The 113,646-nt window shown below is 65.1% G+C and carries 99 protein-coding genes and 7 pseudogenes (2 of these 106 only partly in view); 59 read left to right on the top strand and 47 right to left on the bottom strand.

Annotated features, from left to right (window positions below):
• From RX327_RS38840 to RX327_RS38830, 3 genes are all read left to right on the top strand, one after another.
• A protein-coding gene (locus tag RX327_RS38840) for an ABC transporter permease (RefSeq protein ID WP_317249038.1) crosses the window boundary here: on the top strand, window positions 1-129 show its 3' portion. It extends 696 nt beyond the left edge of the window; 129 of the gene's 825 nt are visible here — the last part of the coding sequence; its start codon lies beyond the left edge, outside the window; the stop codon is at window positions 127-129.
• 128 nt (window positions 130-257) lie between these two features.
• Window positions 258-1,586, top strand: coding sequence for a polyhydroxyalkanoate depolymerase (locus RX327_RS38835; RefSeq protein WP_317249037.1), 1,329 nt, complete (start codon window positions 258-260; stop codon window positions 1,584-1,586).
• A 198-nt stretch (window positions 1,587-1,784) separates the two neighbouring features.
• Window positions 1,785-2,624 carry a SprT family zinc-dependent metalloprotease gene (locus tag RX327_RS38830; protein WP_317249036.1) on the top strand — a complete coding sequence of 280 codons (840 nt, stop codon included), beginning with the start codon at window positions 1,785-1,787 and terminating at the stop codon, window positions 2,622-2,624.
• 394 nt (window positions 2,625-3,018) lie between these two features.
• On the opposite strand, the gene RX327_RS38825 is transcribed toward RX327_RS38830, so the two are convergent.
• The gene (locus RX327_RS38825; protein ID WP_317249035.1) at window positions 3,019-5,289 is read right to left on the bottom strand and encodes a PBP1A family penicillin-binding protein; all 2,271 of its coding nucleotides are present in this window, start codon (window positions 5,287-5,289) and stop codon (window positions 3,019-3,021) included.
• Between the two features lie 137 nt (window positions 5,290-5,426).
• Between RX327_RS38825 and RX327_RS38820 the strand changes: the two genes are divergently transcribed.
• The gene (locus RX327_RS38820) at window positions 5,427-5,852 is read left to right on the top strand and encodes a DUF1330 domain-containing protein (protein ID WP_317249034.1); all 426 of its coding nucleotides are present in this window, start codon (window positions 5,427-5,429) and stop codon (window positions 5,850-5,852) included.
• A gap of 170 nt (window positions 5,853-6,022) precedes the next feature.
• On the opposite strand, the pseudogene RX327_RS38815 reads toward RX327_RS38820, so the two are convergent.
• The 3 genes and pseudogenes from RX327_RS38815 to RX327_RS38805 form a co-directional block, all read right to left on the bottom strand.
• A pseudogene (locus RX327_RS38815) lies at window positions 6,023-7,248 on the bottom strand (ABC transporter substrate-binding protein).
• 481 nt (window positions 7,249-7,729) lie between these two features.
• Window positions 7,730-8,950: an ABC transporter substrate-binding protein gene (locus tag RX327_RS38810; protein WP_317249033.1), complete on the bottom strand. Its 1,221-nt coding sequence runs from the start codon at window positions 8,948-8,950 to the stop codon at window positions 7,730-7,732.
• 203 nt (window positions 8,951-9,153) lie between these two features.
• The gene (locus tag RX327_RS38805; RefSeq protein ID WP_317249032.1) at window positions 9,154-9,516 is read right to left on the bottom strand and encodes a DUF1304 domain-containing protein; all 363 of its coding nucleotides are present in this window, start codon (window positions 9,514-9,516) and stop codon (window positions 9,154-9,156) included.
• Window positions 9,517-9,707: 191 nt separating this feature from the next.
• Here RX327_RS38805 and RX327_RS38800 point away from each other — a divergent pair, with 191 nt between their 5' ends.
• On the top strand, window positions 9,708-10,232 hold the full coding sequence (locus RX327_RS38800) for a methylated-DNA--[protein]-cysteine S-methyltransferase (RefSeq protein ID WP_317249031.1): 525 nt from the start codon (window positions 9,708-9,710) through the stop codon (window positions 10,230-10,232).
• 335 nt (window positions 10,233-10,567) lie between these two features.
• Here RX327_RS38800 and RX327_RS38795 read toward each other — a convergent pair whose 3' ends face one another.
• The 4 genes from RX327_RS38795 to RX327_RS38780 form a co-directional block, all read right to left on the bottom strand.
• Entirely contained in the window at window positions 10,568-10,759 is a 192-nt protein-coding gene (locus RX327_RS38795) for a hypothetical protein (protein ID WP_028338000.1), read from the bottom strand.
• A gap of 342 nt (window positions 10,760-11,101) precedes the next feature.
• Entirely contained in the window at window positions 11,102-11,491 is a 390-nt protein-coding gene (locus tag RX327_RS38790; protein ID WP_157342526.1) for a response regulator transcription factor, read from the bottom strand.
• A gap of 87 nt (window positions 11,492-11,578) precedes the next feature.
• Window positions 11,579-12,253 carry a response regulator transcription factor gene (locus RX327_RS38785; RefSeq protein WP_317249030.1) on the bottom strand — a complete coding sequence of 225 codons (675 nt, stop codon included), beginning with the start codon at window positions 12,251-12,253 and terminating at the stop codon, window positions 11,579-11,581.
• Window positions 12,247-14,013, bottom strand: a complete 1,767-nt coding sequence (locus tag RX327_RS38780; protein WP_244481764.1) for a PAS domain S-box protein — start codon at window positions 14,011-14,013, stop codon at window positions 12,247-12,249. The genes RX327_RS38785 and RX327_RS38780 overlap by 7 nt, the downstream gene beginning before the upstream one ends.
• A 354-nt stretch (window positions 14,014-14,367) precedes the next feature.
• On the opposite strand from RX327_RS38780, the gene RX327_RS38775 reads away from it, so the two are divergent.
• The 3 genes and pseudogenes from RX327_RS38775 to RX327_RS38765 all read left to right on the top strand — a co-directional run bounded on the left by RX327_RS38775 (window position 14,368) and on the right by RX327_RS38765 (window position 18,321).
• Window positions 14,368-14,634: a hypothetical protein gene (locus RX327_RS38775; RefSeq protein WP_050383345.1), complete on the top strand. Its 267-nt coding sequence runs from the start codon at window positions 14,368-14,370 to the stop codon at window positions 14,632-14,634.
• Window positions 14,635-15,021: 387 nt separating this feature from the next.
• On the top strand, window positions 15,022-16,377 hold the full coding sequence (locus tag RX327_RS38770) for an HlyD family efflux transporter periplasmic adaptor subunit (RefSeq protein ID WP_244481763.1): 1,356 nt from the start codon (window positions 15,022-15,024) through the stop codon (window positions 16,375-16,377).
• Window positions 16,374-18,321, top strand: a pseudogene (locus RX327_RS38765) (glycosyltransferase). The gene RX327_RS38770 and the pseudogene RX327_RS38765 overlap by 4 nt, the downstream one beginning before the upstream one ends.
• A 95-nt stretch (window positions 18,322-18,416) precedes the next feature.
• Here the strand turns inward: RX327_RS38765 and RX327_RS38760 are convergent.
• A complete protein-coding gene (locus RX327_RS38760) occupies window positions 18,417-21,209 on the bottom strand; it encodes a [protein-PII] uridylyltransferase (protein ID WP_317249029.1) in 2,793 nt (930 codons plus the stop codon).
• Between the two features lie 197 nt (window positions 21,210-21,406).
• On the opposite strand from RX327_RS38760, the gene RX327_RS38755 reads away from it, so the two are divergent.
• The 5 genes from RX327_RS38755 to RX327_RS38735 all read left to right on the top strand — a co-directional run bounded on the left by RX327_RS38755 (window position 21,407) and on the right by RX327_RS38735 (window position 25,758).
• Window positions 21,407-22,381 (top strand): aliphatic sulfonate ABC transporter substrate-binding protein, encoded by a 975-nt coding sequence (locus tag RX327_RS38755; protein WP_028337993.1) that lies wholly within the window; start codon window positions 21,407-21,409, stop codon window positions 22,379-22,381.
• 253 nt (window positions 22,382-22,634) lie between these two features.
• Window positions 22,635-23,471 (top strand): ABC transporter permease, encoded by an 837-nt coding sequence (locus tag RX327_RS38750; protein WP_028337992.1) that lies wholly within the window; start codon window positions 22,635-22,637, stop codon window positions 23,469-23,471.
• Complete coding sequence (locus tag RX327_RS38745; RefSeq protein ID WP_050383342.1) at window positions 23,471-24,256, top strand: ABC transporter ATP-binding protein; 786 nt, start codon at window positions 23,471-23,473, stop codon at window positions 24,254-24,256. The genes RX327_RS38750 and RX327_RS38745 overlap by 1 nt, the downstream gene beginning before the upstream one ends.
• A gap of 57 nt (window positions 24,257-24,313) precedes the next feature.
• Window positions 24,314-24,823 carry an OsmC family protein gene (locus tag RX327_RS38740; protein ID WP_317249028.1) on the top strand — a complete coding sequence of 170 codons (510 nt, stop codon included), beginning with the start codon at window positions 24,314-24,316 and terminating at the stop codon, window positions 24,821-24,823.
• Between the two features lie 131 nt (window positions 24,824-24,954).
• The gene (locus tag RX327_RS38735) at window positions 24,955-25,758 is read left to right on the top strand and encodes a hypothetical protein (RefSeq protein WP_317249027.1); all 804 of its coding nucleotides are present in this window, start codon (window positions 24,955-24,957) and stop codon (window positions 25,756-25,758) included.
• A 229-nt stretch (window positions 25,759-25,987) separates the two neighbouring features.
• On the opposite strand, the gene mutS is transcribed toward RX327_RS38735, so the two are convergent.
• Window positions 25,988-28,714, bottom strand: coding sequence for a DNA mismatch repair protein MutS (gene mutS / locus RX327_RS38730; RefSeq protein WP_317249026.1), 2,727 nt, complete (start codon window positions 28,712-28,714; stop codon window positions 25,988-25,990).
• 213 nt (window positions 28,715-28,927) lie between these two features.
• Here mutS and pcaF point away from each other — a divergent pair, with 213 nt between their 5' ends.
• The 3 genes from pcaF (at window position 28,928) to pcaG (RX327_RS38715) (ending at window position 31,546) form a co-directional block, all read left to right on the top strand.
• On the top strand, window positions 28,928-30,136 hold the full coding sequence (pcaF, locus tag RX327_RS38725) for a 3-oxoadipyl-CoA thiolase (RefSeq protein WP_317249025.1): 1,209 nt from the start codon (window positions 28,928-28,930) through the stop codon (window positions 30,134-30,136).
• Window positions 30,137-30,241: 105 nt separating this feature from the next.
• Window positions 30,242-30,943 carry a protocatechuate 3,4-dioxygenase subunit beta gene (gene pcaH / locus RX327_RS38720; protein ID WP_317249024.1) on the top strand — a complete coding sequence of 234 codons (702 nt, stop codon included), beginning with the start codon at window positions 30,242-30,244 and terminating at the stop codon, window positions 30,941-30,943.
• Complete coding sequence (pcaG, locus tag RX327_RS38715) at window positions 30,944-31,546, top strand: protocatechuate 3,4-dioxygenase subunit alpha (RefSeq protein ID WP_317249023.1); 603 nt, start codon at window positions 30,944-30,946, stop codon at window positions 31,544-31,546. It abuts the gene before it with no gap.
• A gap of 61 nt (window positions 31,547-31,607) precedes the next feature.
• On the opposite strand, the gene RX327_RS38710 is transcribed toward pcaG (RX327_RS38715), so the two are convergent.
• Window positions 31,608-32,483, bottom strand: a complete 876-nt coding sequence (locus RX327_RS38710; protein WP_050383340.1) for an SDR family NAD(P)-dependent oxidoreductase — start codon at window positions 32,481-32,483, stop codon at window positions 31,608-31,610.
• A 103-nt stretch (window positions 32,484-32,586) separates the two neighbouring features.
• Between RX327_RS38710 and RX327_RS38705 the strand changes: the two genes are divergently transcribed.
• The 3 genes from RX327_RS38705 to RX327_RS38695 all read left to right on the top strand — a co-directional run bounded on the left by RX327_RS38705 (window position 32,587) and on the right by RX327_RS38695 (window position 35,500).
• On the top strand, window positions 32,587-33,810 hold the full coding sequence (locus tag RX327_RS38705; RefSeq protein ID WP_028338186.1) for a Rieske 2Fe-2S domain-containing protein: 1,224 nt from the start codon (window positions 32,587-32,589) through the stop codon (window positions 33,808-33,810).
• A 74-nt stretch (window positions 33,811-33,884) separates the two neighbouring features.
• On the top strand, window positions 33,885-34,241 hold the full coding sequence (locus tag RX327_RS38700) for a non-heme iron oxygenase ferredoxin subunit (RefSeq protein WP_050383339.1): 357 nt from the start codon (window positions 33,885-33,887) through the stop codon (window positions 34,239-34,241).
• Entirely contained in the window at window positions 34,238-35,500 is a 1,263-nt protein-coding gene (locus tag RX327_RS38695; protein ID WP_050383338.1) for an NAD(P)/FAD-dependent oxidoreductase, read from the top strand. The genes RX327_RS38700 and RX327_RS38695 overlap by 4 nt, the downstream gene beginning before the upstream one ends.
• Here RX327_RS38695 and RX327_RS38690 read toward each other — a convergent pair.
• Window positions 35,497-36,090, bottom strand: a complete 594-nt coding sequence (locus tag RX327_RS38690; RefSeq protein WP_160321711.1) for a MarR family winged helix-turn-helix transcriptional regulator — start codon at window positions 36,088-36,090, stop codon at window positions 35,497-35,499. The two genes, RX327_RS38695 and RX327_RS38690, sit on opposite strands and share 4 nt — an antisense overlap.
• A gap of 214 nt (window positions 36,091-36,304) precedes the next feature.
• Between RX327_RS38690 and RX327_RS38685 the strand changes: the two genes are divergently transcribed.
• Window positions 36,305-37,489 carry an ABC transporter substrate-binding protein gene (locus RX327_RS38685; RefSeq protein ID WP_317249022.1) on the top strand — a complete coding sequence of 395 codons (1,185 nt, stop codon included), beginning with the start codon at window positions 36,305-36,307 and terminating at the stop codon, window positions 37,487-37,489.
• 132 nt (window positions 37,490-37,621) lie between these two features.
• Here RX327_RS38685 and RX327_RS38680 read toward each other — a convergent pair whose 3' ends face one another.
• A complete protein-coding gene (locus tag RX327_RS38680) occupies window positions 37,622-38,599 on the bottom strand; it encodes a LysR family transcriptional regulator (protein ID WP_050383336.1) in 978 nt (325 codons plus the stop codon).
• A gap of 242 nt (window positions 38,600-38,841) precedes the next feature.
• Here RX327_RS38680 and RX327_RS38675 point away from each other — a divergent pair.
• The 9 genes and pseudogenes from RX327_RS38675 (at window position 38,842) to RX327_RS38635 (ending at window position 45,661) form a co-directional block, all read left to right on the top strand.
• Window positions 38,842-40,057, top strand: a pseudogene (locus RX327_RS38675) (ABC transporter substrate-binding protein).
• Window positions 40,033-40,761 carry a nitroreductase gene (locus RX327_RS38670; protein WP_082190479.1) on the top strand — a complete coding sequence of 243 codons (729 nt, stop codon included), beginning with the start codon at window positions 40,033-40,035 and terminating at the stop codon, window positions 40,759-40,761. The pseudogene RX327_RS38675 and the gene RX327_RS38670 overlap by 25 nt, the downstream one beginning before the upstream one ends.
• A gap of 14 nt (window positions 40,762-40,775) precedes the next feature.
• Entirely contained in the window at window positions 40,776-41,315 is a 540-nt protein-coding gene (locus RX327_RS38665) for a DUF4863 family protein (RefSeq protein ID WP_050383335.1), read from the top strand.
• A 38-nt stretch (window positions 41,316-41,353) separates the two neighbouring features.
• On the top strand, window positions 41,354-42,055 hold the full coding sequence (pcaH, locus tag RX327_RS38660; protein ID WP_317249021.1) for a protocatechuate 3,4-dioxygenase subunit beta: 702 nt from the start codon (window positions 41,354-41,356) through the stop codon (window positions 42,053-42,055).
• Window positions 42,056-42,658: a protocatechuate 3,4-dioxygenase subunit alpha gene (gene pcaG, locus RX327_RS38655; RefSeq protein WP_317249020.1), complete on the top strand. Its 603-nt coding sequence runs from the start codon at window positions 42,056-42,058 to the stop codon at window positions 42,656-42,658.
• Window positions 42,659-42,799: 141 nt separating this feature from the next.
• On the top strand, window positions 42,800-43,123 hold the full coding sequence (locus tag RX327_RS38650; RefSeq protein WP_028338155.1) for an ArsR/SmtB family transcription factor: 324 nt from the start codon (window positions 42,800-42,802) through the stop codon (window positions 43,121-43,123).
• An 11-nt stretch (window positions 43,124-43,134) separates the two neighbouring features.
• On the top strand, window positions 43,135-43,599 hold the full coding sequence (locus RX327_RS38645; protein ID WP_050383334.1) for an SRPBCC domain-containing protein: 465 nt from the start codon (window positions 43,135-43,137) through the stop codon (window positions 43,597-43,599).
• A 21-nt stretch (window positions 43,600-43,620) separates the two neighbouring features.
• Window positions 43,621-44,475, top strand: coding sequence for a shikimate dehydrogenase (locus RX327_RS38640; RefSeq protein ID WP_050383333.1), 855 nt, complete (start codon window positions 43,621-43,623; stop codon window positions 44,473-44,475).
• Between the two features lie 16 nt (window positions 44,476-44,491).
• Window positions 44,492-45,661: a Gfo/Idh/MocA family oxidoreductase gene (locus RX327_RS38635; protein WP_317249019.1), complete on the top strand. Its 1,170-nt coding sequence runs from the start codon at window positions 44,492-44,494 to the stop codon at window positions 45,659-45,661.
• 178 nt (window positions 45,662-45,839) lie between these two features.
• Here the strand turns inward: RX327_RS38635 and RX327_RS38630 are convergent, their stop codons facing one another.
• From RX327_RS38630 to RX327_RS38615, 4 genes and pseudogenes are all read right to left on the bottom strand, one after another.
• Window positions 45,840-47,150, bottom strand: coding sequence for an ABC transporter substrate-binding protein (locus tag RX327_RS38630; RefSeq protein ID WP_317249018.1), 1,311 nt, complete (start codon window positions 47,148-47,150; stop codon window positions 45,840-45,842).
• A 345-nt stretch (window positions 47,151-47,495) separates the two neighbouring features.
• Window positions 47,496-49,049: an MDR family MFS transporter gene (locus RX327_RS38625; protein ID WP_317249017.1), complete on the bottom strand. Its 1,554-nt coding sequence runs from the start codon at window positions 49,047-49,049 to the stop codon at window positions 47,496-47,498.
• Window positions 49,050-49,145: 96 nt separating this feature from the next.
• Entirely contained in the window at window positions 49,146-50,324 is a 1,179-nt protein-coding gene (locus RX327_RS38620) for an HlyD family secretion protein (RefSeq protein ID WP_317249016.1), read from the bottom strand.
• Window positions 50,317-50,807 (bottom strand): annotated as a pseudogene (locus RX327_RS38615) (MarR family winged helix-turn-helix transcriptional regulator). Before RX327_RS38615 ends, RX327_RS38620 begins: the two are co-directional and overlap by 8 nt.
• Before the next feature lie 152 nt (window positions 50,808-50,959).
• On the opposite strand from RX327_RS38615, the gene RX327_RS38610 reads away from it, so the two are divergent.
• From RX327_RS38610 to RX327_RS38595, 4 genes and pseudogenes are all read left to right on the top strand, one after another.
• A complete protein-coding gene (locus RX327_RS38610; RefSeq protein ID WP_317251419.1) occupies window positions 50,960-51,445 on the top strand; it encodes a Fur family transcriptional regulator in 486 nt (161 codons plus the stop codon).
• Between the two features lie 199 nt (window positions 51,446-51,644).
• The gene (locus RX327_RS38605) at window positions 51,645-52,601 is read left to right on the top strand and encodes a DMT family transporter (RefSeq protein WP_317249015.1); all 957 of its coding nucleotides are present in this window, start codon (window positions 51,645-51,647) and stop codon (window positions 52,599-52,601) included.
• Window positions 52,602-52,713: 112 nt separating this feature from the next.
• Window positions 52,714-52,902 carry a hypothetical protein gene (locus RX327_RS38600; RefSeq protein WP_028338145.1) on the top strand — a complete coding sequence of 63 codons (189 nt, stop codon included), beginning with the start codon at window positions 52,714-52,716 and terminating at the stop codon, window positions 52,900-52,902.
• Window positions 52,903-53,086: 184 nt separating this feature from the next.
• Window positions 53,087-53,947 (top strand): annotated as a pseudogene (locus RX327_RS38595) (IS30 family transposase); the annotation flags it as partial.
• Between the two features lie 171 nt (window positions 53,948-54,118).
• Here the strand turns inward: RX327_RS38595 and RX327_RS38590 are convergent.
• A complete protein-coding gene (locus RX327_RS38590; RefSeq protein WP_317249014.1) occupies window positions 54,119-54,994 on the bottom strand; it encodes a sulfurtransferase in 876 nt (291 codons plus the stop codon).
• A gap of 259 nt (window positions 54,995-55,253) precedes the next feature.
• Between RX327_RS38590 and ispG the strand changes: the two genes are divergently transcribed.
• The 3 genes from ispG to RX327_RS38575 all read left to right on the top strand — a co-directional run bounded on the left by ispG (window position 55,254) and on the right by RX327_RS38575 (window position 59,167).
• Entirely contained in the window at window positions 55,254-56,543 is a 1,290-nt protein-coding gene (ispG, locus tag RX327_RS38585) for a flavodoxin-dependent (E)-4-hydroxy-3-methylbut-2-enyl-diphosphate synthase (protein WP_317249013.1), read from the top strand.
• A gap of 251 nt (window positions 56,544-56,794) precedes the next feature.
• Complete coding sequence (locus RX327_RS38580) at window positions 56,795-57,691, top strand: TauD/TfdA dioxygenase family protein (RefSeq protein ID WP_317249012.1); 897 nt, start codon at window positions 56,795-56,797, stop codon at window positions 57,689-57,691.
• A 135-nt stretch (window positions 57,692-57,826) separates the two neighbouring features.
• The gene (locus tag RX327_RS38575) at window positions 57,827-59,167 is read left to right on the top strand and encodes a Rieske 2Fe-2S domain-containing protein (protein WP_050387772.1); all 1,341 of its coding nucleotides are present in this window, start codon (window positions 57,827-57,829) and stop codon (window positions 59,165-59,167) included.
• 153 nt (window positions 59,168-59,320) lie between these two features.
• Here the strand turns inward: RX327_RS38575 and RX327_RS38570 are convergent, their stop codons facing one another.
• Window positions 59,321-60,928 carry a Na+/H+ antiporter gene (locus RX327_RS38570; protein ID WP_317249011.1) on the bottom strand — a complete coding sequence of 536 codons (1,608 nt, stop codon included), beginning with the start codon at window positions 60,926-60,928 and terminating at the stop codon, window positions 59,321-59,323.
• A gap of 109 nt (window positions 60,929-61,037) precedes the next feature.
• Window positions 61,038-61,412, bottom strand: coding sequence for a nuclear transport factor 2 family protein (locus RX327_RS38565; protein ID WP_317249010.1), 375 nt, complete (start codon window positions 61,410-61,412; stop codon window positions 61,038-61,040).
• A gap of 202 nt (window positions 61,413-61,614) precedes the next feature.
• Between RX327_RS38565 and RX327_RS38560 the strand changes: the two genes are divergently transcribed.
• Window positions 61,615-62,049, top strand: coding sequence for a GFA family protein (locus RX327_RS38560; protein ID WP_050387770.1), 435 nt, complete (start codon window positions 61,615-61,617; stop codon window positions 62,047-62,049).
• 12 nt (window positions 62,050-62,061) lie between these two features.
• On the opposite strand, the gene RX327_RS38555 is transcribed toward RX327_RS38560, so the two are convergent.
• Window positions 62,062-62,808, bottom strand: a complete 747-nt coding sequence (locus RX327_RS38555; protein ID WP_317249009.1) for a DUF1345 domain-containing protein — start codon at window positions 62,806-62,808, stop codon at window positions 62,062-62,064.
• A gap of 16 nt (window positions 62,809-62,824) precedes the next feature.
• Complete coding sequence (locus RX327_RS38550) at window positions 62,825-63,745, bottom strand: farnesyl diphosphate synthase (protein WP_317249008.1); 921 nt, start codon at window positions 63,743-63,745, stop codon at window positions 62,825-62,827.
• Between the two features lie 199 nt (window positions 63,746-63,944).
• Here RX327_RS38550 and mtgA point away from each other — a divergent pair, with 199 nt between their 5' ends.
• From mtgA to RX327_RS38535, 3 genes are all read left to right on the top strand, one after another.
• Window positions 63,945-64,616: a monofunctional biosynthetic peptidoglycan transglycosylase gene (mtgA, locus tag RX327_RS38545; protein ID WP_317249007.1), complete on the top strand. Its 672-nt coding sequence runs from the start codon at window positions 63,945-63,947 to the stop codon at window positions 64,614-64,616.
• Between the two features lie 157 nt (window positions 64,617-64,773).
• Window positions 64,774-64,956: a 50S ribosomal protein L32 gene (gene rpmF, locus RX327_RS38540; protein WP_007598106.1), complete on the top strand. Its 183-nt coding sequence runs from the start codon at window positions 64,774-64,776 to the stop codon at window positions 64,954-64,956.
• A gap of 143 nt (window positions 64,957-65,099) precedes the next feature.
• A complete protein-coding gene (locus tag RX327_RS38535; RefSeq protein ID WP_317249006.1) occupies window positions 65,100-65,729 on the top strand; it encodes a hypothetical protein in 630 nt (209 codons plus the stop codon).
• A 7-nt stretch (window positions 65,730-65,736) separates the two neighbouring features.
• Here the strand turns inward: RX327_RS38535 and RX327_RS38530 are convergent, their stop codons facing one another.
• On the bottom strand, window positions 65,737-66,021 hold the full coding sequence (locus RX327_RS38530) for a hypothetical protein (protein WP_028337345.1): 285 nt from the start codon (window positions 66,019-66,021) through the stop codon (window positions 65,737-65,739).
• A gap of 219 nt (window positions 66,022-66,240) precedes the next feature.
• Here RX327_RS38530 and RX327_RS38525 point away from each other — a divergent pair.
• Window positions 66,241-67,929, top strand: a pseudogene (locus RX327_RS38525) (putative bifunctional diguanylate cyclase/phosphodiesterase).
• A 39-nt stretch (window positions 67,930-67,968) separates the two neighbouring features.
• Here the strand turns inward: RX327_RS38525 and RX327_RS38520 are convergent.
• Window positions 67,969-69,423 carry an acetamidase/formamidase family protein gene (locus tag RX327_RS38520; protein WP_317249005.1) on the bottom strand — a complete coding sequence of 485 codons (1,455 nt, stop codon included), beginning with the start codon at window positions 69,421-69,423 and terminating at the stop codon, window positions 67,969-67,971.
• A gap of 385 nt (window positions 69,424-69,808) precedes the next feature.
• Here RX327_RS38520 and RX327_RS38515 point away from each other — a divergent pair, with 385 nt between their 5' ends.
• Window positions 69,809-72,187, top strand: a complete 2,379-nt coding sequence (locus RX327_RS38515) for an acetamidase/formamidase family protein (protein WP_317249004.1) — start codon at window positions 69,809-69,811, stop codon at window positions 72,185-72,187.
• A gap of 76 nt (window positions 72,188-72,263) precedes the next feature.
• Here RX327_RS38515 and phaR read toward each other — a convergent pair whose 3' ends face one another.
• A complete protein-coding gene (gene phaR, locus RX327_RS38510; protein WP_317249003.1) occupies window positions 72,264-72,854 on the bottom strand; it encodes a polyhydroxyalkanoate synthesis repressor PhaR in 591 nt (196 codons plus the stop codon).
• A gap of 313 nt (window positions 72,855-73,167) precedes the next feature.
• Between phaR and RX327_RS38505 the strand changes: the two genes are divergently transcribed.
• The 3 genes from RX327_RS38505 (at window position 73,168) to RX327_RS38495 (ending at window position 76,299) form a co-directional block, all read left to right on the top strand.
• Window positions 73,168-74,346, top strand: a complete 1,179-nt coding sequence (locus RX327_RS38505; protein ID WP_317249002.1) for an acetyl-CoA C-acetyltransferase — start codon at window positions 73,168-73,170, stop codon at window positions 74,344-74,346.
• Window positions 74,347-74,514: 168 nt separating this feature from the next.
• Window positions 74,515-75,240, top strand: coding sequence for an acetoacetyl-CoA reductase (phbB, locus tag RX327_RS38500; protein ID WP_317249001.1), 726 nt, complete (start codon window positions 74,515-74,517; stop codon window positions 75,238-75,240).
• 186 nt (window positions 75,241-75,426) lie between these two features.
• A complete protein-coding gene (locus RX327_RS38495; RefSeq protein WP_317249000.1) occupies window positions 75,427-76,299 on the top strand; it encodes a DMT family transporter in 873 nt (290 codons plus the stop codon).
• A gap of 90 nt (window positions 76,300-76,389) precedes the next feature.
• Here RX327_RS38495 and RX327_RS38490 read toward each other — a convergent pair whose 3' ends face one another.
• Both RX327_RS38490 and gloB read right to left on the bottom strand, forming a co-directional pair.
• Window positions 76,390-76,821, bottom strand: coding sequence for a cupin domain-containing protein (locus RX327_RS38490; protein WP_317248999.1), 432 nt, complete (start codon window positions 76,819-76,821; stop codon window positions 76,390-76,392).
• Window positions 76,821-77,588: a hydroxyacylglutathione hydrolase gene (gene gloB / locus RX327_RS38485; RefSeq protein ID WP_317248998.1), complete on the bottom strand. Its 768-nt coding sequence runs from the start codon at window positions 77,586-77,588 to the stop codon at window positions 76,821-76,823. Before gloB ends, RX327_RS38490 begins: the two co-directional genes overlap by 1 nt.
• 184 nt (window positions 77,589-77,772) lie before the next feature.
• Here gloB and RX327_RS38480 point away from each other — a divergent pair, with 184 nt between their 5' ends.
• Window positions 77,773-78,525: a methyltransferase domain-containing protein gene (locus tag RX327_RS38480; RefSeq protein WP_317248997.1), complete on the top strand. Its 753-nt coding sequence runs from the start codon at window positions 77,773-77,775 to the stop codon at window positions 78,523-78,525.
• A gap of 44 nt (window positions 78,526-78,569) precedes the next feature.
• Here RX327_RS38480 and RX327_RS38475 read toward each other — a convergent pair whose 3' ends face one another.
• Both RX327_RS38475 and prmC read right to left on the bottom strand, forming a co-directional pair.
• Window positions 78,570-79,343 (bottom strand): DUF4167 domain-containing protein, encoded by a 774-nt coding sequence (locus RX327_RS38475; protein ID WP_317248996.1) that lies wholly within the window; start codon window positions 79,341-79,343, stop codon window positions 78,570-78,572.
• Window positions 79,344-79,825: 482 nt separating this feature from the next.
• Window positions 79,826-80,713 carry a peptide chain release factor N(5)-glutamine methyltransferase gene (gene prmC, locus RX327_RS38470; RefSeq protein WP_050387758.1) on the bottom strand — a complete coding sequence of 296 codons (888 nt, stop codon included), beginning with the start codon at window positions 80,711-80,713 and terminating at the stop codon, window positions 79,826-79,828.
• 105 nt (window positions 80,714-80,818) lie between these two features.
• On the opposite strand from prmC, the gene RX327_RS38465 reads away from it, so the two are divergent.
• Window positions 80,819-81,244 (top strand): HIT domain-containing protein, encoded by a 426-nt coding sequence (locus RX327_RS38465; RefSeq protein ID WP_050387757.1) that lies wholly within the window; start codon window positions 80,819-80,821, stop codon window positions 81,242-81,244.
• On the opposite strand, the gene RX327_RS38460 is transcribed toward RX327_RS38465, so the two are convergent.
• The 4 genes from RX327_RS38460 to RX327_RS38445 form a co-directional block, all read right to left on the bottom strand.
• Window positions 81,241-81,939 (bottom strand): ABC transporter ATP-binding protein, encoded by a 699-nt coding sequence (locus RX327_RS38460; RefSeq protein ID WP_317248995.1) that lies wholly within the window; start codon window positions 81,937-81,939, stop codon window positions 81,241-81,243. The genes RX327_RS38465 and RX327_RS38460 overlap by 4 nt on opposite strands.
• Window positions 81,936-83,792, bottom strand: a complete 1,857-nt coding sequence (locus RX327_RS38455; RefSeq protein ID WP_317248994.1) for a branched-chain amino acid ABC transporter ATP-binding protein/permease — start codon at window positions 83,790-83,792, stop codon at window positions 81,936-81,938. The genes RX327_RS38460 and RX327_RS38455 overlap by 4 nt, the downstream gene beginning before the upstream one ends.
• A gap of 14 nt (window positions 83,793-83,806) precedes the next feature.
• Complete coding sequence (locus RX327_RS38450) at window positions 83,807-84,682, bottom strand: branched-chain amino acid ABC transporter permease (protein WP_016843310.1); 876 nt, start codon at window positions 84,680-84,682, stop codon at window positions 83,807-83,809.
• Window positions 84,683-84,797: 115 nt separating this feature from the next.
• Window positions 84,798-86,153 carry a substrate-binding protein gene (locus RX327_RS38445; RefSeq protein ID WP_050387755.1) on the bottom strand — a complete coding sequence of 452 codons (1,356 nt, stop codon included), beginning with the start codon at window positions 86,151-86,153 and terminating at the stop codon, window positions 84,798-84,800.
• A gap of 292 nt (window positions 86,154-86,445) precedes the next feature.
• Here RX327_RS38445 and RX327_RS38440 point away from each other — a divergent pair, with 292 nt between their 5' ends.
• Window positions 86,446-86,907, top strand: a complete 462-nt coding sequence (locus tag RX327_RS38440; protein WP_244482651.1) for a hypothetical protein — start codon at window positions 86,446-86,448, stop codon at window positions 86,905-86,907.
• Window positions 86,908-87,053: 146 nt separating this feature from the next.
• Window positions 87,054-87,524 carry a MarR family winged helix-turn-helix transcriptional regulator gene (locus RX327_RS38435; protein ID WP_050387754.1) on the top strand — a complete coding sequence of 157 codons (471 nt, stop codon included), beginning with the start codon at window positions 87,054-87,056 and terminating at the stop codon, window positions 87,522-87,524.
• A gap of 34 nt (window positions 87,525-87,558) precedes the next feature.
• Here RX327_RS38435 and prfA read toward each other — a convergent pair whose 3' ends face one another.
• From prfA to RX327_RS38420, 3 genes are all read right to left on the bottom strand, one after another.
• On the bottom strand, window positions 87,559-88,638 hold the full coding sequence (gene prfA / locus RX327_RS38430) for a peptide chain release factor 1 (protein ID WP_317248993.1): 1,080 nt from the start codon (window positions 88,636-88,638) through the stop codon (window positions 87,559-87,561).
• 57 nt (window positions 88,639-88,695) lie between these two features.
• On the bottom strand, window positions 88,696-90,963 hold the full coding sequence (gene ptsP / locus RX327_RS38425; protein ID WP_317248992.1) for a phosphoenolpyruvate--protein phosphotransferase: 2,268 nt from the start codon (window positions 90,961-90,963) through the stop codon (window positions 88,696-88,698).
• Between the two features lie 419 nt (window positions 90,964-91,382).
• Window positions 91,383-92,639: an aspartate kinase gene (locus RX327_RS38420; protein ID WP_239620155.1), complete on the bottom strand. Its 1,257-nt coding sequence runs from the start codon at window positions 92,637-92,639 to the stop codon at window positions 91,383-91,385.
• Between the two features lie 210 nt (window positions 92,640-92,849).
• On the opposite strand from RX327_RS38420, the gene RX327_RS38415 reads away from it, so the two are divergent.
• The 4 genes and pseudogenes from RX327_RS38415 to RX327_RS38400 all read left to right on the top strand — a co-directional run bounded on the left by RX327_RS38415 (window position 92,850) and on the right by RX327_RS38400 (window position 95,764).
• Window positions 92,850-93,317, top strand: a complete 468-nt coding sequence (locus tag RX327_RS38415; protein ID WP_317248991.1) for a PH domain-containing protein — start codon at window positions 92,850-92,852, stop codon at window positions 93,315-93,317.
• Window positions 93,318-93,331: 14 nt separating this feature from the next.
• Window positions 93,332-94,107, top strand: a pseudogene (gene ubiG, locus RX327_RS38410) (bifunctional 2-polyprenyl-6-hydroxyphenol methylase/3-demethylubiquinol 3-O-methyltransferase UbiG).
• Window positions 94,108-94,454: 347 nt separating this feature from the next.
• On the top strand, window positions 94,455-94,694 hold the full coding sequence (locus RX327_RS38405) for a GIY-YIG nuclease family protein (protein WP_244482655.1): 240 nt from the start codon (window positions 94,455-94,457) through the stop codon (window positions 94,692-94,694).
• Between the two features lie 170 nt (window positions 94,695-94,864).
• The gene (locus tag RX327_RS38400; RefSeq protein ID WP_317248990.1) at window positions 94,865-95,764 is read left to right on the top strand and encodes a DMT family transporter; all 900 of its coding nucleotides are present in this window, start codon (window positions 94,865-94,867) and stop codon (window positions 95,762-95,764) included.
• Here RX327_RS38400 and RX327_RS38395 read toward each other — a convergent pair whose 3' ends face one another.
• From RX327_RS38395 to RX327_RS38375, 5 genes are all read right to left on the bottom strand, one after another.
• Entirely contained in the window at window positions 95,765-96,205 is a 441-nt protein-coding gene (locus tag RX327_RS38395; protein ID WP_050387750.1) for an EamA family transporter, read from the bottom strand. It lies immediately after the preceding gene.
• Window positions 96,206-96,318: 113 nt separating this feature from the next.
• Window positions 96,319-96,789, bottom strand: coding sequence for a DUF1178 family protein (locus RX327_RS38390; RefSeq protein WP_317248989.1), 471 nt, complete (start codon window positions 96,787-96,789; stop codon window positions 96,319-96,321).
• Window positions 96,786-97,661 carry a carbon-nitrogen hydrolase family protein gene (locus RX327_RS38385; RefSeq protein ID WP_317248988.1) on the bottom strand — a complete coding sequence of 292 codons (876 nt, stop codon included), beginning with the start codon at window positions 97,659-97,661 and terminating at the stop codon, window positions 96,786-96,788. Before RX327_RS38385 ends, RX327_RS38390 begins: the two co-directional genes overlap by 4 nt.
• Window positions 97,661-97,933 carry a glutaredoxin 3 gene (gene grxC / locus RX327_RS38380; RefSeq protein ID WP_317248987.1) on the bottom strand — a complete coding sequence of 91 codons (273 nt, stop codon included), beginning with the start codon at window positions 97,931-97,933 and terminating at the stop codon, window positions 97,661-97,663. The genes RX327_RS38385 and grxC overlap by 1 nt, the downstream gene beginning before the upstream one ends.
• A 29-nt stretch (window positions 97,934-97,962) precedes the next feature.
• Window positions 97,963-98,772 (bottom strand): ComF family protein, encoded by an 810-nt coding sequence (locus tag RX327_RS38375; protein WP_317248986.1) that lies wholly within the window; start codon window positions 98,770-98,772, stop codon window positions 97,963-97,965.
• Window positions 98,773-98,850: 78 nt separating this feature from the next.
• Between RX327_RS38375 and RX327_RS38370 the strand changes: the two genes are divergently transcribed.
• Entirely contained in the window at window positions 98,851-99,693 is an 843-nt protein-coding gene (locus tag RX327_RS38370; RefSeq protein ID WP_317248985.1) for a methyltransferase domain-containing protein, read from the top strand.
• A gap of 444 nt (window positions 99,694-100,137) precedes the next feature.
• On the opposite strand, the gene RX327_RS38365 is transcribed toward RX327_RS38370, so the two are convergent.
• The 4 genes from RX327_RS38365 to RX327_RS38350 form a co-directional block, all read right to left on the bottom strand.
• Window positions 100,138-100,548, bottom strand: coding sequence for a (deoxy)nucleoside triphosphate pyrophosphohydrolase (locus tag RX327_RS38365; protein WP_317248984.1), 411 nt, complete (start codon window positions 100,546-100,548; stop codon window positions 100,138-100,140).
• Between the two features lie 129 nt (window positions 100,549-100,677).
• A complete protein-coding gene (gene argJ, locus RX327_RS38360) occupies window positions 100,678-101,919 on the bottom strand; it encodes a bifunctional glutamate N-acetyltransferase/amino-acid acetyltransferase ArgJ (protein WP_317248983.1) in 1,242 nt (413 codons plus the stop codon).
• Between the two features lie 115 nt (window positions 101,920-102,034).
• Complete coding sequence (locus RX327_RS38355) at window positions 102,035-102,976, bottom strand: IS110 family transposase (RefSeq protein ID WP_283089494.1); 942 nt, start codon at window positions 102,974-102,976, stop codon at window positions 102,035-102,037.
• A 339-nt stretch (window positions 102,977-103,315) separates the two neighbouring features.
• Window positions 103,316-104,242, bottom strand: a complete 927-nt coding sequence (locus RX327_RS38350) for a peptidylprolyl isomerase (RefSeq protein WP_317248982.1) — start codon at window positions 104,240-104,242, stop codon at window positions 103,316-103,318.
• Between the two features lie 392 nt (window positions 104,243-104,634).
• Here RX327_RS38350 and secA point away from each other — a divergent pair, with 392 nt between their 5' ends.
• Window positions 104,635-107,496 (top strand): preprotein translocase subunit SecA, encoded by a 2,862-nt coding sequence (gene secA / locus RX327_RS38345; protein ID WP_317248981.1) that lies wholly within the window; start codon window positions 104,635-104,637, stop codon window positions 107,494-107,496.
• 57 nt (window positions 107,497-107,553) lie between these two features.
• On the opposite strand, the gene RX327_RS38340 is transcribed toward secA, so the two are convergent.
• Both RX327_RS38340 and RX327_RS38335 read right to left on the bottom strand, forming a co-directional pair.
• Window positions 107,554-107,988: a VOC family protein gene (locus RX327_RS38340; protein WP_050385023.1), complete on the bottom strand. Its 435-nt coding sequence runs from the start codon at window positions 107,986-107,988 to the stop codon at window positions 107,554-107,556.
• Window positions 107,989-108,152: 164 nt separating this feature from the next.
• Window positions 108,153-108,596: a MarR family winged helix-turn-helix transcriptional regulator gene (locus tag RX327_RS38335; RefSeq protein WP_317248980.1), complete on the bottom strand. Its 444-nt coding sequence runs from the start codon at window positions 108,594-108,596 to the stop codon at window positions 108,153-108,155.
• A gap of 178 nt (window positions 108,597-108,774) precedes the next feature.
• Here RX327_RS38335 and RX327_RS38330 point away from each other — a divergent pair, with 178 nt between their 5' ends.
• From RX327_RS38330 to RX327_RS38315, 4 genes are all read left to right on the top strand, one after another.
• On the top strand, window positions 108,775-109,956 hold the full coding sequence (locus RX327_RS38330) for a substrate-binding domain-containing protein (protein ID WP_317248979.1): 1,182 nt from the start codon (window positions 108,775-108,777) through the stop codon (window positions 109,954-109,956).
• A 79-nt stretch (window positions 109,957-110,035) separates the two neighbouring features.
• Window positions 110,036-111,220: a substrate-binding domain-containing protein gene (locus RX327_RS38325; RefSeq protein WP_317251418.1), complete on the top strand. Its 1,185-nt coding sequence runs from the start codon at window positions 110,036-110,038 to the stop codon at window positions 111,218-111,220.
• A gap of 165 nt (window positions 111,221-111,385) precedes the next feature.
• Window positions 111,386-112,900 carry an amidase gene (locus tag RX327_RS38320; RefSeq protein ID WP_317248978.1) on the top strand — a complete coding sequence of 505 codons (1,515 nt, stop codon included), beginning with the start codon at window positions 111,386-111,388 and terminating at the stop codon, window positions 112,898-112,900.
• A gap of 42 nt (window positions 112,901-112,942) precedes the next feature.
• Window positions 112,943-113,646: the 5' portion of a branched-chain amino acid ABC transporter permease gene (locus RX327_RS38315; RefSeq protein ID WP_317248977.1), read on the top strand. The gene runs 154 nt beyond the window's last position; 704 of the gene's 858 nt are visible here — the first part of the coding sequence; the start codon lies at window positions 112,943-112,945; the stop codon falls past the right edge of the window.

The following is a 113,646-nucleotide window of genomic DNA, read 5'->3' as shown; positions in this document are numbered from 1 at the left end:
TTCCGCGCCGACCTGATGGTGTGGGCGCTGGCCATCAACGCCATCCTGTTCGCTGCCTCTTTTGCGATCTTCCTTGCCCTTTTGCAGAGCGCCAAGCGCAACGGGTCGCTGCTCGGCGGTGGTGAATAAATGTCACTTTCTCGTGGATTCTCGGCCTTTTAGCCCGATATCGCCCCCAGATTCGGCTCGCGGCGCATTGACGCATTGTTACGCATTGGTCAGTATGCTGCGGCGCAAAACAGGGGTCTGAAAATACTATGCCCATTGGTGAGTTCGGCGGCGCGCCGCCGCTGGCGGCAGAAGGCAGTCCGGTCCTGACGACGCCGATGTACTGGATGTACGAGATGGCTCATGCCTCTCTCAATCCGGCACGTGCGGTCACCGACGCGACCAAGCTGCTGTTTCAGAATCCCCTCAACCCCTGGGCGCGCACCGAGGTCGGCAAGTCGGTCGCCGCGGCCTGTGAATTGTTCGAGCGCACCACGCGCCGCTACGGCAAGCCGGAATGGGGTCTCAACGACACCGAGGTCAACGGCATCCGCGTCCCTGTGGAGATCCGTTCGGTCTGGGAAAAGCCGTTCTGCAAGCTGCTCTATTTCGATCGCAAGTTCGCCCGCCCGCTGCGCAGTCCGCAGCCGCGCGTGCTGATCGTGGCTCCGATGTCCGGCCATTATGCGACGCTGCTGCGCGGCACGGTCGAGGCTTTCCTGCCGGCGCATGAGGTCTACATCACCGATTGGGCCGATGCCCGCATGGTCCCGCTCGCGGCCGGCCGGTTCGACCTCGAGGACTATGTCGATTACCTGATCGAGATGCTGCACGCGCTTGGCGGCAACATGCATGTCATCGCGGTGTGCCAGCCGTCGGTGCCTGTCGTGGCGGCCGTTTCGGTGATGGAAGCGAATAACGATCCGTTCGTGCCGACCTCGATGACGTTGATGGGCGGCCCGATCGACACCCGCCGCAATCCGACCGCGGTGAACAACCTCGCCCAGGAGCGCGGTATCGACTGGTTCCGCAACCACGTCATCACCAAGGTGCCGTTCCCGCATCCGGGCATGATGCGCGACGTCTATCCGGGATTCCTGCAGCTGAACGGCTTCATCAGCATGAATCTCGATCGGCACATGGATGCGCACAAGCAGCTGTTTGCCAATCTGGTGAAGGGCGACGGCGATCTCGTCGACAAGCACCGCGATTTCTACGACGAATATCTCGCGGTGATGGATCTCTCGGCCGAGTATTACCTGCAGACCGTCGACACCGTGTTCGTGAAGCACTCGCTGCCGAAGGGCGAGATGACTCATCGTGGAACCCGCGTCGAACCCTCCAAGGTCAAGCGCGTCGCGTTGATGACGGTCGAAGGCGAGAACGACGACATCTCCGGTCTTGGCCAAACCGAGGCGACGCACGCGCTCTGCACCGCGATCCCGAACCATCGCCGAGTGCATTACGTGCAGAAGGGCGTCGGGCACTATGGCGTGTTCAACGGCTCGCGTTTCCGGTCCGAAATCGTGCCGCGAATCTCTGATTTCATGGTTTCGGCGGCCAATGCGCGGCTTTCGCTGGTCGCCGCCGCCGAATAGGTATCGCCCCGGCCGCGATTTTCGCGGTCGCACAAGTCACTGATTTAACTAAAAGAATCTCAAATCAGACCAGGCTCAAGGGATGAATATAATTCCATTCTTTGGGCCTTTTTCGTAACCTTGATTCATCGGAAAAATTCGGGTTCCAGCCCCTGCCTGTAGAGGTCAATTAACGTCCAGCCCCTGTATATTGGGCAAATGATTTGTTTTTGCGCCGAGCGCTTTCCCTGGCGGCGGTTATGGCAGAATCCGGGCGAACTCCTGCTCCCCGGACTGACAGACATGGCCACTCGCGCACTCCTTTATCGTCGGCCTGCCGAACCCGCGACCGTATTGGTCAGACACGGCTCCCAGTTCTTCACCGTCAGGTTGCGCCGGCACAGGCGCGCGCGCCGTTACACACTCAGGATACATCCGACCGATCGTGAAGCGATCCTGACGATGCCGCCGCGCGGCACGATTCCGGAAGCCAAGGACTTCGCCAATCTCCATGGCGGCTGGATCGCCGCCCGTCTCGGCCGTCTGCCGAAGGCCGCGCCGTTCCAGCCCGGCACCGTGGTGCCGTTGCGCGGCGTGCCGCATCGCCTGGTGCACCGCTCGGGCGAGCGCGGCACGGTGTGGACCGAGACGCGCGACAGCGGCGAGAAGATCATTTGCGTCGCCGGCGGCGTCGAGCACATGGATCGCCGCGTGCACGACTTCCTCAAGCGCGAGGCGCGCAAGGATCTGCAGAAGGCGGCGCAGCTTCACGCCGCGGAACTCGGTGTGCGGGTACGCCGGATCTCGATCCGCGATCAGTCCAGCCGCTGGGGCTCCTGCACCTCGGCCGGCTCGCTGTCGTTCTCCTGGCGCCTGATCCTCGCACCGCCCTTCGTGCTCGACTATCTCGCCGCCCACGAAGTCGCTCATCTCGTCGAGATGAACCACTCGGCGCGGTTCTGGCGCGTGTGCGGAAAAGTCTGCCCGTCGATGGAGCGCGCCAAGAAGTGGCTCGACACCTACGGCAACGATCTGCATCGCTACGGGGTCGAGGAGTAGGGCGCAGCAGCGCCGGTCTACGATACTACGCACTGTCTTCGCCGCCTCCTATCACCGCCCGCGAAAGCGGGCGATCCAGTATTCCGGAGGCATTCGTGTTCAACCGATAGGCCGCGGCGTACTGGATCCCCGCACGTCCGGGGATGACGGCTTGAACATAAATGAAAGGCGCGGTGCGTAGCCCGGATGGAGCGCAGCGCAATCCAGGGCAGCTCTCATTGGTGGGGCGACTGGTCCCGGATTTCGCTTCGCTTCATCCGGGCTACGAATTGATGTGATTTGTCGGACTAAAGCGCGATGAGTTAGGTTGAATCGTCATCGCGCCTTAGCTCTTTGTTTGAGCATGATCTTTTCGGAAAACCGCTTCGCATTTTTCCGGATCATGCTTTAGCGCCTACCGAAACAACCGATCCGCCAGCCAGCCGTCAAGTCCAGCCGCAGCCTCGGGCCGCGCGTTCGGGTTGGGTGGCGCCGAGGCGCGGGCTGGCGTCGGCGATGGCGGGCGATAATAGCTGCCGCCGGATGGTACCGGCGCGGGCGGCTGCGATGCCTGCATCGGTGGCTGAATCTGCATCGGTCCCGCCGGCGCTGCCGGTGCGGTGACCTGCGACGAGATCTGCATCAGGTTCGCCGGTCCCCAACTGCCTTGCGAGTTCGGGATCGCGGCCACCGGCACGCCCTCGTGCGCCGCGCGCATGAAGCGCGTCCAGACTTCCACCGGCAGGCCGCCGCCGGTCGCCTTCTTGGTTGGCGAGTTGTCGTCGTTGCCGAGCCAGACACCGGTGACGAGGTTGGCGGTGTAGCCGATGAACCAGGCGTCGCGATAATCCTGGCTGGTGCCGGTCTTGCCGGCGGCCGGCCAGCCGGGAATCTCGGCCTTCTTGGCGGTGCCTGATATCAGCGTCTCCCGCATCATGCTGTTCATCATCGAATCGTAGCGCGGCTCGATCACCTGGTTGGGCGGATCGGTCGGTCGGTCATAGAGCAGCTTGCCCGAGCTGGTCTTGATCTTGGTCACCACATGCGGCGAGATGGCGTAGCCGCCGTTGGCGAAGGGCGCGTAGGCGCCGACCAGCTCGACCACGGAGACCTCGGAGGTGCCGAGCGCGATCGAGGCATTGGGTTCGAGCTTGGAGGAGATGCCGAGCCGGTGCGCGGTGCGCACCACGTTCTTCGGCCCGACCTCGAGGCCGAGGCGGATCGCGACCGTGTTGAGCGACATCGCCAGCGCCTGCGTCAGCGTCACCGCGCCGAAATATTCGTGGGTGTAGTTCTCGGGTCTCCAGCCCTTGACGTCGAGCGGCGCGTCGGTGCGGATGGTGTCCGGCGTCAGTCCTGCCTCGAGCGCGGTGAGGTACACGAACGGCTTGAACGAGGAGCCCGGCTGGCGCTTGGCGGTCACAGCCCGGTTGTACTGGCTGTCGGAATAGTTCCGCCCGCCGACCATGGCGCGCACCGCGCCGTCGGGCGTCATCGCCACCAGCGCGCCCTGGCTGACATTGAACTTGACGCTCTTGGCCGCGAGCTCGTCGATGATCGCGGCTTCCGCCACGCTCTGCAGTTTCGGATCGATCGTGGTCTCGACCTTGATGCTCTCGTCGATCTGGCCGACAAGGTCGTCCAGCACCTCGCCGATCCAGTCCGCGACGTAATTGACCGTGCCGGCGCCGGCCGGCTTCACCACAATCGAGGGATGGCCGATCGAGGCCTTGGCCTGCGCGTCGGTGATGAATTTCGCGTCCGCCATCGCCGCGAGCACGATCTGCGCGCGCGCCTCGGCGCCTTCCGGATTGCGGTTCGGCGCAAGGCGCGACGGCGACTTGACGAGGCCGGCCAGCATCGCGGCTTCGGCGATCGTGACGTTCTTCGCCGACTTGCCGAAATATTTCTGCGCGGCGGCTTCGACGCCGTAGGCGCCGGAGCCGAAATAGACGCGATTGAGATAGAGCTCCAGGATGTCGTCCTTGGAGTGCTTGCGCTCCAGCCAGATCGCGAGCTCTGCCTCCTGCAGCTTGCGCTGTATGGTGCGTTCCTGGGTCAGGAACAGGTTCTTCGCGAGCTGCTGCGTCAGCGTCGAACCGCCCTGCGACACGCCGCGATGGAGCACGTTGGTGACGAGGGCCCGCAGGATGCCGACGGGATCGATGCCGAAATGCGAATAGAAGCGGCGGTCCTCGATGGCGATGAATGCCTTGGGCAGATAGGGCGGCAGGTCCTTCAGCGCGATATTGGCGCCGGCCATCTCGCCGCGCTGCGCCAGCATGCTGCCGTCCATGCCGACGATCTGGATCGTCGGCGGCCGCTTGGGAATCTCCAGCGACTGGATCGGAGGCAGATGGGCGCCGACATAGACCACGACGGCGATCACCGCAATGCCGGCCCACAGGCCGAGCACCGCGGTCCAATAGAACAGGCGGCCGATGCCAAAGCCCCGCGACTTGCTGCGCCGCTTGCTGCCGCCGCGCGACGGGCGCGGTTTCTCGCTACCGGAATCGCCGCTCTTGTCGCCGCTCTTGTCGCTGCTCTTGGGTTTGGACTTCGCGGGCTTGTAGTCGCCGCCGCCGGGAATGCGGTCGGAGGGCGACAGTCTGAGGTCGGCAAGCGCGGCCGGCAGCCCGAACAGCGGCTCCTTGCGCGCACCGCCTTTTTTACGTCCCCACGCCATCCGCAACGCTCACACCCTGACAGGGCGCACGCTAGCGTTCCCGGTTTAAGGGGCGGTTACGCAAAGCTTAACGGGGGATTAGGAGGTGAGGCAGCGCGTGCTACATAGAGACGGAACAAGAAACGAAGGAGCACCGCATGGGCCATATCGATCCGACCAAGGAGATCTTCGCGCAATTCCGGGAGAACGACCGCCCGGGCCCGATCCACATGCTCAATCTGGTGCGCCTGCGGAAGGAGGCGGCCTATCCGGACGGCCGCAAGGCGAGCGGCGCGGAGGCCTATGCGGCCTATGGCCGCGAGAGCGGCCCGGTGTTCGAACGCCTCGGCGGCCGCATCGTCTGGCAGGGCAAGTTCGAGCTGATGCTGATCGGCCCGCAGGAGGAGCGCTGGGACCATTGCTTCATCGCCGAATATCCCAGCGTCGCGGCCTTCGCCGAGATGATCCGCGATCCCGTCTATCGCGAGGCGGTGAAGCATCGCCAGGCCGCGGTGGAGGATTCGCGGCTGATCCGGCATGCCGTGCTGCCGGTGGGAAAGAATTTCGGGGAGATTCCGGAGTGACGATGTCGGCCGTCGGCCGATATCGTCATGCGCGGGCTTGACCCGCGCATCCATCAGAGAAGAGCCTTCTCAATTTGATGGATTGCCGGGTCAGGCCCGGCAATGACGAGCTCCAAAACAAATCGGCGGCCCGGAGGCCGCCGATTGCATTTCATACCCGCGCGAACCGACTAGCCCGCCGGGCCGGCGTCCTCGAGGATCGGGCCGAACAGCTCCCAGCGCTCGCCGTTGAAGCGCATCATCTGCAGCTGCTTGTTGACGCGATAGTCGTTCGGCGCGGTGTTGCCCTTGATGCCGGGCAGCGCCATGTCGAGCTCGACATTCTTCAGGTTGGTCGCCTGCTTCAGCACGTTGTCGCGGGTGAGATCGTCGCCGCACTGCTTCAGCACCTGCACCAGCAGCTGCGCGGTGATGTAGCCGTAGACGTTCAGGTTCGAATCCTTGTCGCCTTCAGGATAGTACTTGGCCATGAAGGCGAAATAGCGCTTCATGCCGGCATCGTCCTTCCACTGCGGATCGGCCGGATCCTTGCCGTAATTGGTGCTGATCAGGCCTTTGGAGGCTTCCAGGCCCGCCGGCTGCAGCACGGCGCCGACCGAGGTCGCGTTGATGTCGACGATGTGGATCGGGTGCCAGCCGAGCTCGGCGATCTTCTTGATCGCCTGCGCCGCCTGCTTCGGCGTCGAGGCCGAGAAGAACAGGTCGGCGCCGGCGTCCTTGATCTTGATCACCTGGGAATCGATGGTCGGGTCGGAGACCTCATAGGAGGCTTCGGCCACGATCATCTTGGCGGCCTTCTCGCCGAGGCCGGCCTTGAGGCCGGCGAGATAATCCTTGCCGAGGTCGTCGTTCTGGTAGAGCACGCCGATCTTGGCGTTGGGATGCTCCTTCAGAATGTACTGCGCGTAGATGCGGCCCTCGACGAGGTAGGACGGGTTGAAGCCCATGGTCCAGGGGAAGTTCTTCGGGTCGGTGAAGCGCGCCGCGCCGGTCGCGGCGAAGAGCTGCGGGACCTTCTTGGCGTTGAGATATTTCTGCACGGCGGCGTTCGCGGCGTGCCGATCATCTGGAAGGTGAACAGCACTTCGTCGCCCTCGACGAGCTTGCGCACCTGCTCGACGGTTTTCGGTGGCGAATAGGCGTCGTCATACTGGATCAGGTTGATCTTGCGGCCGTTGATGCCGCCCTGATCGTTGATCATCTTGAAGTAGGCGGCCTGGGTCTTGCCGATATTGGCGTAGACGGAATAGGCGCCGGAGAACGGCACGGTCTGGCCGATCTTGATCTCGGTGTCGCTTGCGCCCGGATCGTACTTCTTCTGGGCAAAGGCCGACGTTGCTGACAGCGCGATCGCGAGCGCCGTTCCCGTGACCAGGTGGAAAATCCCGTTCCTCATAGTGCTGTTTCCCTCACGTGACTGATGGTTGGCCGATGATCTTGTCCGCGGGATCAAGGTCCCGCGGTCGCCATCGCTGGGCCGGGATACTGGAGGAACCGTTGTTGCAACGCAAGACGAACGCTGCCGAAAAGGTGAGCGATTTCAGTCAACCAAAGTAGGGGGCGATGCGAAACAATAAAGCCCGTCGGCCACATCGCTCGGTCGGCAGGGCGGTGATGGTAATCGGATGAACAAAGTAGAAGTTTGCCGAGAGCTTCGTTCCCGGCTCCACTTTGCCGTCCTGCTGGCAGCAACAAACTCAGCGTCGTCCCGGCGAAGGCCGGGACCCATTACCACGACTGTCGATTGCCTTGCGATGCTTGAACGACGAATCCCATCTCCAACACAAGCCGCGGCGTATGGGTCCCGGCCTTCGCCGGGACGACAGTGTACTTGAGATGCGCGACCTCGATCACGTCACGTCGGCGCGGCGAACTGGCTAGCCCGCCGGGCCCGTGTCCTCGATGATCGGTCCGAACAGCTCCCAGCGTTCGCCGTTGAACTTCATCATCTGCATCTGCTTGTTGACGCGGTAGTCATTCGGTCCCGTCGTGATCGACATGCCCGGCAGCGCAAGGCTCGGCACGAACTTCTTCAGGCTGGTCACCTGCTTCATCAGGTTGTCGCGGGTGAGGTCGTCGCCGCACTGCTTGAGCACCTGGATCAGCAGCTCGGCCGTCGAGTAGGCATAGGTGTTGATGGTGTTGAGCTTGTCGCCCTCCGGGAAATACTTGTCCATGAAGGCGAAGAAGGCCTTCACGCCCGGATCGTCCTTCCACTGGGGATCGCCGGGGTCCTTGCCGTAATTGGTCGAGATGATGCCCTTGGAGATGTCGAGGCCGGCCGGCTTCAGCGTTGCCGACACCGGGCTCGCATTGATGTCGAGGATGTGCACCGGGGTCCAGCCGAGATCGGCAAGCTTCTTGATCGCCTGCGCCGCGAATTTCGGCGTCGAGGCGTCGAAGAACAGATCAACCCCCATCGACTTCAGCTTGACCACCTGCGAATCGACGGTGGGGTCGGTGACCTCGTAGGAGACCTCGCCGACGATCATGCTGGCGGCCTTGTCGCCGAGGCCGCTCTTCAGGCCGGTGATGTAGTCGCGGCCGAGATCGTCGTTCTGGTAGAAGATGCCGATCTTGGCGTTCGGGTGATTGGCCAGGATGTATTTGGCGTAGATGCGCCCCTCGGACTGGTAATTCGGGTTGAACGCGATCGTCCATGGCGCGTTCTTCGGGTCGGTGAAGCGCGCCGCGCCGGTCGCGGCGAAGAGCTGCGGGATCTTCTTGGCGTTGAGATATTTCTGTACGGCGACGTTCGGCGCCGTGCCGATGATCTGGAACGTCAGCAGCACCTCGTCGCTTTCGACCAGCCTGCGGGTCTGCTCCACCGTTTTCGGCGGCGAATAGGCGTCGTCATATTGGATCAGCTCGACCTTGCGGCCGTTGACGCCGCCCTGGTCGTTGATCATCCTCATATAGGCGGCCTGGGTCTTGCCGATATTGGCGTAGACGGAATAGGCGCCGGAGAACGGCACGGTCTGGCCGATCTTGATCTCGGTGTCGCTTGCGCCGGTGTCGTATTTCTTCTGCGCGGTGGCCGATGTAACCGACAACGCGATCGCAAGCGCCGTCGCAGCGAGCAATTGCACGCTTCTCATGTCCGTGACCTCCCTCTTGCCGGTGATCTTGTCCGCAAGCTCAGGCCGGCGGATGTCACCGTTGCACGGGATGATGGAGGAACGGCTGGGCCATTGCAAGACGATGCACCCTGCGCGCGATGTCGCGTTTGAGCATGATCCGGAAAGTGTGAAGCGGTTTTCCGAGTGGATCATGCTCAAGAAAACAAAAGCGCGCCCGCGCTTTAGGCCAGCCAGAGCTGGATCAGCGCCAACCCAGCGGGAGCCGCCTGCACATAAAGAATGCGACGGCTGACGGTCGCCGCGCCATAGACGCCGGCTGCGATCACGCAAAGCAGGAAGAACGCCTTGATCTGGAGCGCGAAGGCGGGGTTGCCGTGCACGAGGCCCCAGACGAGGCCGGCAGCGAGGAAGCCGTTATAGAGGCCCTGATTGGCGGCCAGCACCGCAGAATCGTTTGCCTTCTCGATCGAGTTGCGAAACGTCTTCAGCCCGAGCGGTTTGGTCCACAGAAACATCTCGAGCACAAGGAAATAGACGTGCAGCATGGCCACCACCGCGACCAGAACATTGCCAAGCAACAGCATATTGCGGCCCCCCGGAGCTTCGGTTCTGATTGAATCAAGAAACGAAGCTCAAGATTCTTGTTTTGGTGCGTTTTCTTCACGCGAACCGGTGTCCGCTTCGCTCGAAAACGCTCCTTACCGGAATTCGGGTGGACGCTAGCATGCGGGCGGTGAATTGTATGCCGACCGATCTGCTTGCCCGAGATATGACAATGGCCGACCGCAGGACTCCACAGACCTTCAACCTCGACCGCCTCAAGACCCCGATCGGCACCGCGCTGCTGGTGACCGATGACGACGGCGTGCTGCGCGCGCTCGACTGGGACGATTATGAAGCGCGCATGCTCGACCTGCTGCGGCTGCATTATGGCGCCGTGACGCTGCGGGACGGCCGCGCGCCGGCTGCGATGCGCAAGGCGCTCGGCGATTACTTCAACGGCGATCTCAATCGTCTCACCGATGTCGAATGGCGCGTCGCCGGCACGCCGTTCCAGCAGAAGGTCTGGCACGCGCTGCCGAACATTCCACACGGCACCACCATGAGCTACGGCGCGCTGGCGGCGAAGCTGAACGCGCCGAATGCGATGCGTGCGGTCGGTCATGCCAACGGCTCCAACCCGATCAGCGTGGTGCTGCCCTGTCACCGCCTGATCGGCGCGGATGGCTCGCTGGTGAAGTACGGCGGCGGACTGGAGCGCAAGCGCTGGCTGCTGCGTCATGAAGGCGTGGAGGTCTAGAGCATGATCCGGAAAAGTGCGGAGCGGTTTTCCGAAAAGATCATGATCAAACACAGAGCTAAAGCGCGATGACGATTCGACCCACTCTCATCGCGCTCTAGAGCGTTTGGAGTGGGAACCGGTTCGCGTGAGGAAGCGCGTCAAGACCACAACAGAACGACCCGCTTCGACCGCCGGTGCGGCGATCAGTCGAGATCTTCGCTGGGCATCTTGCGCAGATCGCGCACGATATAGAGGAACACAACGAGCGAATGCACCCACGCGAGTATCGCTCCCACCAGCATCGCATCGACCGTCGTCATGTGAGACTCCTCGCGCGCTATTGGCCGACGTCGTCAGATCGCCTTTTTCGATGGGGCGCCGGTTCTGGGGAAGGGATACAGCCACTTCCAATAGGCCTTGTTGCGCTCCAGCTGCCGCTTGTGGGTCTCGCGGCATTTCGTCGAGCAGAATTGCTCGAAATACCAGTTGTGCCGGATCAGCCCGAAAGGCCGTTTGCACGCCGGATTTCCGCAACGAGCTGTCATGACGCTGCCTCCGCATTCGCGCGCCAAAGCCAGCGGATGAAGTCCTCCTGGCCTTTGTAGAGGCAGAGGCGTCCGCAGTAGCGTTCGCCCGCCGGATTTCGCAAACAGATGATCTTGGGGTCTTCGCTGTCACACTGGGCGCAGCGCGGTTCCGAACGCATGGCGACCTCCCTCCGAGGAATTGCCATTTGCCAATCAAAATGTCTGGTGCTGTCCTTGCCGTCGATCTTCCCGAAGGACGACGATGCGAACTCTCGCGGCGCCGCCGTCGATGCGCAACTTGTCCAGATGTTTTGTGGCATCATCCTTGCGTATAGCCGGCCTGGTGATGGCTGATCCAACTCACGCACCCGGCGCCGCGCTGTGCTGCGCGAGGGCGGTATCGAGGCATTTGATCAGGACGTCCCCGTCGCAGGGCTTGCTCAGAAAGCAGATCGCTCCAGCCTTCAGCGCCCGGACGCGATCGCTTTCGACCGAGAACGCCGTGACGAAAATGAACGGAAAGCGGCGTCCGCTGGCAATGAGGTGGCTCTGCAGGTCGAGCCCGCTCATGGCCGGCATCCTGACATCTGCGATCACGCAGGATGTGTCATTCAGGCGGGGCGAGTGCAGAAATTCCTCGGCCGACGCGTAGGTCTCGACCGCGTAGCCCAGCGATCTGACGAGATTGTCGGTCGCGGTGCGAACCGACATGTCATCGTCGATGATCGATATCACGGGCGGGTTGGGCAAGGAGGTTTTCCCGGGCCGGAAGGGCCTCTGGCGTGTGCATCATGTGGGGACCACACTGCGTCGCCAATCGGGGCCGGAGAATCATACTTAGGTTTGCGCCCCGCCGGCTGCCGGTCCGATCTGGAGCATCTGTGCCATCCTGACCAGATCGGGTAACGACTTCGCCGCCATTTTCCGCATGATGTGCCCGCGGTGTATCTTCACCGTGATCTCGGCCACGCCGATTTCGGCGGCGACCTGCTTGTTCATCAACCCCGCCGTGACGAGCGTCATCACCTGGCGTTCACGCGGCGTCAGGGTCGCGAAGGCGGCGCGCAGGTTTGCAAGAACCTTGGCCTCATCGCGACGGTTCCTGTCGCGCTCGAGCGCCGCGGTCACGGCATCCAGCATGTCCTGGTCGCGAAACGGCTTGGAAAGGAAGTCGACGGCGCCGGCCTTCATGGCACGCACCGACATCGGAATGTCCCCGTGGCCGGTCATGAAGATGATCGGAATATCGATGCCCGCCTTCGCCAGCTCTCCCTGAAAGTCGAGGCCGCTGAGCCGGGGCAGCCTGATGTCGAGGATCAGGCAGCTCGGGACATCCGGGGGCTTGCGCTGCAGAAATTCATGCGCCGAGCCGAATGCTGCGGTCCGCAAGCCGACGGATCGGAACAGATTGCTCAGCGCGTCACGCACGGATGCGTCGTCGTCGACGACGAAGACGATGGGATCTTCGGCGTTTGCCAGACCAGAAGGCGATGCCGCGCGCCCGGTCACCATGCATGATCCTCTTCGTGCAGTGGCAAGGTGAACTGGAACGTCGCGCCGGGGCCGATATTTGCGGTCACGGACAGGCGGCCTCGGTGGGCTTCGACGATCGATCGGCAGATCGACAGCCCCATTCCCATGCCGCTGGCCTTGGTGGTGTAGAACGCGTCGAACAGTCGTTCGGCGTTCTCGCTCGCGATCCCGACGCCACTATCGGAGACCGTGACCACGATCTGCCCGGCCTCGTCATGGCGCGTCCGGATCACCAGTTCCCGCGGCCGGTCCGTGACCGACTGCATGGCCTCGATGCCGTTGAGGACCAGGTTGAGGATGACCTGCTGCAGCTGGATACGGTCGGCGACGACAGACGGGAGCGCGGGAGCGAGGTCGAGTTGCAAGGATACGTGGTGGCGCTGCAGTTCATGCTGCACCAGGCCGATCACCTGGTTGATGACCTCATTGACGTCGAGCGGCGCCTTCTGATCGGTCGTCTTGTTCACCATCGCGCGGACGCGCTGGATGACCTCGCCCGCCCGGTTGCCGTCGCTGATGATCGACCTGACCGCGCCGCGGGCTTCGTTCAGATCGGGGGCCGCCCGGTTGAGCCACCGCAGGCATGCCGCGGCATTGGTGACCACGGCGGCAAGCGGCTGGTTCACTTCATGGGCGATCGATGCGGCGAGCTCGCCGAGCGCCGTCACGCGCGTGACGTGCGCGAGGTTGGTCTGCGCTTCGTGCAATTCCGCCTCGGCTCGCTTGCGGGCGGTCACGTCGGTGACCGCTCCGACGAATTCGGTGCCGCCCGAAAGGTTCGTCACCGCATGCGCCCTAGCGTGAACAAATTTGATCGCCCCACTGGGCATCAGCAATCGATAGCCGTGCTCGAAGTCTGTGCCGTCGAGCGAGGCGCGGTCGATGGTCCGCCGCATGCGGGCGCGATCGTCCGGATGGACGCGCTGCAGGACCGTGGCATGTGTGATGGAAGGAGCTCTGTCGAATTCGAAGATCCTGAACGTCTCTTCCGACCAGATGATCTCGCCGCTGGCAACGTGCCAGCCGAAGCTGCCGGTGTGGCTCAATCGCTGGGCTTCGGTCAGGTACATTTCACTCTGCTGCAGCGCATTTTCGGCCTGCTTGCGCTCGGTGATGTCCTCGCATGCGATCAGCACGATCAGCTGATCGTTCAGCCGCCGCACCGCCTTGGCGTTTTCACGAACCCAAATCCTTGAACCGTCCTTGCGGACCTTCCGGATTTCCCAATTGTGGGTCTGGCCGATGTTGTCGAGGCATGCCGCGACGTTGCGCTGGACCATGTCGCGATCTTCGGCGGCAAAGACCCGCAGCACGGATTGTCCGAGCAGTTCGTCGACGGTGTAGCCCAGCTGTGCCGCGCCGAACGTGTTGACCGACAGCACGAGGCCCGTTGCGTCGACCATGAAGTACATGACCGGGTTGTGTTCGAATACCTCCTTCCATTGCGCTTCGCTGTTGCGCAGCGCCTCCATCGCGCGCTCCTCGCTGCTGGCTCGGCCACGCAACATGGCCTCCATCCGCCTTTGCGAGCGGCCCACCAGACGGATCATCAGCAGTGCGGCGGTAAGCGACGCGACGAGCAGCGCCAGGGCAACCAGATGGACGGAAGCCGCCGGCTGCGGACCAAGCAACAGCCCGATGCAGGTTGCAGCCAAGGCCAGCACCATGCCGCCGAGCAGCCATTGCTCGGCCGACCAGGACTTCGTGGTCGGGTCGCGGATCATCGGCAGCACCAGCACTTGGCCATCATCATGGGCCGCGCTGCGTCGCTAGGTGACTGCTACCATCAGCGGCGACAACGCCGCCCTCCCAACGGACTGCATATTAGCAGCTTTCTTGCCGCCCGGACGGGATCGCGCCGGCCTTTTTGGCGGTCCACACCCGCTAGATCGCGCAGAAAGCGAAGCCATCGAGCGCGCTCAGGTCCAGGTTGCGAGCTAAACTCAAGTATGAGTCATCCCCACCGAATGTAACGGTCGGATCAACCTCCGTTCAATGGCCCGCTCCATCCCGGTGACTACGCTTGATGGGTAACTCGATGACGGTAGAGGTTTCCGGGGTTCAGCAATCGCCTATCAGAGACGGAGATTGAAATGCCCAGCGCGCGCCTGCATCTGATCGTTTGCTCCGACGACGTCGACCACGAGGCGAGGCCCCAGAGACGCGATCGCAGCTTCCAGCCTTCCGTTATCGAGGGTGGCAAACAAACAGCAAGCACGCCGGCCGACAACCCGTGGATCGATCTGCTGGACGCATTCGATCTGGGCGTCGTGGTCTGTCAGGCCAGCTACCTCGCCTTGCTGGGAGCGAGCCTGGCGGCGCTGCAGCCGCAGTTCGACGTGCCGGATTCAGGGCGGTAGCCGGCCCTGAATTCCAAGTCCGGCAGGCTGCCGGGACCGAAGCGCTGGCTGCTCACGCCTGGGTCGCGCAACACGGGTCCGATCACAGCCTCCGTGGGAGCCCGGAATCCATTCCCCGCCTAGCCCCGGCTCTGATGGATTCCGGGCTCAGTTCTGCAGACGCCCTCAGCTGCGCAATGGCGCACCGGAATGATGGGTGGAGCAGGTCGACGGCGCGGCTCCCGTGCCGGGCTCCCGACCTCGGCAAATTGCAGCAATTTTTTCGAAAGATGCCCGGTTCGCTTTAGCAGCTTTTGAAGCACCTGATTATTGGATCTGTCCGCCAACGGCATCGCTCCGCAGAGCTGTGCGTTGGTTCGCGCACTGACAGATCAGGGGCCGGTCATCATGAATCAGGCACAGCAGCCCAAGCCGTTTCCCGAAGACAATAGTTCCGTCACCAGGGATGAAGCCGAGGGCGCGCGAGGATTGCAGCGCGATTTGCAGGAGCGGCTGCAGCCGGCGCATGACGAGCCGGTCAGCGATAGCAGTCCCCATCCCGAAGCGCCCGCAGGCTCGGGCCGCATGGTTCGCCGCCTGCTCAAGGTCGGCATTGGCCTTGCCATCGTCGCCGTTTTCGGATGGCTGCCGCTCAAGGCCGTGTTGCAGACCTCGAGCGTCGAGGCCGTGGTCAATGCCAGGATCGTGACCTTGCGCTCGCCGATCGACGGCACCGTGAGCGCGAAGCCGCAAAAATCCACGCAGCTCAGCGTGGTTCGCGAGGGCGATACGATCCTTCACGTCGTCAACGCGCGCGGCGATCGCGCCCGGCTCGACGATCTGCGGCGGCAGATGTCGCGGCTGGAAAATGAGCGCCCGAGTCTCGCCGCCAAGCTTGCGGCCGCCGAGACGGCGCAACAGGATCTTGCCCGCCAGGCCGGCCAGTTCCGTGACGGCCGCATCCTCCAGCTCGAGGCCCGGATCGCCGAAATCCAGACCGCGATCGAGGCCGCCGCCGCACGGCGGGAGGAGGCCGTGGCCGCCGTCGAGCGGGCGTCGTCGCTGATCAAGTCGGGCAGCGTGTCGACGGTCGAAATGGCCCGCCTGACGCGCGAGCAGGCGATCTCCCAGCAGACCGAAATCGGTGCTCGTCGGCGTCTCGACGCCGCCAAGGTCGAGCTCACCGCCGCAAGGAACGGCACCTATCTGGGCGACAGCTACAACGACAGGCCGAGCTCCGTGCAGCGCGAGGAGGAGATGCGCCAGCGCGTCAGCGATCTGCGTGCCGATCTGGCGCATGCCGATGCCGAGATCGACTGGCTGACCCACGAGATCGCCGCCGAGCAGCTGCACTACGTCAACCGGGCGGAAGCCGACATCAAGGCGCCGGTCGGAGGGCGCATCTGGGAGATGATGACGGCGCCCGGTGAGGACGTCAGGGCCGGGCAGCCCTTGCTCAAGCTGCTCGATTGCAGCGGCGCGGTGGTCACGGCAAACGTCACCGAGAGCGTCTACAACGGTCTGAAACTCGGCGAGCAGGCGAGCTTCGAGCCGAACGACGGCAGCGCCGCGCTCCAGGGCGAGATCGTCAATCTCACCGGCGCGTCGGGCGCGCCCGCGAACCTTGCGATCAATCCGGATGCGTTGAACAAGGAGCCGTATCGCGTGACGGTCTCGATGCCGGCGCTCGACACCACGGGCAAGGATTGCGCGGTCGGCCGCACCGGACGCGTGGTGTTCAACGCGGACGCGGCAAAGTCATGATGGCGGCATTTGCGCCCGGGCTGGTCGCCTTCGGCGCCTGTCTTGCAATCCTGCCCTTGCTCCATCGCGAGCAGACCCTGGCCCGCGTCATGATGACGGGCATGTCGTTCGTCCTCTTGGTCCACTATTTCGCGTGGCGGGTGACCCACACCCTGCCGCCGCCGGGCCTCACCGCAGATGCGTTGGTTGGCTATCCCTTCATGCTGGCCGAAGCGGCCTCGATGATCGCGGTGTGCCTGTCGCTGCTGTTTCTCAGCCGCACGATCGACCGTTCGCCTGAGGTCAATGCAAACCTGCGCCGATCGAAGTTGCCCGCAAACGCGCCGCTCATCGACGTCTTCATCTGCACCTACAACGAGGAACGGTCGATCCTCGAACGCACCATCATCGGCGCGACCGGGCTCAACTATCCCAATTATCGCGTCTGGGTGCTCGACGATGGGCGCAGGCTCTGGCTGCGCCGGCTCGCCCAGGAGCTCGGCTGCAACTATCTGACCCGTCCGGACAACCGCCACGCCAAGGCCGGCAACATCAATCATGCGCTCCAGCACGCGTCCGGGCTGGCTGAGCGGCCGGAGTTCATCTCGATCCTCGATGCGGATTTCGTCCCGATGCCGGACTTCCTGACCCGGGCGATGAGCCTGATGCAGGACGGCAGGGTCGGCGTGGTGCAGACGCCGCAGCACTTCATCAATCCAGATCCGATCCAGACCAACCTTGCCGCGACCGATGTCTGGCCCGACGAGCAGCGCTTCTTCTTCGACATCCTGCTGCCGGCCAAGGACGCCTGGGGCACGGCATTCTGCTGCGGCACCTCATCGCTGATCCGTTTCTCCGGCCTGATGCAGATCGGTGGCTTCCCGACCAACTCGGTGACGGAGGATTACCTCGTCACACTGCGTCTGAAGGAGAAAGGGCTGCGCACGGTCTATCTGAACGAGCGCCTGACCATCGGCCTCGCGCCGGAGGGACTGAAAGAATACATCACGCAGCGCGGGCGCTGGTGTCTCGGCTTCATGCAGATCTTCCGGGGCCGCAGCGGTCCGTTCTCGCGGCGATCGAAGCTTGCCTTCATGGATCGGCTGTCGCTGGTCGACGCCTTCATGAGCTGGGCGGCGGTCTACGGCACCAAGGTTTTCGGCCTGGTCGTGCCGTGGCTTTATCTGCTGTTCGGGATCAAGGCGGTCCATGCCGACCTGTTCGAGCTGCTGAAATATTTTTTGCCGTTCTATGTCTGGCACGCCTTCACGATGGCCTGGATCTCGCGCGGCCGCTCGCTTGCGATCATGACCGACGTGTCGCAATACATCGCGGCGCCGGCGGTGTTGAAGGCGGTCGTGACCGGCCTCGCCAGGCCGCAGGGACACAAGTTCAAGGTCACCGCGAAAGGCGGCGACCGCAACAGGCGATTCGTCGAATGGCCGCTGCTGCGGCTCTATGGCGGTGCGCTCGTCATTACGCTCGCAGCCGATCGCCTATGCCTTCATCCTGCACCTGCGCGGCGAGAACATCGCCTATGGCGGACTGGCCCTGGCCTGGAGCCTCTACAATTGCATCGTGCTCGCGATCGTGTGCTTCATCTGCATCGAGCAGCCGCGGCGCCGCAAGGCCGAGCGCTTCGAACGCGACGAGCCGATCCTGATCCATCAGGACAGCGAGATGCGCTTGATCCGGATGGCCGACATCTCGATCTCGGGCGCGCGCTTCATCGATCCCGTCCCGCCCGCCATCGGTTCCTTGATCAAATGCAATGTCTACGGACAGAACGTCGCCGCGACCGTGGTCCGGCGCACCCGCGACGGCTTCGGCGTCCGCTTCGAGGACGCGGTGGCGACGCGGGTCAATGTCGTGCGCGCATTCTATGCCGGCGAATATGTCCGCGCCTTCCACGGCGTGCGCGCGGCGCCGGTCGGCAAGGCCCTGCTGATGCGGCTGTTCGGTTAAGTACGATAGGTCATTCCGGGGCGATGCGAAGCATCGAACCCGGAATCTCGAGATTCCGGGTTCAGCCCTGCGGGCTGCCCCGGAATGACGGGTGGCTACGCCGCCGGCTTCGCGGCCTGGTCCTCGCTCGCGAGCAGATGCAGCAGCGCGCTCTTGATCGCGGCCTGCCGCGTCGGCGCGTTGATCTGCGCGCCCAGGAGGTCGGTGACGTAGAACACGTCGCGCGCGCGCTCGCCGAAGGTCGCGACATGGGCCGAGGCGATGTTGAGATTGAGCTTGGAGATGGCCGTGGTCAGCTCGTAGAGCAGGCCGGGCCGGTCGAGGCCGGAGACCTCGATCACGGTGTAACGGTCGGACCACTGGTTGTTGATGGTCACTTCCGGCTCGATCACGAACGGCCTCGCCTTGCTGCGTACGGTGCGCCGCGCCACGGCTTCGGGCAGTCGCAGCTTGCCCTCCAGCACGTCTTCGATCATCTCGCCGATGCGCGTGGCGCGCCGACCCTCGTCCTCGTCGCGGTCGTATTCCCGGGAGATCGAGATCGTGTCCAGCGCGCGGCCGTCGGTCGTGGTGTAGATCTGGGCATCGACGATGTTGGCGCCGGCCGAGGCACAGGCGCCCGCGATGATCGACAGCAGCCAGGGATGGTCGGCGGCAAAGATCGTCAGCTCGGTGACGCCGCGCACCTCGTCGAAGCCGACATTGATCGCCAGCTTGTGGCCGGCCTGCTCGCTGGAGCGGACGAAGCGGGCGTGGCGGATCTTGCGCGGCAGCTCGACCTTGAGCCAGTAGGCGGGATAGTGCCGGGCGATATAGGCGTCGAGCTCGTCCTTCGGCCATTCGGCGAAGGCCATGCGGAATTCGGCGTGCGCCACCGCGATGCGCTGGGCGCGGTTGACCTCGGAGAAGCCGCCGGTCAGCACCGGCTCGGTCTCGTAATACAGCGTGCGCACCAGCTGCGCCTTCCAGCCGTTCCACACGCCCGGGCCGACGCCGCGGATGTCGGCCGTGGTCAGGATGGTCAAGAGCTTCATCTGCTCGACCGACTGCACCACGGCGGCAAAATTCTCGATGGTCTTGCGATCCGAGAGGTCGCGCGACTGCGCGACCGTGGACATCGTCAGATGCTCCTCGATCAGCCACGCCACGAGCTCGGTGTCGGCAGGGCTGAAGCCGAGCCGCGGGCACAGCCGCCGGGCGACCTTCGCACCGGCGATCGAGTGATCCTCGGGCCTGCCCTTGGCGACGTCGTGCAGCAATGTCGCGATGTAGATCACCGCGCGGTGCTCGGGCCGGGTCTTGCGCATGAGGTCGCTGGCGAGGGTGAACTCCTCGATGCCGCCGCGCTCGATGTCCTGGAGGAAGCCGATGCAGCGGATCAGGTGCTCGTCGACGGTGTAGTGATGATACATATTGAACTGCATCATCGAGACGATCTTGCCGAAAGCGCGGATGAAGTGGCCGAGCACGCCGGTCTCGTTCATCCGCCGCAGCACGATCTCCGCGTTGTCGGAGGTCAGGATCTCCATGAACAGCCGGTTGGCCTCGGGATTTTCGCGCAAGCTCGCGTTGATCAGGCCGAGCGAGCGCGTCACGTCGCGCATCGCATCCGGGTGGAAGGCGAGGTTGTTCTTCTGCGCGAGGCGGAAGATGCGGATCAGGTTGACCGGATCGTGCTTGAACACGTCCGGCGCGGCGACGTTGATGCGGTTGTTGTCGACGATGAAGTCGTCGCTGCCGTTAACCCGCCGGCGCTTGGCGCCGGGCCGCAGCCGCGCCATCATCCGGCTCAGCACCGGGGCGGGCTTGGCCTGCTGGTCCTCGAGCTTGGCGCAGAGGATGGCGGTGAGGTTGCCGACTTCCTTGGCGACCAGGAAGTAGTGCTTCATGAAGCGCTCGACGTCCTGCATGCCGGGATGCGAGGTATAGCCGAGCCGGATCGCGATCTCGCGCTGGAGGTCGAAGGAGAGGCGCTCCTCGGCGCGGCCAGAGTAGAAATGCAGATTGCAGCGCACCGACCAGAGGAAATCGGCGCAGCGGCGGAAGCTGCGATATTCCTGTGCGTCGAACACGCCGCGCGCGACCAGCTCGTGGGTATCGCGCACCCGGTAGACGTATTTGGCGATCCAGAACAGCGTGTGCAGGTCGCGCAAGGCTCCCTTGCCGTCCTTGACGTTGGGCTCGACCAGATAGCGCGACTGGCCGCCGCGGCGGTGCCGCTCCTCGCGCTCGGCGAGCTTTGCGGTGACGAATTCCGACGCGGTGCCCTGCACGACTTCCTTGTCGAAGCGCTCGACCAGCTCCTCGTAGAGCGGCTTGTCGCCGGTGAGGAAGCGCGTCTCCAGGATCGCAGTGCGGATCGTCATGTCGCCGCGCGCCTGCCGGATCGATTCGTCGACCGAGCGCGTGGCGTGACCGACCTTCAGCCCCATGTCCCAGAGGCAATAGAGGATCGCCTCGGCGACCTGCTCGCCCCAGGCGGTCTGCTTGTAGGGCAGGATGAAGAGCAGATCGATGTCCGATTCCGGCGCCATCAGGCCGCGGCCATAGCCGCCGGTGGCCACGACCGCCATGCGCTCGGCGCCGCTCGGGATCGGCGAGCGGTAGAGATGGCGCGTCGCCGCCGAATACAGGATGCGGATGATCTCGTCCTGCACGTGGCAGAGCCGCTCGGCGCAGCGCCGGCCGTGGCGGTCCTTCAAGAGGATCGCCTGCGCAGCGGCGCGCGCCGCGATAAGTTCCGCCTTGAGCAATTGCGCCATCGCCGTGCGGAACGCGTCCTCGCGGCCGGCATGCCGTTCGGCGAGTGCATTCACCGCCGCGGTGATCCGCTCGGTCTCGAAACGATCATCCGCTTCAGGGCGGGCCTCGGCTACGACGCTGTCCATAGGTTCATCCGATATCGGACGGAGCCGTTGCTGTCACTGACCAAAGTATAACGACAGCAGCTCCATGCTCTCATGGCGGCGCTTCGAGCAAGATCGTTCTCGCGCCGTCTCGTAAAGGGTAGAGATTTTCTCGTTGACCGCAAGGCTAACTCATTGAAATAAAAGATTGTTTCTTTTTCTGATCGAGGGGGCGACGAATGCAAAAATTTTCCCGGCGCACGTTCGCTGCGCTGCTCGCGGTCTCGACCTTGCTGCCCGGCGCGGCGCGCGCCGCCGACACGCTGAAGGAGATCCGGATCGACTGGGCGACCTACAATCCGGTGTCGATGGTCCTGAAGCAGAAGGGCCTCCTGGAAAAGGAGTTCGCCAAGGACGGCATCAACATCGTCTGGGTGCAGTCGGCCGGCTCCAACAAGGCGCTCGAATTCCTCAACGCCGGTTCGATCGATCTCGGCTCGACGGCGGGTTCGGCGGCGCTGGTTGCGAAGATCAACGGCAACCCGATCAAGTCGATCTATGTCTATTCGCGTCCCGAATGGACCGCCCTGGTCGCAACCAAGGACTCCAGGATCGCGTCCGTCGCCGACCTCAAGGGCAAGCGCGTGGCGGTGACGCGTGGCACCGATCCGCACATCTTCCTGGTTCGTGCGCTGCTCGGCGCCGGCCTCACCGAAAAGGACATCACGCCGGTGCTGTTGCAGCACGCCGACGGCAAGACCGCGTTGATCCGCGGCGATGTCGACGCCTGGGCCGGCCTCGATCCGATGATGGCGCAGGCGGAGGTCGAGGACGGCGCAAAACTGTTCTACCGCAAGGCGGAAGCCAACACCTGGGGCATCCTCAATGTGCGCGAGGAGTTCCTGAAGGCGCATCCGGATATCGTCCGCCGCGTGCTCGCGACGTACGAGGAAGCGCGGAAATATTCGCTGGCCAACTATGACGAGCTGAAGAAGACCTTCATCGCGGTCACCAAGCTACCGGACGCCGTGGTCGACAAGCAGCTCAAGGAACGCACCGAGCTGACCCACAGCCGAATCGGTAGCGCCCAGCGCGAATCGATTCTCGCCGCCGGCCTCGCCTTGCAGCAGGCGGGCGTGATCGACGCCAAGACCGACGTCAAGGCCGCGCTGGACTCGTTGATCGACGATCAGGTCCCGCTGCCCACCAACTAACCGCCGTCGTCAAGCCAACCTCCGTCGTCCCGGCGAAAGCCGGGACCCATAACCACAGGGCTTTGTTGTTGGACAAAACTGTGACCCCAGCTGTCCCAATCACCACGTCCTGTGGTTATCGGTCCCGGGTCGCGCCGAGCCTGTCATCGGGCGGCGCTTCGCGCCGACCCGTTGGCTTGCCCGGTACGACGTGGATGGAGTTGGACTGGCTCCACCTTGCAATCCCGCCGGAAGAATAGTTCTTGCTATGGCCATGACCGTTGACGTGCCCGTGCTGAAACAGACGGCCGTGCCGCCTGCGGCGCCGGCGCGGTCGTCGCGCTATGCGCGCCCGGTGCTCGGGCTCGTGCTGCCGGTCGCGCTCGCGCTGGGCTGGGAACTCGTCGTCTCTCTCGGCTACTCCAACGGCCGCCTGGTGCCGCCGCCGTCAAAGGTGTTCGAGACCATCATTGAGCTCGCCAAGAGCGGCGAGCTGTCGCGCCATATCCTCGCGACGCTGTGGCGGGTCGGCGCGGGCTTTGCGCTCGGCGTCGTCGCCGGCACCATCATGGGCGCGATCTCCGGCTACTGGGATTTCGCCAAGCGGCTGCTCGATCCGACGGTGCAGGCGTTGCGCGCGATCCCCTCGCTCGCCTGGGTCCCGTTGTTCGTGCTCTGGCTCGGCATTTTCGAGACCTCGAAGGTCGCGCTGATCGCGGTCGGCGTGTTCTTTCCGATCTATCTCGGCGTGATGGGCGCGATCCTGTCGGTCGACCGCAAGATCGTCGAGGTCGGGCGCGTATTCCGCCTGTCCGGACCGGCCATGATCCGCCGCATCCTGTTGCCGGCCGTGCTGCCGGCCTATGTGGTGGCGCTGCGGGTCGGTCTTGGCCTCGGCTGGATGTTCGTGGTCGCCGCCGAATTGATCGGCGCCTCCGAAGGCCTCGGCTACCTCCTGCTCGACGGCCAGCAACTCGGCAAGCCGGCGCAGATCCTTGCCGCGATCGTGATCTTCGCGATCCTCGGCAAGTTGACCGACTGGCTGATCGAGGTCGCCGCCGCGCCGCTGCTGCGCTGGCAGGACGCGTTCGGCGCGCGGGGAGGGCAGTGATGCTCGCGCTCAAGGAAGTCGGCAAGACCTATCCGAACGGCGTCCACGCGCTGGAGCGGTTCTCAGCCGAGATTGCACCTGGCGAGATCATCGCGATCATCGGCGGCTCCGGTTGCGGCAAGTCGACGCTGCTGCGCGCCATCGCCGGCCTCGACCATGCCAGCACAGGCAGCGTGACGCTCGACAATGCGGTGATCACGTCGCCGCACGCCAAGATCGGGATCATCTTCCAGGAGCCGCGGCTGCTGCCCTGGCTCAGCGTCGCCGACAATATCGGCTTCGGCCTCGCCGACCTTCCGGCCGAGGCGAGGCGCGCGCGCGTCGTGGCGGCGCTCGCCCGCGTCGGCCTTGCCGACAAGGCCGCGGCCTGGCCGCGCGAATTGTCCGGCGGCCAGGCGCAGCGGGTCGCGATCGCCCGCGCGCTGGTGCCGCAGCCCGAAGTGCTGCTACTCGACGAGCCGTTCTCGGCGCTCGATGCCTTCACGCGGCGCGATCTGCAGGATCATCTGCTCGATCTGTGGGCCGACACGCGGCCGACCCTGATCCTGGTCACCCATGACGTGGACGAGGCCGTGGTGCTCGCCGACCGCGTGCTGGTGATGCGGCCGCGGCCGGGCCGGCTGTTCGAGGAGATCACCATCAACCTGGCGCGGCCGCGCGACCGCAAATCGGAGCTGTTCGACACTTTCAAGCGCCGCGTGCTGACCGCGCTCGACCGCTCGCTCGACCGTTCGGTGCGGGACGTCACCGACAAATCCAGCGCCGGCGAGGCGATGTGGTGGTGACATCGGCTCGTTAAGGCCTTACATCGGCATAAAGAAGAATAGCCGGGAGATAAGACCATGGACGCCGCCGAACTCCGCGCGATGCAGGCCCCGATCAAGGAGCGCTACAAGAACGATCCCAAGGCCGCGCTGATCACGCTGAAGGCCAAGGGCTCCACCGACAGCGAAGGCATCGCCTGCAAGGTCGAGACCGGCCGCGCCATCGCAATGGCCGGTCTGCATCCGGGCACCGGCGGCTCCGGCCTCGAGCTCTGTTCCGGCGACATGCTTCTTGAAGCGCTGGTCGCCTGCGCCGGCGTCACGCTGAAATCGGTCGCCACCGCGATCGAGGTGCCGCTCAAGACCGGCAACGTCTACGCCGAGGGCGATCTCGACTTCCGCGGCACGCTCGGCATCGACAAGGAGACTCCGGTCGGTTTCGCCGAGATCCGCCTGCGCTTCGAGGTCGACACCGACGCGCCGCAGGACAAGCTCGACCTGCTGCTCAAGCTCACCGAGCGTTATTGCGTGGTCTTTCAGACCATCAAGAACGGCCCCAAGGTGTCGGTGTCGATGCAGCGGGTTTAGCGCGTCGCCCCGGCGAAAGCCGGGGTCCATACGCCGTGTCCCATCGGTTCAAGCCGTGCTGTCCGACGGCTTTCGTTCCACACGAACAGTCGTGGTTATGGATCCCGGCCTTCGCCGGGACGACGGAACAAATGTCCCCCGAACTCCACTTCGTCCTGATCCTCGTGCTGCGCATGGCGGTTGCGGCCGCATTCGTGGTCAGCGCGTCGATCATCACCGAACGCGCGGGGCCCGTGATCGGCGCGCTGGTTGCGACCCTGCCGGTGTCGGCCGGTCCATCCTACGTCTTCCTCGCGATCGATCATGACGCCGCCTTCATCGCGCAGGGTGCGCTGGCGAGCCTGCCGGTCAATGCCGCCACGATCTATATGGGCCTGACCTACGCCGTGCTGGCGCAGCGCTTCAGCATGTGGATCAGCGCGGGCAGCGCGATCGCCGTGTGGCTGGTGCTCGCCACCATCATCCGTCAGTTCGAGTGGTCGCTCGCCGCCGGGCTGATCGTCAACGCCATCACCTTTGCGATCTGCATCCCGCTGCTCCGGCCCTACCGGCACGTCGCGAAAATGCCGCTGATCGCGCGGCGCTGGTACGACATTCCGCTGCGCGCCGCGCTGGTCGCGAGCCTGGTCGGCACCGTGGTCACGGCGTCAGGCTGGGTCGGCCCGCGCGTCACCGGCGTGATGGCGCTGTTTCCGATCGTATTCTCCTCGATGATGCTGATCCTGCATCCGCGGATCGGCGGTCCCGCAACCGCCGCCGTGCTCGCCAACAGCGCCTGGGGCCTGATGGGCTTCGGTCTCGGCATTGCGGTGCTGCACGTCGCGGTGCTGCAATTCGGCTCGCCGATCGGCCTCTGCTGCGCGCTCGCCACCTGCATCGTCTGGAATCTGGTGCTGTGGCAGATCGGACGAAGGAAGAGCGCGAAGAGGTCTTAACCTCCCCTTGAAGAGGGGAGGTCGCTTTGCTCGGCAGAGCAAAGCGGGTGGGGATCTGCTCTCTCAGCAAATGGTGTCGTCTGCGGCTGACCCCCATCCCGACCTTCCCCCTTTCAGGGGGAAGGGGAAGGATGATCCGTAGCCCGGATTCAGCGCAGCGCAATCCGGGGCGGTCGTGCAACGGAGAGCGCGTTTCCGGATTTCGCTGCGCTGCATCCGGGCTACGCAGCTACTGCTTCGGCAGCTTCGCCCTTAGCGCATACAGCGCGTCCAGCGCTTCGCGCGGCGACATCTCGTCGGGGTGCAGCGCTTTCACCGCCTCCATCAGCAACTCGGCCTCGCTCGGCGGCGCGGCTTCCGCGGCGGCGCGCGAGGGCACGGCGAACGGCGGCAGGTCGTCCACCAAGGCTCGCGCGGTCTGGCCGCGGTCCTGCGCCTCCAGCTTGGAGAGCACGGATTTGGCGCGTGTGATCACCGCCGGCGGCAGGCCGGCCAGTTTCGCCACCTGGATGCCGTAGGAGCGGTCGGCCGAGCCCGGCAGCACCTCGTGCAGGAACACGACGTTGCCCTGCCATTCCTTGACCCGCACCGTCGCATTGAACATCCGCGGCAGCTTGGCCGCGAGCGCGGTCAGCTCGTGATAATGCGTGGCGAACAGCGTGCGGCAGCGGTTGCTCTCGTGCAGATGCTCGATCGCCGCCCAGGCGATCGAAAGGCCGTCGAAGGTCGCGGTGCCACGGCCGATTTCGTCCAGAATCACCAGCGCGCGCTCGCCGGCCTGGTTCAGGATCGCCGCGGTCTCGACCATCTCGACCATGAAGGTGGAGCGGCCGCGGGCGAGATCGTCGGCGGCGCCGACGCGCGAGAACAGGCGATCGACGATGCCGATCCGCGCGCGCGCCGCCGGCACGAAACTGCCGATCTGCGCCAAGAGGGCAATCAGCGCATTCTGGCGCAGGAAGGTCGATTTACCCGCCATGTTCGGGCCGGTCAGCAGCCAGAGCTGACCGGACTTCTGCGCTGGCGCAGGCGACAGATCGCAGGCATTGGCGATGAACGGCTCGCCGTTGCGCTTCAGGGCCCGCTCGACCACCGGATGCCGTCCGCCCTCGATCGCAAAACCAAGCGAGCCGTCGACATCAGGCCGCACGTAATTGTCGTCGATCGCAAGCTTGGCCAATGACGTCGCGACGTCGAGCATCGCAAAGGCATGCGCGGCATTGCGCAGATCATCGCTCGCCGCGAGCGCCATCGCGCTCAGGCGTTCGAAGATCTCGAGCTCGAGCCCGAGCGCGCGGTCGCCGGCATTGGCGATCTTGGCTTCGATCTCGCCGAGCTCGGAGGTGGTGAAGCGCACCTGCCCGGCCAGCGTCTGGCGATGGATAAAGGTGGCGTTCAGCGGCGGCGACATCAGCTTGTCGCCGTGCTGGGCCGTGACCTCGACGAAATAGCCGAGCACGTTGTTGTGCCGGATCTTCAGAGCCTTGACGCCGGTGTCGTCGGCGTAGCGCGCCTGCATCGAGGCCACCACGAGGCGTGAGGCGTCGCGCAAATTGCGGCTCTCGTCGAGCGCGGCCTCATAGCCCTCGCGGACGAAACCGCCATCGCGCTTGATCAGCGGAAGCTGTTCGGAGAGCGCACGAGAAAACTCCTGCGCCAGATCGCGCGAGGGACGCCGCAAGGCCGCCATCACGGTCGAAACCTCGGCCGGCGGATTGGCAAGCTGCGCCAGCAGCTCCAGCACCTGGTCGGCGGCGATGATGCCGTCGCGGATGCCGGCGAGGTCGCGCGGTCCGCCGCGGCCGACCGAGAGCCGAGCCAATGCGCGCGACATGTCGGGTGCGCCGCGGAGCACGGTCCTGACGTCCTCGCGCGCAGCGGAATCCGCGACGAAGGCCGAGACGGCATCGAGCCGCCGCGCGATCACGGCGACGTCGGTCAGCGGCGCGGCAAGGCGCTGTGCCAGGAGGCGCGAGCCCGCCGCGGTGACGGTGCAGTCGATTGCATCGAGCAGCGAGCCGCGGCGCTCGCCGGCCAGCGTCCGCGTCAGCTCGAGATTGGCGCGGGTGGCCGGATCGATCGCCATGGTCGCGCCGGAAGCCTCGCGCGCGGGCGGCGACAGCGGCGGATGCTTGCCGACCTGGGTGCGGTCGACATAGGTGACGGCGGCGGCCGCGGCGGTGGCCTCCAGGCGCGTGAGCTGGGAGAGCCCGTCCATGGTCGCGACGGCGAAGTAGTCGCACAGCCGCTTCTCGGCGGTCGCGCCGTCGAACACGTCGCGGGTCAGCGGCGTCACCGCCGGCAGCTCGCGCAGGGTCTGTCCGAGCTCGCTGTCGTTGTAGAGCGCGTCGGTGACGATCGCCTCGTTCGGGTTGATGCGCGCCAGCGTCGCGGGGAGCTCGCCGCTGGAGCATTCCGTCACCATGAATTCGGCGGTCGAGATGTCGATCCAGGCGAGGCCGAAGCGGTCGCCGCCGGCGGAGGAGCGGGCGCGCGCGATCGCCAGCAGGTAATTGTTGGCGCGCGCGTCGAGCAGCGTGTCCTCGGTCAGCGTGCCCGGCGTCACCAGCCGCACCACGCCGCGGCGCACCACGCTCTTGTTGCCGCGCGCCTTGGCCGCAGCGGGGTCCTCGGTCTGCTCGCAGACCGCGACGCGGTGGCCGGCCGAGATCAGACGATGCAGATAGTCCTCGGAGCGCTCGACCGGTACGCCGCACATCGGGATATCCGCGCCCTGGTGCTTGCCGCGCTTGGTCAAGACGATCCCGAGCGTCCTGGAAGCGATCTCGGCGTCCTCGAAGAACAGCTCGTAGAAGTCGCCCATCCGGTAGAACAGCAGGAGGCCCTGATGCGCCGCCTTGATCTCGAGGTACTGTTCCATCATCGGCGTGACGCGCGACGGCGCCTCGGCGGCAGTGGCTTCGGGCGGAACGGGGATGGGCTGCTGAATGGTCATGAGGTGGCGGAAACTACAGAATTTCGCCGCGTGGTCCTATCCGAGAGAAGGGGGTTTTCCACCCTGTCCACGGTCCGAAATATGACGAGGCATCACTGTAATGCGCTGATGCCACGCAGCCGCGTCAATTGACCTGCCGCGGGCACGCTCCTAAAACCCATCTCAAGTTCCAGTCGATCCAGCGCTAAGTCGCGGCATTCAGGGAGAGATTCAATGCGTGATGTGTTTATCTGCGATGCCGTGCGGACCCCGATCGGCCGTTTCGGCGGCTCGCTCGCCAAGGTTCGCGCCGACGATCTGGCCGCCGCCCCCATCAAGGCGCTGATGGCAAAACATCCCAATCTCGATTGGGCGCAGGTGGACGAAGTGTTCTTCGGCTGCGCCAACCAGGCCGGCGAGGACAACCGCAACGTCGCGCGCATGGCGCTGCTGCTGGCGGGCCTGCCGGATTCGGTTCCCGGCCAGACCCTGAATCGGCTCTGCGCCTCGGGCCTTGATGCCGTCGGCGCCGCGGGCCGCGCCATCCGCGCCGGCGAGATCGAGCTCGCCATCGCAGGCGGCGTCGAGTCGATGACGCGCGCACCCTTCGTGATGGGCAAGGCGCAGGAAGCCTTCTCGCGCTCCGCCGAAATCTTCGACACCACCATCGGCTGGCGCTTCATCAATCCGCTGCTGAAGGCGCAATACGGCGTCGACGCCATGCCCGAGACCGGCGAAAACGTCGCCGAGGAATTCCAGGTTTCGCGCGCCGATCAGGACGCCTTCGCCATCCGCTCGCAGCAGCGTGCGGGTGCGGCGATCGCGGCAGGCTATTTCGCCGAGGAGATCACGCCGATCACCATTCCCGGCGGCAAGGCTGGCCCCATCACCATCGACAAGGACGAGCATCCGCGTCCCGAGACCACGCTGGAAGGTCTCGCCAAGCTGAGGCCGATCGTGCGCAATCCCGGCACGGTGACGGCCGGCAACGCCTCCGGCGTCAATGACGGCGCCGCCGCCATGATCCTGGCCTCGGAAGCCGCGGTGAAGAAGCACGGCCTGACGCCCCGCGCCCGCATCCTCGGGCTCGCTTCGGCCGGCGTGCCGCCGCGCATCATGGGCATCGGCCCGGTGCCGGCAACGAAAAAGCTGGTCGAGCGTCTCGGCATCAAAGTGTCGGACTTCGATTTGATCGAGCTGAACGAAGCCTTCGCCTCGCAGGGTATCGCCTGCCTGCGCCAACTCGGCGTCAAGGACGATGCCGATTTCGTCAATCCGCATGGCGGCGCCATCGCGCTCGGTCATCCGCTCGGCATGAGCGGCGCCCGCCTCGCGCTCACCGCGGTGCACGGCATGGAAAAGCGCGGCGGCAAGCTCGCGCTCGCCACCATGTGCGTCGGCGTCGGTCAGGGCGTCGCGGTCGCGATCGAGAAGCTGAATTAATCCAACGGCTTGGAGAGGCTGAAAACAGCCCTTCCCCAATTTGGTTATGCAATATAATGATCTGACGTGAGCTCACCGGGCGCGTGGGCCGCTGAGGAATTCGCCATGACCTTGTTGTACCCGCTGCAATCGCTTGCGGCCCATCCGGCGCGGCTGTCGCCGGACTATCGCTCCACCGTGAAGCGTTCGCCGCAAAAGCCGCTGATCCCGATGCGGCACACGCTCTCGGAATTGACCGGGCCGGTCTATGGTCATGAGACCGTGCGCGCGCACGACAACGACCTCACCATCCAGGCCAAGGGCGAGCCGCTCGGCGAGCGCATCATCGTGCACGGTCATGTGCGCGACGAGGACGGCCGTGGCGTGCCGAATTCATTGATCGAGATCTGGCAGGCCAATTCCTGCGGCCGCTACGTGCATGTCCGCGACCAGCACCCGGCGCCGCTGGATCCGAATTTCACCGGCGCGGGCCGCACGCAGAGCGATGCCAAGGGCTACTACAAGTTCATCACCATCAAGCCCGGCGCCTACCCCTGGGGCAATCACCACAACGCCTGGCGACCCGCGCATATCCACCTTTCGGTGTTCGGCTATTCGTTCGTCTCGCGTCTCGTGACGCAGATGTACTTCCCGAACGATCCCTTGTTCCCGTTCGACCCGATCTTCAACTCGGTGCCGGACGAGAAGGCGCGCGGGCGGATGGTCTCGTCGTTCGATCTCGAGAACACGAAGCCCGAATGGGCGCTGTGCTACCGCTTCGACATCGTGCTGCGCGGGCAGAGTGCCACGCCGATGGAGACCAGGTAAGTGTCGAACCCGCGTCCTGATGGAATCACGCCTTCGCAGACCGTCGGCCCCTATTTCAAATACGGCCTGACGCCGAACGGCGAATACGCCTGGAACGACGCGTTCACCAATAACCTCCTGACGCCTGACGTCTCGGGCGAGCGCATCCGCGTCGAGGGCAGGGTCTATGACGGCGACGGCGCGGTGATCCCGGATTGCATGCTGGAGATCTGGCAGCCGGATGCGCAGGGACGCTTCGCTGACCCGCAGGACAAGCGTGCGCTGCCGAACTCCTCGTTCAAGGGCTTTGCCCGCTGCGGCACCGACAAGGACGGCAACTACGCCTTCGATACCATCAAGCCGGGCGTGGTGCCGGATCCCGACGGCAAGCCGCAGGCGCCGCACATCCTGCTTGCGGTGTTCGGCCGCGGCATGCTGCGGCATCTCTACACCCGCATCTATTTCAGCGACGAGGCCGGCAACGCGGCCGATCCCGTGCTGGCGCTGGTGCCGGCTGACCGCCGCCTGACCTTGATTGCCAGGCGCAACGCCGGCGCCGGCAACGTCTACACCTTCGACGTCCATCTGCAGGGCGACAACGAGACGGTGTTCTTCGACGTCTAGCGAAAACTGCTGTCTCCGCGCATGGCGACCACGCGATGCGCGATCACCTCCCGGGCCGATCTCAAGGCGTGACGCCCGGCTTGAACACGGCGAGCGGCGCGGGATCGCGGCTCGGCGGCGGCGGAACCTTTCCGTCGACATCGGTGAAGCCGTATTTAACCGCCAGCTCCGAGGCGAGCAGGATCTGGCCGCTCTTGGTCATCACGTCGGGATCGCTGGCGAGTGCCGCCACCGCGCGCCCGGCGAACACCGGCGTCTCGCCGCGTTCGGCGATCAGTTTGGCGAGCGCCGGCGGGACGCGATCGGGCTGCGCCGCAAGCTTCTCGCTCTTGATGTAGCCGGGCCAGATCGAAACGGCGGCAATGCCGAACGGCTTCAGCTCATGCGCCATGTCGCGCGCCATCCGGTCGACGCCTGATTTCTGCACGCCGAACGGAACGTTGAACGTGTATCTGACGCCGCCGCCCGACGACGTGTTGACGATCAGGCCGCGCTGCTGCGGCAGCATCAGCGGCACCGCCAACTGGCTGGCGACGAAATGCGAGCGCAGGCCGACGCGGTGCATGGTGTCCCATAGCGATGCCGGGACCTGCCAGAACGGGACATTCACCGGCATCACGTTCGGCGCCGCAAACACATTGTTGACCAGCACGTCGAGCCGGCCGTGGTCGCGCCGGATCAGGTCGAAGACCTCCTGCACCGAGCCGTCGTCGGAGTGATCGCACAAAAGGCCGATGCCGCAGCCGCCGGCCTCGTCGATCGCGGCGATGGTCTCGTCGAGCGAGCCCGGCCATTCCGATCCGCCGCTGTTGCGCGTCCGCGCTGTGACGATCACGGTCGCGCCGGCCTCGGCAAGGCCGATCGCCACGCCCTTGCCGACCCCGCGGCTACCTCCCGTCACCAGTGCGATGCGATCCTTGAGGCGTCCCTTGGTCATGATGTCTCCCAATATGGCTTCTTCGGAAGATAACTTGACAATAATCTTCCTAGGAAGATATTAGGCCCGGAACGGTAGAGGCGTCAATCAGGGAGGTTTCGCGATGGTCACGAGGGAAGAGAACGAATTGCTGTGCCGCGTCACGGGTGACGCGCCGATGGGACGGATGCTGCGGCAGCATTATTGGCTGCCGGCGGTTCTCTCGGTGCGCGTCCGCAAGGGCGAGGCGCCGGTTCGGGTCAAGCTGTTCGGCCGCAACTTCGTGGCGTTCAGGGGCAAGGACGGTTCGGTCGGCTTCCTCGACGAGGCCTGTCCGCACCGCGGCGCGTCGCTGGCGCTGGCACGGGTCGACGACTGTTCGCTGACCTGCCTGTTCCACGGCTGGAAGATCAATGCGCAGGGCGAGGTGCTCGACGTTCCCAACGAGCCGAACAATCCGAAGGAATTCGCCAAGACCGTGAAGGCGAAAGCCTATCCTGCGCGCGAAGGCGCCGGGCTGATCTGGGTCTGGCTCGGCGAGGGCGCGGCGCCGCCCGCGCCCGACTTCGAATGGATGGATCTGCCGCCGGATCAGGTCTACGCAGCCGGCATCGAACTCAAAGCCAATTGGCTGCAGGGCGTCGAGGCCACCATCGATTCCTCGCATGTCGCGCTGCTGCACCAGAGCTGGACCGCGACGTCGTCGACCGATTTCGGCGCGACGCGCGTCAACACCGAAGTCGCTTACGAGTTCGACAAGAAGCCCTATGGTTTCCGGGCCGCGGCGCTGCGCACCGCACCGGATGGGTCATGCCTTGCCCGAGTCACCGAGTTCGTGATGCCGTACTATGGCTTGATCGCGCCCATCTTCTCCGGGCCGCAGCAGGACCGCACCGCGATCATCGCGGTGCCGATCGACGACGAGAACCTGATCCAGTGGTACATCTTCTACAATCCCGAGAAGCCGGTGGATTCCTGGCGCAAGGTGCAGCGCGCCAACCAGTGGCCGATGGCTGGCGGCCTGCCGGGCGATCAAAGCAATAATTGGGGGCAGAATCGCCAGATCATGGATGCCGGCAACAGCACCGGCTTCCATGAGATTGTCATCGAGGATTTCGTTGTGATGGTCAGCATGGGGCCGATCGTCGACCGTTCGCAGGAATATCTCTGCTCGGCGGACCAGGCGATCGTCAGGGTGCGTCGCCAGCTGCTCGACGAGGTGCGCGGCTTCATGAACGGCAAGGCGCCGAAAAGCGGCCAGAGCGAGGTCATGTCCTACAAGGACATCCGCGCCGTCGGCGGCCGGCTCGCCTCCGCTGCCGAGGATTGGCGGCAGATTCCGCGCTGATCGGATTTGACGCCTTGGGCGCGGGCATCGTCTCCGCGCCGATTTCTCCGCATCGACCCAGGAGACGCTATCTCATGACCTGGCACCATCTGTGCGCCGCCGCGAAACTGTCGGAAGGGGAGCCGTTGGGCTTCAAGCTCGGCGAGCGGCGCGTTGCGCTCTACAAAGTCGACGACGACGTCTTCGCGACCGGCGACGTCTGCTCGCACGCGTTTGCGCTGTTATCGACAGGCTTTCTCGAAGGACATGTGATCGAATGCCCGCTGCACGGCGCGATGTTCGATGTCCGTGACGGCAAATGCCGGTCGAGCGCCTACAGGAATATCGAGGCGTTCAAGGTCGAGATCCGCGACGGCGAGGTCTATGTGCTGCTCGACGGCGGCGCCGCCCTGGAAACCGCCGGTGATGGCGGTGCGGACGTCAAGCCGTGAGCGGCCTTGTCGTCATCGGCGCTTCCTATGCCGGCATTCAGGCCGCCCTCACCGCGCGTGAAGCCGGCTATGCCGAGCCGGTGACCGTGATCGCCGATGAGAGCGCGCTGCCATATCAGCGTCCGCCGCTGTCGAAGGATTTTCTGCTCGACGAGATCAGCGCGCAGGGTCTGCTGATGCACGACGAGGCAATTTTCTCCGACAACAGGATCGAGCTGTGTCTTGGCAGCCGCGTTGTCGGGATCGATCGCAACGCCGGCCGGGTGGTATTGGCCGGCGGCGCGGTCCTCGACTTCGAACGCCTCGTCATTGCCACCGGCTCGCGCGCGCGCAGGATCGCGGTCCGTGGCGCCGACCTCGACGGGGTCTGCTATCTCAGATCGATCGCCGATGCCGCCGACCTCAGGGCGAGACTCGGCGAGGCCAGCGAGATCGTGATCGTCGGCGGCGGCTTCATCGGGCTCGAGGTGGCGTCCTCGGCGGCCAAGCTCGGCAAGAAGGTGACCGTGATCGAGGCCGCGTCGCGGTTGCTCGAGCGGGCGGTCTCTCCGGTGGTGTCGCGCTTCCTGCTCGATCGTCACGTACGAGCGGGCGTTGCGGTGAAGTTCGGCACGGCCGTTTCGGCAATGATCGGCGATGGCGGACGGATCGCGGCGGTCGAGCTGAACGAAGGCGTCCGTCTCGGCGCCGACCTTGTCGTGGTCGGCATTGGCGGCATCGCCAATGATGAGCTCGCCGTTGCCGCGGGGCTGGATTGCGCCAATGGCATCGTGGTGGATGAGCACGGCCGGACGGCATACCCGGGCATCTATGCCGCCGGCGACTGCGCCAATCACTACAGCCGCTTCGCGGGAGGATGGATCAGGCTGGAGTCGGTTCAGCACGCGCAGGACCAGGGACGGTCCGCGGGACTTGCGATCGCGGAAAGCCATGAGGCCTATGACAGCGTGCCGAGGTTCTGGTCGGATCAACACGATCTCAAGCTTCAGATCGTCGGGCACTCGGCGCGCAGCGACCGGATCGCGATCCGGTCGCTGCGCGCCGAAGCCGGTCGGTTCTCCGTGTTCAGCTACCGGGAGGGCAAGCTCGTCGCAGTCGACAGCATCAACAATCCCGCCGACCAGATGGTGGCGCGGCGCCTGATCGCAGCGGGCATTTCGCCGACGCCCGACCAGGCCGAAGACAGTTCATGCGATCTCAAAGCGCTGCTGAAGACGGGCAACAAGGCCGTTGCGTCATGTTGCCGGCGGCAGAGCTAATCCGCCGCCGCAAGCCGGCCGGACTTCTTCGGCGCCTTCACGGCTCTGACCGCGAGCAGCTTGCGCAGGCAGCGGTCCAGCATCGCGAGCTCCGCCTTGGTCAGTCCACTTGCTTCGGTCACGGCCTCGACCACCCTTGCCACCTCGGCAATGCCGCGGTCGGCGGTCGCAAGACCCTTGGCGGTGAGGCGGACCAGTTCCGAACGGCCGTCGTCGCTGGCCGAGACGCGGAGGACGAAGCCGCCTTCCTGAAGCCGCGCCACGCGCTTGGTCATGGCACCCGACGTGACGAGGAGCGCGCGGAACAGGTCGGTCGGGCGCAACTCGTACGGCTTCCCGGAGCGCCGGAGCGCCAGCAGGACATAGAGCTCGCCGGTTTGCAGGCCGACGGCCTTCGCGATGTCCTGCAGGCGCATTTCGTGCAGCTGGTTGACGCGCTCGAGCCGCAACAAGGTGCAGGCCGCGGCAAGGTCGAGGTCGGGGCGCTGTGCAAGCCAGGCGGCTTCGATGTCGTCGTAAAGGGTGCTGTCGGGCGTAGGCGGCGGCTTGATCGCAGGTTCGGCGCGGCGTGACACGCTGCTTTTCTTCATTCCCTTCCAGTCCCCTTCGTCCCGCGCCAAGGGCGCCGGCGCCATGCGTCGCAGCAATCTAGCATCGTCGAATTGACGTGTCGCCCCCGCAAGTTCCTGCGATCGCTTCACACAAGCGCATCGCTCGGCGGAGCGGCCATTTGCCGCCTTTCGTCGAGGTTGACAATTATCTTCCTAGGAAGAATATTCCGGGTAAGAAACAAGGGAGGAGCGTATGCGCGGACTTCGCGCTGTCATCATATTCGCGGCCTTGGTCGCGGCCTGCGGCTCGGCCGGCGCTGCCGAGACCGAATTGATCCTTGGCCAGACCATGCCCTATAGCGGGCCGGCGTCGGCCCTGAGCGCCGTCGGTAAGGTGCAGACCCGCTATTTCCAGATGATCAACGATCGCGGCGGCATCAATGGCCACAAGGTCAAGCTGATCTCGCTCGACGACGGCTACAGCCCGCCGAAGGCGGTGGAGCAGACGCGCAGGCTGATCGAGAATGACGAGGCGGTCGCGATCTTCGGCAGCATGGGAACGGCGCAGAATGCCGCGGTGCAGAAATATCTCAACGCCAAGAAGATTCCTCAGCTGTTCGTGTTCGCGGCAAGCGAGCGCTTTGCCGATCCGAAGACCAGTCCCTACACCATCTCGGGGATGACGCTGTTCAGCACGGAGGCCGCGATCTACGCGCGGCTGGTGGCTCAGCATACGCCCGGCGCGCGCGTCGCCGTGCTGTACCAGAACGACGACTACGGCCGCGAATATCTCCGCAGCATCAAGGCCGAACTGGTGCGGCTCGATCCCAAGGCCGAGATCGTCGCGGCCTCGCCCTACGAAGTCACGTCGCCGACGGTCCATTCGCAGGTCGTGGCGCTGGCGAGCACCAACGCCAACGTCTTCCTCAATGCATCGACCGGCAAGTTTACCTCGCAGGCGATCCGCAAGGCGGGCGAACTCGGCTGGCGCGCGCAGCAGTTCCTGCCGATCGGCAGCAACTTCGTGCCGACGATCCTCAAGCCCGCCGGGCTCGACAACGCCAAGGGGGCGATCTCGGCGACGCCGACCAAGTCGGTCGGCGATCCCGAATGGGCCAACGATCCCGCCTATCTGGAATGGCTGGCTTTCATGAAAAAATACTATCCCGAGGGCGATATCGAGGATCAGCTCAACTTCACCGGATGGAACGTCGCTGTGCTGATGACCAAGGTCATCGAGGCCTGCGGCAACGATCTTTCCCGGCAAAATCTTATGAAGCAGGCCACCGCGCTGAAGAACCTGGCGCTGCCGGGTCTGATTCCGGGCATCACCGTCAACACCAGTCCGGATGATTATCGCCTGATCACGTCGTTGCGCCCGCAGCGTTTCGACGGCGAGCGCTGGGTTCCGATGTCCGGTAGCATGGCTGCGCAATGAGGGCCGCGAATTGTGGTGAAGCGCGGCCGGCCGCCAAAGCATGATCCGGAAGGTGCGAAGCAGTTTTTCGAAAAGAACATGCTCAAATAACGAGCTAAAGCGCGATGACGATCCGACCTAATTTCATCGCCGTTAGCGGCCGCGCCTGAGCTCTTCGGTGGCGCGCCGGAGCACCTCGTGAAGCCACTCGTGCGAAGGCTCGTCCTCGACGCGTTCGTGCCAGAGCAGCCGAACCTCCACGGGCGTCGTGGTGTAGGGCAGTTCATAGGTCGTGATCGCATGCGCCTGCTCGAGCGCACGCGCCAGCGGCCGCGGAACGATCGCGGCCAACTCGGAATCGATCAGCAGTGCGGGCACGGCAAGGAAATGCGGCAGCGAGACGGCGATCCGCGGCGGCCGGTCGCTGTCGGAGAGGGCCCGTTCGAGCGCGGGGCGGTCGTACATCTCCGAACGCCGGGCGAGTCCGCGCTCGGAGATGAAGCCGCCGATCGCGCCCTCCTGCTCGCCGCCAAAGGACACGACGACCAGCGGCAGGGTCGCGAGCTTTGCCTTGTCGAGCCGGCCAAGCTTGCGCTTTTTGCCGACGATCAGCACGTCGTCATATTCGAACAACAGCGCGGTGCGGAAGCGGCTCGGTGGCGAAGAGAACACGCCGATCGCGACGTCGATGCGGCCGAGGTCGATCTGCTCGGCAAGATCGATCCGCGTCACCGGCTTGATGGTGAGGTCGATCGCCGGAGCTTCCCGGCCCAGGATCTTCAGCAGCGGCGGCGCCAGCACCATCGTCGTGAAGTCGTTGGCGGCCAACGTGAACGGCTTGGTGGAGGCCGCCGGCGCGAAGGTCGGCAGCTCGACCGCAGCCTCCAGCGATCGCAGCGCCTGGCGAACCTGCGGCGCCATCGTCAACGCGCGCGCGGTCGGCTGCATGCCAGTGGCCGTGCGCACGAACAGGTCGTCGTCCAGCATCTCGCGCAGCCGCGCCAGCGAGTGGCTGACGGCGGACTGGCTCAGCGCGACCTTCTGGCTGGCCCGCAGCACGCTGCGCTCCTCCATGACGGCGTCGAATACCTTGAGCAGATTCAGATCGAGGGTCTTGAAGGAAACGGACACGATGCGAGTCCTGTCTGTAGCGGATCGTTCGCCTCGGCAAAATTCCGCGATCGACCGCAGTTAAGGCCAGCCGCCTGGCGGATGCAACCGAGCGGTTTCTCCGCGAGCTGCCATGCTGTCACCACCGGCCATCTGAAGCCGGTTCAGGATCACCGTGCAATACTTTCACTTCCGCAACGCGGCGTTCTGGCCAAGATTGCCCGCACCGGGTTGGGAGGAGAACAGCGATGAAGGCCTGGGTGATGGCGGCCCGAAGTGGCGCGCGTAAATCGATCGGACTGGCGTTGATGCTGATGGCGACAGGGACATCGGCGATTGCACAGAGCGGGCCGGTCAGGCTCGGCGTGCTGACCGACATGTCCTCGCTCTATGCCGACAATGGCGGCCAGGGTTCGGTGGTCGCCGCGCAGATGGCGGTGGACGATTTCAAGGGCAAGGTGCTGGGCCGCCCGATCGAGATCGTTGCCGGCGATCACCAGAACAAGGCGGATATCGGCTCGGCGATTGCCCGGCGCTGGCTGGAGAACGACAATGTCGAGGCCATCCTCGACGTCCCGAATTCCGCGGTCGCGCTGGCGGTGCAGGGCATCGCGCGCGACAAGAAGAAGCTGTTTCTCGCCACCGGCGCGGCAACGTCCCGGCTGACCGGCGACGAGTGCTCGCCAACCGGCATCCACTGGACCTACGACACCTACGCGCTGTCGCAGGGCACGACCAAGGCGATTTCGCGAACTCGGCGCCAAATCCTGGTTCTTCCTTTCGGCTGACTACTCGCTCGGCGCGCAGCTCGAGGCCGACAGCCGCAAGGTGATCGATGCCACCGGCGGCAAGGTGCTCGGCGCGGTGAAGCATCCGATCAACACGCCCGATTTCTCGTCCTTCCTGTTGCAGGCGCAAGCCTCCAAGGCCGACGTGATCGCGCTCGCCGACGCCGGCGGGGACTTCATCAACGCGGTCAAGCAGGCCGGCGAATTCGGCGTGACGCGCACCCAGAAGCTTGCCGGCCTGATCGTCTTCATCGCCGACATTCACAGCCTCGGGCTGCAGAGCGCGCAAGGCCTGATGCTGAGCTCCGCCTTCTATTGGGACCTCAACGACCAGACGCGCGAATGGTCGAAGCGCTTCATCGAGAAGACGAAGAAGGTGCCGACCGTGATCCATGCCGGGACCTATGGCGCGGTCATGCACTACCTCAAGGCGGTTGAAGCCGCCGGCACGCTTGATGGGCCGACGGTCGCGGCCAAGATGCGCGAATTGCCGGTCAACGATTTCATGACCCGCAACGGCAGGATCCGTCCCGACGGTCGGCTGGTCCGCGACATGTATCTGTTCCGCGTCAAGTCGCCGGAGGAATCGAAATACCAGTTCGACTACTACCAGCTGCTGGCCACGATCCCGGGTGAAGAGGCGTTCAGACCGATGGAGGACGGGGGATGCTCGCTCGTGAAGAAGTCGTGATCGACCGGGATGTGGCGTGCGGAGCCGCGCGCAATCCGATCGACGAGGTGATGGCCGGCCGGCTGTCGTGCCGCGAGTTCTCCGGCAGTCCGGTCTCCCGATCGACCGTCGAGCAGATCCTGCGCGTGGCGCGGTTCGCGCCGAGCGGCGCCAACATCCAGCCCTGGCACGTCTACGTGCTCGCCGGCGCCGCCAAAACCGAGGTGTCCGCTGCGCTGCTGCATGCATTTGAGAACGAGCCGAACGAGCACGTCTCCGAATATCAATACTACGCCAGCGCCTTCCCCGAGCCGTATCTCGGCCGTCGCCAGGAGTTCGGGCGATTGTTCTATGACTCGCTCGGGATCGCGCAAAGCGACATTGCGGCGAGGAGCCGGCAGACCGCAAAGAACTTCATGTTCTTCGGCGCGCCGGTTGGATTGATCGTCACCATCGATCGGCGCCTCGCGATGGGAAGCTGGCTCGATCTCGGCATGTTCATCCAGAACGTGATGCTGGCGGCGGTGGGGCGCGGGCTGCAATCCTGTCCGCAGGAAACCTTCGCCAGATTCCACCGGATACTGCGTCCGCTGTTGTCGATCCCCGCCGAGCAGATGGTGGCCTGCGGGATCTCGCTGGGCCACCCCAGGGAGCGGTCGCGCGCGCGGCTGATGCCGCGAGCGGATGTGGAGGCATTCGCCTCCTTCAAGGGTTTCGAGGATTAGACCAGGAGAAAGTCATGGGAAGCCGTGAACAGCTTATCGAACGCAGCATTCCGTTTCTGCGCGAGGTCAAGGACATGACGCCTAGCGCGGCGATGGAGCGATGGCTCAACAAGACCTATGGAGAGGACAGCGCGCTGTACCAGGATCTCGCCCGCCTCATCAAAATGGGAGTCGCGGAGGGTTGGGCGGCGAACCAGGAGGTGGAGGGCCCGAACTATCGGCGCAGCCGCATCCTTGAGCCGGTCCCAGAGACGTTCCAGTTCAGCATCACCGCGGTCTACATGAACAGCGCCGATCCGCGCCGCTTCAAGGACGAGGACGATCATGACGTGCTGCGCGGGCAATATCACGGCCACCCCTATGGCGAGCTCAATCTCGTCGTTCCGCTCGACAAGGGCGCGCAGCTGAAGGGGTTGCAGGGCTGGCAGGGGCCGGGCTGGACCGCGCCGGATCCCGGCAGCCGGCACTATCCGGAGGTGAGGGGCGGCGCGGTCATCGCGCTGTTCTATCTGCCGGCCGGGCGCATCTCCTACGATTTCAAGGCGCCGGCCTGATATCCGGCGCGGGCGGCGATCCGATCTGGAGAAAGCACATGACGTTGATCTACCCGGTCGCTTCGAACAGCGTCCATCCCCCGCGCCTGTCGCCTGCGTACCGGAGCTCGATCAAGCGCGCGCCGAGCAAGCCGCTGATCCCGATGCGCCAGACGCTGTCGGAACTGACCGGCCCCGTCTACGGCCATGAGACCATGCGTGAGGGCGATAATGATCTCACCACCCAGCACAGCGGCGAGCCGCTCGGCGAGCGCATCATCGTGCACGGTCATGTGCGCGACGAGGACGGCCGTGGCGTGCCCAACACGCTGGTCGAGCTGTGGCAGGCCAATGCCTGCGGCCGCTACATCCATGTCGTCGACCAGCACCCGGCGCCGCTCGATCCGAACTTCACCGGTGCCGGCCGGACGCAATCCGATGCCAAGGGCTATTACAAGTTCGTCACCATCAAGCCCGGCGCCTACCCCTGGGGCAATCACCACAACGCCTGGCGACCCGCGCATATCCACCTTTCGGTGTTCGGCTATTCCTTCGTCACCCGCCTCGTGACGCAGATGTACTTCCCCGGCGATCCGCTGTTTCCGTTCGATCCGATCTTCAACTCGGTGACCGACGAGAAGGCGCGGGCACGGATGGTCTCGTCGTTCGATCTCGAGAACACGAAGCCCGAATGGGCGCTGTGCTACCGCTTCGACATCGTGCTGCGCGGACGCAATGCCACGCCGATGGAGATCAGGTAAGTGTCGAACCCGCGTCCTGATGGAATCACGCCTTCGCAGACCGTCGGCCCCTACTTCAAGTATGGCCTGACGCCGAACGGCGAATACGAATGGAATGACGCCTTTACCAGCAACCTGCTGACGTCCGATGTCTCCGGCGAGCGCATCCGCGTCGAGGGCAAGGTCTATGACGGCGACGGCGCCATAATCCCGGACTGCATGCTGGAGATCTGGCAGGCCGACGCGCAAGGGCGCTTCTCCGATCCGCAGGATGCGCGGGCGCTGCCGAACTCCTCATTCAAGGGCTTCGGCCGCTGCGGCACCGACAAGGACGGCAACTACGCCTTCGATACCATCAAGCCGGGCGTGGTGCCGGATCCCGACGGCAAGCCGCAGGCGCCGCACATCGGGCTCGCGGTGTTCGCGCGCGGTATGCTGTTGCACCTCTACACCCGGATCTATTTCGACGACGAAGCCGGCAACGCCGCTGACTCCACGCTCGCGCTGGTGCCGGCCGGGCGCCGCGCGACCTTGATTGCCAGGCGCAAGGCCGGCGCGGGCACCGTCTACACCTTCGACGTCCATCTGCAGGGCGACAACGAGACGGTGTTCTTCGACGTCTAGCTGCGCGCCGCCGGCGGCGCGCAATTCCAGCATTGAAGGGACGAACGAAATCCGCTGCGCACGTTCGCCGTAGCGGATTTCGCTTGACCATGCATAATCGGTTATATAACAATATCGTTATATAACCGATTGAGATCAAGCATGGCCAGCCTCGATGCCGCCTTTTCCGCGCTCGCCGACCCGACCCGCCGGGCAATCCTGGCGCGCCTCGCGCTGGGCGAGGCGACGGTCATGGAGCTGGTCGAGCCGTTCGACATGACCCAACCCGCGATCTCCCGCCATCTCAAGGTGCTCGAGGGCGCCGGCCTGATCGTGCGGCGGATCGAGGGCACCAAGCGGCCGTGCCGGCTGGCGCCATCGGCGGTTGCCGAGATCGATCAATGGCTCGGCATGCTGCGCCGCGCGCTGGAAACCAATTACGACCGGCTGGACGACGTGCTGGCCGCAATGAAGCCTGAGCAGTGAAGGGTATCCCCATGAGCAAGTTGACGCTGAAGACCGAAGGCGACCGCTATGTCGTCATCACCAGGCGCTTCGTCGCGCCGCCGGAGGCGGTGTATCGCGCGCATACCGAGCCGGAGCTGTTGCAAAAATGGCTGCTCGGTCCCGACGGCTGGACCATGCCGGTCTGCATCAGCGAGGCGAGGCCCGGCGGCCGGATCCGCTACGAATGGACCGACGGCAAGGGCGGCGGCTTTCATTTGACCGGTGAATATCTCGCGCTCGAACCGTTCAGCCGCATCGTGCATGTCGAGCGCATGCATCTGCCGGATCCGACGCCGGACAATCAGGTCGAGACGCGCTTTGCGCCCGACGGCGACGGAACCTTGATGACGATGCGGATGACGTTGCCGGATGCCGAAACGCGCACGGCGATGCTCGCGACCGGCATGGAGCACGGCATGGAAGACAGCTATGCTCGGCTCGACCGGATGAGCTGAACGTGACCGACGCGAGGGAGAATGCGCGACCGTTTCCTGACGGGGTTGATTGGCTATCCGATCGCGCATTCGGCGGCGCCTGCGATGCACGAAGCGGCCGCAGCTGCGCTCGGCGTTCGCGTCCACTACCAACTCATCGAGGTCGAGGGCGCCGGACGCGACGATCTGCGTGCGATGCTCGAGGGTATCCGGCGGCTCGGCTTTGCCGGCGTCAACGTCACCTTTCCCTACAAGGAGGCGGTGGTCGAGCTGCTCGATGACCTCGCACCTGATGCGCGCGCGATCGGCGCGGTCAACACCATCGTCGCCGATGGCGCGCGGCTGGTCGGGCACAACACCGACGCGACCGGCTTCGCGCGCGCGATCGCACCGCTGCTTGCCTCAGCGCCGCGCGGCCCGATCGCGCTGATCGGTGCCGGCGGCGTCGGCAAGGCAATCGCCTTCGCGCTCGCCGGCCTCGGTGTCGGCGAACTGCGCATCTTCGACGCTGATGCCGTCAAGGTCGCGCGGCTGGCCGGTCAGTTGGCCGGCCGTCATCCGGTTCGTGGTGTCGCCAGCGTCGAGGCCGCGGTCGATGGCGCGACCGGCGTCGTCAACGCAACGCCGGTCGGCATGCTGACGAGCCGCGACAGTCCCGTGCCGGACAGCTTGTTGCATCCGTCGATGTGGGTCGCCGATGCGGTGTACACGCCGCTCTGGACGCCGCTGCTGTCGGCGGCCAAGGCCAAGGGCGCCAAAGTCCTGACCGGGCGCGATCTGGCGATCTACGCGGCAGCGGACGCGTTCGAACTGTTCACGACAATGATGCCTTCGACGGATGTCATGGCAAATGCGTTCGACGCGGTGATGGCCGCACGCTACTCTCCGCCCGCCTGAAGGGCGGAGACATCAAATGACAAAAATCAGGATCGGGCTGGCCGGCTGCGGCTTCGTGTCGGAGCTGCACATGTATGCGTTCCGGCGCGTTTATGGCGTGGACGTCGAGGTGAGGGCGGTCGCGGCGCGCGGCGATCATGTCAACGAGTTCGCCCGCAAGCACGCAATCCCGAACGTCTATCGCAGCTTCGCCGATCTGGTCGCGGACGCCGATCTCGACGTCATCGACATCTGCACGCCGCCCAATCTCCATGCCGGGATGATCGTCGGCGCGATGCAGGCGGGCAGGCATGTGATCTGCGAAAAGCCCTTCGCCGGCTATTTCGGCCGCGAGGGCGACGAGCAGCCCATCGGCAGGCGCGTGCCGAAGGCGCTGATGTATGAGCGCGTGCTGGAAGAGATGGACGCGACACGCGCCGCGATCGAGCGGACAGGGAAGCTGTTCATGTACGCCGAGGACTGGATTTACGCGCCGGCGGTGACCAAGACCGCGGAGATCATCAGGGCGACGAAAGACAAGATCCTGTTCATGAAGGGCGAGGAGAGCCATTCCGGCTCGCACGCCGCGCATGCCGCGCAATGGGCGATGACCGGCGGCGGCTCGCTGATCCGCATGGGCTGCCATCCGCTCTCGGCCGTGCTCTATCTCAAGCAGGTCGAAGCGAAGGCGCGCGGCGAGACCATCCACGTCGCCAGCGTCACCGGCGACGTCGGCAACGTCACAGCCGGCCTCAAGCCCGAGGAGCGCGCCTACATCAAGGCCAATCCCGTCGACGTCGAGGACTGGGGCACTCTCACCGCGACCTTCTCCGACGGCACCAAGGCCACCGTGTTCTCCGGCGACATGATCATGGGCGGCGTGCGCAATCTGATCGAGACCTATACGAGTGGCGGCTCACTGTTCGCCAACATCACCCCGAACACCCATCTGATGAGCTATCAGACCAGCGAGGAAAAGCTCGCCGGCGTCTACATCACCGAGAAGGTCGACCGCAAGACCGGCTGGCAATATGTCTGCCTCGAGGAGGAATGGACGCGCGGGTACTTGCAGGAGATCCAGGACTTTATGGAATGCGTTGCGACCGGACGACAGCCGCTGTCGGACCTCGCGCTCGCGTATGAGACGATCAAGGTGAACTACGCCGGCTATTGGGCGGCGGAGGAGGGCAGGCGGGTGACATTGTAGTCGCACGGCACCGCTTCCCTTCTCCCCTTGTGGGAGAAGGTGGCGCGCGAACGCGCGCCGGATGAGGGGTTGTCACCGCGTCATTCGCTCGAGCGGCAAGGCGACATCTCACCTCCCCGCAAGAGCGGGGTGAGGGAGCGCAGCCCCGATGCGGCGGCAGTCTCGCCTCGTCGCCACGCTACGCCGCGTAGACCGAGCCCTTCGGCAGCGGGAACACCGGGTCCTGTGTCCTGATGTTGGTCGGCCACACCACCGAGATGTGCTCGCCCGCGTTCTGCATCACCACCGGTGTCGAGCGTTCGTTCTGGCCGGACAGCGGCGTGCCCGGCGGGAAGAATTTCACGCCATAGCCCTGGATGGTGCCGCCCGCGGGGATGTCGACGTCGAGCGCCGCCTTGCGGATGGCCTCGGGCTCGAAGCTGCCGTACTTCTCCTTGGCGACCGGCAGCACGTTGTTGAGCAGCACCCAGGTCTGGTTGAAGCCCATCGAGCAGTGTGGCGGCACGTCGGTCGCACCGGTCTTCTCGCGGTAGCGCGCAACCATGGTCTTGGTGAGGTCACCGATGCCCGGCGCGAGCTTGGCGGGGTCGAGCAGTTGCGCCGGAACCGGGTCGATGTTGCAGAAATTGTCGATGTCGGCCCCGAAGGTGGCGCGCAGCTTGTCGAGCTGGCTGTAGCCGGCGCCGGCCCCGAACAGCATCTTGAAGCGCAGGCCGCTCTCGCGTGCCTGGCGCAGGAACAGGGTGATGTCAGGGTTGTAGCCGGCATGCGAGATCACGTCGGCCTTGGCGCGCTTGATCTTCGTGACGAGCACCGACAGGTCCGGCGCCGATGCCGAATAGCCCTCGCGCAGCACCACCGGGATGCCGGCCTGCTTGGCATAGGCCTCGTCGGCCGTGGCGACGCCGACGCCGTAGGGCCCGTCCTCGTGGATCAACGCGACCTTGACCTCCTTCGGGTCCATGCCGAGCTTGGCTTTCGCATGCTCGTTGATGAAGCTTGCAAAGGCCTGCCCGTATTGATCCGAATGGATCTGCGCGCGAAACACGTATTGCAGGTTCTTGTCCTTGAACACGGCGGTCGAGACCGCGGTCGTGATCCAGAGGATCTTCTTCTGCTGCTCGACCTTGGCCGCGAGCGGCACCGCATGCGAACTCGCATAGACGCCGTTGAGGATGTCGATCTTCTCCTGGCTGATCAGCCGTTCGGCCTCGTTGATCGCAACGTCGGGCTTGCTCTGGGAATCCGCGGCGACTGGAGCAATCTTGTACTTGCCGCCGACACCGCCTTTCTCGTTGACGAGATCGATCGCGATCTGCGCGCCGATCGACGAGGCGACCGAGCCGCCGGCGGCGAAGGGGCCGGTGAGATCGTAGATCAGGCCGATCCGGACCGTCTCGGCCTGCGCCTGTGCCCGCGTCCAATCCAAGCTGAAAGCAGCGGCGGCCGCCGCTGAAGTCTTCAGCAGCGTCCTGCGTGAAGTCGGCATTGCGTCCTCCCCTGAAACCGTCAGCCGTGTGACGGCTCTTGCTTGTTTTCGCGGAGTATTGGGAGGCGAGGTCGGAAAGTCAACGCGGCTTGCGGCTGCGGCGTCTTGCGCTTTGGTCGAGTGGAAGCTCTAGAGCGTGCCGCGACGGAATAGGAGCGCGCGACGCCACCCTCCCCTGGAGGGGGAGGGTCGTTGCGCATGTAGCGAAGCGGAATGCGCAGCGGGGTGGGGTGACGGTCTCACCACACGAACAGCGCCCGTGCCGATAGATCACCCCACCCGGGCGCACATTTCGCTTCGCTCAATGTGAGCCGACCCTCTCCCCTCCAGGGGAGGGTGAAGAGTCTACTCCATCACCGCGGCATGGTCCGACGGCGCCGACTGCTTGCGCAGCGTGGCCTTGGTCGAGCCGATCAGGAACGCGAGCGGGATGGTGTAGAGGATGAAGACCATCACGAGTTGGTAGTCGTGCGCGAAGGCGATGATCTGCGCCTGCACGCTGACCATTCTGTCGGCCATGGCGCGGCCGACGTCGGTGTTGAGGTTGATCATGCCTGACACGTCGGGCATCTGCAGCGCGTGGTTGAACGGGTTGATCTGCTCCGACAGCTTTGCGTAGATCCGCCGTCCGCCTTCCGTCAGCTGCGCGATCACGATCGAGATGCCGACCGAGCTTGCGACGTTGCGCAGCAGCGTCAGCATCGAGGTGCCGTCGGTGCGCAGATGGTTGGGCAGCGTCAGGAACGCCACGGTCGAGAGCGGCACGAAGACGAGGCCGAAGCCGAAGCCCTGGATGACGCTCACGGTGACGATCTCCGGCACCTGGGTCAGGTCGGTCCAGCCGGTCATCTGGAACAGCGATCCCGCGGTCAGCGTCAGGCCGGAGATGATCAGCGTGCGCGCCTCGAAATAGCGCATCATGCGGCCGACCAGCATCATGGCGAAGAAGGTGCCGATGCCGCGGCTCGCCAGCAGCAAGCCGGCGGTGATGATGGGATAGCCGATCACGTTCTGCATGTAGGGCGAGGCCAGCGCCATGGTCGAGAACAGCACGAGCCCCATCACAGTCATGAACACGCAGCCGCCGAGGAAGTTCTTGTCCTTGAACAGCGCGAACTGGATGAAGGGCCGGCTGGTCGTCAGCGAATGGGCGAAGAAATAGAAGGCGACGGCCGAGACGATGAATTCCGCCAGGATCTCGTTGGATTCCAGCCAGCCCAATTGCTCGCCGCGGTCGAGCGCGAGCTGAAGCGCGCCGATCGCGACCGCCAGCGCGGCGAAGCCGAACCAGTCGAATCTGAGGCTGATGTCCTTCCTGGTCTCGTCCATGAAGACGATCAGCCCGAGCACGGTGATGGCGCCGAACGGCAGATTGACGAAGAACACCCAGTGCCAGGAATAGGTCTCGGTGAGCCAGGCACCCAGAGAGGGTCCCATGATCGGGCCCATCATCACGCCCATGCCCCAGATCGACATCGCCTTGGCGCGCTCCTGAAGCGTGTAATAATCGAGCATGACCGATTGCGACAGCGGCACCAGGGCCGCGCCGAACACGCCTTGAAGCAGGCGGAACAGCACCATCTGGTTGATGTCCTGCGCGAGGCCGCATAGCACCGACGCCATGGTGAAGCCGGCCGAGCAGATGATGAAGATGCGCTTGCGGCCGAAGCGGTTGGCGATCCAGCCCACCGGCGCGGTCATGATCGCCGCGGCGACGATGTAGGAGGTCAGCACCCAGTTGATCTGGTCCTGCGAGGCCGACAGCGTGCCCTGCATGTAGGGCAGGGCAACATTGGCAATGGTGGTGTCCAGCGCCTGCATGATGGTCGCGGTCATGGCGCAGATCGTCACCATGTTCCGGCGCAGGCCGGGCACGGCGGATGGTGACGGTGCATTCATTCAGGTCGGTCCTGTTCGAGCGTTGGAAACCACCTCCCCCGCAAGCGGGAGAGGGGGCGCACTGTTATCGCGGCCGCCAGTTCGGCCTCATCTCATTTATTCCTGCTCGTGATCCGGGTGCGCCGAGGCCGGCGCCAGCCCGAGCAGGCCGGCCAGCGTGCGGCGGTGGTTGGTGTCGATCGTCGCGTAGACGCTCATGCCGGCTTTCAGCTTCTTCACGAACGGATCGTTCTCGTCGAAGTAAATCCGCACGGGGACGCGCTGCACCACTTTGACGAAATTGCCGGTGGCGTTCTGCGGCGGCAGGATCGCGAATTGCGCGCCGGTGCCGGGAGAGAGCGATCCGATCTTGCCCTTGAACACGTGGTTCGGGAACGCGTCGACGACGAGCGTCACCGGCTGTCCTTCGGTCACGTAAGTGAGGTCGCTCTCCTTCGGATTGGCGTCGACCCAGGGATGGGCGACGTCGATGATGGAGAATACCGGCGTGCCGGCGGCGACATAGCGGCCGAGCTGAATCTGCTCGACCTGCGTCGCCACACCGTCCATCGGCGCGCGCAGCACGGTGTGATCGAGGTTGCGCTGGGCATCGTCCAGCTTGGCTTTCGCCTGCGCGTAGGGCGGGAACTGCTCCAGCGGCAGCGCGGGATCGCCCAGCAACTGCGTCTTGGCGTTGGAGAGCTGCTGCTTGATGAATTGCGCCAGGCTCTCGGCGGTCACTTGTGCATTCGCTGCGTTGTCGAGATCGAGCTGCGAGCCGAAATTGTTCTTGGCCAGCGTCGACTTGCGTTCGACGTCGCGCTTCTTCAATTCGATGCTCTGCTGGGCGAATTCCAGCATCCTGCCGTTGATCTTGATGTTGTCGACCAGGTTGTCATAGGTGGTCCTGGTCTGGTCGAGCGCAGCCTTGGCCTGCGCCACCGCATGGCGGAACGGAACCGGGTCGATCTCGAACAGTTCGTCGCCCCGCTTGACCGACTGGCCTTCCTTCACGACCACCTTCAGAATCTTGCCGGAGATGTCGGGCGTCACCAGCACCTTCTGCGCGCCGACATAGGCGTCGTCGGTGCCGACATAGCGCCCGCCATTGAGATAGAAGACGATGCCGCCGATCGCAGCCAGCGTCGGCAGCACGACCAGCAGCAGCGTGCGGCGATAGCGCCGCAGGCCCGCCATCAGGCGACGGCGCGGCGCGCGGCTGGCCTTGCCCGACGGCGCAGGCTCGCCCGGATTGCTCTTCTGCTCGGGGGCCAGTTTGAGGACGGGTTCAGCCATAGCGCTGTTCCTTTCGGGAGGGCTCGCCGGCTGTGGTCTGGACGGCATTGCGGACGTTTTCCTTGATCGATTCCAATTGGGTGAGCAGGCGATACGCGTCAGCGGGGCTGATGCCCTCGAGTGCGGTCGCGGTAAGTTCGGAGCGGAGGCCGGCGAGCTTGCCGAGCAGCGGGCGCGCAGCCTTCTTCAGGTAGAGGCGCTTGACGCGGCGGTCGCGTCGCTGCGCCGTTCGAGCCAGTCATTGTCGCAGAGCTTGTCGATCAGGCGGGTCAGCGTGATCGGCTGCACCTCCAGCAACTCGGCGAGTTCGGTCTGTTTCAACCCCTCCTGGCGTTCCACCTTGGACAGCACTGCCCACTGCGCGCGGGTGATGCCGTAGCGGGCGGCCTCCTTGTCGGCATAGACCCGGATCAGCCGGAACACTTCGCCCAGCGTAAACAAGAAATCGGTGTCCACCGAACCGCGCATCGATCCTGCCTCCATAAGCTTGGGATATAATAAGCTTGCTTATGATTTCTGCATGCCGGGTTAACGCGAGGCTGCCCCGCATTGCGGGCATGGCTGCAACCCGGCGGCGGACCGGGGTTGGGAGCCGGGCTTTGGGAACGGGCGCGCAAATGCTACATATCGAGGCAATGAGCCTGGCCAAGCCGACATTTCCTGCCCCCGACCACGATCACGGCCGCTGCGCCGCGGACGCGATGGCGCATGCCGAGCAGGTTTGTGCGCGCCGCGGCCAGAAATTCACGCCAATTCGCCGTCAGGTGCTGGGGGCGCTGCTCTCCAGCCATCGCCCGCTCGGCGCCTATGAGGTGATCGACGAGCTCGCCAAGTCGATGGCACGGCCGGCACCGATCACGGTCTATCGTGCCCTCGATTTCCTGATGGCCAACGGCCTCGTGCACCGCATCGAGAGCCGCAATGCCTATCTCGCCTGCGCGCATGACCATGACGAGACCTCGATGGTGGCGTTCCTGATCTGCGACCATTGCGGCTCGGTCGGCGAGATCCCGGCCGCCCCCGTCGCGCAAAGCCTGACCGCGGCGGCGCGGGCCTCCGGGTTCATCCCGAAACTCTCCGTCGTCGAGATCGCCGGCACCTGCGCGCATTGCCAGAAATGATTGAGCGCGGCCAAAGTCCTCACCGCGGTGTCGTCCCTGCGAAAGCAGGGACCCATAACCACCGCCCTCAATTGTTATACGACGCTGGAACGACAAGTCTCGTTCACAACACCGGCCGCGGCGTATGGGTCCCTGCTTTCGCAGGGACGACGCAGTCCGACTAGCAACAACACGGCACCAAGCCGGCCCGCGAGGAAACATGTCGACCCAAGCGATCTCCGCCAGCGTCACGAGGCCCGTCAGCGTCGGACACGGGCTGCCGCCCGGCGCCATCGCCGTGATGCTGATGCTGTGCGTGAGCTGGGGCTTCAACCAGCTTGCGGTGAAACTCGCGCTGCCCGACGTGCCGCCGATGTTGCAGGCGATGATCCGCTCGGCCGGCGCGCTGCCGGTGATGCTGATCGTCGGCTACCTGCGCGGCGTCAAATTCTTCGAGCGCGACGGCACGCTGGTGCCCGGGATCATCGCCGGGTTGATGTTCGGCTGCGAGTTCGTTCTGATCTTCACTGGCCTCGTCTTCACCTCGGCGTCGCGGGCCTCGGTGTTCCTCTACACCGCGCCGTTCTTCGTTGCGCTCGGCTCGCACCAGTTCCTCGGCGAGCGTCTCTCGACCGTGCAGTGGAGCGGGCTTGCGCTGAGCTTTGCCGGCGTCGCGCTCGCGATCGGCGTGCCGCAGCCGAACGTCGACGCCAAGGTGCTGCTCGGCGACCTCATGGTGGTCGGCGGCGGCGCGCTGTGGGCGGCGACCACGCTGGTCGCCAAGGGCACACAGCTGCGCAAGGCGGCGCCGGAAAAGGCGCTCGGCTACCAGGTCGCGATCTCGATTCCGATCCTCGGCTTCGCCACCTGGATCGCGGGCGAGCGCATCGAGCATGTGCCGAGCGCGCTGTCGATCTCGCTGCTCGCCTATCAGGCGGTCTGGGTGGTCGGCTGCACATTCGTCATCTGGTTTGCGATGGTGAAGACCTACTCCGCGAGCAAGCTGTCCGCCTTCACCTTCGTCACGCCGCTGTTCGGCGTGGTCGCGGCCTATTTCATCATGCACGACACGCTGACGGCGGTGTTCGGTGTCGCCGCGCTGCTGGTGATCGCCGGCCTCTACCTCGTCAACAAGCCCGACCCGAAGGTGACGCCGGATCCCAACGTGCCGGCGTGAGAGCTGCGAGCCCGCTGCAACGCGACCCTGTCGTCCGGTATTGATATACATCAACACCGCCATAGGCATTTCGTGAAGCCTCCCACGCGAAGCATGTCGTGGAGGCGCGCCAATGGCAATCGATGCCACCGATGCAATTGAAGCCGGAATCCGGTCTGCATTCACCGCGTATTCGAAAGAGGATGATCCGGATTGGCGCAGTTCGTGCTGGATAAAGCCCGATGAGTGCTCCCATCTGGCGAAGAGCATCTTGAAGGAATTGGCCGCCCGAGGCTTTGAGATCGTCAGGAAGTCGTCCTGATTGCGCGCCCTGGGGAGCGAGAACCATCCTCACCGTCGTCCTGGCGAAAGCCAGGACCCATTATCCCAACTGTCGGTTGTCGCGCGACGCCGGGGGCCGTTTTCCCGTTCACAAGCAAATTCGGTGGTAATGGGTCCCCTGAGTTCGCAAACGAAGTGCAACACTTCCTTGAGGAGGTGTTGCCATGGGGCGGACTTACAAGCAGCTCTCTCTGGACGACCGATGCGAGATTGCCTGCCTATCGGCCAATGGCAGCTCGGTCCGGCAAATCGCGGCAGCTCTGGATCGCTCGCCATCAACGGTCTCTCGGGAACTGAGGCGCAATCGGGGGAGCCAGGTCGGCTACAAGCCAAACTATGCCCAGCACCAGATGCGAGCGCGGCGCTGGACGGGCGGACGCCTCGAACGGGAGCCCGGCCTGCGCCGCGCGGTGTTGGAACGCCTTCGCCGGGGCTGGTCGCCCGAGCAGGTCGCCGGCCGGCTGGCCCGCGAGTCCGGGCGCAAGGTGATCTCGCACGAGACCATCTACCGCTTCATCTATGCCCAACTCAGGCGCACCACGGATTTCAACTGGCGGCGCTATCTGCCGCGCGCCAAGAGCAAGCGCGGCCGCCGCGGCAAGAGGGGCGGCAGCCCCGCAAGCTTCATCGAAGGCCGTGTTTCCTTGGCAAATCGGCCGATCGAAGTGGCCGACCGCAGCGTGCCCGGACACTGGGAGGCCGACCTGATGATGTTCTCGAAATACGGTCAGGCCGTGCTGACCGTGCACGAGCGCACCTCGCGTCTGCTGCTCGGCATCCGCCTTGCCAGCAAGGTCGCGCGCGGTGTCGCCCGCCATCTCGTGGGCTTCTTCGCGACCCTGCCACAGGAGCTGCGCCAGACCGTGACCTTCGACAACGGCACCGAGTTCGCCGGTCACCTGGCGCTGCACCGCCTCTCGATCGAGACCTTCTTCTGCGATCCCCACGCCCCCTGGCAGAAGGGCGGCATCGAGAACGCTATCGGCAGGATGCGCCGCTTTATTCCCCGCAAGACCGATCTCGTAACCCTCTCGACCGCCAGATTCCGCCAGTTCATCGCCGCCTACAACAACACCCCGCGCAAATGCCTTGACTACCGCACGCCTGCCGAGGCCTTTGCTCAAGTGTTGCACTTCGAATGTGAATCTACCTCCTGGCCTTCGCCAGGACGACGGAGGCGACATCGCGCCCCGTCACTACCCCCTCTCGATCGGCAACTCTGCATCCTTCGCCCATTCGCCCATCGAGCCGTCATAGAGCGTGAGATTGTCGTAGCCGAGCCGATGCAGCTGGAACAGGTCGATGGTCGCGGAGATGCCGCCGCCGCAATAGGCGACGACGCGCTTGTCCCTGGTGATGCCTTGCGCGGCGAAGGTGGCTTCGGCCTCCTCAAGCGGCACGAACGTCTTGGCCTTGGGATCGATCAAGGTCGCCGCCGGCACGCTGACGCTGCCGGGGATGCGGCCGGACCGGCCGTAACGGCTTGGCTCCAGTCCCTTGTAGAATTGCGGGCCGAGCGCGTTGACGATGACGGTGTCGCCCTCCGTGGTCGCGGCGAGCACGTCATGCTTGTCGACGAACATGCCGTCCTTTGGCCGTCCCGCAAACGTCGCCGGCGGATAGCCGCCGGCAAGCCCGGTCTCGATGTCGCGTCCTTCGGCGGTCCATTTGTCGATGCCGCCGTCGAGCACTGCGGCCCCCTCGAAGCCGAGCGAGCGCAGCATCCACCAGAACCGCGTCGACCACATTGCCGTGCCGATCGAATAGAGCACGACGCGGCTGCCCGCCGAGATGCCGTGGCGGCCGAACGCGGCTTCGAGCTGCGTTGTCGGCGGCATCATGAAGCGCAGATGGGTATGGGCATCCGAGAACTCGGCCTGCAAATCGAGGAAATTCGCGCCCGGGATGTGGCCGGCCTCGAACGTCTGGCGGCCCGAGACGACAATATAGGGAACGTTGCTGCCGGCGGGGGCCGGCTCCAGATAGGTCGTGCAGTCGAACAGGCGAAGGTCCGGCCGGATCAGGATCTCGGCAAGTTCCGCCGTGGTGATCAGCTCGCTGTGGCCGGCCATTTCACGTCCTCCCGTTGTACCCTTAACAGGATGCTAAGATGCGCGAGATCACATGAAAAGCTGTCACTTTGCCCTTTGATTCACCCCAATCCGGTCCAATATAGCTGGGCATGCAGGACGCCGCTGCATGGCTTGCGTTTGGCCTCAATTGGCGCCATAAGCTGTTGAATTCACTCCGAAACACGATCGTTAGGCCCGCCGCGCGCGAGGCCCATCGCCCCCTTGGTGAATGTCACCAAAACCTGATATTCGAGACGCCATGAACAAGCCCGAGATTTTGCCGCAAGACGACGTCGCCGGCCCCGCGCCGCGGCACCAAACCACCCAGGTCAAGGTCGGCAACGTCGCCGTGGGTGGCGGTGCGCCGATCGTCGTGCAGTCGATGACCAACACCGACACCGCCGACATCGACGGTACCATCGCCCAGGTCGCAGCGCTTGCGCGCGCCGGCTCCGAAATGGTCCGCATCACCGTGGACCGCGAGGAGGCTGCAGCCGCCGTTCCGCACATCCGCGATGGCCTGCGCAAGCGTGGCATCACCACGCCTTTGATCGGCGACTTCCATTATATTGGTCACAAGCTGCTCGCGGCCTATCCGGCGTGCGCCGAGGCGCTGGCGAAATACCGCATCAATCCCGGCAATGTCGGCTTCAAGGACAAGCGCGACACCCAGTTCGCCGACATCATCGAGATCGCGAACAAGAACAACAAGCCGGTCCGCATCGGTGCCAATTGGGGCTCGCTCGACCAGGAGCTTTTGACCAAGCTGATGGACGAGAACGCAGCCTCGGCCAATCCGCGCGACGTGCGCGCGGTGACGCGCGAGGCCATGGTGCAGTCCGCACTGCTCTCGGCCGCGCGCGCCGAAGAGCTCGGCATGCCCAAGGACCGCATCATCCTCTCCGCAAAGGTCTCGGCGGTGCAGGATCTCATCGCGGTCTACCAGGATCTCGCCTCGCGCTCCGACTACGCCATCCATCTCGGCCTGACCGAGGCCGGCATGGGCTCGAAGGGCATCGTGGCGTCCTCGGCCGCGCTCGGCATCCTGCTGCAGCAGGGTATCGGCGACACCATCCGCATCTCGCTGACGCCGGAGCCCGGCGGCGACCGTACCCGCGAGGTGCAGGTCGGCCAGGAGCTCTTGCAGACCATGGGCTTCCGCACCTTCGTGCCGCTGGTTGCGGCCTGCCCCGGCTGCGGCCGCACCACCTCGACCACGTTCCAGGAACTGGCGCGCTCGATCCAGGATTTCATCCGCGACGAGATGCCGACCTGGAAGACGAAGTACCCTGGTGTCGAGGAACTCAACGTCGCGGTGATGGGCTGCATCGTCAACGGCCCCGGCGAGTCCAAGCATGCCAATATCGGCATCTCCTTGCCGGGCACCGGCGAAGCGCCGGCTGCACCTGTCTTCGTCGACGGCAAGAAGTTCCGCACGCTGCGCGGGCCGACCATCTCTGCCGACTTCAAGGCGCTGGTGATCGACTACATCGACCAGCGCTACGGCCAGGGCACCAAGGTGCCGGAGCAGGCCGGCGCCGCGGAGTAGTTTCACTCTGCGCGTGACCCATACTCAACCGTCGTCCCGGCGAAGGCCGGGACCCATAATCACAGACGGTGGTTGTGGCGCGAGATGTGGGTTACCAGCCTTCGCAAAACCCGATCCTGTGGTTATGGGTCCCGGATCGGCGCTCCGCTACGCTGCGCTTGTCCGGGACGACAGATATGCTTGCGGCGCGGATTGCGCTTCGCTCCATCCGGGCTACGATGGTCAAAACAAGAACCATCGGGAGAACGCCCATGAGCTCGCTGTCCGGCAAGCAAGGCCCGCGCTACCGCCACCTCGCCGACCAATCCGAGCCCTATGAGACCATCGGCGTCGAGAAGCTGACGCCCATCATCGGCGCGGAAATCTCGGGCGTCGATATCGGCGCGCTCGTCGAGGGCGACACCCGCTCCAACCGGCAGATGGACGAGATTCACCGCGCGCTTGCCGAAAACCTCGTCATCTTCTTCCGCGACCAGCACATCACGCCGCAGCAGCATCTCGCCTTCGGACGCAAGTTCGGCGAGCTGCATTTCCATCCCGCCGCACCGCACGAGGACGAAGACCCGGCATTGATGAAGATCTACGCCGACAAGAACTCGCCGCGGGCTAACGGCGAGGGCTGGCACTCCGACGTGTCCTGCGATCTCGAGCCGCCGATGGGCTCGATCCTTTACATCAGGCAATGTCCGCCGCGCGGCGGCGACACGCTGTTCGCCAACATGTACGCGGCCTATGAGGCGCTGTCGGACCGCATGAAGGCCTATCTCGACGGGCTCACCGCGCTGCACGATGGCGAGCCGATCTATCGCGGGCTCTACGCCAATTACGGCGTCGCCGACCGTCCGTCCTATCCGCATGCCGAGCATCCTGTGGTGCGCACGCATCCGGTCACGGGCAGGAAGGCGCTCTACGTCAACCGCGGCTTCACCCGCCACATCAACGGCATCCCGCGCGACGAGAGCGATGCGATGCTGGCTTATCTCTACCAGCACGCCGAGAACCCGCTGTTCCAGTGCCGCTTCCGCTGGACCGAGAACGCCATCGCCTTCTGGGACAACCGCTGCACCCAGCACCGTGCAATGTGGGACTACTGGCCGCACACGCGCTCGGGCACGCGCGTGACGGTGAAGGGGGAGCGGCCGGGGTGAGAAATTGCGTGGTGCGTAGGATGGGTAGAGCGCAGCGAAACCCATCCTCTCATTGCGTGGATGCAAGTGTGATGGGTATCGCCGCGCTCCACCCATCCTACGAACTGCAACGAAAATAAAATCGGGAGACCGCCCATGCTTCGCGCCGAGGACAACAAATTCCTCACCGAATCCGGTGAGGGGACCGGCATGGGCGAGTTGCTGCGGCGGTTCTGGATTCCGGTGCTGCTGTCGGAGGAGCTGGCGGAGCCGGACAGCGATCCGAAGAAGATCGTGGTGATGGGCGAGGAGCTGCTCGCCTTCCGCGACACGAGAGGCGTGGTCGGCGTCATCGACCAATACTGCCCGCATCGCGGCGCCAATCTCTGGCTCGGCCGCAACGAGGAATGCGGCATCCGCTGCGTCTATCACGGCTGGAAGTTCGACACCGACGGCCGCTGCGTCGACATGCCGACGTCGTATCCCGACCTCAACGCAAAGGACCTGATCCGGATCAAGTCCTATCCGGTGCGCGAATGGGGCGACATGATCTGGGCCTATATGGGCCCGGCCGATCAGATGCCCGAACTGCCGGCGCTGGAGATGGCGCTGCTGCCGGCCTCGCACCGCTTCGTCACCAAGAAGTGGCAGGACTGCAACTGGGTGCAGGCGGTGGAAGGTTCGATCGACACCGCGCATTTCACCTTCGCGCATCTCTCCTTCGAGAAGGAGGAGAACGAGATCCTCGACATCAAGAAGCATTTCGTGAACCCGCTGACGCGGGTCGCGACCGATCACATGCGCTGGATCGCCGAGGATCCGCGCCCGGTGATCAAGATCAATCCGCATGAAGCGGGTCTCACGGTGGCCGGCGGACGGCTCACCGGCAGCGACAATATCTACTGGCGCATCGCCCAGTTCCTGATGCCGTTCCACAGCTACGCGCCGAGCTCGATGCCGGGCGAGAACATGTTCGGCCAGACCTTCGTGCCGGTCACCGACACCAATTGCTGGATCTACACCTATGCCTGGAATCCGCACCGGCCGCTGACCGATGCCGAGCGGGAAGGTTATGCCAACGGCAACGGCGTGATGGCTGTCGTCGACGAGAACTACGTGCCGCTGCGCAACAAGGCCAACGACTATCTGATCGACCGCAGGCTACAGCGGACCAAGAGCTACACCGGCATCAAGGGCGTCTCCGAGCAGGACGCCGCGGTGCAGGACAGCCAGGGCCCGATCGCCGATCGTACCCGCGAGCATCTCGGCCCGACTGATCTCGGCATCATGCATTTCCGCAAGCTGGTGATGGAAGCGGCCCGCGCGCTGCAGAAGGGCGAGGCGCCGCCGCATGCTCGGCATCAGGACCGCTACACCGTGCGCTCCGGCGCCTGCGTCACCAGCAAGACCAAGGACCTCGCCGCCGTGATGATCGAGCGGTTCGGCGATCCCGCCGGCTTCGTCGGCGGTCCCGGCCAGAACGCCGCGGCGGAGTGATCACTACTGTCGTCCCTGCGAAAGCAGGGACCCATAACCACAGTTGGAAATTGTTGGAATGGGCTGTGGCCGCAGCCTGGTCCAACAACATCGATCGGTGGTTATGGGTCCCGGGTCGCGCTTCGCTTGCCCGGGACGACGAAGGGGGTACCGCTACAGCGGAATCCTTCGATACTCGCGGTTGGCGAGGCTCGCTTCCTCGAGGTCGAGGTCGCGCTCGATGCGCCGCCTTGTCTCGTCGGTGATCTTGCCGTCGCGCAGCAGCATGTGGATGAACTTGCGCTCGGAGGCGATCAGCTCCCGCGTCAGCTCGGTGCCGGTGGCGGAGACGTCGTGGGTGTCGGGATTGAGCGAGTCGGGCAGCTGGTTGATGCGGATCTCGTGCCGTGAGCGCAAAAGCTTGATCACCTCGTCGGAAAGCTCGCGGTCGTCGGTGATGGCATCGAGCGACTTCAGCGCGGCGTTCAGCGCCTCGCGCCGCGCCGCGATCTCCTGCTCGTGCTCGGCGATGTGCTCGCTGCGTCCGTCCCTGGCGACGCCGAGCCAGCGCACGACCGGCGGCAGCGTCAGGCCGACGCCGATCAGCGTGACGAAGATGACGCCGAAGGCGACGAACAGGATCAGGTCGCGATACGGAAAGGCCTCGCCATCAGGCAGCGTGAACGGCAGCGCCAGCGCGGCCGCCAGCGACACGGCGCCACGCACGCCGGTGAAGGCGAGCACGAACGCCGCCCGCCACGACGGCAGCGGATCGCGCTCGCTCACGCGGGCGCTGATCCAGCGCGGCAGATAGGTGCCGGGAAACACCCAGATGAAGCGCGCCACGATCACGATGACGGCGACCAGCACGGTCGCGATGAGAATGTCGTCGAGCGGGAAGGACTTCGACTTCTCGTAGAGCGCGCGCATCTGGAAGCCGGTGAGCAGGAACAGCATGCCCTCGATCAGATAGATCACCAGATCCCAGAAGAAGATGCCCTGCAGGCGCGTTGCCGACGAGATCAGCAGCGGCCCGTTCCAGCTCACGTAGAGGCCGCAGGCGACGGTCGCGATCACGCCGGAGCCGCCGACATGTTCGGGCAGCCAGTAGGAGACGTAGGGTGTGATCAGCGACAATGTCAGCTCGACCTGCGGATCCCTGGCGCGGCGGCGGGCGCGCAGGCTGAGCCAGCCGACCGCGGTGCCGAACGCGATCTCGCCGGCGACGATGACGAGGAAAGTGCCGGTCGCCTTCGGCAGCGAGAACAGCCCGGTGGTGATCGCGGCGAGCGCGAAGCGGTAGAGGATCAGCGCGGTCGCGTCATTGGCGAGCCCTTCGCCCTCGAGCACCACCAGGATGCGGCGTGGCATGCCGAGCCTGCGGGCGATCGCCAGCGGCGCGACCACGTCCGGCGGCGCGACGATGGCGCCGAGCAGGAAGCCGATGCCCCAGGGCAGGCCGATCAGATAGTGGGTCGCGGTTGCGACCATGAAGGCGGTGAAGATCACGCAGCCGACCGACAGCAGCACGATCGGGCGCAAATTGTTCTTGAACTCGCGCCAGCTCATGGCGACGCTCGCCGAGTAGATCAGCGGCGGCAGGACCATCAAGAGAACCAGTTCCGGCGGCAGCTCGACCGGCGGCATGCCCGGCACGAAGGCCAGGCCGACGCCGGCCAGCATCAGCAGAATCGCGGGCGCGATATCGGTTCGCCGCGCCACCAGGGCGGTTCCCGCCAGCACGCCGAGCAAAGTAAGAAAAATCTGAAACTTGGCTTCCATAACGGGCTCAATTCGCCCGGAAACCACCGCCAGTCAATGCGGTCCGGCCGGAGCCGGACCGCGAGGGGCGTGTCACAAAGCCGTCACGGGGCGCGCCGCGCCCGGTCGATCAATCCCTGAGGTCGTAGCGGTACGATTTCGACACGATCTGCCAGCCGTCGGCGAGCTTCATCGCCACCAGATAGTCGGTGAAATAGCGCGGCGGCAGCTGGCAGCGCACCTTGATGAAGGCGGTCTTGTCGTCGGAACGGTCGATGGTGACGACGAAATCCTCGCGCGGCTTGCCCTCGGCTTTGGCCGAGGCGCGCTTGCGGACGCGATCGAGCCAGTCGGGTACGGTCAGAACCTGAAGCTCGCCCTTCTCGACCCAGCGCAGATCGGCGCTCGGATGAAAAGCCTCGGCGAGCTTGTCGGCGTTGCTCTCGTAGAGACCGTCGAAATAGGTTTGCACGACGCTTTCGACGCTGGATCGATCTTGGCTCATTGGTTGGTCCTCCCGGCAGGATTGGATCGGCTGGAGCGTTTTCGAGCGAAGCGGGTGCCGGTTCGCGTGGAGAAAACGCGTCAAAGCTCGAATCTAGAGCCCCTGTTCCGATTCAATTGGAACGGAAAGGGCTCTAGGATTTAGCCATGAACCGCCGGATTGCGCCATGGCCGGCGACAAAATTCTGCGTGAGGGATGAGTTGTGACCGCATCTGTAAATTCGAACGAACATATCCTGACCGGCGAATGCTTCTGCCGCGACGTGCGCTACGAGGTGGCCGACGCGTTTGCCTATGCGCTCAATTGTCACTGCTCGAACTGCCGGCGCACCACGGGATCGGCGTTCAAGCCGTTCGCAGGAATCGCGCGCGACAAATTCACCGTGGTCAGCGGCGCTGATGGGCTCCTGATCTATGGCGACGAGCTCACCCACGACGCGCATTGCGGCCGCTGCGGCTCGCTGCTCTATTCGCAGGTCCGCGACGGCGCCTATGTCCATGTCGCGATGGGCACGCTGCGCGATGCGCCGGCGATCCGGCCGACCGCCCACATCTTCGTCGGCTCCAAGGCGCCGTGGTACGCGATATCGGACGATCTGCCGCAATATCAAGAGCACGTGACGCAAGGCGGGGAATAAATTCGCGCGACGTCATCGGCGTGCTGCTTGTACTCCTTGCCGACCGCCTTGCGCACGGCATTTCATCAGCCGGTGCGGCGAGATCGCGCTCGCCGCGATGTTCACCGTCAGCGCCAGCAATGCCGTGTTGTAGATGAAGGACACGATGCCGTGCGCCGTCGCGGTGCGGCGAATGGTCTTGTCGGTGATGCCGACGTCGGAGACCTGCGCGGTCATGCCGATCACGAAGGAGAAATAGACGAAATCCCAGTAATCGGCGTCGACATGTTCAGCGCCGCTCGGAAACTGCAATCCGCCGGGCGTCTTGCCGCGGTAATACTCATGGGCGTAGTGCAGCGCGAACGCCGTGTGCACCACGGCCCATGACAGCGTGATGGTGACGATTGCCAGCGCCAGTCCGGCCGGGCTCCCCTTCGATGCGCCGAGCTCGAACACGATGGCCGCGAGGCTCGCCAGCGCGCCGAACGCGGTCAGCAGCAGGATCAGGAAACGGCCGTCGTCCTGGAGGATGGCGCTTCGTTTGATATGGGCGACGCCACAGCGCAGCATCATCACATAGGCGAGCACAAGATACAGCGCGGCGAAGGCATCCCAGCCCGCGAGCAGGCGCGTGACGATGCGCGGTGCTCCCGGCACCAGCAGCGCAGCCAGGATGCCAAAGGCGATCGAGCCGAACGTGCGCGGCCGGCCCACGATGACGCGGACCGGCAGCGGCAGCTTGCGGAAGCGAACAAGGCGGTCGTCGATCTCCTTGTTCATTTCGCGCCGCTTTCGGCTAGTTCTTGCGCTCGGCGACGAAGCGGGCGGCCGCGCGCAGCACATCGCCGCGGTCGCCGAACACCGACAGCGCGGCATCGGCGCGCGCGAGCAAGTCGCGCACGCGCTGCTTGGCGCCTTCGATGCCGAGCTGGGTGACGAAGGTGGTCTTGCCGAGCGCTGCGTCCTGGCCGGAGGGTTTGCCGAGCGCGGCCGCATCGCCTTCGACGTCGAGCAGATCGTCGGCGATCTGGAAGGCTTCGCCGAGCGCGCGTCCGTAATCGTCGAGCGCCTGATATTCCTTTTGCGAGGCCTGGCCGAGGATCGCGCCGGCGATGCAGCCGTAGCGCAGCAGCGCGCCGGTCTTCATCTGCTGAATGCGGGCGACATCGATCGGCTCGTTGCCGCCGAAGCGGCCTTCGCCGGCGAGGTCGAGGATCTGGCCGCCGACCATGCCGCCGATGCCGGCGGCCCGCGCCAGCGCGCGGGTCAGGAGCAGGCGGACCTGGGCGTCCTTGTGGATCTCGTCGCGGGTGATGATGTCGAAGGCGAGCGTCAGCAGGCCGTCGCCGGCGAGGATCGCGGTCGCGTCATCGGTCTTCTTGTGCAGGGTGGGGCGGCCGCGGCGCAGGTCCGAATTGTCCATCGCCGGCAGGTCGTCATGGATGAGCGAATAGCAGTGGATGCATTCGAGCGCCGCGCCGGCGAGCAGGGCCGCCTCGCGCGGCACGCCGAACACGGCGGCGCTTTCGACCACCAGGAACGGCCGCAGACGCTTGCCGCCATTCAGGCTCGAATAGCGCATGGCCTCGATCAGCCGCTTCGGGCGCACGATCTCGTCGCTTTCGGTCGTGTCGGACAGCAGTTTGGCGAGCAGGGCTTCGGTATCCTCCGCGGTCTGGTCCAGCCGCTTGGAAAACTCTGCAGTACCGGTCGTCATTAAGAATTGCTCCAGATCGATTTTCGGCCGGACAATCGTTGATGGCATCGGCTTCGTCAATTCCCGCCCTGCGACGGAATGCGCCTTAAAAGTGCTGGAAAAACCGTGAATTATCCCGCAGACGTCGACGGCGCCGGCCGTGTTCTGGCGGGCGGGTCCCAAATCCTTCCTGGAATGGTCCTCCCCGGAAACCCTCGTTTTGCGCATCGTCCGAATTTTATTGCTGCTTTTGCTGGCCCTGCTGTTGCTGCCGTATCTGGTCGCGCCGTTCTACCGCACCGGCCATCCGGTTTCGACGCTGATGGCCTGGCGGATCCTGCGCGGGGCCCCGGTGACGCGGCATTGGATCGATTTCGGCGCGATGTCGCCCTATCTGGTGCGGTCCGTGGTCGGCTCCGAGGATGCCCATTTCTGCAAGCATCACGGCATCGATTGGGGCGCGTTGCGCGAGGCGATCGACGACGCCGAGGATGGCGAGGTGGCCCGCGGCGGCTCGACCATCACCCAGCAGGTCGCCAAGAACCTGTTCCTGTGGTCCGGCCGCAGCGTGATTCGCAAGGCGCTGGAATTCCCGCTGGCGCTCTGGATCGATCTCGTCCTGCCCAAGCCGCGGATCCTGGAGATTTACCTCAACATCGCCGAAATGGGCCCGTCCGGCCAGTTCGGCGCCGAGGCCGGCGCCCAATATGCCTTTGGCAGGTCCGCCGCGGCGCTGTCAGCCCGCGAGGCCGCGCTTTTGGCGGCGATCCTGCCGAATCCGGTCAAAAGAAGCGCCCGGAACCCGGGGCCGGGGGTCCGCAGGCTGTCTGCCACCTATATGGCCCGGGCCAACGCGGTGGAGCGTTGCTGGCGCGAAAATCGCGGCTCCTGAGGGCCTTTTCGGGCGCTTTTTGCTGGCTCGGACCCTAGCTTTACGCGATGCCTTCCTCTATAAGCGCGGCCTTACCGGCATCGCAGCTTGCGCTTCGAAGCGCTGAGCCGTCCGCATTTCGGACGATGCCTCCGCAACACCCCTAGAGGACACCGTCATGGCCGTTCCGAGAAGAAAAACCTCGCCGTCGCGCCGTGGCATGCGCCGCTCGGCTGACGCCATCAAGAAGCCGACCTATGTGGAAGACAAGGACTCCGGCGAGCTCCGTCGTCCGCACCATCTCGACCTCAAGACCGGCATGTACAAGGGCCGTCAGGTCCTGAAGAAGAAAGAGTCCTGAATGGACATTCGGCCTACGCGCCGCAGCCATGCGGCGCGGCGCCTGAATTCGGTCAACGAGTGCGGCCAAGACGGGCGCGTCCGCGGCGAGGCCAATGAGCACCGCCGCATTGCTGGTTCTCCCTGAATAAGGCGCAAGCCCCGATGGTCGGTTTCCCGCTGCTTCTGATTCCGCTCGCGGTCTACAACATCATCGCCTTCCTGATGCCCAGCGTGTCCTTCTCCGACCCGCTGATCAGGCTGACATTGCTGTCGGGCGAGCAGTGGCAGATCACGCTCAGCGACATGCTGCTCGCGGCCGCCGTGCTGCTGTTGCTGCTCGAGGTCATCAAGGGCGCGCGCCCCGGCGCGAAATATCTCACCGACCATCTGCTGTCGCTGATCGTGTTCGGCGCCGCCGCCGCCGAATTCGTGCTCTGGCCGAAATTCGGCAACTCGACCTATGGCCTGCTCGCGCTGCTGGCGCTGGTCGATTTCATCTCCGGAATTGCGCTGCGCACCCGCCGCCGTGCGGTGGTCGCGCCTGCGGCACCAAGCGTCAGCAGGCCGCAGCGCGAGGCGCCGCAGCCCGCGCCGGCAGCGCCGCCCGCGCCGCGTTCCGAGCCCGCGCCCGTCGCCGCACCGGCGCCTGCCGCGCCGCCGGCCGCACCGGTTCCCCCGGCGACATCGGTCGCGGAATCCGTGCTGCTCGATCAGTCCGCGCCGAAGCCGACCGTCGCTTCGCCGGATTTGCAGCCGGGCGGCCATCCGCCGTCGGACCCGCCGCAGCGCTGATATTTTTCTAGATGATCTGCCGGGTCCGCCGCGCCACGCTGCGGCGTTCGTCGACATGCGGACCGTAAGCGCTCTGCGCGTCGGCCAATGACCCACGCCGCTGCCCGCGCGTCTGCGGTTCGTGTGCGGCGGTCGCGATCAGGTGGGCCACAAACGACGGATCGGCATGCGGCAGCGGGATCTTGGGCGCCCAATGGGTGGTCGCGGCCAGCGGCACCAGCGCCGTGCTGGCCGCCGCAGCATCGCCGGTGCACTCACCGTCGAGGATTTCCGATTGATCGATATCCTGCATCGTCTGCGACCCGTTGGAGCGTCATAGTTTGGGACGTCGCGTCCCTCCGCAACACCCCCGTGGCAAGGGTCATGCCCGCCGTCCCCAGTTCGTTCCCGGACAGTCGAAAACGTGGTTTCCAGATTATTTATCAACTTCACCTAGCGTTGGATTCGCCGGAACCACTATCTTGAGAGCGTGTAGAATCACCGGGCGCCGTCCCAAATCGAGACATGTTCGATGCCCCCTGTCCCGCCAGCTGCCAGCATCCTCGCCTCGCTCGGCCAAGCGACATTCGCCTGGGACCTGGCGAGCGATGCGATTGCCTGGAGCGACAATGTGGCGGCGGTCTTCCCGGATATCCCGGTCGCGGCGCTGGCGAGCGGTGCCGAACTTGCAAAGCTGATCGAGCCATCGCGCTCGGTGCGATCCGATGCGCTCGGTGCGCCGGCGCCGGTGCGGAGCGGGGAGGGCATGCCCTACCGGATCGAATATGGCGTGCGGGCCGTCACGTCAGCGCCGGTGATCTGGATCGAGGAGACCGGCTGCTGGTTTGCCGGCGCCGACGGCAGGCCGGCGCGCGTAGAGGGCGTCGTCTGCATCAACAATGAGCGGCATGCCCGCGACGAGCAGCTGTTGAAGCTGTCGCGGCACGATCCGCTGACCAACGAGCTCAACCGCACCCATCTGATCGCCTCGCTCGCCGAGACGATGGAGGAGTGCGCGCGCTTCCGCAGCTCCTGCGCCTTCATGCTGGTCGGCATCGATCATCTCGCCCGCGTCAACGACGCCTTCGGCTTCGACGTCGCCGACGCCGTGATCCTGGATGTCGCCAGGCGCATTCGTTCGCGCCTGCGCGGCGGCGACGTGCTCGGGCGCTTCTCCGGCAACAAGTTCGGCCTGATCCTGAAGAACTGTACCGTCGACGACATGAACGTCGCCGCCGAGCGCTTCCTCACCGGCATCCGCGACGAGGTGGTGCCGACGAAATCCGGCCCGGTCTCGGTCACGGTGTCGATCGGCGCCGTCACCATTCCGCGCCATGCGAGGTCGGCGGAGGAGGCGGTCAATCGCGCCCAGGAGACGCTGGACGCGGCCAAGAGCCGCCGCGCCGGATCGTTCGCGCTGTGGAAGCCGAATGTTGAGCGCGACGCGCAGCGCCGGGTCAACATCCGCGTCACCGACGAGATCGTCACCGCGCTGAACGAACGCCGCATCGTGATCGGCTTCGAGCCCGTGGTCGATGCGCGCCTGCGGCAGCCCGCCTTCCACGAGTGCCTGGTGCGGATGGACCAGGGCGATGGCCAGGTGCTGCTCGCGCCCGACATCGTGCCGGTCGCCGAGCGGCTCGGCCTGATCCGCCTGGTCGACCACCGCGTGCTCGAGCTCGTGGTCGCCGAGCTCGCCGCTGCGCCCAACATCTCAGCCTCAACATCTCGCCTGATACGACGATGGATCCGGACTGGTGGGCCGGGATCGAGTCGCTGATGCTGGCGCATCCCGGTGTTGCCGAGCGGCTGATCGTCGAGATCACGGAGACGGTCGCGATCCAGGACATCGACGACGTCCGCGGCTTCGTCACGCGGCTGAAGAATTTCGGCAGCCGCATCGCCATCGACGATTTCGGCGCCGGCTACACCTCGTTCCGAAACCTGCGCAAGCTCGGCGTCGACATCGTGAAGATCGACGGCGCCTTCGTGCAGAACGTCACCCGCTCGGCCGACGACCGCGCCTTCGTGCAGACCCTGATCGACCTCGCCCGCCGCCTCGACATCAAGACGGTCGCCGAATGGGTGCAGGACGAGGAAGCCGCAGGCATGCTGCGTGAGTGGGGCTGCGACTACATCCAGGGCCGCCTGATCGGGCTCGCCTCAGCCGGACCGCCCGTGGAACGGGCCGGCGGAGAAGCCCGTGCCCGCCACGGGCTGAAGCGCGATGATCGGCTGATCACCGCGCTCCAGATTCTCTTCAGCTCTCGCCGCCGGCGAAGATGTTCTTGCGGATCGTGGCGTGGACGCCCCAATTGCCGTCGACCACCTGGGTGACGCCGAAATCGACCCCGACCGACATCAGCGAGATCGCCTCGTCCTCGCTCAGCTTCTTCGTCGTCATCAGGAATTTGCGCATCTTGCGGAAGGCATCGCGCAGAGCGAGGTCGACCGACGACTTCTTGTAGATCTCGGTCTGCGCGCCGGCTCCGAGCTCGCTGAGGTAGTTGGCATAGCTGAAGCCGTGCACCAGCCATTCGTCCTGGGTCTCCAGCATCGGGTGGTCGAGGCCTTCGAGGCTGGTGCCGGCGAGGTCGGCCTTCTTGTGCAGGATGACCTCGAAGGTGCCGGTCATCGAGCATTCGATCGCGGTGCCGCTGAGCTCGCCGTCGCCCTGCGCGGCATGGGGATCGCCGACCGACAGCAGTCCGCCTTCGACCGCCACCGGGTAATACATCGTGGCGCCCTTGCCGATGCGCCAATCGTCGATGTTGCCGCCGGTGTAGCTCGGCGGGATCGAATCGACGAACTCGGCCTCCTTCGGCGCGAGCCCGATCACGCCGAAATGCGGACGCACCGGGATGCGCACATTCTTCAGGATGCCGTGGTTCTCCTTGACCGTCGAATGATCGACCGGCACGCCGGGATAATCGATCGTCTTGTGCACCACGCCGGACGGATCGGTCTGCGGCGTCCAGGTGAAATTGTAGACGGCGCGCGCCCAGTTGCGCTCGCCGGTCGCGTCGACCTCGTAGATGGTGACCACCTCGCGCGGCTTCGGCTCGGTGAGCAGATCCTTGTAGTGGAAGCCCCACGATGCCGCAGCGTTGCTGCCGAACGCCTTGCCGGAATATTTCGGGTTGGCGCAGGGCCGCGGCGCGACGTCGATGATGCGCAGCTCGAGCACGTCGCCTTCCTCGGCGCCGCGCACGAACACCGGCCCGGTACAGATATGCACGCCGAGGCCTTCGCCGGGGCCGCGTCCGAACAGCGAGGCATCCATCGGGCCGGCGCCGCGCCGGTTCACACCCTTCTTCTCCTTGGTCCAGAGATAGACGCTCTCGACGCCGGGATCGCCCTTGACCATGCGCTCGGCATCGTCATTGGCGTGATGCGTCAGCGCCTCGATGGTGATGAAGTCGCCGGAATTGATCTCGACGCGCGGCTTCAGCGACTTGCTGAAATAGCCCCAATGCACGGTGTCGGCATTCGCCGGCAGGTGGTGATAGGCGCGCTGCGCCGGCTGATGCTTCTCGGCGGCGGCCGCCATTTTCGGCGTCACCAGCGAGATGCCGCCGGCGGTCATCGCCGCGGCGCCGCCCGCCGCCGCGAAGCTCGAGCGCAAGAACGAACGGCGTTCCCGGTCGAGCGTCTCCTTGAACTGTCGATGATGCAATTCGAAGTCCGGGCAGTTCTTGTCGTCACCTGCGCACATCTTGAGCTCCTCCTTGGATCGAAAGTGCGCATGAGAGTGCATGGCGCCGCGCCGCTCCGACATGACCGGGCGCGCCCAATAATTTGTCGGCGCGCTTGCTGCCTTCGCAGCGCAAAGGCCTGTGCGGCAGCGTGCGAGGCATCTGCGGCGGCCGCCTTCGCATCGCGGCATGGCCGGAACGGTCAAGAATTTGGGCGCATGCGATCAAGTTGCACTGCGTTCGCCGCTGATAGCGCTGCCACGCGAAAGCGGCCGCTTCCGCGCGTTGCACGACGGCTGGGCAACATGTGCCGCAGCAACATGCTTGCCGCCTGCCTGCAATCGGTGCAGGCTGCGTTCACGGCTCTGTGAGTGGAAGGCCGCGGTGCTGCGGCCTGGAGGGGTGATGGTCGCGACGACCTTTCGGGTTTCGGTCGATGCGATCCCGCGGCAAAACCGGCGGGAGGTCTGGCGCGAGGCGCTGGCCGGTCTGCAGCTCGATTGCGAATTGCCGGAGACCGGTCAATTCCAGTTCGGCGAATTGACCGCGAAGCGCTCGACCAGCGGCGGCCAGCTCGCGCTGCTGCGTTCGACCGAGCAGCAGATCGTCTGCAGCGGTCATGCGGCCTCGCCGGGAATGCCGGCGCGGGTCGCCATCATCTTCCACGGCTACGGTCGCGGCAGCATCACGTCCGGTCAGCGCAGCTGCGAGTTCGCCGACAACGACGTCTCGGTGTGCGACCTGCAATCGCCGTGGCGCATGACCTTGCGCGAGGATTTCGAGATCCTGCTGCTTGAACTGCCGCGCGAGCGCTTGCTCGGCCGGCTCGGGCATAATCGTCTGCGTTTGCCGGCGGTGCTCGGGGCGACGATTGCGGCTGCGGCCGTGCGTCCGGTAATGCGGACCGTGGGCGGCAACTTCGCGATCCTGGACAAGGCGGATCTTGCCACCGCCGAGGTCGCGGTCACCGAACTCGTCGCCGGCGCGCTGCTCGGCGAGACGCGGCTCGATGCCGAGGCAATGACGCAGGTCCAGGCCGGCCATCTGCGCCGGGTCGATGCCGCGATCGAGGCCCAGCTCGGCAATGCCGGCCTGACCATCGCCGACATCGCGCGGCAGGAGGGGCTGTCGCAACGCTATCTGCAACGGCTGTTCGAACGGCAGAACACGACGTTCTCGGCCTATGTGCGCGAGCGGCGGCTGGAACGCTGCTGCAACGATCTGATCGATCCGAACTATGCCGACCAGCGCATCGCCGAAATCAGCTACCGCTGGGGCTTCACCGATCAGGCCCATTTCAGCCGGATGTTCAGCGCGACCTACGGCACCTCGCCGCGCGACTTCCGCAAGGCGGTGCCGCGCGATGTGGAGGGCGAGCGCACGCGCGGCCGGCCGCGGCTGGCGCGTGGCACCGCAACGGTGTTGCGGCTCGCGCCAAGTCTCGCGTCAAGCCCGGTGGCGCGCGAGACGGTTGCGCCGCCGGAGCCGATCATGCCGGTTGAACTGCCGGCGGCTGTACCGGAAGGGCGGGGCGCCTCGCATCACCATCTCAAGGTGTCCAGGGAGACCGCGCATTGGGGCTATCTCAGCCGCGCCATCCCGCCGGTCATGAGCGTGCAGTCGGGCGCGGTGGTGACGATCGAGACGCTGACCCAGCACGCATTCGATGATTATGAGCGCATGATCAAGGGCGACCCGGGTGCGGAGAGCGTGTTTCGCTGGACCGCCGAGGGCAAGTCGGTCGAACGGCGCGGCGCCGGCCCGATGGATGGTTCGATCTTCGGCCGCGGTGCCGGCGAGGGGTTCGGCGTGCACATCTGCACCGGACCGATCTATGTCTGCGGCGCGGAGCCGGGCGATGTGCTCGAGGTGCAGATCCTCGATATCTGGCCGCGGCCATCAGCCAACCCGGCCTATGCCGGCAAGTCGTTCGGCAGCAATGCCGCGGCCTGGTGGGGCTTTCAATACAACGATCTGATCGATCCGCCGGCCAAGCGCGAGACCATCACGATCTTCGAGACCGATGCAGAGGCCGAGTGGGCCCGCGCTGTCTATTCCTACCGCTGGACGCCGCAGACCGATCCGTTCGGCGTGCGCCACGAGACGATGGATTATCCCGGCGTGCCGGTCGATCACGCCACCGTCGAGAAACAGCCCGGCGTGCTCGCCGGCGTGCGGATTCCGGCACGGCTGCATTTCGGCTTCATGGCGGTGGCGCCGCGCGAATCCGACATCATCGATTCGATTCCGCCCGGCTATTTCGGCGGCAATGTCGACAATTGGCGCGCCACCAAGGGCACCACGCTCTATCTGCCGGTCGCAGTATCAGGCGCGCTGTTCTCGATCGGCGATCCGCACTTCGCGCAAGGCGACGGCGAGGTCAACGGCACCGCGCTCGAGCTTTCGCTCACCGGCCAGTTTCGCTTCATCCTGCACAAGAGCGGCAGGGCGACCAAGCCGCATGTCGAAGGGCTCGCGCACCCGCTGTTGGAAACGCCGGAGGAGTGGATCCTGCACGGCTTCAGCTACGGCAATTATCTGCGCGAGCTCGGGCGCAACGCGCAGTCGGAAATCTACCAGCGCTCGTCGGTCGATCTCGCGCTGCGCAATGCGTTCCGGGCGACGCGCAAATTCCTGATGGAGTGCTACCGTCTCAGCGAGGATGAGGCGCTGGCGCTGATCTCGCTCGGCGTCGATTTCGGCGTCACGCAGGTTGCCGACGGCAATTGGGGCGTCCACGCGATCGTCCGCAAGAGCATGCTCCCCGGGGCAAGGGGCGCCTGACGCCGGCCTGAGTTGCCGCCGTCAGGATTGCGCGAAACGATAGCGGCCGGTGAGTCCGGCCGATCGGCGAAGCGACCTACTCGTCCTTCTTCGTCGGCTGCGACATGCGCTCGAGGCGTTCCTGCATGTCCTTCATCTGGCGGCGAAGGTCGTCGATGTTGCCGTCATCGGGCGTGGGCTCCGGCGCCTTCTCGGCCTCGCCGCCGCCGCGTTGCGGCACGAACGGCTTGAACATCGAGAAGGTCTGTTGGAACAGCTCCATGTTGCGGCGGACCTGCTCCTCCAACGGAGCAAAAGGAGTGCCGGACAGCGTATTGGCGATCTGCTTGCGGAACTTCTCCTGCTCCTGCGTCAGCGTCGCGATCGACTGCTCCAGATATTTCGGCACCACCATCTGCATGCTGTCGCCATAGAAGCGAATGAGCTGGCGCAGGAAGGTGGTCGGCAGCAGGTTCTGGCCTGCCTTGTTCTCCTGCTCGAAGATGATCTGGGCGAGCACGGAGCGGGTGATGTCGTCGCCGGTCTTGGCGTCATAGACCAGGAAATCTTCGCCGTCCTTGACCATCGCGGCGAGGTCTTCCAGCGTCACGTAGGTACTCGTTCCGGTGTTATAGAGCCGGCGGTTCGCGTATTTCTTGATGGTGGTGGGTTGGTCTGATTTCGCCATGGGCTCTCACTTCAACACCGAAGAACCTGGAACCCTACGGCATCGCCGCAGGGCAAAATGCAACGCATCGCAGCAAAGGTAAGCATTTTCAAAGCGGTTCGGCTACAGTTTTGTGCTATGCGGTTAATTCCAAAGCATAGGATTTGCTCAGGAAAGTGCCAAGGCCGTCATTTTGAGTGCGTCGCGGCGCGATTTGCCCGACAGTGCGATTGACATGTCTCGATGAGGTTTACAGGATAGCCGTCAAGAGACAGGCCCGCCAAATCGGCCGCCCGCCGTCGAGAAACCCAGCTACAACCCATAGGAGATGCCCATGTCAGACGATGTCGTCATCGTCAGCGCCGCCCGCACCCCGGTCGGTAGCTTCAACGGAGCGTTCGCGACCCTTCCCGCCCACGATCTCGGCGCCATCGCCATCAAGGCCGCGCTGGAGCGCGGTGGCATCGAGCCCGGCCGGGTCTCCGAGGTCATCATGGGTCAGATCCTGACCGCCGCCCAGGGCCAGAACCCGGCCCGCCAGGCTTCGATCGCCGCCGGCATTCCGGTGGAGAGCCCGGCCTGGGGTGTGAACCAGCTTTGCGGCTCGGGCCTGCGCACGGTTGCGCTCGGCTATCAGGCGCTGCTCAACGGTGATTCCGAGATCGTGGTCGCAGGCGGCCAGGAATCCATGAGCATGGCCCCGCACGCCCAGCACCTGCGCGGCGGCGTCAAGATGGGCGGCCTCGAACTGGTCGACACCATGATCAAGGACGGCCTGTGGGATGCCTTCAACGGCTACCACATGGGCAACACCGCCGAGAACGTCGCACGGCAGTGGCAGATCACCCGCGCCCAGCAGGACGAGTTCGCCGTTGCTTCGCAGCAGAAGGCGGAGGCCGCGCAGAAGGCCGGCAGGTTCAACGACGAGATCGTGCCCGTCACCATCAAGACCCGCAAGGGCGACGTCGTCGTCAGCGCCGACGAATATCCGCGTCATGGCGCCACCCTCGACGCGATGGCCAAGCTCAAGCCGGCCTTCGAGAAGGACGGCACGGTCACTGCGGGCTCGGCCTCCGGCATCAATGACGGCGCCGCCGCGGTGGTGCTGATGACCGCCAAGCAGGCGGCCAAGGAAGGCAAGAAGCCGCTCGCGCGCATCGTGTCGTGGGCTCAGGCCGGCGTCGATCCGAAGATCATGGGCTCGGGCCCGATCCCGGCCTCGCGCGCCGCGCTGAAGAAGGCCGGCTGGAGCGTCGGCGATCTCGACCTGATCGAGGCCAACGAAGCCTTCGCGGCGCAGGCCTGCGCCGTCAACAAGGATCTCGGCTGGGACACCTCCAAGGTCAACGTGAATGGCGGAGCGATCGCGATCGGCCATCCGATCGGCGCATCCGGCGCACGCGTGCTGGTGACGCTGCTGCACGAAATGCAGAAGCGTGATTCGAAGAAGGGCCTGGCCACGCTGTGCATCGGCGGCGGCATGGGCATCGCCATGTGCGTTGCACGCGACTGAACAAAAGGCAGCGAGGCCGGTTAGGTGATGAAAAGATCATCTGTCAACCGCGGCGCGAGCTGATAAATAAGATGCCCGGCTTTGCGCCGGGCATTTTTGTTTCGAGGGGTTGTGAGTGCGTAGGCCGGAGTTATCCGGTTATAAAAGACGGCCAAGGAGGAAACGGACATGGCACGTGTTGCATTGGTCACGGGTGGTACGCGGGGCATCGGTGCGGCGATCAGCAAGGCGCTGAAGGCCGCCGGCTACAAGGTCGCGGCGAACTATGCCGGCAACGATGCGGCGGCCGAGAAGTTCAAGGCCGAGACCGGGATTCCGGTCTACAAGTGGGACGTCGCGTCGTTCGACGCCTGCGCGGAGGGCGTGAAGAAGGTCGAAGCCGATCTCGGGCCGATCGAGGTGCTCGTCAACAATGCCGGCATTACCCGGGATACCGCCTTCCACAAGATGACGCTCGAGCAGTGGACCGCCGTCATCAACACCAATCTGGGCTCGCTGTTCAACATGACGCGCCAGGTCATCGAGGGCATGCGCGCGCGCAAGTTCGGCCGCATCATCTCGATCTCGTCGATCAACGGCCAGAAGGGGCAGTTCGGTCAGGTCAACTATTCCGCGGCGAAGGCCGGCGACGTCGGCTTCACCAAGGCGCTCGCGCTCGAGAACGCCAAGGGCGGCATCACCGTCAATGCGATCTGCCCGGGCTACATCAACACCGAAATGGTGCAGGCGGTGCCGAAGGACGTCTTGGAGAAGAACGTGATCCCGCAGATCCCGGCCAACCGGCTCGGCGAGCCCGAAGAGATTGCGCGCGCGGTCGTGTTCCTTGCGGCCGACGAGGCCGGCTTCATCACCGGCTCGACCCTGACCGTCAACGGCGGCCAGTATCACGCCTGACGCGAGCAGCGTCGTCGCGTCGCAGGCGCGCACAATCAAGTAGCGAATGCCCGGCCTTGTGCCGGGCATTTTCGTCTTTACAACGCGCCACACGCGAAGGAAGACGTGGCCGGCCGGGACATCGGCGAGCGGCTGCAGACCGCCGTCCTTTCGACAGTCATGCCGGCCACGACGGATTGAATTGAGATGACGACCCGAACTGCCACCTTTGTCGGATTGACCGCGATCCTGATGTGGTCGCTGCTGTCGGTGATGACGGTGGCGACCGGAGCCATACCGGCGTTCCAGCTTGCGGCCATGACGTTTGCGATCGGCGCCGCGGTCGCGTTCGCGAGCTTCCTGTTGCGTCCATCGGCCTTCGGCGCGTTGAAGCAACCGGCGGTCGCCTGGGTCGTCGGCGTCGGCGGGCTGTTCGGCTATCACGCGCTGTATTTCCTGGCGCTGCGCTTCGCCCCGCCGGCCGAGGCCGGCCTGCTCAATTATCTCTGGCCGCTGTTGATCGTGCTGTTCTCTTCGCTGCTGCCGGGCGAGCGGCTTGCGGTGCACCACATCGTCGGCGCGCTGCTCGGCCTCGCCGGCACCGTGCTGCTGTTCGCCGGCAACACCGGCGCCTTCACGAAAGAGCAGATTCCAGGTTTCGCGGCCGCCTTCGTCGCGGCGTTCGTGTGGGCGTCCTATTCGGTGATGTCGCGCCGGCTCAAGGCGGTGCCGACCGATGCGGTGGCCGGCTTCTGCCTTGCGACCGCCGTGCTTGCGGCGCTGGTGCACATGATGGTGGAGACCACCGTGTGGCCGGAGACCACGCTGCAATGGCTTTCCGTGATCGCGCTCGGCATCGGGCCCGTCGGCGCTGCCTTCTACGCCTGGGACATCGGCATGAAGCGCGGCGACATCCGCGTGCTCGGCGCCGCCTCCTACGCGACGCCGCTGCTCTCGACCGGCTTCCTCATCGCCGCCGGTTTTGCCAAGGCCAGCGCCAACATCGCCATCGCCGCCATCCTGATCGCCGGTGGCGGCCTGATCGCGGCGAAGGACATGGTGCTGCGAAAAAGAACGTAAGGATGGATAGAGCGAAGCGAAACCCATCAACTTCTATCCACGCGGCGAGATGATGGGTTTCGCTGCGCTCTACCCATCCTACGAGAGCTCTTACGGAGCCGGCTCCCAGCCCTTTGGCGCCAGCTCGAACTTTGCGAACTCGAATCCCGGCGCGACGGTGCAGCCGACCAGCGTCCAGTCGCCACAGCTTTCCGCGGCCTGCCAAGCGTCCGCCGGCACGATTGCCTGTGGCCGCTCGCCGCGCGCCACATCCGGCCCGAGCGTGATCGAATGTGGAGCGCCGTCCTCTGCAATCCGCAGCGTCAGCGGCGCGCCGGCGTAATAGTGCCACGTCTCGACCGCATCGACGCGATGCCAGTGCGAACGCTCGCCGCGGGCGAGCAGGAAATAGATCGCGGTCGAATGCGCGCGGCCGTTGGCGTCGCAGCGCGCGTCGCGGAACGTCTCGCGATAGTGCCCGCCCTCGGGATGCGGCTGCAGCGCGAGCCGCGCGATGATGTCGGCAGCCGAGAGGTCGGCCATCACGACTTATTCTTGCGCTCGCGCAGTTCGCCGAACACCGCGGCGGCGTCCGCGCCCTTCATGTGCAGCTTTGCCGCGACCGCCGGCTCATCGGCGCGCAGGAAGACGTTGGCGTTCTTCTCGTCGCCGAGCAGCACCGGAATCGTCGGCTTGTTCTCGGCGCGAAGTTTTGTGACTTCTTCGGCCCGCTTCTGCAGCGCCGCATTGTCCGGCTCGATGGTGAGCGCGAACTTGACGTTGGACGCGGTGTATTCGTGGCCGCAATAGAGCTTGAAGTCGTCGGGCAGCGCCCGCAGCTTCAGAAGCGAATCCCACATCATCGGATAGGTGCCCTCGAACACGCGGCCGCAGCCGATCGAGAACAGCGTGTCCGCGGCGAAGACCGTCTTCTCGGTGTCGAACACGTAAGAGATGTGGTCGAGCGTGTGGCCGGGCGTCTCCACCACGCGTGCGAGCAGGCTGCCGACCTTGATGACATCGGCATTGGCGGCGCGCAGATCGACATTGGCGATCTTGGCCGACTGGTCGCGCGGGGCGACGACGCGGCAGCCATATTTCTGCTTGAGTTCGGCAACCCCGCCGACGTGATCGCCATGATGATGGGTGATCAGGATGTCAGTGAGCTGCCAGCCCTCGCGCTCCAGGGCCTCGAGGATGGGACCGGCCTCCGGCGCGTCGATCGATGCCGTCGCCTTGGTTTCCACATCGTGGATCAGATAACCGAAATTGTCGTTTAAACAGGTGAAAGTACGAATTTCGGCGGCCATGTCATCTCCACGAACAAACGGGACGGACATTTCAAAGCATGATGTATTCGAAAGACCGGTATCGACTTTCCCGGGTCATGCTTTTAACGCGCCCAATATAGGGGTGAAATATGGCGTTAACGCTCCGGCGGCAATGCAATTTTCCGCGCACCCGGGCAGCGGGGGGCGTGTTAGGCTAAACACCATGGACGTCATCGACCTGCGCGACTTCTATTCGCAGCGCCTCGGCATCGTGGCGCGGCAGCTGATCAACCGGGGTATCCGCGCGCGGTGGCCGAACGCCGAGGGCCAGCGCGTGCTCGGCATCGGCTATCCCACGCCCTATCTGGGATTGTTCCGCGAGGACGCCGAGCGCTGCATCGCCTTCATGCCGGCGGCCCAGGGTGTCCTGAAATGGCCGACGGGACGGCCGGCGCTGGCCTCGCTGGTCGACGAATACTCGCTGCCGCTTCCTGACGCCGCGGTCGACCGCATCCTCCTGGTCCATGCGCTGGAGATGTCGGACGATCCGGCCGCGTTGCTGCGCGAGGTGTGGCGCGTGTTGTCGCCGTCCGGGCGCGTGATCGCCGTGATCCCGAACCGGCGCGGGGTGTGGACCCGCACCGACAGCACGCCCTTCGGTCACGGCCGGCCCTATTCGCGCTCGCAGATTACCGAGCTGTTGCGGCAGACCTGGTTCACGCCGTCGTCGTGGGGCGAGGCGCTGTTCATGCCGCCGGTGCAGGGCAGCTGGTTCCTGCGCTCGGCGATGGCGTGGGAGCGCGCCGGCGCAGCGCTGTCGCTGCCCTTTGCCGGCGTCCATATCGTGGAGGCGACCAAGCAGGTCTACCGCGCGATCCCCGCGCGCCGCGAGCGCACGCAACTGATCCCGTCATTGCGTCCGGTGCTGGTGCCGTCCTCGACGGCGACGCGCAAATCGGCTCACACCGAGCCGTGAAATGTCACCCTCCCCGGAAGGGGGAGGGTGGCTGCACAGTTGCGTTACTCGTTGCCCTGATTGAAGTCATCGCTCGGCGCGGGCTGCGCCGCCAGGTCGGAGCGCGGGCCGTGCGGACGGCGACGGCGGCGCGGGAAGCGCTCGCTCCGTTCGCCGCGTTCTGCGCCGCCATTGTTGCCTTCATAGGCGCCGTTGACCTGCGGCTGCGCGCCGCCGGTGATGAACGAGGGCAGGCGATCGACGCCGCCGGCATCGGCCATCGCGGGCTGCGGCTGGTTCTGCGGCTGCGGCTGGTATTGCGGCTGCGGACGATGATCGCGCTCACGATGTTCACGCGGTTGATGCTCACGCGGTTGCTGGTCACGCTCGCGATGCTCGCGCGGCTGCTGCTGATCGCGCTGGTACGGCTGCTGGCCGTTGTCGCGCATGAAGGGTTGCTGCTGCTGCGGCACGAAGCCCGGCTCCTGGCCGAAGCTCGAATAGCCGTCGCTGTCGTCGTCGCCGTCTTCGGTCGGCGTGACCTCGGCGTCCGGGCGCGGTTGCTGCTGGTTCTGGCGGAACTGCTCCTGGGCCGCCGCGATCAGGCGGAAGTAATGCTCGGCATGCTGGTAGTAGTTCTCGGCTGCAACGGGGTCGCCGGAGGAGCGCGCATCACGCGCAAGCTGGAGATACTTTTCAGCGATGTGCGAAGCGGTGCCGCGAATCTTGATGTCGGGTCCGTTGGACTCGTAGACCCGGGTCATCGGGTTCTGGCCGCGCCGGTTGTTGTTATTGTTGTTGCGGTTGCGCATCCGCTGCTTGTTCTGACCGTTTCTCATGTGTCGCCTTTTATTCCAGCCCTGAAGTTATTGCAGTCCACAGTCCGATTTCTCAGAAGTCCGATTCCCAGAGTCCAATTCGGCGCGCGCCTAGGCACACGGAATCGCAATACCGTTCGAAGTGGTTTCGATGTCGCCGACCATCTCGTTCAGCAAAGTCGCGTGCAGCAAAGACGCGTTCCCCAACCGCCGGCAATCGCGCCAGCGACCAAATCATTCCGCCCGTTGAGACAGGCTCAGTTCTCGTGCGTAAGTCTTCAAGCGCAATATCAGGCTTTCGTTCACGTTGCGGTCGGAGAGCAGCGCAGCTTCGGCTATTGCGCTCTATGTGACCTGCGTTCCTGGAACCTTTCGATCGGCGGGCTCTGCTGAACCCTGGTCATCACCCGTAACGGATTACGGGGCCAGCACCGATGTTGTGCCCGGAACCTAGTCGTTCCCGGGGGATAATCCAAGAGGTTTTTTTTCGTTCCAATAGGACTTTATCGGGGCAGCCGGCGGGCGGAAACGGCCCTCGAAACGCCCCCCAGATCGGCCTTGGGCGGCCCTGTTGGGGATAACCCGGATGCCGTCATCAGCGCTTCAACGTCGCCGCTCTGGCCTTGTCCAACTTCCACAACCAGAAATCCGCCTGAGGCCAAAAGACCCGCAGATTGCGAAATCAGCGCGCGGTAGGCGTCGAGCCCGTCGGCACCGCCGTCGAGCGCCGCGCGCGGATCATGCGCGCGCACTTCGATGTCGAGCGCAGCGATATCGGCCGAGGGAATGTAGGGCGGGTTGGACACGATCAGCTCGAATGCGCCGGCCAGCCCGCTGCCGTAGTCGCACTCGATCCATGTCGTGCGCTGGCTAAGTCCGAGCGCGGCGGCGTTGCGGCTCGCGGTCTGCAGCGCTTCCGCCGAGATGTCGGTGGCGAAGCCATGTGCGTTCGGCAGTTCCGAGAGCAGCGCCAGCAGGATTGCGCCGGAACCGGTGCCGAGATCGGCGATCCGCAACGCGCGCTCGGCCGCGCCGTCGGCGCGCAGCAGTTCGAGTGCGCGCTCGACCACCGTCTCGGTGTCGGGGCGCGGCACCAGCGTCGCGGCGGACAGATGCAGCGGCAATCCCCAGAACTCCTTGACGCCGAGGATGCGCGCGATCGGTTCGCCGGCGAGGCGGCGCTGCGCGAGACGCTCGAGGTGATCCGCCTCGTCTCCCGTCAGCGCGCGCTTCGCGCCGGTGACCATGCCGGTCAGATCGAGCCCCAGCGCGGCGCCGACCAGCAGTCGCGCATCGAGCTCGGCGGCGTCGCGGCCGGCCGCCTTGAGGCGGGCGGCGAGGCTGCGCCTGATACTCTCGACGGTCTGGCCATTTCCAGCAGGTTCGCTCATCGCGCGTTGTTAGCCGATGGTCGATGCGGCGTCGATATCACTTGCGCCCCGTGCGGCCGGCGCGCACGGTCGAAATCTCAACCCATCGATCCGGAACGCGCGACCATGACGGGCTATGACGACCAGAACATCTTCGCCAAGATCCTGCGCGGCGAGGTCCCGAGCTTCAAGGTCTACGAGACCGACCGGACCTTTGCCTTTCTCGACATCATGCCGCGATCGCCGGGACATACCCTGGTGATTCCGAAGGCGCCCGCGCGCGGCATCCTCGACATCGCGGACGACGACCTCGCCGCGGTGGCGCGATCGGCCAAGCGCATCGCCATCGCCGCGATGAAGGCGTTTGCCGCCGACGGCATCATCATCCAGCAGTTCAGCGAGCCCGCCAGCGGCCAGGTGGTGTTTCACCTGCATATGCATGTGATGCCGGTGAAGGCCGGCGTCGCGCTGCTGCCCGCGCAGACCCGCAAGGAGGAGATGGACGTGCTCATCGATCACGCCAAACGCATGATTGCGGCGCTCGCATGCTAGACGCCGAGATAGCGCTGCAGGACCTCGGGCTGCGCCTTGATCTCCTGCGCCGGCCCTTCATGGACGATGTGCCCGTTGTTGATGATGTAGATGCGCTGCGCCAGCGCCAGCGTCGCGGCGAGATTCTGCTCCACCAGCACGATGGTCTGCCCGGCCTCGGCCAGATCGCGGCACGCCTTCATCAGATCGCGCACGATCAGCGGCGCCAATCCCTCGAACGGCTCGTCGAGCAGGATGATGCGGGCGTCGCGGATCAGCGCGCGGGCGATCGAGAGCATCTGCTGCTCGCCGCCGGACAGGTCGGTGCCGCGGTTGCCGCGCCTCTCGCGCAGCCGCGGGAACATCTCGTAGATGCGTTCGAGCGGCCAGCGCTGCGAGGCGGTCAGGCCTGCGATCACGAGGTTCTCCTCGACGCTCAGGCTGCCGAAGATGCGGCGCTCCTCATGGACCAGCTGCATGCCGGCCTGCGCGATCTTGTGGCTCTTCCGGCCGGAGATCTCGACGCCGTCGAACATCACCGAGCCGCGGCGCGGGGTGACGACGCCCATCAGGCTCTTCAGCGTCGTGGTCTTGCCGGCGCCGTTGCGACCGAGCAGCGCCACGACCTCGTTGCGCTCGACGCGCAAGGAGACGTCGAACAGGATATGGGAATCCCCGTAATAGCTGTTCAGTCCATTGACCTCGAGCAGGCTCATGCGGCGAGCACTCCATGCACGCCGCCAAGATAGGCTTCCTGGACGGTCGAGTTGTTCTTGATCTCTTCCGGCGTTCCCTCGACCAGCACGCGGCCTTCCTGCAGCACGGTGACGCGCTCGGCGAGTTCGAACAGCGCATCCATGTCGTGATCGATGATGATCATGGTGCGCCCCTGGCTGATCGACTTCAGCAGCTTGACGGTCTCGACGCGTTCGCGCGGGCTCATGCCGGCCAGCGGCTCGTCGAGCAGCAACAGGCTCGGCGACGTCGCCAGCGCCAGCCCGATCTCCAGCCGTCGCTTCTCGCCATAGGCGAGCTCGGACACGGGCGTATCGGGCCTCGATGTGAGATTGACCAGCTCCAGCGTTTGCTGCACGCGCTCCGACAGGCCGGGGATGCTGTCGATGCTGCGGAACAGGTCGAGCTTGAACTTGCCGCGCAGCGCCGACAGCGCCGCGATCACCAGATTCTCGCGCACCGTCAGCCCGGCGAATAGCTGGTTGACCTGGTAGCTCTTGGTCAGGCCGAGCTGACAGACGTCGGTGACGTTCATGCCGGTGATGTCGCGGCCCTCGAACAGGATGGTGCCCGAGGTCGGGTGCACCTCGCAGGTCAGCATCTTGAAGAAGGTCGACTTGCCCGCGCCGTTCGGGCCGATGATGCCGCGCAGCTCGCCGTGATTGACGGTGAAGTCGATGTCGCTGTTGGCGAGCAGGCCGCCATAGCGCTTGGTCAGGCCCCTGGCCTGGAGGATCGGTCCGGAGGCGCTGCCCTCACGGCGGCGCGGCGCCGGCGTCTTGGCGGCGGGCGCTGCCGCGTGCCGGTCGCTTGCCACGGCGACGACCTCGGGCGCGCTCTCCTCCGGCTCCTTGGCGCCGCGCTGTCCGGTCAGGAGGCGGTAGAGATCGGCGAGGCCGCCGATGATGCCGCGGCGCAGGAAGCACACCAGCAGCACGAACACGATGCCGAGCACGAGCTTCCAGGCCGCGCCGAGCCCAAGCGCCGCCTGCAGGAAGTCCTGCAGTGACAGCCAAACCGCGGCGCCGACCAGCGGCCCGAACAGTGTGCCGCGGCCGCCGATCGCGGTCTGCATCACGAGCTGCCCCGACGTATCGAAGGTGAATGCGTCGGGCGGCATGAAGGCCTGCAGCACGCCGAGCAGCCCGCCGGCAAAGCCGGCATAGGCGGCGGCGATCACGAAGGCGGTCAGCTTGTAGCCGTGGATGTTGTGGCCGACCGCGGTCGCGCGCAGCGGATTGTCGCGGATCGCGCTGAACACGGCGCCGACCGGCGAGCGCACGATGCGCAGCGCGATCACGACGCCGATGAAGTAGCACAGCGCCAGGAACTGGTAGAGCGACCAGCCGGTGGTGAAGTGCAGCGTGGTGAAGCCGAGATTGAAGCTCGGGGTCGGCACGCCCGGCAGCCCGTTCTCGCCGCCGGTGAAGTCCGACAGCGGATTGAACTCGACGAAGAAGAACACCTCGGCGATCGCCACCGTGATCATCGCGAAATAGATGCCGGTGCGGCGCAGTGCGATCAGGCCGATCAGATAGCCGGTGGCGGCGGCCGCGATCATGCCGATGACGAGCGCGAGCACGACGTAGGGGAAGCCGGCGCGCGTCAACAGATAGGCGGTGACGAAGCCGCCGACGCCGTAGAACGCGGCCTGGCCGAACGACAGCAGGCCGGCGAGGCCAAACAGGATGTCGAAGCCGAGCCCGATCAGTCCCCAGACCAGGATCCGGTTCACGGTGTTGGGCGCGAAGCCGAGCCACGGCAGCACGAAGGGCGCGACGATCAGGCCGGCGGCCGTCAGGAATTCGATCAGGTATGGGCGCTGTTTAAGCATCTAAATATCCGTCGTCATTCGCGGCCCTGCGTGCCGAGCAGGCCATGCGGTCTGAGCACCAGCACGAGCGTCATCGCCGCGAACAGCATGACGTAGGCGTAACCGGGGTTGAACATCGAGGTGATGCTGATGATCTCGCCGGCGATCAGCCCGCCGAGGATGGCGCCGGGAAACGAGCCGACGCCGCCGATCACCACCACCACGAAGGTCTCGACCAGAATGTCGTCGCCGACACCCGGCGTCAGCGACACCACCGGCGCATTGATGATGCCGGCGAAGCCCGCGGCCATCGCGCCGATGCCGAACACGATCATGAAGACGCGGTAGACGTTGATGCCGAGCGAATCGACCATCACCGAATCCTCGATGCCGGCGCGCACGATCATGCCGAGCCGGGTGCGGTACAGGATCAGGAACAGCGCGCCGAGCGCGACCGCGACGATGCCGACGACCGCAAGCCGGTAGGTCGGATAGAACAGGAAGCCGAGCGAGGTGATGCCCTGCAGCAGCGCCGGCGGCGGCACCACCTGCGACTGGCTGGTGAAGATCAGCCGCACGATCTCGACGAAGCAGATGCCGAGGCCGAACGTGACCAGCAGCTGGTCCTCATGCGGGCGATGATAGAAATGGCGGATGATGATCCGCTCCATCGCGACGCCAAGCGCCATCACGAACAGCGAGCCCGCGATCACGGCGAGGATGAACGAGCCGGTGTAGGAATAGGTCACGTATCCGGCGTAGCCGCCGATCATGAACATGGCGCCGTGGGCGAGGTTGAGCACCCCGAGCGTGCCGTAGATGATCGTCAATCCGGAGCTGATCAGCGCCAGCAGCGCGCCGAGCGCCAGTCCGTTGAAAAGTTGCGAGACGAAATTTGGCCAGTTGATCATGGCGCGCGTTCACTCAGCCGTTTTATCTGGCCCGGTCGATGGAGGATGCGTTCCGAGAAAAGCGGCGCCGCGGGTCGGGTCGCCCCGCCCACGGCGCCGAGTCTTCCCACGTTAATCAGGTGTAGTCGCCGAGATGGCAGCCGAACGCATCCGGCTTCTGCATCAAGCCGTCGCCGGGGACGATCTCGATCACCTCGTAATAGTCCTCCTTGTTCTTCATCTCCTTTTCCATCTTGCCGCGGACGATGACGACGGGGCGGACGCACTGGTGATCCTCGGGGCGATAGTGGACGTCGCCGACCAGCGAGGGCAGCGTCTCGCCCTTCTCGTAGGCCTTGATGACGTCGGGCGGATAGAAGCTGCCGGCTTCCTCGACCATGCGCGCCCAGTGCGCGAAGCTGACATAGGCGTTCTCGGCGCCCCATTCCGGCTTGTATCCGTACTTCTTCTCGAAGGCCTCGTTGAACATCTTGGCCAGCGGATACTTGTCCTCGATGGTCCACCAATAGTCGGTCGCGGCGTAGACGCCCTGCATCAGGCCGCCGGTCTCGCGGGCGATGAACGGCACCTGGTAGGGCACCACGAGCTTCATCTTGTCGAGCACGCCGAACTGCTTGGCCTGCTGCGTCGACAGCACGGCGTCATGACCCCAGTTGACGTTGATCAGAACGTCGGCGCCGGAGTTCGCGACGTTGAGCAGATAGGACGAATAGTCCGGCGCGCCGAGCGGCGAGACCTGGTTGGTGACGGTGGTCCAGCCCGCCTCGGCGAGACGGTCCTGCATCGACTTGGTGACGGTGTGGCCGTAGGTGTAGTCGGGCGTGAGGTAGGCGGCCTTCTTGTTCTTGCCGAACTGCTTGATCAGCACCGGCGCGATCGCCGCCGCGGCGGTCTGGCCGAAGAAGTTCTGGCGGAAGCCGTAGCGCACGCAATCCTTGCCGGTGGTGTCGTTGGAGCCGGAAATGCCGCAGACGAAGATCACCTTCTCGCGCTGCGCCAGCTTGTTCAGCGCCACCGCGACCGCGCTCGACGTGCCGCCGGTGATCATCACCGCCTTGTTCTCGGAGATGAAGCGCTGCTGCGCCTGCACGGCCTCGTTCGGCTTCGCCGCGGAATCGGCGACGCCGAATTTCAGCTCCTTGCCGAGCACGCCCTTGCTGGTCTTCGGCGAGATCTTCTTGATCAGTTCGTGGCCGCTGTTGATGTGCTCGATCGCGAGCTGATAGCCCTTGAGCTCATCCTCGCCCTGCACCGCATAGGTGCCGGTGCGCGGGACCGAGATGCCGATGAACGCCGAAGAGCCCGACGTGCCCGCGGGATAGGTTCCGATCGCCGGGTGGTCCTCGGCGAATGCCCGCGATGCGATCGAGGCCGGCAGCACGCTGCCGCCGATCAGGCCCGCGCCGGCTTGCAGCAAAGTGCGGCGCGAAACGTTCGGGGCGCTGCCCGGCCGAAAATCCCTGGTGCTCATCGCTCAGTATCCTCCAATTATATTGATTGTTGGCGCGCATGCTCACTCGTCGCCTGATCGGATCGATCGGCGGCACGATGCGCCGGCTGCGATGGAGCAGCCTGTCACGGCTACAATTCCTCACCGGCATATTTAGTCAATGTCACCTTTCGTCGAATCATATCGGCCTACGATAGAAATAATATCGTTCTACGATGTATCGAGGGTTTACCGACCGGGTGCGGGTCCTGTAAGTGAGGGAGCGATGATCCAGGAGCCTTCAAGTCGCACCGGAAATCCCGGAGAGCACGCCGTGTCAGAGCACGGTCACGCCGTGACCGAGCACGGTGGCGCCGAGCAATCGGGCAGCCTGAGCATTCGCGCGATCAACGTCCTGAAGGAACTGGCGGTCGAGTTGCTCGACGAAGTGCCGCCGAAGGTGGGTTGGACGCCGCCGGACGATCTGTTGCGCCTGCTCACCGCGCGGCATCTCGCGACGGCGCGAAATTGCGGACGGCAAACCATGCGCGAGATCATCGCTTGGGCCGAGACGCGCGGAATAACGATCCCGTCTCCGCATCACACCGGCAAGTCGTTGTCGGAGGTCTGGGGCGATCTGGTCGAGCGTGCCTCGGCCGGGCATCTCACCAAGAGTGAGATCACCGAGGCGCTGGAGAAATCCATTCGCCGCAGGAGCCCGCGGATTCCGGTCGCGTTCCAGATCGTGCTGCTGAAGATATTGAGCTCGACCTACGATCACTGGCCGCAGCCCTGAGCTTGCCCGGCCCATGCCGTTCGATCGTCAAACCGTTGAAAACATGAGTGGAAGGGCGGCCGGTAGTATGGTGCGTCCGACGCGGGCTTGATAGCGTTGCACGGCGTCTGCCGTCCGGCGGAGCGAGCCAGCAGCAGGACGATCGAATGCCGCAACCAAAGCAACGACGAGCGCCCGCCGGAGCAACCAAGCGCAAGGCGGTGGCCGCGCCGGTGGACTACCGGGCGCTGGCGCAGTTTCGCTACGAGTTGCGGAGGTTTCTCGCATTCAGCGAGGAGGGAGCCCGGAAGGCCGGAATGACGCCGCGGCAGCACCAGGCGCTGCTCGGCATCAAGGGGTTCGTCGACCCCGGTCCGCCGACCGTCGGCGACATCGCGCGGTTCCTGCTGATCCGGCATCACTCCGCCGTCGAACTGATGAACCGCATGGCAAAGCTCGGGCTGGTCAGCCGCCTTGCCGATCCCGATGACGCGAGGCGGGTTCAGCTCAAGCTGACGGCGAAGGGCGAGCAGAAGCTCCAGGCGGTCTCGAAGAAGAACATCGAGGAGCTGCGCCGCGTCGCGAGCCCGGCGTTGCGCCGCTTGCTGAAGTCCTCGCCGTCTTCCGGAGAGGACTGAGCGTAGCATCCGCCGGCGCAAGCGGCGGCGCGCGTCAGGCCGCCGCGCCTTGCGCAGCGAGCTGTGCGGCCTGGTGCTCCGTCGTCAGTGCGTCGATCAATTCGCCCAGGGCTTCACCCGCGATCACCTGCGGCAGCTTGTAGAGCGTGAGGTTGATGCGGTGGTCGGTGACGCGGCCTTGCGGAAAATTATAGGTGCGGATGCGCTCGGAGCGGTCCCCGGAGCCGACCTTCTCCTTGCGCTCGGCGGAGCGTGCGGCGTCGACGCGTTGCCGCTCGGCGTCGTAGATGCGCGAGCGCAGGATGTTCATGGCGGAGGCGCGGTTCTTGTGCTGCGAGCGGCTGTCCTGCATCATCACCACGATGCCGGTCGGGATGTGGGTGATGCGGATCGCCGATTCGGTCTTGTTGACGTGCTGGCCGCCCGCTCCTTGCGCGCGCATGGTCTCGATTCGCAGGTCATCGTTCTTGATGTCGACGTCGACGTCCTCGACCTCCGGCAGCACGGCCACCGTCGCGGCGGAGGTGTGGATGCGTCCCTGCGTCTCGGTGTCGGGCACGCGCTGGACGCGGTGCACGCCGGATTCGAACTTCAGCTTCGAGAACGCGCCGCGGCCCTGCACCTCCGCGATGATTTCCTTGTAGCCGCCGACGGTGCCTTCGCTGGCCGAGATCACCTCGACCTTCCAGCCCTGAAGGCTGGCGAAGCGCTCGTACATTCGGAACAGGTCGCCGGCGAACAGCGAGGCTTCGTCGCCGCCGGTGCCGGCGCGGATTTCCAGCACCACGTTGCGGTCGTCCATGGCATCCTTTGGCAACAGCGCGACGCGGATCTTCTGCTCGAGCTCGCCGATCCGCGCCTGCAGCGTTTCCAGCTCGGCTTCCGCCATGCTGCGCATCTCGGGATCGGTCCCCGCATCCGCCAGCATCGCCTCTGTATCGGTGAGCTCCGATCGGGCGGAGCGATAGAGCTTCACCGCGTCGATCAACGGATTGAGCTCGGCGAGCTCGCGCGTGATCGCAACATAGCGATCGGACTTGACCTCGCCGAGCAGCTCGGCCTCGAGCGAGGCGTGATGCGCGAGCAGGACGTCCAGTTTGGCTTCGGGTAGCATGGCGGTATCTCGAATTGCGGAAGGTACGGAAGGGCGGCAGCGGCGACGGCAGCGTCGCTACAAGGCCAGCCCCTCGGTTTCCGCAAACTTCGTCAGCGCCTCGCGGATCGAGACGCTGCCGGCCGGCGCGTCCAGCAGCGGGCCAAGCACCGCCTCGGCCTTCTTGGCGTCGAGATCGAGCACCATCGCCTTGACCGGGCCGAGCGCAGTCGCCGAGAGCGACAGCGAGCGGTAGCCCAGCGCGATCAGCGCCAGCGCGCCGATCGGCTTCGACGCCATCTCGCCGCACAGCGAGAGCGACTTCTTCGCCGCGTGCGCCTTGCTTGCGATGTCGCGCAGCGCGCGCAGGATCGGCGTCGACATGGTGTCGAAGCGCTCGGAGACCTTGGCATTGCCCCGATCGACCGCGAACAGGAACTGGAACAGATCGTTGGAGCCGACCGAGATGAAATCGACCTTCTTCAGGAGCTCGTCGAGCTGGTAGAGCAGGGCCGGCACCTCGACCATGGTGCCGATGTCGATTCTTTCAGGCAGCGTGTGGCCGTGCTGGCGCAAGTATGTGAGCTCGCGCTCGACCAGTGCCTTGGCCGCATCGAATTCGGCGACCTCCGAGATCATCGGGAACATGATGCGCAGCGCACGGCCGCCGCCGGCGCGCAAGAGCGCGCGGATCTGGCCGCGCAGCAGGCCGGGACGATCCAGCCCGAGCCGGATCGCGCGCCAGCCGAGCGCGGGATTTTCCTCGATCACGGCTTCCATATAGGGCAGCGCCTTGTCGCCGCCGATGTCGAGGGTGCGGAAGGTGACGGGCTTGCTGCCGGCCGCGTCCAGCACGGTGCGATAGAGCGCGAGCTGGTCGCTGGTGCGCGGCAGGCTCTGGCCGACCATGAATTGCAGCTCGGTGCGGAACAGGCCGATGCCGGCGCTGCCGGTGTCCTCGATATGCGGCAGGTCGATGGCCAGCCCTGCGTTGATCATCAGCTCGACCTTCTGGCCGTCCTTGGTGACGCAGGGCCGGTCGCGCAGCGCCGAATATTGCGCCTGCCGGCGCGCCCGGAACCGGACGCGCTCGGCATAGGCGGATTCGATCTCGGTCGAGGGGCGGACATAGATCTCGCCGGAAATGCCGTCGACGATGATGGCATCGCCGGGATCGGCGATGCCGGGCGCGTTCGGCACTTCCCCGACCGCGGGAATGCCGAGCGCGCGCGCCACGATCGAGACGTGCGAATTGGCGGTGCCTTCCTCCAGCACGATGCCGCGCAGGCGCTTGCGGTCGTAGTCGAGCAGCGCCGCAGGGCCCATCGCGCGGGCGATGACGATGGCATTGTCGGGCAATTGTTCGCGCGACGGTGCGTGATCCTGCCCGACCAGCTGCCGCATCAGGCGGTAGCCGAGGTCTTCCAGGTCGTGCAGGCGGTCGCGCAAGTATGGATCGGTCGAGCGCAGCATGCGCGCGCGGGTGTCGGATTGTACGCGTTCGACCGCGGCTTCCGCGGTGAGGCCGGTGGCGACCGCCTCGTGCAGCTTGTGCGACCAGCCCTGGTCGTTGGCGAACATGCGGTAGGCTTCCAGCACCTCGCGATGCTCGCCGCCGTCGGCGACGTCGCCGCGCTCCAGCATGCGGTCGAGGTCGGCGCGCAGCTTGGCGAGCGCGGTGTCCAGCCGCTTGATCTCCTTCGGCAGGTCCTCGGCGATGTAGTCCTTGATGACGACGCGGGGCTCGTGCAGCACGACATGGCCGAGCGCGATGCCCTCGGAGAGCACTGCGCCGGTCTTGTGCAGCGAGTGCCGCGCGGCGGGCTCGGCGCCGGGCTGGGCCAGCGCGGACAGCTCGCCCGAGGCGATCAGCTCGGCCAGCACCATCGCGGTGGTCTGGAGCGCCTCGAGCTCCTCCTCGACATAGTTGCGCTTGGCGCGGTTCTGCACCACCAGCACGCCGAGCGTGTTGCCGGCACGCAGGATCGGCACGCCGAGGAAGGAGTGGTAGATCTCTTCGCCGGTCTCGGGGCGGAACGAGAAGGCCGGGTGGCTCTGCGCATCGCTCAGATTGAGCGGCGTCGCCTCGCTGGCGACGAGGCCGACCAGGCCCTCATGGGCGCTGAGCACGGTATGGTGCACCGCCTCGCGGTTGAGGCCTTCGGTGGCGTAGAGCTCGAGCGTGTTGTCGATGCGCAGCACATAGACCGAGCACACCTCGGCCACCATGTTGGCGGCGATCAGCACCACGATCTTGTCCAGCCGCTCCTGGGCCGAGACCTGCTCCGCCATGGTTTCGCGGAGCCGTCTCAACAAGACGCGGGGACCTCCCGACGCGCTCCGCATGTGTTTCAGTCCCTCCCCACGAAGCCAGCGCACCGGTGCGGCCGGCCGCTGGCGCATAACTCGTCAAAAACAACAATTTTAATCATTCGGCGTCGCCGCTCGCCAGTTCCCGCCGATTCGGGATCACTAAACTGTGCCACAGTTTGCGACAGCCTACCTGACTCGCCGTATAGCGAATTGAGGCTTGTTTTGCCAAGCAAAACGCCTGCCAGTAGCAAATAACGTCTGCGTCAGCCCAATGCTGCGCCCGCTAAGAGAAATTCTAACTCCGGGGCGCGGCTGGGGAGCACCGCCAGTGCTCGGTCTCGTCGTTCCGGGGCGTCGCGAAGCGACGAACCCGGAACCTCGAGATTCCAGGTTCGATGCTGTCGCATCGCCCGGAATGACAGCGGAGCGAGCGCCGCCCCCGCCGGTCGCGCTTACGCCTGGTCGAGGCCGTACAGCGTATGCAGGGTGCGCACCGCCAGCTCGGTATAGGCGGCATCGATCAGAACCGAGAATTTGATCTCGGAGGTTGTAATGGCCCGGATGTTGATGTTCCGCCCGGCGAGGGCCGAGAACGCCTGGGCGGCCACGCCGGCATGGCTGCGCATGCCGCTGCCGATCACCGAGATCTTGGCGACGTCGGTGGCGGTATCGAGCCGCGCATAGCCGATCTTCGCCTTGGCGGCGGTAATCGTATCCTTGGCGCGGGTATAGTCGGCGGCCGGCACCGTGAAGGTGAGGTCGGTGGTCTTGCCGTCCTCGGAAACATTCTGCACGATCATGTCGACGTTGATGTTCGCATCCGCCAGCGGGCCGAAGATCGAGGCCGCGACGCCGGGCTTGTCCTCGATCTGGCGCACCGAGATCTGGGCCTCGTCCTTCGAAAAGGCGATGCCGGTGACGACGTGGCTTTCCATGATCTCCTCCTCGCTGCAGATCAGCGTGCCGGGCGGCTGGTTGGCATGCGGGTCGATATCCTCGGGCTTGTCGAAGCTTGAGCGGACGAAGATCGGCATGTTGTGGACCATGCCGAGTTCCACCGAGCGGACCTGGAGCACCTTGGCGCCCTGCGAGGCCAGTTCCAGCATGTCCTCGAACGCGATCTTGTCGAGCCTCTTGGCCTTCGGCACGATTCGCGGGTCGGTGGTGTAGACGCCGTCGACGTCGGTATAGATGTCGCAGCGGTCCGCCTTGACGGCGGCAGCGATCGCCACGGCCGAGGTGTCGGAGCCGCCGCGGCCGAGCGTGGTGATGCGGTTGGTCTCGGGGTTGATGCCCTGGAAGCCGGCGATGACCGCGACCTCCTTGCGCTCCTGGAAGCGCTTGATGATCTCGCTGCCGTCGATGTCCTCGATCCGGGCCGAGGCATGGGCGTCGCTGGTCTTGATCGGGATCTGCCAGCCCTGCCAGGAGCGGGCCTGAATGCCCATGCCCTGAAGCACGATGGCAAGAAGACCTGACGTCACCTGTTCGCCCGAGGCGACCACGGCGTCGTATTCGCGCGCGTCGTGCATCGGCGAGGCCTCGGTGCACCAGGCGACCAGCTCGTTGGTCTTGCCGGCCATCGCGGAGACGACCACGGCCACTTCATGGCCGGCATCGACTTCACGCTTCACATGGCGTGCGACGTTGCGGATACGTTCGATGTTGGCGACGGACGTGCCGCCGAATTTCATCACGAGGCGGCTCATGACGACGCGTGCATTCCTTCAAGAGGATAAGTAGGTTAACCCACGCCGAAAACCGCAAGCGCGGGGACCGAAACGCGCGTATACATAGCGCCGCGCCCGGGGGCAAGCCGGTAGGTAGGGGGCCCTCGAGTGTCTTTTGGGGGTGTTTTGGCCGGTTGCGGGCGGGTTGTGGCGCACGGGTAACACGAGGGCAACTCGAAGGCGGATTGGATGGGACGCTATATCGACGAGATCCTGCAACCGGGCGAGCGGGTGCTGTATTCGACCAATGCGCACTGGATCTTCTACTTTCCGGCCATCGTGGCCTGGATCGTGGCGCTGGCCCTGTTGATCCTGTCGCGGATGACCACGGTCGACGGCCTCGTGATGGCCTGCTTTGCCGCCGCCGCCGTGGTCGCGGTCGCGGCGCTGTACTGGACCGCCGCGGCCTGGTTCCATCGCTTCACCACCGAGACCGACGTCACCAATCTCAGGGTCGTGCACAAGACCGGTTTCATCAAGCGCCGAACCTTCGAGATGGCGCTGGACAAGGTCGAGAGCGTCGACGTCGACCAGTCCATTCTTGGACGTATTCTCAACTACGGCGACGTGACGATTCGCGGCGTCGGCGAGGGCATCGAGACGATCAGGACCATCGCCTCGCCGCTCGCCTTCCGTAGTTCGATCACCACGCGGTAGGACCGCGCGCAACCATGGCCACGCAATCAACTCTTTCCAGTTCCTCCGCCAGTTCCTCCGCCAATGCCTCCGCAAGCTCGGTCGATCCGGCCGAGATCGCGAAATTCTCGAAACTCTCCGCGGAGTGGTGGGACCCCAAGGGCAAGATGGCGCCGCTGCACCGGATCAACCCGCTGCGGCTCGGCTATATCCGCGACGCCGCCTGCCGCAAGTTCGAGCGCAACGCAGTCTGAATTGCCTCGGCCTGCGCGTGCTCGACATCGGCTGCGGCGCCGGCCTGCTGTGCGAGCCGTTGTCGCGGCTGGGCGCACAGGTCATCGGCATCGATCCTTCCCAGAGCAACATCGCCGCGGCGAAGCTGCACGCCGACAAGAGCCATCTTGCGATCGACTATCGCTGCACCACGGTGGAGGAGATCGACCCGCGCGAGCGCTTCGACATCGTGCTGGCGATGGAGGTGGTCGAGCACGTCACCGATGTCGGCGTCTTCCTGAAGCGCTGCGCCTCGATGCTGAAGCCGAACGGCCTGATGGTGGTCTCGACGCTGAACCGCAACTGGAAGAGCTTCGCGCTCGCCATCGTCGGCGCCGAATACGTGCTGCGCTGGCTGCCGCGCGGCACCCACGAATGGAGCAAGTTCGTCACCCCCGATGAGCTCGAGCGCTATCTCGGCGACGTCAACCTCACCATCACCGAGCAGACCGGCGTGGTCTACAGCCCCTTCGCCGACAAATGGACCCTCTCGTCCGATACGGACGTGAACTACATGGTGGTGGCGGAAGAGGTGTGAGTTAGATGCCACGGTCGCGGCCACACGATAGGCGTCGTCCCTGCGAAAGCAGGGACCCATAACCACCGGCTCCAACAGTTGGGCGAGGTCCGCGTTCCGATTTGTTGTAGGGTCAGCTGTCCGGCTATCGTGCCCCAAACAGCTCCCTGTGGTTATGGGCCCCTGCTTTCGCAGGGGCGACGCGGAGTTTGTGGCGCGACTGGTGGAGATGTGAGACGCTGTGTCCTCCCAAAGGTGTCGTCCCTGCGAAAGCAGGGACCCATAACCACCGGCCCAAATAATTGGGCGAGGTCAGCGTTCCGAGCATGTATTACGTCTACATCCTCGCAAGCTGACGCCATGGCACGCTGTATATCGGCGTGACGAATTCCGTACAGAAGCGGCTCGAGGAGCATAGAGCCGGGATAGGCTCGTCGTTCGTCAAGACATATGGTGTCTACCGCCTCGTCTACGTGGAAGCCTACGAGCGGGCTGAAGAAGCCATCGCTCGCGAAAAGCAACTCAAACGATGGAAGCGCGACTGGAAGATCGAGCTGATTGAACGCGAGAATCTCGAATGGCGAGACCTCAGCGACCTGCTTGTCTGACCGGCGTGCCACATACTGCTCCCCGTGGTTATGGGTCCCTGCGTTCGCAGGGACGACGGCGAGTTTGCGGAGACCACGCAGCCCTGTCATGCACCGCCTCGGTTGACCGCGTCGGCCACAATCGGCACGCTGCGCGCATATTCCCGCCCGGCACACCTCCCTTATCCTGCATGCTCACCATCGCCAGTCTCTGGATTCCCTTCACCATCGTTGCCGCGCTCGGGCAGGTCGCGCGCAATGCGATGCAGCGGTCGCTGACGAAGCCGCTGGGGACCTGGGGCGCGACCAATATCCGCTTCCTGTTCGGCTTTCCATTCTCGGTGCTGTTCCTCGCGCTGGCGGTGCTGCTGACCGGCGATCGCGTGCCGTGGCCGGCGGCCGCGTTCTGGCCGTGGCTGGTAACCGGCGCGCTCAGCCAGATCGTCGCCACCGGCCTGATGCTGCTCGCGATGAACGACCGCTCCTTCGTGGTGACGACGGCGTATCTGAAGACCGAGGCGATACAGACCGCGATCTTCGGCTTCATCTTCCTCGGCGATCACCTCACCTGGCTCAAGGTGCTCGCGATCGTGATCGCGACCGTCGGCGTCGTCATCACTGCGCTGCGGCCGGGCGGCGAGAAGAGCTTTGCCGAACTGCGCCCGACCGTGCTCGGCCTCGGCGCCGCCGCGGTGTTCGCGATCTCGGCGGTGAGCTTTCGCGGCGCGATCATCGCGGTGCCCTCAGTCTCATTTGTCACGGCGGCCTCCTACACGCTGATGTGGAGCCTCCTCGTGCAGACGCTGATCCTGTCGGTCTATCTGTTGCTGCGCGCACCCGACGTGCTGAGGTCGATCCTCAGGCTGTGGCGGCCGTCGATGCTCGCCGGCTTCACGGGCGCCTTCGCATCGCAATTCTGGTTCCTGGCGTTCGCGCTGACGGCGGCCGCCAATGTCCGCACACTTGCTTTGATCGAGGTGCTGTTCGCGCAGGCCGTGGCCTACTACTCGTTCAAGCAGCCGATCGCGCCGCGCGAGGTGTTCGGCATCGTCCTGATCGTGATCGGCGTCGCGCTGCTGATCGCCGCGTAATTACCCTTTCACCGCAATCAGCACCGCACCCGCCGAGATCAGCGCGATCCCGAGCCAGCCATAGGCCGAGGGGCGCTCGCCGAGGAAGACCGCGCCGAACAGCGCCACCAGTACCACGCTGAGCTTGTCGATCGGCGCGACCAGCGTCGCCGGTCCGAGCTTGAGCGCGCGGAAATAGCAGATCCACGACGCGCCGGTGCCGAGCCCGGACAACAGCAGGAACAGCCAGCTCTTCGCCGAGATCGGCCCGGACTGGGTGAACTGCCCGGTCGCGAACAGGATGGCCGACAGCGTGATCAAGACGACCACGGTGCGGATCAGGGTGGCGAGATCGGAGTTGATGCCCTCGACGCCGACCTTGGCGAAGATCGCGGTCAGCGCGGCGAAAACGGCGGAAAGAAACGCCCAGACCTGCCAGGAGGAGAATGAGTCGGGGGTCATGCTTCCTCGTGGCCGTCATTCCGGGGCGCGCGCAGCGCGAACCCGGAATCCGGAGATCGCGGCGCGAGATTCCGGGTCTGGTCCTTCGGACCATCCCGGAATGACGGAGTGAGTCAATTCCTATCTTCCGGAAGCGTCGGCAGCGGCGAGACCTCGATGCCTTCGTCGATCAGCGACTTCGCCTCTTCCGGCGAGGCCTCGCCATAGATCGGACGGTGCTCCTTGTCGCCGTAGTGCATGGCGCGAGCCTCGTTGGGAAAACGCTCGCCGACATTGTCGGCGTTCTTGACGATATGATCGCGCAGCTCCTTGAGCTTGGTGCGCAGCTCGCGCTCCTGCGCCATCAGCAGCGAGGTCAATTCATTGCCGGTCGCTTCGACGGGCGCGGCCGGCGCCGGCTGGGCCGGTTCGCGGCCCTTCTTGCTGACGATCTGCGGCGCCATGATCGCGCGCTCGATCTTGCTTGAGCCGCAGGACGGGCAATCGATCAGGTGACGTCGCTCCTGCAATTCATAGGCCGACGAGCTCTGGAACCAGCTCTCGAAGGCGTGGTCTCGGTCGCAGCGAAGGGCGTAGCGGATCATGCCGAGCCCCGCACGAGGTGCAAATGGTCCGGTCCGGCCTTGGGGTCGGAGACGCCGAAGCGGCGGCCATGCTGGAGCGAGGGAATGGCCCGGCGGGCGGTCTCGACCTTGGCCGGGTCGATCTTCGCCATGATGATGCCGGGCTCGACGTCGCCTTCGGCGAGGATCTCGCCCCAGGGATCGATGATCAGCGAATGGCCGTAAGTCTCGCGCTTGTTCTCGTGCAGGCCGGCCTGGGCCGCGGCGAAGACGAAGCAGCCGGTCTCGATCGCGCGTGCGCGCAGCAGCACGTGCCAATGCGCTTCGCCGGTCTTGCGGGTGAAGGCCGACGGCACCGTGATGAAATACGCGCCGCTCTCGGCGAGCGCGCGGTAGAGCGCCGGGAAGCGCACATCGTAGCAGATCGTCAAGCCCACGCGGCCCCAGGGCAGATCGGAGATCACGGCGGTCTCGCCCGGCTGGTAATTGGCGGATTCGCGATAGCTCTCGCCGTCCGGCAGCTCGATGTCGAACATGTGGATCTTGTCGTAGCTCGCGAGCACATCGCCCTCGGGCCCGATCAGGAAAGAGCGGTTGACCGCCTTCTCCGGCGAGAAGCGCAGCGCCAGCGAGCCGACATGGAGATGAATCTTCAATTCCGCCGCGAGCGCGCGGTAGGCCTTCAGCGAAGCGTCGTCCTCCTCGCTCTGCAGATGCTCGAACAATGCCTTGCGGTTCAGCTGCATCATGTTGCTGACTTCGGGCGTCTGCACGTAGTCGGCGCCGTTGGCCGCAGCCTGCCGGATCAGCTTCGTTGCCTGTTCGAGGCTCGGCTCGGGCATCAGGCCGGTGCGCATCTGCACCATGGCCGCGGTGAAAATGTTCTCCGTCATCAGGCGCCGCCTCCGTTGCTGAGCATGCCGTCGAGCTTGCCGTCGCGGTCGAGCGCATAGAGCTCGTCGCAGCCGCCGACATGGGTCTTGCCGATGAAGATCTGCGGGAAGGTCGAGCCCGCGCCGGCGCGGCCATACATCTCGTCGCGATAGGCCGGGTTGCTGGCGACGCTCAATTCGGTGAACGCGGCGTTCTTGCGCGTCAAAAGCGATTTGGCCGCGGTGCAATAACCGCAGCCCGGGCGGGTATAGATTTCAATGGCAGCGGTCATGGTGCGCTCGGTTGAACCAGAATGTCAGATTATATGGGAGCGCGGTGGGTATCGACAACCCGGGCAAACACCAGCACGTCGACCTGCGCGGCTTTGGCGCGGAGCAGCGCCCGCGCGCAGGCGTCCACTGTCGCGCCCGAGGTCAGGACGTCGTCGATCAGGATCACACGGCGGCCCTGGACGTCAGCCTTGCGTTCATCGGCGACCCCGAATGCGCCCTGCACATTGCTGGCGCGGTCCTTGCGTGACAGCCCGATCTGCTGCTCGGTGGCGCGGATGCGCCGCAGCGCTTCGGCAGCCATTTTGACGCCGCTCTGGAGCGCGATCACCTTGGCGAGCGCCCCGGACTGGTTGTAGCGGCGGCGCCAGGCCCGCCGCCAGTGCAGGGGCACCGGCACCAGCATATCGGCCTCGCGTAGCAATTCCTTCCCCGCCCGTGCCATCCAGCGGCCCATGGCGGGCGCCAGATCGGTGCGGTCCTGGTATTTCAGCGCATGCACCAGCGTGCGCGCGACGTCGTCGTAACGCACCGCCGCCCGCGCGCGCTGGTAGGCCGGCGGGCTCGCGATCGCCTCCATCGACAGCATGTCGGGGCCGGGGTCATAAACGAAGGGAATGCCCAGCCGCGGGCAGTAGGGCCGTTCGATGAACGACAATCTGGCCCAGCAGGCCGCGCACACCCCCTCGCCATCGACCGGCTCGCGGCACGAAACGCATAGCGTCGGCAGCGCGATATCGAGCGTCAGCCGCGCCGTGCGCAGCCACGCGCCCCCGATCGCGCCAAGTGCGCGCTGGACGTGACCGGTAATGGAGCGTGTCGGTGATGCCTCGGCGTCCATGGCGGGCGAGGCTAGCGTTTGAGCAGCGCGGGCTCAAGGCGCATTGCCTGCGGCGGCGGTCCGGCGTAACCAGCGGGCATGGCAGCGCCTCCGCCCTCAGCCCCCATCCTGTTCGATCGCGCCGTGCTCGGCGCGCGGCTGGCGCGCGCGCGGCGCGAGGGGGCGGCGACGTTCCTGCTCGATCGCGCCACCGAAGACATGACGGATCGGCTGCAGGCGGTGTCGCGCAGCTTTTCCGCGGCGGCCGACGTCTGGACGCCGGGCAACGGGCTCGCGGACGCCCTGCATGGGCGTGTCGCCGCGGTCGATGCGATCGGATTCAGTGAGGCGGAATCGCTCGGACTGGCGCCGGAGTCGCGCGATCTAGTGGTCTCCGCGCTCGCCTTCCAGTTCGTCAACGACCTGCCGGGCGTGCTTGCGCAGGTTCGCCGGGCGCTGAAGCCGGACGGGCTGCTGCTCGCCGCGATGATCGGCGGCGACAGCCTGACCGAGTTGCGGCAGGCGTTTGCCGCCGCGGAGGCCGAATGCGAGGGCGGCGTGTCGCCGCGCGTGGCGCCGTTCGCCGACCTGCGCGACATCGGCGCGCTGTTGCAGAGGGCAGGCTTCGCGCTGCCGGTCACCGACGTCGATCGCGTCGTGGTGCGCTATGCCAGCGCGTTCGCGCTGATGGCTGACCTGCGGCGCATGGGCGCGACCAATGTGCTGCGCGAGCGACGTCACACCTTAACTCGCCGCGCCACCATGCTGCGGATGGCCGAAATCTACGCCGAGCGCTTTGCCGATGCCGATGGCCGCATCCGGGCGACGTTCGACGTCATCTGGCTGTCCGGCTGGGCCCCGCATGCGAGCCAGCAGCAGCCGCTGAAGCCGGGATCGGCCAAGGCGAGCCTTGAGGCGGCGGTGAAGCAGGCGAAGCGCTGAAGCGTGAGGTGAGCACGCTGCGCAGGCTCCCTTCCTCCTTGCGGGGGAGGGCTATCGCAGATGGTTTCGCCAGCTGGCAGGCCGCATCAATACGCAGGTGACGACATCGCGTGGTGTGACGCCTGGAATAGAGAACCATCCTCAGCGTCCTCCCTGCGAAAGCAGGGACCCATAACCACAAATGCCAATTGTTGGGCGATGCTGGAACGACGAATCCCTTCAACAAGGTCCGCCGCGGCGTATGGTCCCTGCCTTCGCAGGGACGACGCGTTGGAGAAGCCGCGGACTCACATCACGATTTCGGAATAATGGAATAATGCCGGTGAGTTGCCCGACGTGTCAAGTCGCCTGGTCGGACGCCGGCCACCGCCACCTGCTTTGCATGGGGTTGTTTTCGATATTTTGGCAGCGCGCCTCCCTCGCAAGCGGGAGGGGCGAAGAGGATCACAGCAGCAGATCGATCAGATGCGGGATCAGCGGAATGTCCGCCGGCGGCATCGGATAGTCGCGCAGCTTGTTGGCGCGGACCCAGGCGAGGTTCTGCCCTTCGCGCGGCGTCACCAGGCCCTCCCAGCGCCGGCAGATGTAAAGCGGCATCAGGAGGTGAAAGGTCTCGTAGCCGTAGCTGGCGAAAGTCAGTGGCGCGAGGCATGGCTCGGCGACGGTGATGCCGAGCTCCTCATGGAGCTCGCGGATCAGGCTTTGCTCCGGCCGCTCGCCCGGCTCGAGCTTGCCGCCGGGGAATTCCCAGAGGCCGGCCAGCTGCTTGCCCTCGGGACGTTGCGCGATCAGGACGCGCTTGTCGGCATCGACCAGCGCGCAGGCCACGACGAGCGTGAGCTTGATGTCAGCCATGCGGCGTCAATGTCCCGATGCGAGTTCGTCTCGCAGATTCTGTCATTGCGAGCGAAGCGAAGCAATCCATCTCCGCGTCGCTGGATGAGGTGGATTGCTCGCGCGCGCCGCTCGTAGTGACGGAAGCGACTAGGACCTGTAATCCCCGTTGATCGCGACGTATTCCTTGGTGAGGTCGCAGGTCAGCACGCGGTCGCGGCCCTTGCCGAGGCCGAGCGAGACCTTGATCGCGATCTCCGGCGCCTTCATCGCTTCCGACACCTGCGCTTCGTCATAGTCAGGATCGCGCGCGCCGCTCTTGGCGACGCGGATGCCGTTGAACGAGATCGAGAGCTTGTCGCGATCGGCCGGCTCGCCGGCCTTGCCGACCGCCATCACCACGCGGCCCCAATTGGCGTCTTCGCCCGCGATCGCGGTCTTCACCAGCGGCGAGTTGGCGATCGACATCGCGATCTTGCGCGCCGAGGCCTTGGTCTTGGCGCCCTCGACCGTGATCTCGACCAGCTTGCGCGCGCCTTCGCCGTCGCGCGCCACCTGCTCGGACAGATCAGCGAGGATCTGCTGGAACGCCTTGGTGAAGGCCTTCAGCCGCGGGTCGCCGGCGCGCGAGATCTTCGGCGCGCCGTTGGCGGCGGCAGCGCCGGTCGCAAAAGCCAGCAGCGTGTCCGACGTCGACGTGTCGCCGTCGATCGTCACCGCATTGAAAGTGTCCTCGACGCCGCTCTTGAGCAGCGCCTGCAGCGCGGCCGGCGCGATCGGGGCGTCGGTGAAGATGAACGACAGCATCGTTGCCATGTCGGGGGCGATCATGCCGGCGCCCTTGGCCATGCCGTTGATGGTGACCTTGGCCTTGCCGAGCTTGACGGTCGCGGTCGCGACTTTCGGGAATGTGTCGGTGGTCATGATCGCCTTGGCCGCGTCCATCCAGCGATCGGGGGTCGCGGTCTGTGCGAGCTGCGCCAGCACGCCGTCGAATTTGGTCGCATCCAGCGGCTCGCCGATCACGCCGGTCGAGGCGAGGAAGATCTCGCTCTCGCTGCACCCGACCGCCTTGGCGGCGATCTTCGCGGTCAGCGCGGTGGAGGCGCGGCCGGTCTTGCCGGTGAACGCATTGGCATTGCCGGAATTGACCACGAGCGCGCGGGCCTTGCCGCCCTTCAGCTTGGAGCGGCACCATTCCACGGGGGCAGAGGGGCACTTCGACTTGGTGAAGACGCCGGCGACGGCGGTGCCCTTGTCCATCACCGCCAGCAGCACGTCGGTGCGGTTCTTGTAGCGGATGCCGGCTTCGGCCGTCGCAAGACGGATGCCCGCGATCACGGGCATGTCGGGAACGTCGGGCGGGGCGAGGGGAGAGACGGCGGTGGACATCGGCAAGTTTCCGGCTACGGGGAGGGAAGCGCTCCATAACATCTCGCCGTGCGAAGCGGGAGAGGGCTGCGATGCGGACGCGCCACAGCATCGTCCCGGCGAAGGCCGGCAACTGTTATGTCGGCTTGGTCTGCAGGTAGGGCTTTCTGTCGCGCATCATGGCGTTGAGGACCGTTAGGAGCTTCCTGGCGACGGCAATGAGAGCGAGCTTGGCTGGTTTGCCGACCTGTCGCAGCCGCGCGTAGAAGGCCTTGAATGGATCGGCCCGACGAACCGCGTTCAGAGCCGCCATATAGAGGGCGTCACGAACGCGCTTTCGGCCGCCGGCGATCTTGCGTTTTCCACGGAAGGCGCCGCTGTCGACGTTGAAGGGGGCAAGGCCCGCGAGCGCGGCGATCTGCTTCGCTCCAACATGTCCAAGTTCCGGCATCTTCGCGATCAGCTGCATGCAAGCCACGGGACCCACGCCCGGCAGTGAGCGCATCAACCGCGCATCGTCCGCGATCTCCGGCTCGGCCTTGGTCAATGCGTTGATATCGGCCTCGATCTCGGCGATCTCGCCATCGAGAACCTCAATGAGCCGACTGATCCGTTCGGCCATGGCGCGGTCGTCGGCCTCGCTGCGCCGGTTCTTCTCCTGCGCGCGCATGAGAACCAGTTGGTCCCGCCGTTTTGCAAGCCCTGCCAAAGCGTTGCGGGCGGGATTGGCGGCCCGCTCGGTTGCCGGCTGCATGACCCGGCCAAAGGCCGCCAGCATCCGTGCATCGATCGGATCGGTTTTGGCAAGTTGGCCGCTGGCCCGCGCAAAATCGCGAGCTCGAGCCGGATTGATCCGAGCGAAGCGGACACCGGCCTGGCTTAGGGCCTCGCGAAGCGCGAGGTCATAGGCGCCCGTGGCCTCGAAGACGACCAGCGCATCGCATCGCCAACGCGCCACCTGCTGTGTGATGGCCTGTGCCGCGTTGGCGATGCGCCTGGACACGCCGTCAGCTTCATCAAAGATATCGAGATGCTTCTTGGAGACGTCGATTCCGACATAACGAGGGGGTATGATCACGGTGCCTGTCCCTGTGATGCGAGGTCTGTTGGCGCAGCCTCGTGCAACTGTTCAGGTTGGTAATGGAACGGGCGGGAGGCCGAGCCGGCTCACGGCGTCAAGCGCCAAGGACCCAACGGCTTCCCGCCCAACCCATCATGACAGACTTCCAAGACACAGGGACCCATCACCACCGTCATCAATTGTTTAAGAAACGGCCGCCGCGGCAAGACAAGCTTCGCTGCGGCGTATGGGTCCCGGCCTGCGCCGGGACGACGCGATCAACCGAAGGCGTTCCAAAAAGAAAATGGCCGGGACGAGCCCGGCCATCGCGCATTGAAGCTATTGACGTCGCGAAGCTTACTTCTTCGCCGGCGCCATCTTGTTGTCGGCGGGCTTCGGCGCGTCCTTGGCGGCATCGGCCGGCGCGGCCGCGTCGGCCGGCTTGTCCATGCGCTCGACCTTGGCTTCGGCGCGCAGCTTGGCGACATACTCGGCCTGAGCCTTGCGGGTCACGTACTGCTCGATCTGGGCCTTGACCTGCTCGAAATCGGGCGCCTTGCGGTTGCGCTTTTCCTCGACCTTGATGATGTGCCAGCCGAACTGCGACTTCACGGGGTCGGAGATCTTGCCGGGCTCGAGCGAGAACGCCACGGCCGAGAACTCCGGCACCATCTGCTCCTTGGTGAAGAAGCCGAGGTCGCCGCCATCGGCGGAGCCCGGATCTTTGGACTTCTTCTTGGCGAGCTCGGCGAAATCGGCGCCCTTGTCGAGTTCGGCCTTCACCGCCTTGGCCTCGTCCTCGGTCTCGACCAGGATGTGGCGGGCGCGCACCTCCTGCTCGCCGGTGATCTGCTTGGCGGCTTCCTCGTAGACCCTCTTCATGGCGTCCGGCGTGGTGCCGGCCTTGCCCTCATTGGCGAGCAGGCTGTCCATCAGGAGCCGGTTGCGGGCGAATGCCAGGCGCTTCTTGAACTCCTCATTGTTCTCGATCTTCTTGTCCTCGGCGGCCTTGGACACGATCTTCATGTCGATCAGGAACGACAGCACGTTGTCCTTGCGGGTCGAGGGGTCCATCTGCTGCAGGCTCGGGCCGAGTTCCTCCTCGGCGAGCGCCACGTCGCTGGCGTGGATCTCCGAACCGTTGACCTTCGCCAGCACCGGATCGGATTCCGCGGCCCGGACCGGGAGGCCGGCAGCCAGCACTGCGACAAGACAGCCCGTCGCGGCCAGGGTGGCGAGGCCGAGGCGCAGGCCGGTTTTGGTTTCCGGGGGCGAGGTGGTCATGCAAAATCCTTGTCTCAAAGGGGGGAAGCTCGAGCGGGGCGGACACTCGCCCAATCGTGTTACATTGGCAACGCGAAAGTCTTGTCAAAATGATGAATTCCTTGACATCTTGCCAGCGTTGACAACCCCCCGACCGGGCCATATCTCTGGCCAACCGCGTCAGCGGCGAGAGCGCTTATTTTGCTGCGTTTTTCGCCGTTGAACCCAGGATGGCCTGTTTCCCACTCAATTGGCGGAGGAGCCCCCGGGCCGGGGCTCGAACCGCAGCGCGTCACGGTGAGTTGATAGGCGATCCGGCGGACCATCTCAGGCTGTAATCCAAGACTGAATTCCAAGTTGAATTCCGACACTGAACGAAGACCGAACTCGAGACCGAAGAACAGGAATTAGGCATGATCGGCGCGCTCGCCCGCAAGTTTTTCGGCTCCGCCAACGACCGGCGGGTGAAGGGATATCAGTCCCGCGTCAACGCGATCAACGCGCTGGAGCCCGAAGTCTCCAAGCTGTCCGACGAGGCGCTGAAAGCGCGCACCGCCGAGTTCAAGAAGCAGCTCGCCGAAGGCAAGACGCTCGACGATCTCCTGGTGCCGGCCTTCGCCACCGTGCGCGAGGCGGCCAAGCGCACGCTCGGCCAGCGTCATTTCGACGTCCAGCTGATCGGCGGCATGGTGCTGCACGAGGGCGACATCGCCGAGATGAAGACCGGCGAAGGCAAGACGCTGGTCGCAACGCTCGCGGTCTACCTCAATGCGCTCGCCGGCAAGGGCGTCCATGTCGTCACCGTCAACGACTACCTCGCCCGCCGCGACTCCGGCTGGATGGGCCAGATCTACGGCTTCCTCGGCATGACCACCGGCGTGATCGTGCACGGCCTCGACGACGCCGAGCGCAAGGCGGCCTATGCCTGCGACATCACCTACGGCACCAACAACGAATACGGCTTCGACTATTTGCGCGACAACATGAAGTACCGGCTCGAGGACATGGTCCAGCGCCCGCACTTCTTCGCCATCGTCGACGAGGTCGACTCCATCCTGATCGACGAGGCGCGCACGCCGTTGATCATCTCCGGTCCGCTCGACGACCGCTCGGATTTCTACAACACCATCGACGGCTTCCTGCCCAGGCTCGACAAGACCGATTACGAGGTCGACGAGAAGCAGCGCACTGTGACGCTGACCGAAGCCGGCATGGAGAAGATCGAGACCCTGCTGCGCGATGCAGGCCAGCTCAAGGGCGAGTCGCTCTACGACGTCGAGAACGTCTCCGTCGTGCACCACATCAACCAGGCCCTGCGCGCCCACACGCTGTTCACCCGCGACAAGGACTACATCGTCCGCGACAACGAGGTCGTCATCATCGACGAGTTCACCGGTCGCATGATGCCGGGCCGCCGCTATTCGGAAGGCCTGCACCAGGCGCTGGAGGCCAAGGAGCACGTCCAGGTCCAGCCCGAGAACCAGACGCTCGCCTCGATCACCTTCCAGAACTACTTCCGCATGTACGAGAAGCTGGCGGGCATGACCGGCACGGCCGCGACCGAAGCGGACGAATTGTTCGACATCTACAAGCTCGAGGTCGTGGAGATCCCGACCAATCTGGCGGTCGCGCGCCTCGACGAGGACGACGAGGTCTATCGTACCCAGCAGGAGAAATACGCAGCCATTCTGGCCGAGATCGAGCGCGCCAATTCGCGGCTCCAACCCGTGCTGGTCGGCACGGCCTCGATCGAGAAATCAGAGGTGCTTGCCGAGTTCCTGAAGAAGAACGGCTACAAGCAGATCGATTTCGGCAAGGAGGGCGCGCTCGACAAGCTCTATGCCGCGGCCCGCGCCGGCAAGCAGGCGAAGCTGTTCGCGGTGCTGAACGCGCGCTTCCACGAGCAGGAGGCCTATATCGTCGCGGAAGCCGGCGTGCCCGGCGCGATCACGATCGCCACCAACATGGCCGGCCGCGGCACCGACATCAAGCTCGGCGGCTCGCTGGAGATGCGCATCCAGCAGGAGACCGCTGCTATCACCGACGAGGCCGAGAAGGCGAAGAAGATCGAGCAGATCAAGGCCGACATCGAGCGCTTCCGCGAAATCGTGCTGAAGGCCGAGGAGACCGTCGAGATCGAGCCGGCGAAGGGATCCAAGCCTGCCAAGACCGTGAAGAAGCCCGGCGGCCTCTACATCATCGGCTCCGAGCGCCACGAATCCCGCCGCATCGACAACCAGCTGCGCGGCCGTTCCGGCCGTCAGGGCGACCCCGGCCGCTCGAAATTCTTCCTGTCGCTCGAAGACGACCTGATGCGGATCTTCGGCTCGGACCGTCTCGACAGCATGCTCCAGCGTCTCGGCCTGCAAGAGGGCGAGGCCATCATCCATCCCTGGATCAACAAGGCCCTGGAGAAGGCGCAGCAGAAGGTCGAGGCGCGCAACTTCGACATCCGCAAGAACCTCCTCAAGTTCGACAACGTCCAGAACGACCAGCGCAAGGTGATCTTCGATCAGCGCGTCGAGCTGATGAAGGACGAGAGCGTCGCCGAGACCGTCACCGACATGCGTCACGCCTTCATCGACGACCTCGTCGCCAAGCATGTGCCCGAGCATGCCTATGCCGAGCAGTGGGACGTCGCGGGTCTGAAGGAGGAACTGAAGCGCGTGCTCGATCTCGACCTGCCGGTCGACGAATGGGCGAAGGAAGAAGGCATCGCCGACGAGGAGCTGCTGAACCGCATCGAGACCAAGGCCGACGAGCACATGGCGGCCAAGGTCGGGCAATGGGGTCCCGACGTGATGCGTTACGTCGAGAAGACGATCCTGCTCCAGACCCTCGACCATCTCTGGCGCGAGCACCTGATCATGCTCGATCATCTGCGCCAGGTCATTGGCCTGCGCGGCTACGGCCAGCGCGATCCCTTGCAGGAGTACAAGACCGAAGCCTTCAATCTCTTCCAGGAGATGAGCGCCCATTTGCGCGAGGCGGTCACGGCGCAGCTGATGCGGGTCGAGATCGTCCCGCCGGAGCAGGAAGCCCCGGTCCTGCCGCCGATGGAGGCGCACAAGTTCGACCCCAACACCGGCGAGGACGAGATGGCGCAGGCGCGCCTGACCGAGGCCACCTACGCCCAGGCCTCGCTGGCGCCTGGGATGATTGCCACCGACCGCGATCCGAACGATCCGGCCAGCTGGGGCAAGATCGGCCGCAACGAGGACTGCCCGTGCGGCTCAGGCAAGAAGTACAAGCACTGCCACGGGCGGTACGCGTAAGCCGTCGCACGCGCTGAGGCGGCGGGCGACTGGCCCGCCCGTCGAGCCGCATCGCTCTCAGCCGGCGAAGGCCTTGTCGAGATCGGCGATCACGATCTTCTGCATCTTCAGCATGGCCTGCATGACGCGGTCGGCGGCCTTGCGGTCGGGGGCGCTGAGATAACGGCCGAGCGCGGTCGGGATCACCTGCCAGGACAGGCCGAATTTGTCCTTGAGCCAGCCGCAGCGCGATTCCTGGCCGCCGTCGGTGAGCTTCTCCCAGAAGTAGTCCACCTGCTCCTGGGTCTCGACGCTCAGGAAGAACGACACCGCCTCGTTGAACTTGTGCTGCGGCCCGCCATTGAGCGCGTGGAACCGCTGCCCCTCGAGTTCGAAGCTCGCCATGAAATCGCTGACGGTCTCGATCTTGGCGTTCGGAAACACCGATTGGTAGAAGGCGACCGCGTCGCGGACGTTGTTGTCGAGCCAGAGGAACGGCGTGATCGAAGTCATGACGGGAATCCTCACTAGCGAGTGATCGGGTGGACCAGCGCGGCCAAGCGCGAAGGCTGCGCCGCAGGGCGCGCCCCAAGGACGCTCCAAACCGCTGCATCCCGACATTTCCTGCCGGTCTTTTTTCGATGGTTTCGTTAGAAGCGCGCCGGGCCGGCGCGGCCTTAATTGGCGCTGCCGATCAGGCTCTCCAGCAGCCGCTTGAGCTCGCTCGTCGACTTGTCGCCGTAGCTTTCCAGGATGTGCTCCTCCTGGTCCACCGCGAGCGAGTTGAGCTTCCTGCACAGCACCTTGCCGCGGTCGGAGATGAACATCAGGACCTTGCGGCGGTCGTTCGGGTCCTGCACGCGATAGACCAGCGTGTCGGAGACCATGCGGTCGATCATCTTGGTCAATGTCGGATGGTTGAGCAGCACCGCATCCGCAAGCTCTCCCATCGAGTGGCCGTTGCCATCCGACAGCACTTTCAGGATGCGCCATTGCTCGACGGGAACACCTTCCTTGCTCAACCGCAGTTCGAGCTGCCGGTTGATTTCCCGGTTGGCTTGCGCGAGCAGGTAGGCGAGGTGTTCGGTGATCGGGGAGTTTTCTTTCGGCGGTTTAGCCACGGCGTGAGACCTGGTTCCTGACCCGGTGAATGAATGTCCGGCAACTCATGCCGTTTCTATATGCACTTCAATTGTTGAATATTCAATATTTTCACCTAGGATATTCCCCCAACCAAGGGGCGGATGCCGCGACCGCCCGCTGGCTGCGTTGCGTACTGCTTCCCAGACAGGAGTTGGCGTGCTCTCGACGGTCTCTTTCCAGGCGTATGGCGGCATGCCCGTCGCGCCGCCGCTGCTGTTTCGAAACCCGTCGTCCTGCGCGGCCGATCTTGCTTTGACCCTCAAGCCCGGCTCGTCGCGCCGTGGCGGCACCGACAGCAAGCTTCGAATCGGCAATTTCATCACCTTCTCCGGCGCGCCCGGGATCTGGGGCCCGAGCTCCACCAACAGCGCGATGCTGGCGGTCGCCGAGATCAACAAGCGTGGCGGCATTCTGGGCCGCGAGCTGGAGCTGTCGATCTACGATTCCGGCGGCCCGATCGAAGACGTGGTGCGCCGCGCCGAGCAGGCGATCGCCTTCGACGAGGTCGACCTCATCATGGGCTCGCATATCAGCGCCGTCCGCGTCGCGCTGCGCAAGGTCACCGGCGACCGCATCCCCTATATCTACACCCCGGTCTATGAAGGCGGCGAGCGCACGCCGGGGGTCATGGCGATCGGCGAGACGCCGCGCTGGCAGAGCCGGCCCTCGATCCATTGGCTCGCGGAGGTCAAGAAGGCGGCGCGCTGGTACCTGATCGGCAGCGACTACGTCTGGCCCTGGCAGTCGCATCGCGCGGTGAAGCGCTACATCAAGGAAGCGGGCGGCCAGGTCGTCGGCGAGGAGTTCGTTCCGGTCGGCGAGGACAATCACGAGCCGCATCTGGCGCGCATCCGCGCCGCCAGGCCGGACGTGGTGCTGATCTCCCTGATCGGCACCGACAGCATCACCTTCAACCGCGCCTTCGCCGAAGCGGGCCTTGCCACCTCGACGCTGCGGCTCGGGGGCGCGATGGACGAGACCGTGCTGCTCGGCATCGGCGCCGACAACACCGAGAATCTGTTCTGCGCCTCCGGCTACTTCGGGTGCATCGATTCGCGCGCCAATGACGACTTCCGGACCAGCTACCGCGCGATGTTCGGGGCGCATGCGCCGCCGATCGGCTCGGTCGGGCAGTCCAATTATGAGGGGATGCGCTTTCTCGAGGCGGCGGCCAACGAGGCGCGCTCGCTGTCGATCGGACCATTGTCCGCCGCAGCGCACAACCTCGTCTACAGCGGCGCCCGCGGCACCGTCACAATTCGCGACGGCCGCGCCGAGATGCCGATGTACTTCGCTGAAGCCGACGGTCTCGACTTCAATGTGATCAGGACGATCTAGATGGACCGGGCGATGCCGCGCTCGCCGCGCGGCTTGCCGGTGCCAGACAGGAGCAGGTGTGCATTCGACGCCCTACGTCATGGCCCGAACCTCGAGCAACAGGGATGGCGGCCTTCCATGCCCGCCATCCCTGCTGTTCCGGAACCTGACGTCGGCGCGGTCCGATCGGGTCTTTTCCCCGATGGATCGGGACGGTTTCGGTCCGCGCGGTGCGCGCAGCCGGCTTCGGATCGGCGGCTTCGTCTGCTGCACCGGTTCGCCCGGGATGTGGGGACCGGCCGCGACCTCGAGCGCGCAACTCGCCGTCGCCGACATCAACCGGCGCGGCGGCATCCTCGGCCGCGAGATCGAATTCTCGGTCTATGATGCCGGCGGACCGATCGAGGACGTGCTCGATCGCGCCGAGCAGGCGATCGCATCCGACGACGTCGATCTCATCATGGGCATGCACACCAGCGCAGTGCGCGTCGCGCTGCGCGGCCTGATCACCCGCAGCAAGATCCCCTATATCTACACCCCGGTCTATGAAGGCGGCGAGCGCACGCCGGGGGTCATGGCGATCGGCGAGACGCCGCGCTGGCAGAGCCGGCCCTCGATCCATTGGCTCGCGGAGGTCAAGAAGGCGGCGCGCTGGTACCTGATCGGCAGCGACTACGTCTGGCCCTGGCAGTCGCATCGCGCGGTGAAGCGTTACATCAAGGAGACCGGCGGTCTCGTGGTCGGCGAGGAGTTCGTGCCGGTCGGCGAGGATAATCACGAAGCGCAGCTGGAACGCATCCGCGCCGCGAAACCCGATGTCGTGCTGATCTCGCTGATCGGCACCGACAGCGTGACCTTCAACCGCGCCTTCGCCGATGCCGGTCTTGCCGCCACCACGCTGCGCTTCGCCGGCTGTTTCGACGAGACCGTGCTGCTCGGCATCGGCGCCGACAACACCGAGAATCTGTTCTGCGCCTCCGGCTATTTCTCCTCCGTCGGCTCACGCGAAGGCGACGATTTCAGGGACCGCTATCGCGCGATGTTCGGTGCCTTCGCGCCGCCGGTCGGCTCGTGCAGCGAGTCCGCCTACGAAGGATTCTGCCTGCTCGAGGCCGCCGCCAAGCGCGCCGGCACGCTGGACATGCGGCCGCTGCTCGCGGCGGCGGACAACCTCGTCTATCGCGGGCCGCGCGGTCCGGTCACGGTGCGCAGCGGCCATGCCAGGATGCCGATGTATCTTGCCGAAGCCGACGGTCTCGACTTCAGGGTGATCAAGCCGATCTGAGCAGTGCGACAGCGTCGCCGGAAGGTTTTGCGAAATAATACTTGAAAAGGAAAATATTTCCGTTTTCAATACAACAATGGGGTGAGCGGTTCGTGCGGGCAACGCGCCGGTGCACCCTGCCTCGAGGGATCAAATCCAAAGATCAAAAGCTATCAGGAGAGCGCCGTGACAGTTGTCCTTCCCACGCCCGACCAACTTCGCAGCGTCGCCGAGCAGTGCGGCCTTTCGCTGACCGACGACGACGTCGCCTCGTTCCGCGGCCTGATGCAGGGCTCGATCGAGGCCTACAATCTCGTTGCCACGATGCCGGACGAGGTGCCGGAGGTGAAGTACCCGCGCACGCCGGGCTACCGGCCCTCGGCCGAGGAGAACCCGCGCAACGCCTGGTATCGCAAATCGACCGTGACAGGTGCCGCCAGCGGCAAGCTGAAGGGCAAGACCGTTGCGCTGAAGGACAACATCATGCTGGCCGGCGTTCCCATGACCAACGGGTCGTCGACGCTGGAAGGCTATGTGCCCGATTTCGACGCCACGATCGTCACGCGCATGCTGGACGCCGGAGCCGAGATCAAGGGCAAGGTGCATTGCGAGCACTTCTGCCTGTCCGGCGGCAGCCACACCGGATCCTACGGGCCGGTGCACAATCCGCACAAGATGGGCTACTCGGCCGGCGGCTCGTCGTCGGGCTCGGGCGTCGTGGTCGCGCTCGGCGAGGTCGACATGGCGATCGGGGGCGATCAGGGCGGCTCGATCCGCATGCCGTCCTCGTTCTGCGGCATCTACGGGATGAAGCCGACCTGGGGCCTCGTGCCCTACACCGGGATCATGCCGATCGAGATCTATGTCGACCATACCGGCCCGATGACCGCGACGGTGGCCGACAACGCGCTGCTGCTCGAGGTGATCGCCGGCGACGACGGCTACGATCCGCGCATCAAGGCTCCGAAGGTCGAGGAATACACCAAGGCGCTCGGTCAGGGCGTCAAGGGCATGAAGATCGGCATCCTCAAGGAAGGTTTCGAGCAGCCGGGCGCGGAGGCTGCGGTGAATGAAAGCGTGCGCGAGGCGGCAAAGCGTTTCAAGGATCTCGGCGCCACCGTCGAGAACGTCTCGATCCCGATGCACCTCCTCGGCGGCGCGATCTGGACCCCGATCGGCACCGAAGGCCTGACCCAGACCATGATGTTCGGCGACGGCTACGGCCTCAGCCGCGGCGACCTCTATTCGACCTCGCTGATGGATTTCCACCGCGGCTGGCGCCGGCAGGCCGATTCGCTGTCGGAGACCACGAAGCTGTTCATGATGCTCGGCACCTACATCAACAACAATTTCGGTCCACGCTTCTACGGCAAGGCGCTCAACATCTCGCGCCGGCTGACCGCGGCCTACGACAAGGCGTTCAGGGATTACGATCTCCTGCTGATGCCGACCACGCCGATGAAGGCGACCAAGCTGCCGGAGCCCAATGCCAGCCGCGAGGAGTACGTCGCCCGCGCGCTCGAGATGATCTCCAACACCGCGCCGTTCGACATCACGCATCATCCCGCGATGTCGCTGCCTTGCGGCATGGTCGATGGCCTGCCCGTCGGCCTGATGCTGGTCGGCCGCATGTTCGAGGAATCCACCATCTACCGCGCCGCCCATGCCTTCGAGCAGATCGGCGACTGGAAGAAGATGTGAGGCCCCGCTTGTCGCAGACGCAGGCTGGATGGATCGAACGCCATGGCTAGCACTTTTGCCGCGGCGTTCGAGATCCTGAGCTTCGGTGCGATCATCGTGTTGATCGTGCTTGGGCTCGGAATCATCGCCAGCATGATGGGCATCTTCAACTTCGCGCAGGGCGAGTTCGTCCTGCTCGGTGCCTACATCACCTATCTCGCCTATGCCAGGGGCCTGCCGATCTGGGCGGGCATGGTCGCGGCGCCCTTCGTCGTCGGCGCGCTTGGCTTCGTGCTGGAAGCGCTGATCATCCGCCGCTTCTACGCCGCACCCATCGTCGCCATGCTCGGCACCTATGCGCTCGGCCTGATCATCCGCGAATCCGTGCGCGGGCTGATCGGCGGGTTCTATCTCACCGTGCCGGAGCCGATCGGCGGCTCGATCGACATCGGCTCCGTCCACATCTCGGCCTGGCGCTTCACCATCATCGTCGTCACGCTCCTGGTGATGGCCGGCTGCTATCTCTTGCTGGCGCGCACCTCGTTCGGGCTTCGGGTCCGCGCCACACTGGAGAACCCGTCGCTGGCGCGCGCCTCCGGCATCTCCACGCCCTTGATGTACGGCGCCACCTTCGCGTTCGGCTCTGCGCTCGCCGGGCTTGCCGGCGCGCTGATCGTGCCGGTGTTCAGCCTCTACGCCGATCTCGGGCTGCGCTTCCTGATCCAGGGCTTTGTCGCGGTCATGGTCGGCGGCGTCGGCTCCTTCAT

Source organism: Bradyrhizobium sp. BEA-2-5 (genome assembly GCF_032918025.1).
Lineage (GTDB): Bacteria > Pseudomonadota > Alphaproteobacteria > Rhizobiales > Xanthobacteraceae > Bradyrhizobium > Bradyrhizobium pachyrhizi.
This window is presented reverse-complemented; position numbering and strand designations above follow the sequence as displayed.

Excerpts from the sequence above, each read along its gene's own strand:
- RX327_RS38835 (WP_317249037.1), top strand. The coding sequence starts at position 258 with ATGCCCATTGGTGAGTTCGGCGGCGCGCCGCCGCTGGCGGCAGAAGGC.
- RX327_RS38830 (WP_317249036.1), top strand. The coding sequence starts at position 1,785 with ATGATTTGTTTTTGCGCCGAGCGCTTTCCCTGGCGGCGGTTATGGCAG.
- RX327_RS38825 (WP_317249035.1), bottom strand. The coding sequence starts at position 5,289 with ATGGCGTGGGGACGTAAAAAAGGCGGTGCGCGCAAGGAGCCGCTGTTC.
- RX327_RS38820 (WP_317249034.1), top strand. The coding sequence starts at position 5,427 with ATGGGCCATATCGATCCGACCAAGGAGATCTTCGCGCAATTCCGGGAG.
- RX327_RS38810 (WP_317249033.1), bottom strand. The coding sequence starts at position 8,950 with ATGAGAAGCGTGCAATTGCTCGCTGCGACGGCGCTTGCGATCGCGTTG.
- RX327_RS38805 (WP_317249032.1), bottom strand. The coding sequence starts at position 9,516 with ATGCTGTTGCTTGGCAATGTTCTGGTCGCGGTGGTGGCCATGCTGCAC.
- RX327_RS38800 (WP_317249031.1), top strand. The coding sequence starts at position 9,708 with ATGGCCGACCGCAGGACTCCACAGACCTTCAACCTCGACCGCCTCAAG.
- RX327_RS38795 (WP_028338000.1), bottom strand. The coding sequence starts at position 10,759 with ATGACAGCTCGTTGCGGAAATCCGGCGTGCAAACGGCCTTTCGGGCTG.
- RX327_RS38785 (WP_317249030.1), bottom strand. The coding sequence starts at position 12,253 with ATGGTGACCGGGCGCGCGGCATCGCCTTCTGGTCTGGCAAACGCCGAA.
- RX327_RS38775 (WP_050383345.1), top strand. The coding sequence starts at position 14,368 with ATGCCCAGCGCGCGCCTGCATCTGATCGTTTGCTCCGACGACGTCGAC.
- RX327_RS38770 (WP_244481763.1), top strand. The coding sequence starts at position 15,022 with ATGAATCAGGCACAGCAGCCCAAGCCGTTTCCCGAAGACAATAGTTCC.
- RX327_RS38760 (WP_317249029.1), bottom strand. The coding sequence starts at position 21,209 with ATGGACAGCGTCGTAGCCGAGGCCCGCCCTGAAGCGGATGATCGTTTC.
- RX327_RS38755 (WP_028337993.1), top strand. The coding sequence starts at position 21,407 with ATGCAAAAATTTTCCCGGCGCACGTTCGCTGCGCTGCTCGCGGTCTCG.
- RX327_RS38750 (WP_028337992.1), top strand. The coding sequence starts at position 22,635 with ATGACCGTTGACGTGCCCGTGCTGAAACAGACGGCCGTGCCGCCTGCG.
- RX327_RS38745 (WP_050383342.1), top strand. The coding sequence starts at position 23,471 with ATGCTCGCGCTCAAGGAAGTCGGCAAGACCTATCCGAACGGCGTCCAC.
- RX327_RS38740 (WP_317249028.1), top strand. The coding sequence starts at position 24,314 with ATGGACGCCGCCGAACTCCGCGCGATGCAGGCCCCGATCAAGGAGCGC.
- RX327_RS38735 (WP_317249027.1), top strand. The coding sequence starts at position 24,955 with ATGTCCCCCGAACTCCACTTCGTCCTGATCCTCGTGCTGCGCATGGCG.
- mutS (WP_317249026.1), bottom strand. The coding sequence starts at position 28,714 with ATGACCATTCAGCAGCCCATCCCCGTTCCGCCCGAAGCCACTGCCGCC.
- pcaF (WP_317249025.1), top strand. The coding sequence starts at position 28,928 with ATGCGTGATGTGTTTATCTGCGATGCCGTGCGGACCCCGATCGGCCGT.
- pcaH (WP_317249024.1), top strand. The coding sequence starts at position 30,242 with ATGACCTTGTTGTACCCGCTGCAATCGCTTGCGGCCCATCCGGCGCGG.
- RX327_RS38710 (WP_050383340.1), bottom strand. The coding sequence starts at position 32,483 with ATGACCAAGGGACGCCTCAAGGATCGCATCGCACTGGTGACGGGAGGT.
- RX327_RS38705 (WP_028338186.1), top strand. The coding sequence starts at position 32,587 with ATGGTCACGAGGGAAGAGAACGAATTGCTGTGCCGCGTCACGGGTGAC.
- RX327_RS38700 (WP_050383339.1), top strand. The coding sequence starts at position 33,885 with ATGACCTGGCACCATCTGTGCGCCGCCGCGAAACTGTCGGAAGGGGAG.
- RX327_RS38690 (WP_160321711.1), bottom strand. The coding sequence starts at position 36,090 with ATGAAGAAAAGCAGCGTGTCACGCCGCGCCGAACCTGCGATCAAGCCG.
- RX327_RS38685 (WP_317249022.1), top strand. The coding sequence starts at position 36,305 with ATGCGCGGACTTCGCGCTGTCATCATATTCGCGGCCTTGGTCGCGGCC.
- RX327_RS38670 (WP_082190479.1), top strand. The coding sequence starts at position 40,033 with ATGCTCGCTCGTGAAGAAGTCGTGATCGACCGGGATGTGGCGTGCGGA.
- RX327_RS38665 (WP_050383335.1), top strand. The coding sequence starts at position 40,776 with ATGGGAAGCCGTGAACAGCTTATCGAACGCAGCATTCCGTTTCTGCGC.
- pcaH (WP_317249021.1), top strand. The coding sequence starts at position 41,354 with ATGACGTTGATCTACCCGGTCGCTTCGAACAGCGTCCATCCCCCGCGC.
- RX327_RS38650 (WP_028338155.1), top strand. The coding sequence starts at position 42,800 with ATGGCCAGCCTCGATGCCGCCTTTTCCGCGCTCGCCGACCCGACCCGC.
- RX327_RS38645 (WP_050383334.1), top strand. The coding sequence starts at position 43,135 with ATGAGCAAGTTGACGCTGAAGACCGAAGGCGACCGCTATGTCGTCATC.
- RX327_RS38640 (WP_050383333.1), top strand. The coding sequence starts at position 43,621 with ATGCGCGACCGTTTCCTGACGGGGTTGATTGGCTATCCGATCGCGCAT.
- RX327_RS38635 (WP_317249019.1), top strand. The coding sequence starts at position 44,492 with ATGACAAAAATCAGGATCGGGCTGGCCGGCTGCGGCTTCGTGTCGGAG.
- RX327_RS38630 (WP_317249018.1), bottom strand. The coding sequence starts at position 47,150 with ATGCCGACTTCACGCAGGACGCTGCTGAAGACTTCAGCGGCGGCCGCC.
- RX327_RS38625 (WP_317249017.1), bottom strand. The coding sequence starts at position 49,049 with ATGAATGCACCGTCACCATCCGCCGTGCCCGGCCTGCGCCGGAACATG.
- RX327_RS38620 (WP_317249016.1), bottom strand. The coding sequence starts at position 50,324 with ATGGCTGAACCCGTCCTCAAACTGGCCCCCGAGCAGAAGAGCAATCCG.
- RX327_RS38610 (WP_317251419.1), top strand. The coding sequence starts at position 50,960 with ATGAGCCTGGCCAAGCCGACATTTCCTGCCCCCGACCACGATCACGGC.
- RX327_RS38605 (WP_317249015.1), top strand. The coding sequence starts at position 51,645 with ATGTCGACCCAAGCGATCTCCGCCAGCGTCACGAGGCCCGTCAGCGTC.
- RX327_RS38600 (WP_028338145.1), top strand. The coding sequence starts at position 52,714 with ATGGCAATCGATGCCACCGATGCAATTGAAGCCGGAATCCGGTCTGCA.
- RX327_RS38590 (WP_317249014.1), bottom strand. The coding sequence starts at position 54,994 with ATGGCCGGCCACAGCGAGCTGATCACCACGGCGGAACTTGCCGAGATC.
- ispG (WP_317249013.1), top strand. The coding sequence starts at position 55,254 with ATGAACAAGCCCGAGATTTTGCCGCAAGACGACGTCGCCGGCCCCGCG.
- RX327_RS38580 (WP_317249012.1), top strand. The coding sequence starts at position 56,795 with ATGAGCTCGCTGTCCGGCAAGCAAGGCCCGCGCTACCGCCACCTCGCC.
- RX327_RS38575 (WP_050387772.1), top strand. The coding sequence starts at position 57,827 with ATGCTTCGCGCCGAGGACAACAAATTCCTCACCGAATCCGGTGAGGGG.
- RX327_RS38570 (WP_317249011.1), bottom strand. The coding sequence starts at position 60,928 with ATGGAAGCCAAGTTTCAGATTTTTCTTACTTTGCTCGGCGTGCTGGCG.
- RX327_RS38565 (WP_317249010.1), bottom strand. The coding sequence starts at position 61,412 with ATGAGCCAAGATCGATCCAGCGTCGAAAGCGTCGTGCAAACCTATTTC.
- RX327_RS38555 (WP_317249009.1), bottom strand. The coding sequence starts at position 62,808 with ATGAACAAGGAGATCGACGACCGCCTTGTTCGCTTCCGCAAGCTGCCG.
- RX327_RS38550 (WP_317249008.1), bottom strand. The coding sequence starts at position 63,745 with ATGACGACCGGTACTGCAGAGTTTTCCAAGCGGCTGGACCAGACCGCG.
- rpmF (WP_007598106.1), top strand. The coding sequence starts at position 64,774 with ATGGCCGTTCCGAGAAGAAAAACCTCGCCGTCGCGCCGTGGCATGCGC.
- RX327_RS38535 (WP_317249006.1), top strand. The coding sequence starts at position 65,100 with ATGGTCGGTTTCCCGCTGCTTCTGATTCCGCTCGCGGTCTACAACATC.
- RX327_RS38530 (WP_028337345.1), bottom strand. The coding sequence starts at position 66,021 with ATGCAGGATATCGATCAATCGGAAATCCTCGACGGTGAGTGCACCGGC.
- RX327_RS38520 (WP_317249005.1), bottom strand. The coding sequence starts at position 69,423 with ATGTGCGCAGGTGACGACAAGAACTGCCCGGACTTCGAATTGCATCAT.
- RX327_RS38515 (WP_317249004.1), top strand. The coding sequence starts at position 69,809 with ATGGTCGCGACGACCTTTCGGGTTTCGGTCGATGCGATCCCGCGGCAA.
- phaR (WP_317249003.1), bottom strand. The coding sequence starts at position 72,854 with ATGGCGAAATCAGACCAACCCACCACCATCAAGAAATACGCGAACCGC.
- RX327_RS38505 (WP_317249002.1), top strand. The coding sequence starts at position 73,168 with ATGTCAGACGATGTCGTCATCGTCAGCGCCGCCCGCACCCCGGTCGGT.
- phbB (WP_317249001.1), top strand. The coding sequence starts at position 74,515 with ATGGCACGTGTTGCATTGGTCACGGGTGGTACGCGGGGCATCGGTGCG.
- RX327_RS38495 (WP_317249000.1), top strand. The coding sequence starts at position 75,427 with ATGACGACCCGAACTGCCACCTTTGTCGGATTGACCGCGATCCTGATG.
- RX327_RS38490 (WP_317248999.1), bottom strand. The coding sequence starts at position 76,821 with ATGGCCGACCTCTCGGCTGCCGACATCATCGCGCGGCTCGCGCTGCAG.
- gloB (WP_317248998.1), bottom strand. The coding sequence starts at position 77,588 with ATGGCCGCCGAAATTCGTACTTTCACCTGTTTAAACGACAATTTCGGT.
- RX327_RS38480 (WP_317248997.1), top strand. The coding sequence starts at position 77,773 with ATGGACGTCATCGACCTGCGCGACTTCTATTCGCAGCGCCTCGGCATC.
- RX327_RS38475 (WP_317248996.1), bottom strand. The coding sequence starts at position 79,343 with ATGAGAAACGGTCAGAACAAGCAGCGGATGCGCAACCGCAACAACAAT.
- prmC (WP_050387758.1), bottom strand. The coding sequence starts at position 80,713 with ATGAGCGAACCTGCTGGAAATGGCCAGACCGTCGAGAGTATCAGGCGC.
- RX327_RS38465 (WP_050387757.1), top strand. The coding sequence starts at position 80,819 with ATGACGGGCTATGACGACCAGAACATCTTCGCCAAGATCCTGCGCGGC.
- RX327_RS38460 (WP_317248995.1), bottom strand. The coding sequence starts at position 81,939 with ATGAGCCTGCTCGAGGTCAATGGACTGAACAGCTATTACGGGGATTCC.
- RX327_RS38455 (WP_317248994.1), bottom strand. The coding sequence starts at position 83,792 with ATGCTTAAACAGCGCCCATACCTGATCGAATTCCTGACGGCCGCCGGC.
- RX327_RS38450 (WP_016843310.1), bottom strand. The coding sequence starts at position 84,682 with ATGATCAACTGGCCAAATTTCGTCTCGCAACTTTTCAACGGACTGGCG.
- RX327_RS38445 (WP_050387755.1), bottom strand. The coding sequence starts at position 86,153 with ATGAGCACCAGGGATTTTCGGCCGGGCAGCGCCCCGAACGTTTCGCGC.
- RX327_RS38435 (WP_050387754.1), top strand. The coding sequence starts at position 87,054 with ATGCCGCAACCAAAGCAACGACGAGCGCCCGCCGGAGCAACCAAGCGC.
- prfA (WP_317248993.1), bottom strand. The coding sequence starts at position 88,638 with ATGCTACCCGAAGCCAAACTGGACGTCCTGCTCGCGCATCACGCCTCG.
- ptsP (WP_317248992.1), bottom strand. The coding sequence starts at position 90,963 with ATGCGGAGCGCGTCGGGAGGTCCCCGCGTCTTGTTGAGACGGCTCCGC.
- RX327_RS38420 (WP_239620155.1), bottom strand. The coding sequence starts at position 92,639 with ATGAGCCGCCTCGTGATGAAATTCGGCGGCACGTCCGTCGCCAACATC.
- RX327_RS38415 (WP_317248991.1), top strand. The coding sequence starts at position 92,850 with ATGGGACGCTATATCGACGAGATCCTGCAACCGGGCGAGCGGGTGCTG.
- RX327_RS38400 (WP_317248990.1), top strand. The coding sequence starts at position 94,865 with ATGCTCACCATCGCCAGTCTCTGGATTCCCTTCACCATCGTTGCCGCG.
- RX327_RS38395 (WP_050387750.1), bottom strand. The coding sequence starts at position 96,205 with ATGACCCCCGACTCATTCTCCTCCTGGCAGGTCTGGGCGTTTCTTTCC.
- RX327_RS38390 (WP_317248989.1), bottom strand. The coding sequence starts at position 96,789 with ATGATCCGCTACGCCCTTCGCTGCGACCGAGACCACGCCTTCGAGAGC.
- RX327_RS38385 (WP_317248988.1), bottom strand. The coding sequence starts at position 97,661 with ATGACGGAGAACATTTTCACCGCGGCCATGGTGCAGATGCGCACCGGC.
- grxC (WP_317248987.1), bottom strand. The coding sequence starts at position 97,933 with ATGACCGCTGCCATTGAAATCTATACCCGCCCGGGCTGCGGTTATTGC.
- RX327_RS38375 (WP_317248986.1), bottom strand. The coding sequence starts at position 98,772 with ATGGACGCCGAGGCATCACCGACACGCTCCATTACCGGTCACGTCCAG.
- RX327_RS38370 (WP_317248985.1), top strand. The coding sequence starts at position 98,851 with ATGGCAGCGCCTCCGCCCTCAGCCCCCATCCTGTTCGATCGCGCCGTG.
- RX327_RS38365 (WP_317248984.1), bottom strand. The coding sequence starts at position 100,548 with ATGGCTGACATCAAGCTCACGCTCGTCGTGGCCTGCGCGCTGGTCGAT.
- argJ (WP_317248983.1), bottom strand. The coding sequence starts at position 101,919 with ATGTCCACCGCCGTCTCTCCCCTCGCCCCGCCCGACGTTCCCGACATG.
- RX327_RS38350 (WP_317248982.1), bottom strand. The coding sequence starts at position 104,242 with ATGACCACCTCGCCCCCGGAAACCAAAACCGGCCTGCGCCTCGGCCTC.
- secA (WP_317248981.1), top strand. The coding sequence starts at position 104,635 with ATGATCGGCGCGCTCGCCCGCAAGTTTTTCGGCTCCGCCAACGACCGG.
- RX327_RS38340 (WP_050385023.1), bottom strand. The coding sequence starts at position 107,988 with ATGACTTCGATCACGCCGTTCCTCTGGCTCGACAACAACGTCCGCGAC.
- RX327_RS38325 (WP_317251418.1), top strand. The coding sequence starts at position 110,036 with ATGGCCCGAACCTCGAGCAACAGGGATGGCGGCCTTCCATGCCCGCCA.